Origin of the sequence: Vibrio ponticus (assembly GCF_009938225.1) — a bacterium.
GTDB classification, from domain to species: Bacteria; Pseudomonadota; Gammaproteobacteria; order Enterobacterales; family Vibrionaceae; genus Vibrio; species Vibrio ponticus.
The window spans coordinates 115,344-230,686 of record NZ_AP019657.1 but is presented as its reverse complement, the minus strand read 5'-3'; the positions used below and the strand labels follow the sequence as shown (position 1 = coordinate 230,686).

Annotated in this window: 89 protein-coding genes and 2 tRNA genes (2 of these 91 cut by a window edge); 41 read left to right on the top strand and 50 right to left on the bottom strand. The window is 45.8% G+C overall.

Annotation, left to right across the window (positions count from 1 at the left end; translation table 11 throughout):
• A protein-coding gene (degS, locus tag GZN30_RS01045; protein ID WP_075649310.1) for an outer membrane-stress sensor serine endopeptidase DegS crosses the window boundary here: on the top strand, nt 1-899 show its 3' portion. The gene continues 166 nt to the left of window position 1, outside the view; 899 of the gene's 1,065 nt are visible here — the last part of the coding sequence; the start codon falls outside the window, past its left edge; it ends in the stop codon at nt 897-899.
• A 128-nt stretch (nt 900-1,027) separates the two neighbouring features.
• Here degS and parC read toward each other — a convergent pair whose 3' ends face one another.
• From parC to nudF, 6 genes are all read right to left on the bottom strand, one after another.
• A complete protein-coding gene (parC, locus tag GZN30_RS01040) occupies nt 1,028-3,307 on the bottom strand; it encodes a DNA topoisomerase IV subunit A (RefSeq protein WP_075649311.1) in 2,280 nt (759 codons plus the stop codon).
• A gap of 3 nt (nt 3,308-3,310) precedes the next feature.
• A complete protein-coding gene (gene parE / locus GZN30_RS01035) occupies nt 3,311-5,191 on the bottom strand; it encodes a DNA topoisomerase IV subunit B (RefSeq protein WP_075649312.1) in 1,881 nt (626 codons plus the stop codon).
• 257 nt (nt 5,192-5,448) lie between these two features.
• The gene (yqiA, locus tag GZN30_RS01030) at nt 5,449-6,030 is read right to left on the bottom strand and encodes an esterase YqiA (protein ID WP_075649313.1); all 582 of its coding nucleotides are present in this window, start codon (nt 6,028-6,030) and stop codon (nt 5,449-5,451) included.
• Nucleotides 6,031-6,104: 74 nt separating this feature from the next.
• Nucleotides 6,105-6,926 carry a 3',5'-cyclic-AMP phosphodiesterase gene (gene cpdA / locus GZN30_RS01025; RefSeq protein WP_075649314.1) on the bottom strand — a complete coding sequence of 274 codons (822 nt, stop codon included), beginning with the start codon at nt 6,924-6,926 and terminating at the stop codon, nt 6,105-6,107.
• Nucleotides 6,927-6,935: 9 nt separating this feature from the next.
• The gene (locus GZN30_RS01020; RefSeq protein WP_075649315.1) at nt 6,936-7,376 is read right to left on the bottom strand and encodes a DUF1249 family protein; all 441 of its coding nucleotides are present in this window, start codon (nt 7,374-7,376) and stop codon (nt 6,936-6,938) included.
• On the bottom strand, nt 7,364-7,993 hold the full coding sequence (nudF, locus tag GZN30_RS01015) for an ADP-ribose diphosphatase (protein ID WP_075649316.1): 630 nt from the start codon (nt 7,991-7,993) through the stop codon (nt 7,364-7,366). The genes GZN30_RS01020 and nudF overlap by 13 nt, the downstream gene beginning before the upstream one ends.
• Before the next feature lie 233 nt (nt 7,994-8,226).
• On the opposite strand from nudF, the gene tolC reads away from it, so the two are divergent.
• On the top strand, nt 8,227-9,534 hold the full coding sequence (tolC, locus tag GZN30_RS01010) for an outer membrane channel protein TolC (RefSeq protein WP_075649317.1): 1,308 nt from the start codon (nt 8,227-8,229) through the stop codon (nt 9,532-9,534).
• A 69-nt stretch (nt 9,535-9,603) separates the two neighbouring features.
• Here tolC and truB read toward each other — a convergent pair whose 3' ends face one another.
• From truB to rlmE, 12 genes are all read right to left on the bottom strand, one after another.
• A complete protein-coding gene (truB, locus tag GZN30_RS01005) occupies nt 9,604-10,548 on the bottom strand; it encodes a tRNA pseudouridine(55) synthase TruB (protein WP_075649318.1) in 945 nt (314 codons plus the stop codon).
• Entirely contained in the window at nt 10,548-10,943 is a 396-nt protein-coding gene (rbfA, locus tag GZN30_RS01000) for a 30S ribosome-binding factor RbfA (RefSeq protein ID WP_075649319.1), read from the bottom strand. Before rbfA ends, truB begins: the two co-directional genes overlap by 1 nt.
• A gap of 97 nt (nt 10,944-11,040) precedes the next feature.
• Nucleotides 11,041-13,716, bottom strand: coding sequence for a translation initiation factor IF-2 (gene infB, locus GZN30_RS00995; RefSeq protein ID WP_075649320.1), 2,676 nt, complete (start codon nt 13,714-13,716; stop codon nt 11,041-11,043).
• A 23-nt stretch (nt 13,717-13,739) separates the two neighbouring features.
• Nucleotides 13,740-15,227: a transcription termination factor NusA gene (nusA, locus tag GZN30_RS00990; RefSeq protein WP_075649321.1), complete on the bottom strand. Its 1,488-nt coding sequence runs from the start codon at nt 15,225-15,227 to the stop codon at nt 13,740-13,742.
• Nucleotides 15,228-15,263: 36 nt separating this feature from the next.
• Nucleotides 15,264-15,719 carry a ribosome maturation factor RimP gene (gene rimP / locus GZN30_RS00985; protein WP_075649322.1) on the bottom strand — a complete coding sequence of 152 codons (456 nt, stop codon included), beginning with the start codon at nt 15,717-15,719 and terminating at the stop codon, nt 15,264-15,266.
• A gap of 209 nt (nt 15,720-15,928) precedes the next feature.
• Nucleotides 15,929-16,005: transfer RNA gene (locus GZN30_RS00980), tRNA-Met, on the bottom strand.
• 56 nt (nt 16,006-16,061) lie between these two features.
• A tRNA-Leu gene (locus tag GZN30_RS00975) sits at nt 16,062-16,145 on the bottom strand.
• Nucleotides 16,146-16,156: 11 nt separating this feature from the next.
• Nucleotides 16,157-16,495, bottom strand: a complete 339-nt coding sequence (secG, locus tag GZN30_RS00970; protein ID WP_075649439.1) for a preprotein translocase subunit SecG — start codon at nt 16,493-16,495, stop codon at nt 16,157-16,159.
• Between the two features lie 246 nt (nt 16,496-16,741).
• Nucleotides 16,742-18,082 (bottom strand): phosphoglucosamine mutase, encoded by a 1,341-nt coding sequence (gene glmM, locus GZN30_RS00960; protein ID WP_075649323.1) that lies wholly within the window; start codon nt 18,080-18,082, stop codon nt 16,742-16,744.
• A gap of 20 nt (nt 18,083-18,102) precedes the next feature.
• Entirely contained in the window at nt 18,103-18,933 is an 831-nt protein-coding gene (gene folP / locus GZN30_RS00955; protein WP_075649324.1) for a dihydropteroate synthase, read from the bottom strand.
• 63 nt (nt 18,934-18,996) lie between these two features.
• Nucleotides 18,997-20,976, bottom strand: coding sequence for an ATP-dependent zinc metalloprotease FtsH (gene ftsH, locus GZN30_RS00950; RefSeq protein ID WP_075649325.1), 1,980 nt, complete (start codon nt 20,974-20,976; stop codon nt 18,997-18,999).
• Between the two features lie 107 nt (nt 20,977-21,083).
• A complete protein-coding gene (gene rlmE / locus GZN30_RS00945) occupies nt 21,084-21,713 on the bottom strand; it encodes a 23S rRNA (uridine(2552)-2'-O)-methyltransferase RlmE (protein ID WP_075649326.1) in 630 nt (209 codons plus the stop codon).
• Between the two features lie 139 nt (nt 21,714-21,852).
• Between rlmE and yhbY the strand changes: the two genes are divergently transcribed.
• Complete coding sequence (yhbY, locus tag GZN30_RS00940) at nt 21,853-22,149, top strand: ribosome assembly RNA-binding protein YhbY (protein WP_075649327.1); 297 nt, start codon at nt 21,853-21,855, stop codon at nt 22,147-22,149.
• A gap of 67 nt (nt 22,150-22,216) precedes the next feature.
• On the opposite strand, the gene greA is transcribed toward yhbY, so the two are convergent.
• On the bottom strand, nt 22,217-22,690 hold the full coding sequence (gene greA / locus GZN30_RS00935; RefSeq protein ID WP_075649328.1) for a transcription elongation factor GreA: 474 nt from the start codon (nt 22,688-22,690) through the stop codon (nt 22,217-22,219).
• 529 nt (nt 22,691-23,219) lie between these two features.
• Here greA and GZN30_RS00930 point away from each other — a divergent pair.
• Both GZN30_RS00930 and dacB read left to right on the top strand, forming a co-directional pair.
• On the top strand, nt 23,220-24,269 hold the full coding sequence (locus GZN30_RS00930) for a porin (protein ID WP_075649329.1): 1,050 nt from the start codon (nt 23,220-23,222) through the stop codon (nt 24,267-24,269).
• Between the two features lie 101 nt (nt 24,270-24,370).
• Entirely contained in the window at nt 24,371-25,798 is a 1,428-nt protein-coding gene (gene dacB / locus GZN30_RS00925; RefSeq protein ID WP_075649330.1) for a serine-type D-Ala-D-Ala carboxypeptidase, read from the top strand.
• Here dacB and GZN30_RS00920 read toward each other — a convergent pair.
• Nucleotides 25,777-26,622, bottom strand: a complete 846-nt coding sequence (locus GZN30_RS00920; RefSeq protein WP_075649331.1) for a magnesium transporter — start codon at nt 26,620-26,622, stop codon at nt 25,777-25,779. The genes dacB and GZN30_RS00920 overlap by 22 nt on opposite strands.
• Nucleotides 26,623-27,038: 416 nt before the next feature.
• A complete protein-coding gene (gene tyrS / locus GZN30_RS00915; RefSeq protein ID WP_075649332.1) occupies nt 27,039-28,226 on the bottom strand; it encodes a tyrosine--tRNA ligase in 1,188 nt (395 codons plus the stop codon).
• 128 nt (nt 28,227-28,354) lie between these two features.
• Between tyrS and GZN30_RS00910 the strand changes: the two genes are divergently transcribed.
• Nucleotides 28,355-29,641 (top strand): peptidoglycan DD-metalloendopeptidase family protein, encoded by a 1,287-nt coding sequence (locus GZN30_RS00910; protein WP_075649333.1) that lies wholly within the window; start codon nt 28,355-28,357, stop codon nt 29,639-29,641.
• A gap of 88 nt (nt 29,642-29,729) precedes the next feature.
• On the opposite strand, the gene GZN30_RS00905 is transcribed toward GZN30_RS00910, so the two are convergent.
• The 3 genes from GZN30_RS00905 to erpA all read right to left on the bottom strand — a co-directional run bounded on the left by GZN30_RS00905 (nt 29,730) and on the right by erpA (nt 34,566).
• Entirely contained in the window at nt 29,730-32,849 is a 3,120-nt protein-coding gene (locus GZN30_RS00905) for an efflux RND transporter permease subunit (RefSeq protein ID WP_075649334.1), read from the bottom strand.
• 12 nt (nt 32,850-32,861) lie between these two features.
• Entirely contained in the window at nt 32,862-33,962 is a 1,101-nt protein-coding gene (locus GZN30_RS00900) for an efflux RND transporter periplasmic adaptor subunit (protein ID WP_075649335.1), read from the bottom strand.
• Nucleotides 33,963-34,224: 262 nt separating this feature from the next.
• Nucleotides 34,225-34,566: an iron-sulfur cluster insertion protein ErpA gene (gene erpA / locus GZN30_RS00895; protein WP_075649336.1), complete on the bottom strand. Its 342-nt coding sequence runs from the start codon at nt 34,564-34,566 to the stop codon at nt 34,225-34,227.
• A gap of 289 nt (nt 34,567-34,855) precedes the next feature.
• Between erpA and hemL the strand changes: the two genes are divergently transcribed.
• The 16 genes from hemL to GZN30_RS00815 all read left to right on the top strand — a co-directional run bounded on the left by hemL (nt 34,856) and on the right by GZN30_RS00815 (nt 58,392).
• A complete protein-coding gene (hemL, locus tag GZN30_RS00890) occupies nt 34,856-36,148 on the top strand; it encodes a glutamate-1-semialdehyde 2,1-aminomutase (RefSeq protein ID WP_075649337.1) in 1,293 nt (430 codons plus the stop codon).
• A gap of 249 nt (nt 36,149-36,397) precedes the next feature.
• Nucleotides 36,398-37,483 carry an AI-2E family transporter gene (locus GZN30_RS00885; RefSeq protein ID WP_075649338.1) on the top strand — a complete coding sequence of 362 codons (1,086 nt, stop codon included), beginning with the start codon at nt 36,398-36,400 and terminating at the stop codon, nt 37,481-37,483.
• Between the two features lie 58 nt (nt 37,484-37,541).
• Entirely contained in the window at nt 37,542-38,564 is a 1,023-nt protein-coding gene (gene rsmC, locus GZN30_RS00880) for a 16S rRNA (guanine(1207)-N(2))-methyltransferase RsmC (protein ID WP_075649339.1), read from the top strand.
• 264 nt (nt 38,565-38,828) lie between these two features.
• Nucleotides 38,829-42,212, top strand: a complete 3,384-nt coding sequence (locus GZN30_RS00875; protein WP_075649340.1) for a hybrid sensor histidine kinase/response regulator — start codon at nt 38,829-38,831, stop codon at nt 42,210-42,212.
• Between the two features lie 642 nt (nt 42,213-42,854).
• A complete protein-coding gene (locus GZN30_RS00870) occupies nt 42,855-44,537 on the top strand; it encodes an ABC transporter substrate-binding protein (protein WP_075649341.1) in 1,683 nt (560 codons plus the stop codon).
• Nucleotides 44,538-44,709: 172 nt separating this feature from the next.
• Nucleotides 44,710-45,696 carry an ABC transporter permease gene (locus tag GZN30_RS00865; RefSeq protein WP_075649342.1) on the top strand — a complete coding sequence of 329 codons (987 nt, stop codon included), beginning with the start codon at nt 44,710-44,712 and terminating at the stop codon, nt 45,694-45,696.
• Nucleotides 45,697-45,698: 2 nt separating this feature from the next.
• Nucleotides 45,699-46,724, top strand: a complete 1,026-nt coding sequence (locus GZN30_RS00860; protein WP_075649343.1) for an ABC transporter permease — start codon at nt 45,699-45,701, stop codon at nt 46,722-46,724.
• Between the two features lie 2 nt (nt 46,725-46,726).
• Nucleotides 46,727-47,710 carry an ABC transporter ATP-binding protein gene (locus tag GZN30_RS00855; RefSeq protein ID WP_075649344.1) on the top strand — a complete coding sequence of 328 codons (984 nt, stop codon included), beginning with the start codon at nt 46,727-46,729 and terminating at the stop codon, nt 47,708-47,710.
• 38 nt (nt 47,711-47,748) lie between these two features.
• Nucleotides 47,749-48,744, top strand: coding sequence for an ABC transporter ATP-binding protein (locus GZN30_RS00850; RefSeq protein ID WP_075649345.1), 996 nt, complete (start codon nt 47,749-47,751; stop codon nt 48,742-48,744).
• Nucleotides 48,745-48,822: 78 nt separating this feature from the next.
• Nucleotides 48,823-50,541: a glycoside hydrolase family 9 protein gene (locus GZN30_RS00845; RefSeq protein ID WP_075649346.1), complete on the top strand. Its 1,719-nt coding sequence runs from the start codon at nt 48,823-48,825 to the stop codon at nt 50,539-50,541.
• 4 nt (nt 50,542-50,545) lie between these two features.
• Nucleotides 50,546-51,421, top strand: coding sequence for an N-acetylglucosamine kinase (locus GZN30_RS00840; RefSeq protein WP_075649347.1), 876 nt, complete (start codon nt 50,546-50,548; stop codon nt 51,419-51,421).
• 12 nt (nt 51,422-51,433) lie between these two features.
• Nucleotides 51,434-53,353, top strand: coding sequence for a beta-N-acetylhexosaminidase (locus tag GZN30_RS00835; RefSeq protein WP_075649348.1), 1,920 nt, complete (start codon nt 51,434-51,436; stop codon nt 53,351-53,353).
• 89 nt (nt 53,354-53,442) lie between these two features.
• Nucleotides 53,443-55,851, top strand: coding sequence for a GH36-type glycosyl hydrolase domain-containing protein (locus tag GZN30_RS00830; RefSeq protein WP_075649349.1), 2,409 nt, complete (start codon nt 53,443-53,445; stop codon nt 55,849-55,851).
• Nucleotides 55,852-55,902: 51 nt separating this feature from the next.
• The gene (locus tag GZN30_RS00825) at nt 55,903-57,315 is read left to right on the top strand and encodes a phosphoglucomutase/phosphomannomutase family protein (RefSeq protein WP_075649350.1); all 1,413 of its coding nucleotides are present in this window, start codon (nt 55,903-55,905) and stop codon (nt 57,313-57,315) included.
• Nucleotides 57,316-57,459: 144 nt separating this feature from the next.
• On the top strand, nt 57,460-58,023 hold the full coding sequence (locus GZN30_RS00820) for a DJ-1/PfpI family protein (protein WP_075649351.1): 564 nt from the start codon (nt 57,460-57,462) through the stop codon (nt 58,021-58,023).
• 93 nt (nt 58,024-58,116) lie between these two features.
• On the top strand, nt 58,117-58,392 hold the full coding sequence (locus GZN30_RS00815) for a ribbon-helix-helix domain-containing protein (RefSeq protein WP_075649352.1): 276 nt from the start codon (nt 58,117-58,119) through the stop codon (nt 58,390-58,392).
• Nucleotides 58,393-58,402: 10 nt separating this feature from the next.
• Here GZN30_RS00815 and GZN30_RS00810 read toward each other — a convergent pair whose 3' ends face one another.
• The 8 genes from GZN30_RS00810 to GZN30_RS00775 form a co-directional block, all read right to left on the bottom strand.
• Entirely contained in the window at nt 58,403-59,434 is a 1,032-nt protein-coding gene (locus GZN30_RS00810; RefSeq protein WP_075649353.1) for an ABC transporter ATP-binding protein, read from the bottom strand.
• The gene (locus GZN30_RS00805; RefSeq protein ID WP_075649354.1) at nt 59,434-61,059 is read right to left on the bottom strand and encodes an ABC transporter permease; all 1,626 of its coding nucleotides are present in this window, start codon (nt 61,057-61,059) and stop codon (nt 59,434-59,436) included. The genes GZN30_RS00810 and GZN30_RS00805 overlap by 1 nt, the downstream gene beginning before the upstream one ends.
• Nucleotides 61,060-61,154: 95 nt before the next feature.
• On the bottom strand, nt 61,155-62,168 hold the full coding sequence (locus GZN30_RS00800) for a Fe(3+) ABC transporter substrate-binding protein (protein WP_075649355.1): 1,014 nt from the start codon (nt 62,166-62,168) through the stop codon (nt 61,155-61,157).
• A 147-nt stretch (nt 62,169-62,315) separates the two neighbouring features.
• Nucleotides 62,316-63,545 carry an ammonium transporter gene (locus GZN30_RS00795; RefSeq protein WP_075649356.1) on the bottom strand — a complete coding sequence of 410 codons (1,230 nt, stop codon included), beginning with the start codon at nt 63,543-63,545 and terminating at the stop codon, nt 62,316-62,318.
• Nucleotides 63,546-63,568: 23 nt separating this feature from the next.
• Complete coding sequence (locus GZN30_RS00790) at nt 63,569-63,907, bottom strand: P-II family nitrogen regulator (protein WP_006713864.1); 339 nt, start codon at nt 63,905-63,907, stop codon at nt 63,569-63,571.
• A gap of 186 nt (nt 63,908-64,093) precedes the next feature.
• Nucleotides 64,094-64,465 (bottom strand): YacL family protein, encoded by a 372-nt coding sequence (locus GZN30_RS00785; RefSeq protein ID WP_075649357.1) that lies wholly within the window; start codon nt 64,463-64,465, stop codon nt 64,094-64,096.
• A 72-nt stretch (nt 64,466-64,537) separates the two neighbouring features.
• Nucleotides 64,538-65,776: a sensor histidine kinase gene (locus GZN30_RS00780; protein ID WP_075649358.1), complete on the bottom strand. Its 1,239-nt coding sequence runs from the start codon at nt 65,774-65,776 to the stop codon at nt 64,538-64,540.
• Nucleotides 65,748-66,416 (bottom strand): response regulator transcription factor, encoded by a 669-nt coding sequence (locus tag GZN30_RS00775; protein WP_075649359.1) that lies wholly within the window; start codon nt 66,414-66,416, stop codon nt 65,748-65,750. Before GZN30_RS00775 ends, GZN30_RS00780 begins: the two co-directional genes overlap by 29 nt.
• 88 nt (nt 66,417-66,504) lie before the next feature.
• On the opposite strand from GZN30_RS00775, the gene GZN30_RS00770 reads away from it, so the two are divergent.
• From GZN30_RS00770 to GZN30_RS00755, 4 genes are all read left to right on the top strand, one after another.
• A complete protein-coding gene (locus GZN30_RS00770) occupies nt 66,505-67,671 on the top strand; it encodes a DUF5666 domain-containing protein (protein ID WP_075649360.1) in 1,167 nt (388 codons plus the stop codon).
• A gap of 154 nt (nt 67,672-67,825) precedes the next feature.
• Nucleotides 67,826-68,977, top strand: a complete 1,152-nt coding sequence (locus GZN30_RS00765; RefSeq protein WP_075649361.1) for a sugar diacid recognition domain-containing protein — start codon at nt 67,826-67,828, stop codon at nt 68,975-68,977.
• A gap of 133 nt (nt 68,978-69,110) precedes the next feature.
• On the top strand, nt 69,111-70,376 hold the full coding sequence (locus tag GZN30_RS00760; RefSeq protein ID WP_075649362.1) for a GntP family permease: 1,266 nt from the start codon (nt 69,111-69,113) through the stop codon (nt 70,374-70,376).
• Between the two features lie 17 nt (nt 70,377-70,393).
• Entirely contained in the window at nt 70,394-71,527 is a 1,134-nt protein-coding gene (locus tag GZN30_RS00755; RefSeq protein ID WP_075649363.1) for a glycerate kinase, read from the top strand.
• 89 nt (nt 71,528-71,616) lie between these two features.
• Here GZN30_RS00755 and acnB read toward each other — a convergent pair whose 3' ends face one another.
• The 4 genes from acnB to hrpB form a co-directional block, all read right to left on the bottom strand.
• Nucleotides 71,617-74,205, bottom strand: a complete 2,589-nt coding sequence (gene acnB, locus GZN30_RS00750; protein ID WP_075649364.1) for a bifunctional aconitate hydratase 2/2-methylisocitrate dehydratase — start codon at nt 74,203-74,205, stop codon at nt 71,617-71,619.
• A gap of 286 nt (nt 74,206-74,491) precedes the next feature.
• Nucleotides 74,492-76,765, bottom strand: a complete 2,274-nt coding sequence (locus GZN30_RS00745; RefSeq protein WP_075649440.1) for a patatin-like phospholipase family protein — start codon at nt 76,763-76,765, stop codon at nt 74,492-74,494.
• 62 nt (nt 76,766-76,827) lie between these two features.
• Nucleotides 76,828-79,191 carry a penicillin-binding protein 1B gene (mrcB, locus tag GZN30_RS00740; RefSeq protein ID WP_075649365.1) on the bottom strand — a complete coding sequence of 788 codons (2,364 nt, stop codon included), beginning with the start codon at nt 79,189-79,191 and terminating at the stop codon, nt 76,828-76,830.
• Nucleotides 79,192-79,193: 2 nt separating this feature from the next.
• The gene (hrpB, locus tag GZN30_RS00735; RefSeq protein WP_075649441.1) at nt 79,194-81,653 is read right to left on the bottom strand and encodes an ATP-dependent helicase HrpB; all 2,460 of its coding nucleotides are present in this window, start codon (nt 81,651-81,653) and stop codon (nt 79,194-79,196) included.
• Between the two features lie 54 nt (nt 81,654-81,707).
• On the opposite strand from hrpB, the gene sfsA reads away from it, so the two are divergent.
• The 7 genes from sfsA to panC all read left to right on the top strand — a co-directional run bounded on the left by sfsA (nt 81,708) and on the right by panC (nt 87,630).
• A complete protein-coding gene (gene sfsA / locus GZN30_RS00730; RefSeq protein ID WP_075649366.1) occupies nt 81,708-82,427 on the top strand; it encodes a DNA/RNA nuclease SfsA in 720 nt (239 codons plus the stop codon).
• Nucleotides 82,428-82,559: 132 nt separating this feature from the next.
• Nucleotides 82,560-83,006: an RNA polymerase-binding protein DksA gene (gene dksA / locus GZN30_RS00725; protein ID WP_075649367.1), complete on the top strand. Its 447-nt coding sequence runs from the start codon at nt 82,560-82,562 to the stop codon at nt 83,004-83,006.
• A gap of 82 nt (nt 83,007-83,088) precedes the next feature.
• Nucleotides 83,089-83,976, top strand: coding sequence for a tRNA glutamyl-Q(34) synthetase GluQRS (gene gluQRS, locus GZN30_RS00720; RefSeq protein ID WP_075649368.1), 888 nt, complete (start codon nt 83,089-83,091; stop codon nt 83,974-83,976).
• A gap of 87 nt (nt 83,977-84,063) precedes the next feature.
• The gene (pcnB, locus tag GZN30_RS00715) at nt 84,064-85,437 is read left to right on the top strand and encodes a polynucleotide adenylyltransferase PcnB (protein WP_075649369.1); all 1,374 of its coding nucleotides are present in this window, start codon (nt 84,064-84,066) and stop codon (nt 85,435-85,437) included.
• A complete protein-coding gene (gene folK / locus GZN30_RS00710) occupies nt 85,434-85,919 on the top strand; it encodes a 2-amino-4-hydroxy-6-hydroxymethyldihydropteridine diphosphokinase (protein WP_075649370.1) in 486 nt (161 codons plus the stop codon). The genes pcnB and folK overlap by 4 nt, the downstream gene beginning before the upstream one ends.
• Before the next feature lie 23 nt (nt 85,920-85,942).
• On the top strand, nt 85,943-86,737 hold the full coding sequence (panB, locus tag GZN30_RS00705; RefSeq protein WP_075649371.1) for a 3-methyl-2-oxobutanoate hydroxymethyltransferase: 795 nt from the start codon (nt 85,943-85,945) through the stop codon (nt 86,735-86,737).
• Between the two features lie 11 nt (nt 86,738-86,748).
• A complete protein-coding gene (panC, locus tag GZN30_RS00700; RefSeq protein WP_075649372.1) occupies nt 86,749-87,630 on the top strand; it encodes a pantoate--beta-alanine ligase in 882 nt (293 codons plus the stop codon).
• Between the two features lie 290 nt (nt 87,631-87,920).
• On the opposite strand, the gene GZN30_RS00695 is transcribed toward panC, so the two are convergent.
• The 3 genes from GZN30_RS00695 to GZN30_RS00685 form a co-directional block, all read right to left on the bottom strand.
• A complete protein-coding gene (locus GZN30_RS00695; RefSeq protein WP_075649373.1) occupies nt 87,921-88,691 on the bottom strand; it encodes an ABC transporter permease in 771 nt (256 codons plus the stop codon).
• Nucleotides 88,691-89,617 carry an ABC transporter ATP-binding protein gene (locus GZN30_RS00690; protein ID WP_075649374.1) on the bottom strand — a complete coding sequence of 309 codons (927 nt, stop codon included), beginning with the start codon at nt 89,615-89,617 and terminating at the stop codon, nt 88,691-88,693. The genes GZN30_RS00695 and GZN30_RS00690 overlap by 1 nt, the downstream gene beginning before the upstream one ends.
• Before the next feature lie 199 nt (nt 89,618-89,816).
• The gene (locus GZN30_RS00685; RefSeq protein ID WP_171972062.1) at nt 89,817-91,487 is read right to left on the bottom strand and encodes a SulP family inorganic anion transporter; all 1,671 of its coding nucleotides are present in this window, start codon (nt 91,485-91,487) and stop codon (nt 89,817-89,819) included.
• 245 nt (nt 91,488-91,732) lie between these two features.
• Here GZN30_RS00685 and can point away from each other — a divergent pair, with 245 nt between their 5' ends.
• On the top strand, nt 91,733-92,401 hold the full coding sequence (can, locus tag GZN30_RS00680; RefSeq protein WP_075649376.1) for a carbonate dehydratase: 669 nt from the start codon (nt 91,733-91,735) through the stop codon (nt 92,399-92,401).
• Nucleotides 92,402-92,475: 74 nt separating this feature from the next.
• Here the strand turns inward: can and hpt are convergent, their stop codons facing one another.
• Nucleotides 92,476-93,006 (bottom strand): hypoxanthine phosphoribosyltransferase, encoded by a 531-nt coding sequence (hpt, locus tag GZN30_RS00675; RefSeq protein WP_075649377.1) that lies wholly within the window; start codon nt 93,004-93,006, stop codon nt 92,476-92,478.
• 392 nt (nt 93,007-93,398) lie between these two features.
• Between hpt and GZN30_RS00670 the strand changes: the two genes are divergently transcribed.
• A complete protein-coding gene (locus GZN30_RS00670; RefSeq protein ID WP_075649378.1) occupies nt 93,399-94,013 on the top strand; it encodes a LuxR/HapR/OpaR family quorum-sensing transcriptional regulator in 615 nt (204 codons plus the stop codon).
• 116 nt (nt 94,014-94,129) lie between these two features.
• Here the strand turns inward: GZN30_RS00670 and lpdA are convergent, their stop codons facing one another.
• The 7 genes from lpdA to xerD all read right to left on the bottom strand — a co-directional run bounded on the left by lpdA (nt 94,130) and on the right by xerD (nt 105,108).
• Complete coding sequence (lpdA, locus tag GZN30_RS00665) at nt 94,130-95,560, bottom strand: dihydrolipoyl dehydrogenase (RefSeq protein ID WP_075649379.1); 1,431 nt, start codon at nt 95,558-95,560, stop codon at nt 94,130-94,132.
• 267 nt (nt 95,561-95,827) lie between these two features.
• Nucleotides 95,828-97,729 (bottom strand): pyruvate dehydrogenase complex dihydrolipoyllysine-residue acetyltransferase, encoded by a 1,902-nt coding sequence (gene aceF, locus GZN30_RS00660; RefSeq protein ID WP_075649380.1) that lies wholly within the window; start codon nt 97,727-97,729, stop codon nt 95,828-95,830.
• A gap of 30 nt (nt 97,730-97,759) precedes the next feature.
• Entirely contained in the window at nt 97,760-100,423 is a 2,664-nt protein-coding gene (gene aceE / locus GZN30_RS00655; RefSeq protein ID WP_075649381.1) for a pyruvate dehydrogenase (acetyl-transferring), homodimeric type, read from the bottom strand.
• 49 nt (nt 100,424-100,472) lie between these two features.
• A complete protein-coding gene (gene pdhR / locus GZN30_RS00650) occupies nt 100,473-101,240 on the bottom strand; it encodes a pyruvate dehydrogenase complex transcriptional repressor PdhR (protein ID WP_075649382.1) in 768 nt (255 codons plus the stop codon).
• 396 nt (nt 101,241-101,636) lie between these two features.
• The gene (gene recJ / locus GZN30_RS00645) at nt 101,637-103,376 is read right to left on the bottom strand and encodes a single-stranded-DNA-specific exonuclease RecJ (protein WP_075649383.1); all 1,740 of its coding nucleotides are present in this window, start codon (nt 103,374-103,376) and stop codon (nt 101,637-101,639) included.
• A gap of 42 nt (nt 103,377-103,418) precedes the next feature.
• Nucleotides 103,419-104,165 carry a bifunctional protein-disulfide isomerase/oxidoreductase DsbC gene (gene dsbC / locus GZN30_RS00640; RefSeq protein WP_075649384.1) on the bottom strand — a complete coding sequence of 249 codons (747 nt, stop codon included), beginning with the start codon at nt 104,163-104,165 and terminating at the stop codon, nt 103,419-103,421.
• A gap of 34 nt (nt 104,166-104,199) precedes the next feature.
• Nucleotides 104,200-105,108, bottom strand: coding sequence for a site-specific tyrosine recombinase XerD (xerD, locus tag GZN30_RS00635; protein WP_075649385.1), 909 nt, complete (start codon nt 105,106-105,108; stop codon nt 104,200-104,202).
• A 157-nt stretch (nt 105,109-105,265) separates the two neighbouring features.
• On the opposite strand from xerD, the gene fldB reads away from it, so the two are divergent.
• On the top strand, nt 105,266-105,787 hold the full coding sequence (fldB, locus tag GZN30_RS00630) for a flavodoxin FldB (protein WP_075649442.1): 522 nt from the start codon (nt 105,266-105,268) through the stop codon (nt 105,785-105,787).
• Nucleotides 105,788-105,958: 171 nt separating this feature from the next.
• Here the strand turns inward: fldB and ampD are convergent, their stop codons facing one another.
• A complete protein-coding gene (ampD, locus tag GZN30_RS00625) occupies nt 105,959-106,504 on the bottom strand; it encodes a 1,6-anhydro-N-acetylmuramyl-L-alanine amidase AmpD (protein WP_075649386.1) in 546 nt (181 codons plus the stop codon).
• A gap of 133 nt (nt 106,505-106,637) precedes the next feature.
• Between ampD and nadC the strand changes: the two genes are divergently transcribed.
• Together nadC and GZN30_RS21415 are read left to right on the top strand one after the other, a co-directional pair.
• Nucleotides 106,638-107,525, top strand: a complete 888-nt coding sequence (gene nadC / locus GZN30_RS00620; RefSeq protein WP_075649387.1) for a carboxylating nicotinate-nucleotide diphosphorylase — start codon at nt 106,638-106,640, stop codon at nt 107,523-107,525.
• 174 nt (nt 107,526-107,699) lie between these two features.
• Nucleotides 107,700-107,822 carry a hypothetical protein gene (locus tag GZN30_RS21415; protein ID WP_269472795.1) on the top strand — a complete coding sequence of 41 codons (123 nt, stop codon included), beginning with the start codon at nt 107,700-107,702 and terminating at the stop codon, nt 107,820-107,822.
• A 55-nt stretch (nt 107,823-107,877) separates the two neighbouring features.
• Here the strand turns inward: GZN30_RS21415 and lptG are convergent, their stop codons facing one another.
• Together lptG and lptF are read right to left on the bottom strand one after the other, a co-directional pair.
• Nucleotides 107,878-108,948: an LPS export ABC transporter permease LptG gene (gene lptG / locus GZN30_RS00615; RefSeq protein WP_075649388.1), complete on the bottom strand. Its 1,071-nt coding sequence runs from the start codon at nt 108,946-108,948 to the stop codon at nt 107,878-107,880.
• A 3-nt stretch (nt 108,949-108,951) separates the two neighbouring features.
• The gene (gene lptF / locus GZN30_RS00610; RefSeq protein ID WP_075649389.1) at nt 108,952-110,055 is read right to left on the bottom strand and encodes an LPS export ABC transporter permease LptF; all 1,104 of its coding nucleotides are present in this window, start codon (nt 110,053-110,055) and stop codon (nt 108,952-108,954) included.
• A gap of 193 nt (nt 110,056-110,248) precedes the next feature.
• Here lptF and pepA point away from each other — a divergent pair, with 193 nt between their 5' ends.
• From pepA to GZN30_RS00595, 3 genes are all read left to right on the top strand, one after another.
• Nucleotides 110,249-111,757, top strand: a complete 1,509-nt coding sequence (pepA, locus tag GZN30_RS00605) for a leucyl aminopeptidase (protein WP_075649390.1) — start codon at nt 110,249-110,251, stop codon at nt 111,755-111,757.
• 106 nt (nt 111,758-111,863) lie between these two features.
• Nucleotides 111,864-112,313 (top strand): DNA polymerase III subunit chi, encoded by a 450-nt coding sequence (locus GZN30_RS00600; RefSeq protein ID WP_075649391.1) that lies wholly within the window; start codon nt 111,864-111,866, stop codon nt 112,311-112,313.
• A gap of 207 nt (nt 112,314-112,520) precedes the next feature.
• Nucleotides 112,521-115,343, top strand: partial view of a valine--tRNA ligase gene (locus tag GZN30_RS00595; RefSeq protein ID WP_075649392.1) — the 5' portion only. The gene runs 33 nt beyond the window's last position; only the first 2,823 of its 2,856 coding nucleotides appear in the window; its start codon is at nt 112,521-112,523; the stop codon falls past the right edge of the window.

Sequence of the window (115,343 nt, the reverse complement as noted above, 5' to 3'; positions counted from 1 at the left end):
CTGCACCTGCTGTCGTCAACATATATAGCCGCAAATACACTGAAGAAGATCGCTCTAAACTTCTCACTCAAGGGCTAGGTTCCGGCGTTATTGTCAGTGAAAAAGGCTACATCATCACCAACTACCATGTGGTTGCTCAAGCAGACCAAATTATTGTCGCTTTGCAAGATGGTCGTGTTGCCGCTGCACAACTTGTTGGTAAGGATCGCCGTACTGATATTGCCGTTTTACGTATTGAAGGCTCGAATCTGCCCGTGATCCCGCTCAACTCTGACTACAAAGCTAAGGTAGGTGACATAGTGCTCGCGATTGGTAACCCCTACAACCTTGGGCAAACCACCACCTTTGGTATTATTTCGGCTACAGGTCGCTCTTCTATCAGTGCCGGCGGGCGCCAAGCATTTATCCAAACCGATGCTGCCATCAATGAGGGGAACTCGGGTGGTGCTTTAGTCAATACGCGCGGTGAATTAGTCGGTATTAATACCGCCTCCTTCCAGCAGGCAACAGATTTGGAAACCTACGGTATCTCATTTGCCATTCCTTACTCACTCGCCAATCAAATCATGAATAAAATCATCGCGGATGGACGTGTGATTCGCGGCTACATCGGTGTCGATGGACAAGATATCACCTCAGTGACAGCTCGTTTACTTGGTAATGAACATCTGGGTGGCATCATTGTACTCGGTGTCGACCCTAATGGTCCGGCGGCTGATGCAGGATTTCAAGCACAAGACATTATCTTGAAAATCGACGGACAAAAAATCAATGGTCGCCAAAGTGTGTTGGAAATCGTTACCGAACTGCGCCCTGGTACGACCGTTGATGTGTTGGTGCTCAGAAAAGGTAAAGAGTTAACCATTCCGGTGACAGTGGCAGAAGATACGCGCGAATAATTGCGTTAAGTGAATCTTTACCTAACAGATTTTACCTAACGGATAGTCGCTTTGATTAAATAACTCTCAAGCAATCTTCACTCAAACTGCAGAAACAAAAAAACCAGCCGAGGCTGGTTTTTTTATCTTTATTCGCTGACGCTTTCTTCGCTTGCATCATCGCTTGAGTCAATCTCAATGCGAGTCACTCGCTGCAAGCCACGTGGTAGTAGTGCACCACGGCGTCCACGTTCGCCACGGAAGTTCTCAAGATCAGACGGTTTCAAACCTAACTTGCGTTTGCCTGCATACAGAGTAATCGAGCAATCTTTAGGGATAGACATCAAATGCGACACTATCTCTTCACGCTCTTTCGCTTTCGCAGCTGGAATATTGATGATCTTATTACCCTTACCTTTACCCAGTTGTGGCAGTTCCTTAATTGGGAACAATAGCATACGCCCTTGGTTGGTTATCGCTAAGATTTCATCACTGTCCAGATCACGGATTGTCTGTGGTGTCATGACCTGTGAGTTTTGCGGTAGTGTCACTAACGCTTTACCACTGCGGTTCTTCGACAGTAAGTCGCTACCTTTACACACAAAACCATAACCCGCATCCGAGCCAATCAACCATAGTTGAGTCTCCTCACCCATGATCACTTGGCGAACCGACGTTCCCGCTGCAACATTCAAGCGCCCCGTAATAGGCTCACCTTGACTGCGCGCGGATGGTAATGAATGCGACTCAAGTGAGTAACTACGACCATCACTGCCTAAGAACACGGCTTGTTGGTTGCTCTTACCGCGAGCATGAGCAAGATAGCTATCACCAGACTTATAGCTAAGTCCTTGAGCATCGACTTCGTGTCCTTTCGCATGACGAATCCAACCTTTGTCAGATAGCACCACGGTAATCGGCTCACTTGGTACTAGGTCACGCTCAGTCAGCGCTTTCGCTTCAGCTCGTTCCACCAGCGGAGAACGGCGATCGTCACCATACTTTTCTGCGTCCGCTTTGATCTCTTTTTTCAGTAGCGTATTGAGACGGCGCTCAGAGCCAAGTAGCAGTTCTAGCTTCTCACGCTCTTTTTCTAGCTCGTCTTGCTCACCACGGATCTTCATCTCTTCCAATTTGGCAAGATGACGAAGTTTGGTATCGAGAATCGCATCCGCCTGAATATCCGTAATCCCAAAGCGTGCCATTAATACCGCTTTTGGATCATCTTCAGTACGGATGATTTCAATCACTTCATCTAAGTTTAGATAAGCAACCAACAAACCTTCTAAGATATGTAAGCGCGCTAACACTTTATCTAGACGATATTGCAAACGACGCGTCACGGTCAAGCGGCGGAACTCAATCCACTCAGAGAGAATTTGTACCAAGCCTTTAACTTGCGGACGATTGTCTAGACCGATCATGTTCAAGTTAACGCGGAAGCTCTTCTCCAAATCCGTCGATGCAAACAGATGATTCATCAACTGATCGCAATCAACACGATTTGAACGCGGTACAATCACGATACGCGTTGGGTTTTCGTGATCCGATTCATCGCGTAAATCTTCTACCATTGGTAGTTTCTTCGCGCGCATTTGGTTAGCGATCTGCTCAAGCAACTTCGCGCCTGACGTTTGGTGCGGCAAAGCGGTGATAACGATATCAGACCCTTCTTTGTGCCACACTGCGCGCATCTTAATGCTGCCGCGACCAGTGCGATAAATCTTTTCGATCTCCGCTTGAGGCGAGGTAATTTCCGCTTCTGTCGGGTAATCCGGACCTTTCACGAACTGCATCACATCTGCCAACTCCGCTTTCGGGTTGTCGATCATGTGGATGGTTGCTTCCGCCACTTCACGTACGTTGTGTGGTGGAATATCAGTCGCCATACCAACTGCGATACCCGTTACGCCATTTAGCAGAATATGCGGCAGACGAGCTGGCAACATTTGTGGCTCTTTCATCGTGCCATCAAAGTTAGGTTGCCATTCAACGGTACCTTGACCTAATTCGCCTAGCAGTACTTCAGCAAACTTAGATAATTTTGCTTCGGTATAACGCATTGCCGCGAATGATTTCGGATCATCTGGCGCACCCCAGTTACCTTGACCGTCAACCAATGGGTAGCGGTAAGAGAAAGGCTGAGCCATCAATACCATCGCTTCGTAACATGCAGAGTCACCGTGCGGGTGGTATTTACCCAACACGTCACCAACGGTACGTGCTGATTTTTTGTATTTCGCTGATGCCGACAGACCAAGCTCCGACATCGCGTAGATAATACGACGTTGAACCGGTTTTAAACCGTCGCCAATGTATGGCAACGCACGGTCCATAATTACGTACATCGAGTAGTTTAGATAAGCGTCTTCGGTGAACTTGCGCATCGGCAACTGTTCAACGCCATCATAAGTAATTTCTGTAGACATCCGTTAAACCTCTGCCATATCGCCGTTATTTTGTAGCCATGAGCGACGATCATCTGCACGCTTCTTACCCAGTAGCATGTCCATCATTTCCATCGTCGCTTCATCGTCATCGATAGTCAGTTGAACAAGGCGGCGGGTGTTTGGATCCATTGTCGTTTCACGCAGTTGCAGTGGATTCATCTCGCCCAGACCTTTGAATCGCTGCACGTTGATCTTAGCTTTCTTCTTCGACAGACGCTCTAAGATGCCTTCTTTCTCATCGTCATCAAGGGCGTAGAACACTTCTTTGCCGCAGTCGATACGATAGAGAGGTGGCATCGCCACATAGATATGACCCGCTTCAACCAGAGCTCGGAAATGACGCGTAAACAGTGCACACAACAGCGTTGCAATGTGCAAACCATCCGAGTCCGCATCGGCTAGGATACAAATTTTACCGTAACGTAGGCTTTCTAAGTTGTCGCTATCAGGGTCAATACCCAAAGCCACCGAAATATCGTGCACTTCTTGCGACGCGAGTACTTGGTCAGCAGACACTTCCCACGTGTTTAGGATCTTACCGCGCAGTGGCATTACCGCTTGGAATTCACGATCACGCGCTTGTTTTGCCGAACCACCTGCCGAGTCCCCTTCCACGAAGAAAATTTCAGTTCGGCTTAAGTCTTGTACCGAACAGTCGGTTAACTTACCTGGTAGCGCTGGACCTGAGGCAATTTTCTTACGCACCACTTTTTTGCTGGCGCGCATACGGCGATGTGCGTTGGCGATACAAACTTCTGCCAATTGTTCAGCCAGCTGTGGTTTTTCATTGAGCCATAAGCTGAAGACATCTTTAACCACACCCGATACAAACGCAGCGGTTTGACGCGAAGAAAGACGCTCTTTAGTTTGACCAGCAAATTGCGGATCTTGCATCTTAACCGACAGAACGTATGAACAGCGGTCAAACACGTCATCACCCGTTAGCTTTACACCGCGAGGCAATAGATTGCGGAATTCACAGAACTCACGCATCGCATCCAACAAACCTTGGCGCAGACCGTTAACGTGCGTACCACCTTGAGCCGTCGGGATTAAGTTAACGTAGCTCTCGGTGATCATCTCGCCGCCTTCTGGCTGCCAAATTACCGCCCAGTTAGCCGCTTCTGTTTCCGCAGAGAATTCACCGGTAAATGGTTCTTCTGGTAGTAGGGTGTAACCTTTTACCCCTTCGGCAAGGTAATCTTTTAGACCATCTTCGTAGTACCACTGGTAATCTTTACCATTCACTTTGTCAGTAAAAGTGATTTCTAAACCAGGGCAAAGCACCGCTTTCGCACGTAGGTTATTCACCAAGCGTGTTACTGAGAAGTTGGCAGAATCGAAGTATTTGGCGTCTGGCCAGAAGTGTACACTGGTACCGCGATTACGGCGTCCACAGGTACCGACTACGGTCAGTTCAGAAACTTTATCACCATGTTCAAAGGCGATTTCATACACTTGTCCATCACGTCTTACCGTCACTTCAACACGTTTTGACAGTGCGTTTACTACCGAGATACCTACCCCGTGTAGACCACCTGAAAATTGATAGTTCTTGTTCGAGAACTTACCACCGGCATGAAGTTTACAAAGGATAAGTTCTACACCTGAGACTTTTTCTTCAGGGTGAATATCTACCGGCATACCACGGCCATCATCGATGACTTCCAGCGATTGGTCTGCATGCAGAATCACTTGTACCTTAGAGGCATGTCCGGCTAGCGCTTCATCGACACTGTTGTCGATGACTTCTTGACCCAAGTGGTTTGGGCGCGCTGTATCCGTATACATCCCTGGTCGGCGACGTACTGGCTCCAGGCCATTAAGAACCTCAATGGCCCCAGCATTATATTGTTCAGTCATAATACGGAAATTCGTTATGGAAATTGAATTGGTTACTTTGCAGAGTGCGCATTACGCAAGAGCGATGCTAGTAAAAACAGAGCAACCGCTGAATATATCAGCGTCTAACAACTGCAATAGTATAGGGTCAACATAGTCTGGAAGAGACCTGTTTATGTCAAGTGAGATACGTAAGTAACCAGTAAATTTATGACTCTTCCCTCAATGAACGGTAAATTTTTGAGCAACTCACATCAAGGGAAAAATCAGCGTGCAGATTATAGACCTAAAAACTCGATAATCTGTTGTGGGTATCGTTCAAAGTCGACAAAGCTATGATCACCGCCTTGTTCAACGTTTTGCTTGCAAGCAGAATACTTAGCCACCGCTTGGCGATAATCAAGCACTTCGTCTTCTGTTTGCTGTAACAACCAAAAGTCATTCGGGCTATTGAGCTCTGCGACATCCAGCGCTTTGAGCTCATCAATATGATGAGGCTCTAGTATATAGCGCTCGTGGGTATAAGGATTCTCTTGTTCACCTAGGTAATCAAGTAATAGCTCATAGGGTTTGACTGCCGGATTAACCACTACCGCTTTAAAGCCAAACTGACTGTTGAGCCAAGTTGACATATAGCCACCTAAAGAGCTACCTACCAAGGCAATGTTATAATCACTTTGGTACTGCTCAACCAACGTTAATAAACATTCGGCGGCTTGTTGAGGAAAACAAGGTAATTGCGGCACCACGACTTTGATATCTGGGCGGTACTGAGCGCAATACTCTTTCATCACGTTCGCTTTATGGGACAACGGAGAGCTGTTAAATCCGTGAATATACAACAATAAAGAGGGTTTCATCGCTCGCTACTCTCTGGCTATTGGTATCGCCAACACAAAACATTGTGATACAGAATGGGGAAAACCCCAACGGATTAATATCCGTTGGAGTCAAAATTAGGGGTGAACAAGCCTTCTTCCAAACGTTTTACACGAGTATCGAAACTGCCGTCTGCGTTCAGTTCCAATTCACGCCAACCTGGCGAGCAGGTATCTAAGGCAAAATCATCACTATTCGGCTTAAACTGGACACAAGTCGATGGTGTAGCAATCACTGCTGCACCACGATGGGTTTTATGCATATCTTGATGAACGTGACCACAAATAATTGCGCGCACATTGTCATGGCGCTCAACGACTTGCCAAAACTGGTCAGCATCTTTCAGCGTGTGCTGATCGAGCCAAGCACTGCCGACTAGCAGTGAATGGTGATGAAGTAAAACTAGAGTATGACGCTCAGGGTACTGAGAAAGTTTCGCCTCCAGCAGATCCAATTGTTGCTGGCTCAAGCGACCATGTGGAACCCCCTCGACTTGAGAATCGAGTAAGATCATTTGCCAATGCTCACCAAGCAACTCATGTTCAACCTGTACAATTTGCTCAGACGGTAACACTGTGCCCATACTTGGCTTGTAGTCGTGATTTCCCGGCAACCAATAGCAAGGTTGTTGCAAAGGTTGGATGCCTTCAGCAAAACGTTGGTATGAAGCATCGGTGTGATCTTGGGAAATATCGCCAGTTGCCAAAATAGCTTCGAATTCGAAACCATCTTGTTTCACCGCTTCGACCACGGCTTTAAAGCTCTCGTTGGTACAAACGCTGAGCAAGCTTCCGTCTTCCGCTTCAAACAGATGTGTATCGGTGATTTGCAGGAGTTTAATTGTCTCTTTCACTGAGGTGTTTGACGTCACTTTCAAATTTAAAACCTAAATATTCAGAGGCGTACGGCTTATTCCATGTCGTAGACAAAACGACAGCCAGTCACCTAGAAAACGGTTCAATTGTGCTTTTTCGTCTTTTTGAACCATTTTGTCATTTGGATAATCGTATCGAGCTTTGACTCGATTTAAGTATTCACTGCTACACACTTCTGCTACCCGAGCATCGTGATAAAGCCTGACAGACATTTTCGGCAATGGAAATATTGGAACGTCATCGCTTTGACAAATATCAACCAAAGTTGTGTACTTTGTGACTTCACCCACTTGTATTTGGTACGACATACTGGCAGCTTGATAGCAACGCACGTCGCCGACACTCGGTTGCGTTGGCAACAAAGCGTTAAGCTTGGCGTAATTGGTTTCATACACTCGCATCAGTTCTGCAAAATCAACATGATACGGCTTTCTATCTGCTACTCTTGCCATTGTACTCTTAAACGTTGGTGATTAAGCATCAACCATTGCAACGCAATAATGGATGCGCCATTCTCAAAACGACCACTTTCTACCCATTGGTAGGCTTGTTCGCGACTGACCACGTGAACGCGAATATCTTCACCTTCATAGTCTAAACCATGAATGCCGTGTGCGGTTGAAGCATCAACCTCGCCGACGAATACATCTAATCGTTCCGAGCAACCACCCGAAGACGGGTAATAAGATGTCACCGGCGTTAAGCGATTGATCTCTATTCCGGCTTCTTCCGTTGCTTCTCGACGAGCCACCTCTTCGGCACTTTCATCGCGGTCGATAATGCCAGCAACAATTTCTAACTGCCATGGTTGAGCATGCTCTAATGCGCCAACTCGGATCTGCTCGACTAATACCACTTGATCAGTAATCGGATCATAAGGCAATAACGCGGCGGCGTGACCACGCTCAAACATCTCCCGTTCAATAACCTCACTCCACCCACCAGCAAACAATCTATGCTTAAAGCGGTATTTAACCATTTTGAAATACCCCTGAAAAACCGTCTCTTTTGAGATTATTTCGACATCTTGAGTGGTAAATAGTGATGAATCATTGTTCGAGTGTTGCATTTGGCACCTCTGTCAGTGAATCTAATAGTTTACTTAGTGTCTTGCTGTTGTTCCATCGACGTAGCTCAACTTTTTGTACAATTTTTCTAAGAAATTTTAAATTTACACTCTTTTTATTGCACAGCCGGACAATTAAGTGTAAAAGAATGCAAAGTTTAGAATGAATTAGCGTCAATTTGAGTTAAACTCTTGTACAGCAGAACCCATAATTTTATCTAGCAGGAATCGAACCCATGAAAAAACTGCTTCCATTATTTATCAGTGCAGCGCTAGGTAGCCTTAGTACTTCCGCTTGGGCTGATACTCTGGCAGATATTTACAACCAAGCAAAAGAAAACGATCCAACACTTTTGAGTGCAGCCGCTACTCGTGATGAGGCTTTTGAAGCGATCAACTCTTCTCGCGCAAGTTTGCTACCACAAATTGGTCTTTCAGCTGGTTACGATATTAACCGTGGCGAGCGTAACAACTTAGACAATGATAGTGATGGCTGGAATGCAGGCATCAATTTCACGCAAGAGCTTTACAACCGCTCGAGCTGGATCACGCTAGATACAGCAGAAAAAGGGGCTCGCCAAGCTGATGCAGCATACGCAGCAGTACAACAAGCGTTAATTCTACGCGTTTCTCAAGCTTATTTTGATGTTCTACGTGCGCAAGACAATTTAGTTTTCGTTCGCGCAGAAAAAGCGGCAGTAGGTCGCCAACTAGAGCAAACTAAACAGCGTTTTGAAGTGGGTCTATCAGCGATTACTGACGTGCACGATGCACAAGCTCAATACGATGCAGTATTGGCCGATGAAGTATTGGCAGAAAACGACCTAGTAAACAGCTACGAAGGTCTACGTGAAATTACGGGTCAAGAGCACTCTAACCTAGATGTACTTGATACTAAGCGTTTCTCTGCAAGCAAAACTGCGCAGACGATCGATGCTTTGCTATCTGAAGCACAACAGAAAAACCTTAGCCTGTTGTCTGCGCGCATTTCACAAGATATCGCGAAAGATAACATCTCAAACGCAAGCTCTGGTCATTTACCAACTCTAAATCTGAAAGGTGGTTATAACCTAACTGATATTGATGGCGATCTGGGTGACAATGACAGCGATAACCTAAACCTAGGCTTGCAACTTGAAGTTCCTCTTTACACAGGTGGTGCGGTTACATCGGCAACCAAACAAGCCGAGTTCGCTTACGTTTCAGCAAGCCAAGATCTAGAGAAGACCTACCGCAGTGTGGTTAAAGATGTGCGCGCTTCAAATAACGACATTGGCGCTTCTATCGGTGCACTGCGCGCATTTGAGCAGACAGTGATTTCAGCTGAGTCAGCGCTTGAAGCAACAGAAGCCGGTTTTGATGTGGGTACACGTACTATCGTTGACGTATTAGATGCGACTCGTCGTCTATACGATGCGAATAAGAGCCTATCAAACGCACGTTACAACTACATCTTAAGTGTATTAAGCCTACGTCAAGCTGTGGGTACACTAAGCGAGCAAGATATCCTAGATATCAACGCAGGTCTTAAACCAGCAAAATAATCCGCTCGTACCCTATAAAAAAACCTGCTCAATGAGCAGGTTTTTTTCGTCTCGCGTTTACAGCAATGATTACTCTTGCTCGCGGAACACGACTAAGCGTTTCGGAGCGACGCGACCATTGTCATCAATTTGCGCGACACCGATAAAGAGCTTTTCTTCACCACTCGTCATGCGTACCGTACCTTCTGCTGGCACACCAGCCACTTGTACTGGCATACCATGTTGAACCAAATCCGTTAACTCGGCATTCATGTTCACTTCTGGTAGGTCTTCGACTGCGGTATCCATCGGTAGCAACAGCGGATCAAGTAAATCGCGCGGCGCAATCTCCTCACGATGGGCTTGCTCAAGCAATTCATTCAACTGCTCTAGCGTTACCATACGTTCGTAAGGGTACTTCGCAACACCGGTGCGGCGCAGCATAGTTACATGAGCACCACAACCCAGCATCTCACCAAGATCATCAACGATAGTACGGATGTAAGTGCCTTTCGAGCAGTGTACTTCCATCTCAACTTCATCGCCCTCAAAGCGATGCAGTACAATTTCGTATACGGTGATCTTGCGCGATTCACGTGGTACTTCAATGCCTTTACGTGCGTATTCGTACAAAGGCTTGCCTTGGTACTTAAGCGCGGAGAACATTGATGGTACTTGATCTGATTCACCACGGAATTTATCGATGCACGCTTCTAGCTTCGCCAGGTCCACATCGACAGGGCGAGTTTCAACCACTTCACCGTCAGAATCAGAGGTATCCGTGCGTTCACCCAACTTAGCAATAACGCGGTAGCGTTTATCTGAGTCCAATAGGAACTGAGAAAACTTGGTCGCTTCACCTAAGCAAATTGGCAGCATGCCAGTTGCCAAAGGATCTAGAGCGCCAGTATGACCCGCTTTTTCTGCAAAGTAGATACGCTTTACTTTTTGTAGCGCATCGTTTGATGAAATACCGGTTGGCTTATCCAATAGGATCACGCCATCAATAGGACGACCTTTGCGACGACGAGCCATTACTCTTCGTCCTCACGACCTGCATCTTTTTGCTTTTGCTTGTCGTTACTTACAACTTCAGTCACAAGGTTAGACATGCGCATACCTTCCACTAACGTGTTGTCGTAGTGGAAACGGATTTCAGGTGTTAGACGTAGACGAATACGCTTACCTAGCATCATGCGGATGTGAACTTCATGCTCGCGCAGTGCAGCAAGACATGATTCAGGTGTTTGCTCACCCACGCATAGGAAAGTAACGAATACTTTCGCGTAAGCAAGGTCACGAGATACTTCTACGTCTGAGATGGTTACCATACCTAGACGAGAATCACGAACTTCGCGTTGAAGGATCATCGCAAGTTCTTTTTGCAGCTGCTGTGCTACGCGCTGCGTGCGGCTAAATTCTTTTGACATAATTCTTCTCTTATATAGAAAGAATGGGGGGATGGTTAACCCAGCCCCCCATGGCGTATTCAACAACCAATCATTGCCTTAGGGCAATTTTAGTCAATTAATCCAGTGTACGTTTGATTTCCACTGTTTCGAATACTTCGATTTGGTCACCTGCGCGAACGTCATTGTAGTTCTTAACGCCGATACCACACTCGTAGCCATTCTTAACTTCAGCAACGTCGTCTTTAAAGCGACGTAGTGACTCAAGCTCACCTTCGTAGATTACTACGTTATCACGTAGAACGCGGATAGGAGCATTACGCTTGATCACACCTTCAGTTACCATACAGCCAGCGATTGCGCCCAGTTTCGGAGACTTAAATACGTCACGAACTTCAGCAAGACCAATGATCTCTTGCTTGAATTCTGGAGCAAGCATACCGCCCATCGCTTGTTTAACTTCGTCGATTAGCTGGTAAATGATTGAGTAGTAACGTAGATCAACACTTGCAGCTTCAATTGCACGGCGAGCAGAAGCATCAGCACGTACGTTAAAGCCAAGGATGATTGCGTTTGAAGCTTCCGCTAGTACTGCGTCAGTTTCAGTGATACCACCAACACCAGAACCTACGATGTTAACTTTAACTTCGTCAGTCGATAGTTTCAGTAGTGAATCAGCGATTGCTTCCACAGAACCTTGTACGTCAGCTTTCAGTACTACGTTCAGTTCAGCAACTTCACCAGCAGCCATGTTCGCGAACATGTTCTCTAGTTTAGATTTCTGCTGACGAGCAAGTTTCACTTCACGGAACTTACCAGCACGGTAGTTAGCAACTTCACGCGCTTTACGCTCATCACGTACTACAGTCGCTTCGTCACCTGATGAAGGTACACCTGAAAGACCTAGGATCTCTACAGGGATTGAAGGACCAGCTTCGTTGATTTCTTTACCTAGCTCATCGCGCATTGCACGTACACGGCCGTATTCTTGACCACATAGTACGATGTCACCCTTGCGTAGTGTACCTGATTGAACAAGTACTGTTGCAACAGGACCACGACCTTTGTCTAGACGAGATTCAACAACAACACCAGATGCCATACCTTCAGCAACAGCAGTAAGTTCTAGAACTTCTGATTGAAGAAGGATTGCTTCTAGAAGACCGTCGATGTTTGTACCCTGTTTCGCAGAGATGTGAACGAACATGTTCTCACCGCCCCACTCCTCAGGAATAACGTCGTATTGAGCAAGCTCGTTCTTAACGTTATCTGGGTTCGCGTCTTCTTTATCGATCTTGTTCACAGCAACGATCAGCGGTACGCCCGCCGCTTTCGCGTGTTGAATCGCTTCTACAGTTTGTGGCATTACACCATCGTCTGCAGCAACAACTAGAACAACGATATCTGTCGCTTGAGCACCACGAGCACGCATTGCAGTAAACGCTGCGTGTCCAGGAGTATCAAGGAACGTGATCATGCCGTTCTCAGTTTCAACGTGGTATGCACCGATGTGCTGTGTGATACCGCCAGCTTCGCCAGAAGCAACGTGTGTACGACGAATGTAGTCAAGTGTTGACGTTTTACCGTGGTCAACGTGACCCATGATAGTCACAACTGGTGCACGTGGCACAGCTTCTGAATCGCTATCACGATCGCTTAGTACAGCTTCTTCAAGTTCGTTTTCTTTGCGAAGAATTACCTTGTGACCCATTTCTTCTGCAACAAGCTGTGCAGTTTCTTGGTCGATCACTTGGTTGATAGTCGCCATAGCGCCCATCTTCATCATCACTTTGATAACTTCAGTTGCTTTAACAGACATCTTGTTTGCAAGCTCAGACAGAACGATCGTTTCACCGATCACAACGTCAGCTTTTGCTACCGCTGCTGTCTTATCGAAAGCTTGTTGCATTGAAGATGGCTTAGCCAACTTACCTTTTTGACGACCGCCTTTGCCACCACGTGCATTGCGACCGCCGCGCTCTTGATCGTCAGTCTTAGAAGACATTTTCTTCTGTTTACGACGACGACTCGCGCCTTCTACTTTACGATCTGCTTCATCTTCGGCTTCACGTGCGTAACGTGAAGTCGTTACATGGTAATCTGTATTTTCCATATCACCCTTTTTCTCTTCTGCAGCAGACCAACGCTCTTGATTCTTTTCAGCCATTTCGCGAGCTTCTTCAAGCTTGCGCTGACTATCCTCTTCAGCCTTACGCTTGGCTTCTTCTTCCTGACGACGCTTAAGCTCGTCGGCCTCTTTTCGCGCTGCTTCTTGCTTAATTTTGTCTTCAGCACCACGTTCGGCATTCGCTTTCTCTGCTTCTGCTTTACGTTGTGCTTCCGCTTCTCGCTTAGCCTTTTCTTCAGCTTCGCGTTTAGCTTTCTCTTCAGCTTCACGCTTAGCTGCTTCTTCAGCTTCGCGTTTAGCCGCTTCTTCTGCCTCACGCTTAGCTGCTTCTTCAGCTTCGCGTTTAGCTTGATCTTCAATTGCACTGCGCTTCACGTAGGTACGTTTCTTGCGCACTTCAACTTGAACATCTTTACTCTTGCCGCCACCAGCGTTGACACTCAGTGTGCTACGAGTCTTACGTTGTAATGTAAGGCGTGTAGGCGCTGAGTCACCCGACGTATCGCCGTGTTCTTTTTTTAGATGGCTGAGAAGCTGCTGCTTCTCGCCCTCTGAAATCGCATCGCTGCTAGACTTCGAAATACCAGCGTCAGCAAGTTGTTCAATTAAGCGGTCAACTGGCGTACCAATCTCTTCACTCAGAGTTTTTACTGTTAGTTGTGTCATTCCGCTTCCTCCTTGCTGAATTATTATTCTTCGTCTCCGAACCAACAAATGTTACGTGCAGCCATGATAAGTTCACCAGCACGCTCTTCTGTTAATCCTTCGATTCCTTCGAGATCATCGATACCTTGGTCTGCTAGGTCTTCAAGTGTTGCAACACCTTTAGCAGCCAGTTTGAATGCCATTTCACGTTCTAGACCTTCTAGACCCAATAGGTCTTCAGCAGGCTCTAGACCTTCAAAAGATTCTTCTTGAGCTAGAGCTAGAGTAGTCAGTGCTTCTTTCGCACGGTTACGTAGCTCTTCGATCAATTCTTCATTTAGACCGTCAACTTCTAGTAGTTCTGCTACTGGTACGTAAGCCACTTCTTCTAGAGTAGAGAAACCTTCTTCAACAAGTAGTTGAGCAAAGTCTTCTTCGATATCTAGGTACTTCATGAAGTTTTCGATAGAAGCTTGAGATTCTTCAGCGTGTTTCTTCTGCAGATCAGCCACTGTCATTACGTTTAGTTCCCAACCAGTTAGTTGAGATGCTAGACGAACGTTTTGACCGTTACGACCGATTGCTTGTGCTAGATTATCAGCTTCAACAGCGATGTCCATTGCGTGTGCATCTTCATCAACAATGATTGAAGCTACATCAGCAGGCGCCATTGCGTTGATTACGAATTGCGCTGGGTTATCATCCCAAAGCACGATATCAATACGCTCACCGCCAAGTTCGCCAGATACAGCTTGTACACGTGCACCACGCATACCCACACACGCGCCCACTGGGTCGATGCGTTTGTCGTTAGTTTTCACTGCGATTTTCGCACGAGAACCTGGATCGCGAGCAGCACCTTTAAGTTCGATGATCTCTTCTGCGATTTCTGGCACTTCTACGCGGAACAGTTCTTGAAGCATTTCTGGCTTAGAACGTGTAACGAACAGTTGGAAACCACGTGCTTCTGGAGCAACTTTGTATAGAAGACCACGTACACGGTCGCCTGGACGGAAGTTTTCGCGAGGAAGTTGATCATCACGTAGGATAACCGCTTCAGCGTTGTTGCCTAGGTCTAGTACGATTGTTTCACGGTTAACTTTCTTAACTACGCCAGTAACTAGCTCGCCTTCGTTGTCAATGAATTGCTCAACGATCTGTGCGCGCTCAGCTTCACGTACTTTTTGTACGATAACTTGTTTCGCAGTTTGAGTGGTAATACGGTCAAACGTTACTGATTCAATCTGGTCTTCAACGTAGTCGCCTAGTTGAATGGTTTCGTCATCGTATTGTGCTGCTTCTAGTGAGATCTCTTTCGTTGGGAACTCAACTTCTTCAACCACTAACCAACGACGGAAAGTTTCGAATTCGCCAGTTTTACGGTCGATTGCTACGCGCACATCGATTTCGATTTCACGCTTTTTCTTAGTAGAAGTAGCTAGAGCGATTTCTAGTGCTTCGAAAATACGCTCGCGAGGTACCGCTTTCTCGTTCGATACTGCCTCTGCTACCGCTAAAATTTCTTTACTCATTTTATATAGCCTCTAAGCTTTCAAATTTTTAGGGACCTAAAATTTAGGGATCAGGTTAGCTTTGGAAATGTTGCTTAACGCAAACTGCTCTTCGTTACCTTCGACAGTAACAGAGACGGTTTCGCCATCAATAGAGTGGATAACACCTTTCCACTTACGACGGTTACCTACAGCCATCTTCAAAACGATGCTCACTTCATGACCAATAAATTGCTCATAGTGGGCAGCTTTAAATAGTGGTCTTTCTAGACCCGGTGAAGAAACCTCAAGGTTATAAGCCACTGAAATAGGATCTTCTACATCGAGTACAGCGCTTACTTGATGGCTAACTTCTGCACAAGCGTCAACATTGATACCATTTTCATGGTCAATGTAGATACGTAGTGTTGAGTGCTCACCTGCACGAATAAATTCTAATCCAACTAACTCGTAGCCGATCGCCTCTACTGGCGCTTCAAGCATTTCGGTAAGTTGTCTTTCTAAACCAGTCATTTGAACCACTCCAGAAACAAAAAAAGGGCATAGAGCCCAATTTAAATTCCAAGCAAGATCTAAATTTCCTGTTACAGAAATTTAGATAATAAAAAACCCCGATAAGCCGGGGTTTTTTATTGCTGGACCCTGATGTGTTAAACATTAGCTGTTTAACTCGCAAAACGAAAGCAAAGCGTTCTGCGCAAACTTGACCTAATCCAGAGGATTGGTTGCGGGGGCCGGATTTGAACCGACGACCTTCGGGTTATGAGCCCGACGAGCTACCAAGCTGCTCCACCCCGCGTCCGACTTGATGAGCATTATACGCTCAATCAAAGGTTTTACAAGTTTGTAAATCAATGGTGCCGAGAGAGGGACTCGAACCCTCACACCTAAGGCACTAGCACCTCATGCTAGCGTGTCTACCAATTTCACCATCTCGGCAGCGTAATCGCTTATTGCGGGATTTCCTCGCCTACAGGGGCTGGAACATCGCTCGCTACATCATCAGCAGTTTGTTCGATAACTTGACCTTGAGTCGGGTCAACCCACTGAGATTCAGTTTTATGAGTTGACATGTTACCTAGCACTAGGCTGATGACAAAAAATACTGTTGCAAAAATTGCAGTCATTCGGGTTAGGAAGTTACCTGAGCCGCTTGCGCCAAACACTGTGTTTGATGCGCCTGCACCGAATGAGGCTCCCATATCTGCGCCTTTACCTTGTTGAATCAACACGAGGCCGATTACACCAACCGCTGCCAACAGGTAAATCACAAGTAGAACTGAAAACATGTTGTCCACCTATGTTCCAAATTGTTAGGCCAGCGCCGCTCTAGTAATCTTCCAGAACAAGGCTAGCGACCTCCTTAATGAAGGCGGAGCAATACTAGCGAAACCGACCGACACTGACAAGAGAAAATTGACAAAAAAGCGCAACTTGAGAATCAAACGGTTAAAAAAAGGGCAATATCGAAATATTCCTTCGCAAAACCAACAAGGAGGCTACTGCCTCCTTGTTTAGAACAGATACGTTTTCTGTTAGAAACTCGCTTTCACTGCGTCAGCAATTTTAAGCGCTGATGCTTGAACCAGTTCTGCATCTTCACCTTCTACCATCACGCGAATCAAAGGCTCAGTGCCTGATTTACGCAATAGTACGCGACCTTTATCGCCCAGCGTTGCTTCTACTTCAGTAACCGAATCTTTTACTGCTTGCGCTTCCAATGGATTTGAATCACCACTAAAACGTACATTTTCTAGTACTTGTGGGTAAAGTGTCATACCTTGTGAAAGTTCGTGTAGTGAAAGTTCACTGCCCACGACAGACGCAAGGACTTGCAGCGCAGCAACAATCGCATCACCAGTGGTCACTTTATCAAGCAAGATCACATGACCAGAGTTTTCTGCACCAATCTTCCAGCCTTTTTCTAGCAGTTTTTCCATTACGTAGCGGTCACCTACCGCCGCACGTAAGAAAGGAATGCCCAGTTGCTTAAGACCATTTTCCATACCTAGGTTAGTCATCAAGGTACCAACCACACCGCCTTTTAGCTCACCACGACGCAGTGCATCACGCGCAATGATGTAAGCAATTTGGTCGCCATCCACTTTGTTGCCTAAGTGGTCAACCATGATGATGCGGTCACCGTCGCCATCAAACGCTAAACCTAGATGAGCTTGCTCTTCAACTACACGTTTTTGTAGTGCACGCACATCTGTCGCGCCTACTTCGTCGTTGATGTTAAGACCGTTTGGCTCAACACCCATTGCGATGACTTCCGCGCCTAACTCAGAGAATACAGATGGTGCAATGTGGTAAGTCGCGCCGTGAGCACAGTCCACAACGATCTTAAGGCCAGCAAGGCTTAACTCTGAAGGGAAAGTACTTTTACAAAACTCAATATAACGACCTGCTGCATCATTTAGACGAGTCGCTTTACCTAACAGTGCAGACTCAACGCATTCGATATCTTTGTCTAATTCCGCTTCAATCGCTAATTCAACCTCATCTGGTAGCTTAGTACCCTCTGATGAGAAGAATTTAATACCGTTATCATAATAAGGGTTGTGCGATGCTGAAATCACAATCCCCGCCTCTGCGCGGAATGTTTGCGTTAAGTAAGCCACTGCCGGTGTTGGCATTGGACCGGTAAAAGTTGCTTTAAGACCCGCTGCTGCAAGACCCGCTTCCAACGCTGATTCAAGCATGTAACCAGAAATACGAGTATCTTTACCGATGATTACTTTTTTAGTGCCTTGCTTTGCCAATACGCGACCAGCAGCCCAGCCAAGCTTAAGTACGAAATCAGGAGTAATAGGGTACTGTCCAACTTTGCCACGAACTCCGTCGGTACCAAAATAACGTCTTTTGTCAGACATGAGGTTTCCTTTATTTTTAATTATTGATTGTCTAAAGTGGCGGTAACCACTTTGACCGCATCAAGCGTTTGCTCAAAATCATGAACGCGAATGATTTGCGCCCCTTTCATGGCGGCTATGGTAGCGCAACTGACACTGGCTGCAACACATTCCGCAGGGGTTTTATCCAACAACTTGAATAACATGGATTTTCGCGACATTCCGGCCAATATCGGCAAGCCGAATTGGTGGAACGCTTCAAGATTCGCCAACATATGGTAGTTATGCTCGAGCGTTTTGCCAAAACCAAACCCGGGATCAAGGATCAATTTATCACTTTTGATACCCACCGCCTCACACGCAGCCACTCGCTCATGTAAAAATGCCGCCACTTCTTGGATTAAATCCTCATAATGTGGATTGGTTTGCATGGTTCTTGGTTGACCTTGCATATGCATTAGACAAATCGGCACACCAGCGTGTGCAGCCACCTCTAGAGCCCCTGGCTCTTGCAATGCACGCACATCATTAATCAGGTCCGCGCCGGCTTCTATCGCTTGACGCATCACTTCCGCCTTACTGGTATCGATAGAGATCCAAACGTCATGCTTCGCTCGAATCGCTTTGATGACCGGGATCACCCGCGCAAGTTCTTCTTCTAAACTCACATCTGGCGCACCAGGTCGAGTCGACTCACCGCCAATATCGATAATCGATACGCCTGCGGCGATCATTTTTTCAGCTTGCTGTAATGCATTTTCTAGCGAGTTAAATTTGCCCCCATCCGAAAAAGAGTCTGGGGTGACATTAAGAATGGCCATCACTTGCGGCGTAGAAAGATCGAGAGTTTTGTTGTTGGCTGTAATGTTCATGGTTTACTTGGATACAAATACAAAAACCCCGAGTTGCCTCGGGGTTTATTTTTAAGTGTTTAATTATTCAGAGTCTTTTTTCTCTGTCGCTTCAGCAGAAGTGCTCTCTTGAGAAGTTGGTTGCTCCGCAGCTTGTTCTGGCTGCTGAGGTTTCTCTTGAGCTTCTTCTTTAACCTCTGGTTTCGCTTGAGGTTTGTCATCAGACTTATTGCTTAAGCTATCCGCCCAACCCGCAGGTTCACGAACATCAGCTTTACGCTCCATCAAGTCATCAATCTGACCTGCGTCGATGGTTTCGTATTTCACTAGCGCATCTTTCATCGCGTGCATGATATCCATGTTTTCTTCTAGGATTTTCTTAGCACGGTCATAGTTGCGGTCGATAATCTTACGAACTTCGTCATCGATTAGTTTCGCTGTATCGTCAGAAACATGTTTAGTCTGAGTTACGCTACGACCTAGGAACACTTCACCTTCATCTTCTGCATAAAGTAGTGGACCAAGTTTTTCAGAGAAGCCCCATTGAGTCACCATCTTACGTGCAATATCCGTTGCACGTTCGATATCGTTTGATGCACCTGTTGAAACTTTATCTTTACCGTAGATAAGTTCTTCAGCTAGACGACCACCGTACAGACTCGAAATCATCGATTCTAGATGCTGACGAGACATACTTACGCGGTCTTGCTCTGGCAAGTACATCGTCACACCCAACGCACGACCACGTGGAATGATAGACACTTTGTACACAGGATCGTGTTCAGGTACTAGGCGACCAACAATCGCGTGACCCGCTTCGTGGTATGCAGTCGACTCTTTGGTCTCTTCTGAAAGCACCATAGAACGACGCTCTGCACCCATCATGATCTTGTCTTTTGCCAGTTCAAACTCAACCATAGAAACGTTACGTTTGTTACCGCGCGCAGCAAATAGCGCTGCTTCGTTTACTAGGTTAGCTAGGTCTGCACCAGAGAAGCCTGGTGTACCACGTGCAATAAGAGAAGGCTCTACATCGCCCGCTAGTGGTACTTTACGCATGTGAACTTTAAGGATCTGCTCACGACCACGAACATCTGGTAGACCAACCACAACTTGACGGTCAAAACGACCAGGACGAAGTAGTGCAGGGTCAAGTACGTCTGGACGGTTAGTTGCTGCGATAACGATAATACCTTCGTTACCTTCGAAACCATCCATCTCAACCAGCATTTGGTTTAGTGTTTGTTCACGTTCGTCGTGACCGCCACCAACACCAGCGCCACGCTGACGACCTACCGCATCGATTTCATCGATAAAGATGATACAAGGTGCTGCTTTCTTCGCTTGTTCGAACATGTCACGCACACGAGATGCACCAACACCGACGAACATTTCAACGAAATCAGAACCAGAGATAGTAAAGAACGGTACTTTCGCTTCACCTGCAATTGCTTTTGCAAGTAGCGTTTTACCCGTACCAGGAGGACCGACCATCAATACACCCGTTGGAATCTTACCGCCCAATTTTTGGAAACGGCTTGGATCACGTAGGTAGTCCACCAACTCTTTAACGTCTTCTTTTGCTTCATCACAGCCTGCAACGTCCGCAAAAGTAGTTTTAATTTGCTCCTCGCTCATCATACGAGCTTTGCTCTTACCGAACGACATTGCGCCTTTACCGCCGCCGCCTTGCATTTGACGCATGAAGAAAATCCATACACCAATCAGTAAGATCATTGGGAACCAAGAGATGAAAATTGTACCTAGTAGGCTTTGCTCTTCTGGAGGTGTGCCTTGTACTTTCACATTTTGATTAATTAGATCATCAAGAAGTTTCTGGTCGTAAACTGGCATGTAGGTAACATATTTAGCACCGCCGCCACGACGAACGAAAGAGATCTCGCCGTCTTTAAAAGTTGCTTCCTGAATCTGGCCTTGGCCAACTTCCTGTACGAATGTAGTGTAATCAACCGCTCTGCCGTTGTTTTCACTTGGCCCAAAGCTCTGGAAAACCGACATCAACACTACGGCGATAACAAGCCACAGAATTAAATTTTTTGCCATGTCACTCAAGGTGTCAGCCTCGCGATAACTAATTGTAATTAAAGGTAGGGTACTACAGTTCTTAGACTGTAGCTATAGTGTTAACGACCGCTTAGATAAGCAAATAGTTAACCTTTGTAACCAGTGGCTACGATAAACACTTCACGAGAGCGAGCTCTCGAAGAGTCTGGTTTACGAACCTTAACGGTTCTGAACATATCACGAACTTCTTTCACGTATTGATCAAATCCTTCTCCCTGAAAGACTTTTACGACAAAACTACCATTTGTGGCTAGAACTTGTCGACACATATCCAACGCTAGTTCAACTAAATACATAGCGCGAGGTTGGTCTACTGAGTTATTACCCGCAATATTTGGTGCCATGTCTGACATTACTACGTCAACCATCGCTGGTTGGATTCTTTCTAGAAGCGCTTCTAGTACTGCATCATCTCGGAAGTCACCTTGAAGAAAGCTCACGCCAGCAATTGGATCCATTGGAAGTAGGTCACACGCAATAATCTGACCTTCTTCTCCTACTATTTTAGCAGCATATTGAGACCAACCACCTGGAGCTGCGCCTAAATCAACGACCGTCATCCCAGATTTCAACAATTTATCTTTTTCTTGAATCTCTTCGATCTTGAAATAAGCACGAGAACGATAGCCTTTTTTACGCGCTTCGTTAGCGTATTTATCATCGAAGTGTTCTTTCAACCAACGGCCAGAACTTGCCGAATGTTTTTGTTTACTCATTTTACTCTCAACAAGGCACAAATATGGAGCTATTGTTGTAATAGGCCGAGCCTATTGCTCAATAAATTATAGTCTTTGCCATTAGATGGCGTTAAAATAGCTTTTTTCAACCCTTATTCTATAGAAAATTGGCCGCGTAATGAACCTAAGCACCAAACAAAAGCAGCACCTAAAAGGCCTAGCGCACAGCTTAAAACCTGTTGTGCTTCTGGGCGCAAACGGACTAACGGAAGCTGTTCTAGCGGAAATTGAAATCGCACTGGATCACCACGAACTGATCAAAATTAAAATCGCATCTGAAGATCGCGAAACTAAAGTTTTGATCGTGGACGCAATCGTTCGTGAAACAGGCGCAGAAAAAGTACAAGTGATCGGTAAAACACTTATCCTTTTCCGTCAAACTGAAGAGCGCAAAATCGAACTACCACGTAAGTAATAGTCTGATTTACTCGCAATAAAAAAGGTCGCTTAGGCGACCTTTTTGCGTTTAGTGCTTTGACTAATTAGATGTACTCAACGCGGTCGATTTCGAAATCGCGTTCGCCGCCTGGCGTAGAGATAATCACTTCGTCGCCTTCCATCTTACCGATTAGACCACGTGCGATTGGTGAGCTTACCGAGATACGACCGCTCTTAATGTCTGCCTCGTCATCACCCACGATTTGGTAAGTTTTTTCTTCTTCTGTATCGCAGTCGATTAGCGTTACAGTTGAACCGAAGATGATCTTACCCGTGTTTTCCATCTTAGTTACATCGATAACTTGCGCGACAGATAGCTTGTATTCGATATCACGAATTTGTGCTTCACAGATGCCCTGCTCTTCACGAGCGGCATGGTATTCAGCGTTTTCTTTAAGGTCACCCAGCTCACGAGCTTCAGCGATTGCTTCAGAAATTTGTGGACGAAGCTTTAATAGTCTTTCAAGTTCTAGGCGTAGCTGCTGCTCGCCTTTTACTGTCATTGGAACCTTTTCCATCATATACCTCTAAGCCAAAGCATGCTTTGGACAAAATAAAACTACCCAGTTCCAAGGAACTAGGTAGTCAGGACTCTCATCAATTTATTGTAGTGTAAACAAACTTGCTTGCTAAATCATCTTAATTCCATTTGTCACGCTGCTGTTCTTACTTTCCGTCACATTTCCACTCGATTTAGATGTAAATTTTAGCCTTTTGTTAACTCAAAAAAGGCTAAAAAAAAAAAAAAAAAAAACGCCGATTATTTAAACAAAAGAGAAATCCAGATAAAGCCTTTTAAAACAAAGAATTAAAACCGAAAACCAATAAATAAAACAGTGTTCACAATCCAAATTTATATCGTTTTACTAACTCACTCGGGAACTTTGGCGGTACAACTTGACTCACGAAATGCCACGGCATCAAGCCATTGATTTATAGAATGTCAAACGTATGCGTGGCAACGAGCAGTGAAATTGAAGCTTAATGGACAATGCAGCTTCGTTTCGAAATAACACGATTTATGGACAATAAATTAGGATTTAAACGATGAACAAAACTCTGATTGCCCTAGCAGTAGCGGCTACTGCAATTGCTACTGGTGCTAACGCTGGTGAAATCTACAACCAAGACGGCACTAGCCTAGAAATGGGTGGTCGTGCAGAAGCACGTCTATCTCTACAAGACGGCAAAGCTGAAGACAAATCTCGCGTACGTCTAAACTTCCTAGGCAAAACTCAAATCACTGATGGTCTATACGGTGTTGGTTTCTACGAAGGTGAATTCACAACAGCAGACAATGGCGGCGCAACTGACAGCGACAGCAGCGACATCACTAACCGTTACGTGTACGCTGGTCTAGGTGGCGCGTTTGGTGAAGTGACTTATGGTAAAAACGATGGTGCGCTAGGCGTTATCACTGACTTTACTGATATCATGGCTTACCACGGTAACTCAGCAGCAATGAAGATCAACGTTGCTGACCGCGCAGACAACATGGTTTCATACAAAGGTCAATTTGCTGACCTAGGCGTAAAAGCAAGCTACCGTTTTGCTGACCGCACTGAGCTAAACGCAGCAGGTAACATTGCGGCTCCAGGTGAAGATGTAGCATCTTACGGCGACAACGACGCTGACGGTTACTCACTATCTGCAATCTACGCGCTAGGTGAAACAGGCGTTAAACTAGGTGCTGGTTACGCAAGCCAATACTCTGGTGCAGATGAGCAAAACGAATACATGCTAGCAGCGTCTTACGCTATCAACGACCTATACTTCGCAACCACTTTCACTGACGGTCAAGTACAAGAGAAAGATGGCGATTACCGCGGTTACGAATTCGCAGCAGCTTACACACTAGGTCAAACAGTGTTTACATCGACTTACAACAATGCAGAAACTAACGATGAAACTTCTGCTGACAACATTGCAATCGATGCATCTTACTACTTCAAACCTAACTTCCGTGGTTACGTATCATACAACTTCAACCTAATCAGCGAAGGTGACAAGTTCGGTACTGCGGGTGACTCAACTGCAAAAGCAACTAAAGCTCAAGCTGAAGACGAACTAGCTCTAGGTCTACGTTACGACTTCTAATAGCTGACTTTCAGTCACAAACATTAAACGCCTGCTCGCTAGCAGGCGTTTTTTTTATATACTCAAAGCACCAATCGTCAAACTGGCTCAATATTTCTATTATGTTTTTACCGCGTTCACTTCTACTTGCCGGAATGGCAAGTATGCTTTCTTTCAGTACTCACGCTTATGCGCCTCTCGACTATCTGCCGCAAGGCAGTCGTGTCGCTATCGCTATCGAGCCATTATCAGGCGATACACCCTATCTCACTACTTCAAATCGTGACCAATTTTTTCCACCCGCTAGCACACTAAAAGTTGTCACGGCTTTAGCAACTAAGCTGGAGTTGGGCGATGAGTTTCAATTTAAAACCACGCTAGAAAGCAATGGACACGATCTAACCGTACGCTTTAGTGGTGATCCCACCCTAACCCGCGAAGACTTAAAACAAATGCTCAGCGAAGCTAAACAGCAAGGGATTACACATATTCGCGGCGATATTTGGTTGGATAACAGTGCGTTTACTGGCTACGAGCGTGCGATAGGTTGGCCATGGGATATTATTGGCGTGTGTTATAGCGCCCCATCCTCTGCCATTTCTCTTGACGAAAACTGTGTCAATGCATCCATTTACACCAATAAAGATGGCTCAACGCGAGTTTACGCTCCTGAGCATTTTCCTATCTATGTCAGCACCACAGCCAAAAGCGTCAGCAAACAACAGTTTGAACAGAGCCGTTGTGATTTAGAACTTCAGGTATCACCAGATAACCACTATCAGTTACAAGGCTGTTTAGTTGAACGTAGCAAACCACTGCCACTTAAGTTTGCAGTGCAAAATCCTGCACTTTACACCCAACGCACACTCAACAGCCTATTGAATCAAGTCGGTATTAAGCTGGAGGGCAATGTTCGCGTCGGTCAACCATCCGGCAACAACTTCAAACCCGTCACTGCGCATTATTCGCCGAAGCTACCTGAGTTACTTGAGGTAATGCTACGCAAATCCGATAACTTAATTGCTGACAATCTAACCAAAGCACTAGGCGCGAAATATTTTGCTCAAGCAGGCAGCTACAACAACGGTACTGAAGCGATAAAACAGGTTATTTTACAAAAAACCGGCATCAACCTTGAGCGCAACAAGATCACCGATGGCTCAGGACTGTCACGCAATAACCGCTTTACCAGTGAAGATATGGCAGCGGTTCTGCGCTATATCTGGAAAAATGACCCGCAGTTAGATTTAGTAAAACTGCTACCAACCTCTGGCGAAAATGGCACATTAAAATATCGCTCAAGTATGCGTAATGCGCCGATTAAGGGGCAATTGGTGGCCAAAAGTGGTTCTGTTTATGGCAGTTATAACATGGCGGGATTTGGTCTAGATAAATCAGGTAAACCTAGCACGCTATTTATTCAATTTGTCGCAGATTATCTACCAAATGAACAAGGCGATGATAAACCTACCATCGCCCCTATCACCCAGTTTGAACAAATGTTCTATCAAGATGTGCTGAAATACAGTCAGTTTAGCCCTAAAAAGTAATTCACTACGCTGAAGTAGATCCACATCCCAGAGATATCAACGATCGATGCCAACACTGGACTCACAAGCACCGCTGGGTCCAGTTTGCACACTCGAGCCAAGATCGGTAAAACCCCACCTAAAGTCGTCGATAGTGTCACTTGCACAAACAGCGCGACAGCAATGGCTAGCGCGACGGTTTGTAACTCGAAACCACCAGCACTACCCGGCTCACTAAACAGCATCACCCGAGCAACAATCACCGCCGAAATCGCGACCGCGAGGCAAATCGCCACTCGACTCTCTTTCCACAGCACTGACAACCATTGTCGCTTACGCAGCTCACCAGTCGCGAGTGCACGTATCACCAAGGTCGCAGCTTGTGTACCGGTATTACCACCTGCGGCGGCAATCACTGGCATATAGACCGCTAATAGCACAAGTTGACTTAACGTATCTTCATACTGGGCAATAATCAGACCCGATAAGATCCCCATCAAGGCTAAACCAATGATCCAGCCAATACGCTGCTTTACATGCTCAAGCACTGGCGTTGCTAGATAACTTTGACTTGGCATTACCTCTGAGTAAATCAATCCCAATTGGTGAGCATAATGACGCGCTAGCTTATCTTGACCATTCAGTTCTAGTTGCGAAATCAATTGCTGAACATAACCCAAAGAGCAGTGCTGCAAGATGGCAACCGCCTCTTCAAGGGGCATAACCGTTAACAGATGAACTTGCTGAGTTTGTTCGTATTTTAAAAAGGCATTCCGTGCCGCGCCAATCTCCTCAACTGAGAAGTTTGGTGAGTTTTCCATATAGATGTTATTCATTACCGTCATGGGCGAATCTCCCGATTAGCTTAAGGTAACGACCATCAAATATATCTATTTGAAGCAATGTTTTAGGTTTAATGCCAATAAGTTATGGCTGCAAAAATGCGTACAACACAGCCCTCGCAGCATGGCGATAGATATATTGGAATCTAGAAAAGAGAGGAGAAAAATCAAAGAGGGATCAAAAAGAAGCTCTACCCGATGGGTAGAAACGTGGAAACGCCAATACCGAAGCGGGTTATTTTTCTCCCCTCATACTAGGGGGATGGTCGGTATTGTTCATAAAAGTCTCCGAAATCGTTGCGCTATTCGCAACGGGCGCATGATAACAAAAGTATGCTGAAATAACAGGCATAATTGCAGCTAAATGGCATAAAAAAAGCGCCGATAACGGCGCTCTATCTATAGCAGTTCAACTATCATTATTTGATAGTGATACGCGCAAATTTACGTTTGCCAACTTGGAATACGTAAGTGCCTGCTGCTGGAGCAAATTTAGCATCAGCAACCTTTTCACCATCCATCTTCGCCGCGCCTTGCTTAACCATACGCATTGCGTCAGAAGTCGAAGCACATAGACCCGCTTCTTTCAGTAGGTTCGCTACTGGCGTTTCTGCTGCAAACTCAAACTCTGGCATATCATCAGGGATCTGATTTTTCGCAAAACGGTTGATGAACTCTTGCTCAGCCGCATCTGCATCCGCTTCAGTGTGGAAACGTGCGATAATCTCTTTCGCAAGTAGGATCTTGATGTCACGAGGGTTCTTACCTTCTGCAACGTCTGCTTTGAACTGCTCAATCTCACCTAGTGGGCGGAATGATAGTAGCTCATAGTAGCTCCACATTAGGTCGTCAGAGATTGACATGATCTTACCAAACATTTCGCTTGGCGCTTCGCTGATACCAATGTAGTTGTTCGCTGACTTAGACATCTTCTTCTCACCGTCTAGACCAACGAGAAGAGGCATCATTAATACAGCTTGTGGTTTTTGACCGTTTGCTTTTTGCAGTTCGCGACCCATTAGTAGGTTGAACTTCTGGTCAGTACCACCTAGTTCTACGTCAGTTTCCATTGCAACTGAGTCATAACCTTGAAGCAGCGGATACATAAACTCATGAATTGCAATTGGCTGACCGCCTGCATAACGCTTTTTAAAGTCGTCGCGCTCTAGCATACGCGCCACAGTTTGGTTTGATGCTAGACGGATCATACCCTCAGCGCCTAGTTCAGATAGCCACTCAGAGTTAAATGAAATGGTTGTTTTAGCCGGATCTAGGATCTTGAAAACCTGTTCTTTATAGGTTTCAGCATTTTGCAATACTTGCTCACGGCTTAGCGGTGGGCGCGTGGTGTTTTTACCAGACGGGTCACCAACCATTGCAGTAAAGTCACCAATAAGGAAAGTAACTTCGTGTCCAAGTTCTTGGAACGTGCGCAGTTTGTTAAAAATCACTGTGTGACCTAGGTGGATATCAGGTGCTGTTGGATCGGCACCTAGCTTAATACGTAGAGGTCGACCCTCTTTAAGCTTTGCAACCAGTTCATCTTCAGGGATCAGTTCTTCTACACCGCGCTTAATCTCGGCCAGTGCTGCTTCAATACTCGCCATTCTTGTTCACTCCCACAGATTTGGCAAAAATTTGATAATTTTACATCTTACTTGAATAGCGATGCTTTTTGAAACCAGTTAGACTAGTCAGCTAGCTTTTTTTGTCGAATTTTTAATACGGACATACGATGTTGTCGCTTTTTGCTCGATTACCAAGGATTCATCGAGCGTTGATTATCCTATTTATCGTTCTTATCGGTTGTGCTTTGGCGCTACCCGAGCCCCAATCTTTGCGTGAAGAAAAAAGTCTTTACCAAGTGGGTAAAATCTATCCGCTAGACATTGACCCAGCCAATCTTACTAGTGAACAAAACACCTCCCCGCTTGCGCAGCTGCGCTGGAAAAAGTTCAGTGTCGGCTCCGGTGAAAGCGCTGCAGTTGTATTTGAACGTGCCGGTCTATCTTCTCGACTCCTTTATAACCTGACCAATTCAGGCAAGGAGATCAAAGATCAGTTAACCAAACTGCGTCCTGGCGATGTGCTGCAATTTGGTTTCGATGTGAATGATGAGTTGGTGCAAATTAAGCGCCCAATGAACGCCTACGAAGCCTATGTGATCACCAAACAAAATAACGGGTATCAAGGTAGTATCGAATCCAAGGAAGTGAACTACCAATACAACTATGCTGAAGCCTCAATTAGCTCTAACTTCTGGAATGCTGCAATTACTGCCGGATTGAATGCTAACCAGATTATGGAACTTGCTGGTATCTTTGGCTGGGATATCGACTTTGCCCTCGATATTCGCAGTGGTGACAGTTTTAAAATTCTTTATCAAGAGAAAATCGTTGAAGGTGAAGTGGTCGATCGCGGGCAAATTATCGCGGCTGTATTTACCAACCAAGGCGATACGTTTAAAGCGATTTTAGATGACGCGACTGGCAACTACTACGACGAAAATGGTCGTGCAATGAAAAAAGCCTTCTTACGCTCACCGTTAGATTTTCGCCGTGTAACCTCCAACTTCAACCCAACTCGACGCCACCCTGTTACTGGCAAAGTACGCGCCCACCGTGGTACCGATTACGCCGCACCGGTTGGCACACCAATTTGGGCGGCGGGTGATGGTATCGTACAGAAATCGAGTTACAACCAGTTCAATGGTAACTATGTCTTTATTAAACATAGCAATACCTACATTACGAAGTACCTGCACCTACAACGTCGCATGGTAAAAACTGGTCAACGGGTAAAACAGGGACAAACCATTGGTACCCTAGGTGGTACCGGTCGAGTTACGGGTCCTCACCTACACTATGAGTTTTTGGTAAACGGGGTACATAAAAATGCCCGTACAGTGAAGCTACCGCAATCCAAATCTTTAACGGGTAAAGCGAAACAAACCTTTATGGCAAACGCAAATATACGCCTAGAGAAGTTAGAACGTTACCGTGAGCTTTTGGCCTACAACTGATCTAAAGCTGTTTTAACCCGACTAAAAATAAAAAAGCGCTGAAATATCAGCGCTTTTTGTTTGCATCAATGACCCGTCCTAAATAAGGTTAATTCTCTTCTACCATGATCGGTTTATCATCTTCTTGCGGCAATTTACTGCGCCCCAGCATCAACAAACACGGGGTAAGAACTAATGTTAGTACCGTAGCAAAGGCCAAGCCACCCGATACCGCAGTCGCAAGTTGTGACCACCACTGCGTGCTTGGCGCTCCAAATTCAATCTTCTGGTTAATCAGATCGATATTCATCTCTAACACCATCGGCAGTAGCCCCAGAATGGTAGTAACCGTAGTCAGCAATACCGGTCTTAGACGCTGGACACCCGTGCGCAAAATCGCTTCACGCTTATCCAAACCGCGGCGCAACAACTGATTGTAGGTATCAATCAATACGATGTTGTTGTTTACCACGATGCCCGCTAGCGCAATCACCCCAATCCCTGACATCACAACGCCAAATGGTCGTTGGAATATAAGCAGACCGGCAAAGACACCAACCGTTGAGAACAATACCGCACTTAGAATCAAGAAGGCTTGGTAGAAGCTATTGAACTGAGTGATCAGAATCAGTGCCATTACGATCAAAGCCACTAAAAACGCGGTTTGTAGGAACGCAGAAGAGTTTTCCTGCTCTTCATTTTGCCCACGCAGCTTAAACTCAACACCATCAGCAAAGTTTATCTCGCTCAACGCTTGCTCTATTTTCGGTAATTCAAGCGCTAGGTTGTAACCTTCTTTGATATCCGCTTTGATACTAATGATACGGTGCCCATCGACGCGATGAATGGTGTCTTGTTTATGATCAGGCACAATCGAGGCAAAGTTAGTGATCGGCACCATACCTACCGCTGTCTTAATGCGCAGTTCGTCAAACTTGCCAATATCGCGCTTATCTTCTGGGTAACGCACCAGAATATCCACCTGTTCATTAGAATCATCAGGAAGATAGTCACCAATGGTTAAACCATTCGTCACAAACTGCACTGTGTTCCCTACTAAGGTCGCATCAGCGGCAAAGCGAGAGGCATCATCACGTCGAATATCAATTTGCCAGTCGATACCTTCTTTACTTGAATTATCGCTTATGTTGGTCAGCGCCGCGTAGTTATCCGCCCACTCACGAACTTGCTTAGCCGCCGTGTCCAGATCGTTCAGATTCAGCGCTGACATCTCAATCACCAGATCGTTTTCTACCGGAGGCCCCGCATCTGGGAACTTGTATTCAATTTCCACTCCGGCATATTGATCGGTCTGCTGCTTGAGTTCTTCAATAATGTCTTTCACTTTACCGCGATATTGCCAATCAACTGGCGTTATCTGGATCTGACCAATTTCATCATCACCACCGGTACGTGTGTACACACTCTCAAAATCTTCATGCCCGAGCATCATCTGCTCGATATCGCGCATGATGTCATCTTTCTCATAGATGGACAGATCACCATACGAACGAACCTTGACAGTAAAGAAAGGAGGGTCCACTTCAGGGAAAAACTCAGCACCAAGCCCAGCTTTGTTGTAAGCCGCACCGACACCAAACGCCATGACAATGGCTAGCAGCAATATTTTGATTGGGTGCCCTAGTGCGATATCGAGCGTGTGATAATAAAGCTTGGTGATCCCAGTCGCTTGAGAGAAATCGCCCTCATGCAATGCGACCATTTTCTCTCGACTCGCTTGGGTAACGTGTTGCGGTTTACCAAACAAGCCACCCAGAACAGGCACGAACAGTAATGCCATGATCAAAGAAGCAAACAGCGTTGCAATCAAAGTGAGCGGCAAATACTTCATAAATTCGCCAGTCACATCTGGCCAGAACAGCAATGGTGCAAAAGCTGCTAACGTCGTGGCAGTAGAGGCTGTAATCGGCCATGCCATTCGTTTCGCCGCATCACGATAGGCTTGCTTTCTCGGCGTCCCCTCTTGCATGCGCCTATCTGCAAATTCGGTAACCACGATCGCCCCGTCCACCAGCATGCCAACTGCCATAATGAAGGAGAACAAAACAATAATGTTTATCGTAATCCCAAAGACGGACAAGGCGAGAAGACCGGCGAGAAACGATCCTGGGATAGAGATACCGACTAACATTGCGGTACGCATACCCAAAATAGCAATGATGACAATCACCACCAAAATGATGGCTGATAAGATATTATTTTGCAGATCCGTCAGCATCATTTTGACGTCATCAGACTGATCCCACGTGTACTTCACCAATAAGTTATCCGGCCATTGAGGGCTTTTTTGCGCCTCAGTAAGTACCGCTTTTACCAGTTCAACAGTCTCAATAATGTTCTCACCAGCGCGCTTACTCACATCGAGTACTACCGCAGATTCCCCATCTAAACGCGCAAAGCTCTCAGGATCTCGAAAGGCTCGACGTACCGTCGCCACATCGGCAAAGGTAATCACTTGCTTACCATCAACTTTAATCGGTAGCTCTAGTACATCAGCAAGAGAATCAAATACAGATGGCACTTTGACAGAAAAGCGTCCGTAACCAGTATCAACAAAGCCGGCAGCAACCACACGGTTGTTTTGCGCCACTAAATTGTAGATATCTGCTTGGTCTAAGCCATAACTCTCCATCAACAGAGGATCAACAATGATTTCGACAATGTCTTCGCGATCACCGGCAATGTCGACTTCTAATACTTGGCGGTAACTTTCCAGCTTATCTTGTAGGCGACGAGCAATCTGCACGATGGTGCGTTCAGGTACTGTGCCATACAACACTAATGACAGTACCGGCTCCTCTGAAGCAAGGGTCACTTCGTTAACCGTCGGCTCATCGCTATCATCAGGAAGCTTAGGTTTGGCGAGATCAACCGCTTCACGAACATCAGCCATCGCCTTGTTAAGGTCCACGCCGACAGAAAACTCCATCATTACTGAGGCATGACCTTCTGAGGCGGTTGAGGTCATCTCTTTCACCCCTTCAATTGAACGCAACTCCTGCTCGATTGGGCGAACCAACAAACGTTCAGCATCCACTGGGGATATGCCTTGGTGACCTACCGAGACATAGATGATCGGAATTGTAATATCAGGACTCGATTCTTTTGGTATTGTGATATAGGTGATGACACCAGCAATCAAAATAAACACCAAAAGCACTATCATAGTGCGCGTACGTGAGAGCGCAGCGTCGATTATGCTAAACATGCGGTCTCCCTATTACTGATTTGAGTTTGAACTTGCCACGGCGACCACTCGATCACCATCGCGAACAAAGCCCTGCCCAGTGGTAATAATGTCGACCTGTTTACCCAAACCCGACAACCACACACCATCTTGCTCAGCTTTCACCAGCTGTATCGGGACAAATTTCACTTTGTCTTCGTCAACCAGAGTTTTCACGCCAAGGTTACCCGCGGCGTCAAGAGCCAACATGGCTGGAGTGACTTTCACCGCCAGTTGATCTTTCAAGTTCAATTCCACCTCGGTGCTGACACCTGCAGGAATCCGTTGTTGTGGGTTTGCGACTTCAATTTCAATCGGGAACGTATTGGTGGAAGAGGAGGAAACACGACCAATATAGCGCACAGAGCCTTGAGTCTCTTGACCGTTAATGAAGCGTACTTTCGCCGCTTGGTTCGCTTTAAGATCTTGGATATGACGCTCACTCACGTCCGCCTCTATCACTATCTTATCTAAATCGATTAAGGTTGCGACAGGATCGCCAACACCAACGAAGTCACCCTGCTCTATTTGCAAGTAATCCACTACGCCAGCAAATGGCGCTTTCACGTTAGTGTTGCGCAGTGCCAACTTAGCATTACTGACCATCGCTTTAGCTTCAACCAGCATGGCTTGCGCATTGGCAAATGCGACTTCACCTTGTAAGCCTTTGCTTTTGAGGGACTTCGCGGCTTTAAATTCTTTCTCACGAACAGAAAGCATTGCTTTCGCACGTTCCAATTGAATCTCTAAATCGCCCTTATCGATAATCGCAATCACCTGATTACGCTTTACCTTGTCGCCTTTTTTCACTTGCAGCGAGATAATTTTACCCGCAATCTCTGCCCCTAATGTAGCTTCACGATTTGGTGCAGTACGCCCATACAGATCGATTGTCTTATGAGTCTCTTGAGCAATAAATGTTTCAAAGGCAACCTTTGCCAACGGCACCTCGGTTTGTTTTTCAGCTTTGTTTGCTGGCATCTCTTCTGAGTTGGTTGCGCCCATCGAAAGCCAAATACCGAGCAAAATAACTAAAAATATTGATATAAAATACGGTCGAACTGAAAAAAACCGAAACATAGAAAACTTAGCCATAACTATCCTTAATACTTCGTAAGCAACATCCAGCGTGCTCAAGATCCTTTTATACTGTTTTTTATAGGTTTTTGATCAAAACTGACCCTAAAAAATCTCGTGCTATCGGCTAGCATAACAAGGTGAAATCAGATCACAAGTTTACAAAAAGCGCGATTAGATTTAACACTCATAACTATGACATCGGTCGTTAAATGAGCATTTTTTGATTACAAATATAAAAAAAGCTGCCAATGGCAGCTCTTTCATAAATCAATTGTGCTTAAACGCTAAACGATGCACCACAACCACAAGTCGTAGTCGCATTCGGGTTATTAACGAAGAAACGTGAACCCTCAAGCCCCTCAGTGTAATCGACTTCACCGCCAATAAGATATTGCAGGCTCATTGGATCAACCACTAGTGTTACACCGCTATTGACAATCGTAGTATCACCATCGTTAACGTTTTCATCAAAAGTGAAACCGTATTGGAAACCACTACAACCACCACCTGTGATGTAAACACGCAGCTTTAAATTTGGGTTTTCTTCTTCAGCAATCAAAGTGTTAACGCGCTTTGCCGCCGCATCAGAAAAAGTTAGGGGGATATTGGCTTCGCTCACACCGACCTCTCTCACTATTGTCTACTACTATAATGCCTACCGAAATTGACGGTAACTTGCAGCAGCTCTGTTTTATTGATGAGGTGATTATCTAATACCTGAGTGCAGCGTTCAAGTATTCACCACTAATTGAATCATTTAATCGTGCAACGATGTGTTATCAAAATGTTTAGCTCACAAGTTGAAACTTATTTTGTCGAGAATATCGTGGAAAACGTTTTTCATCGCCGTTAGGAGGGGTACAATGCCCGCCATAAGTTGGTCCGAGCAATCAAAAGAGGATATATCAATGACCAAATCAGCAGAGCTTTATGAAAAAGCGCAAAAAACCATTCCAGGTGGCGTTAACTCACCTGTTCGAGCTTTTAATGGCGTTGGTGGCGCACCGGTATTCGTTGAAAGTGCTGATGGCCCTCTAATTTTTGATGCTGACGGTAAAGCATATATCGACTACGTGGGCTCTTGGGGTCCAATGATTCTTGGTCATAACCATGTTGCTATTCGTGAGGCTGTTATTAGCGCAGCTCAACGCGGTCTTAGCTTTGGTGCACCAACAGAACTTGAAATTAGCATGGCAGAACTGGTCAGCGAATTAGTGCCATCAATGGAACAAGTTCGTATGGTAAGTTCAGGTACTGAAGCGACAATGAGTGCGATTCGTCTTGCTCGTGGTTTTACTGGTCGCGACAAGATCATCAAATTTGAAGGTTGTTACCATGGTCATGCCGACAGCCTACTCGTTAAAGCAGGTTCTGGTGCACTGACTCTTGGTCAGCCAAGCTCACCAGGTGTTCCTGCTGATTTCGCTAAGCACACACTGACGGCAACGTTTAACGACTTAGACTCTGTGCGCGAGCTATTTGCGGCGAACAAAGACCAAATCGCTTGTATCATTGTTGAACCAGTTGCTGGCAACATGAACTGTATTCCACCTGTAGATGGCTTCCACCAAGGTCTGCGTGAAATCTGTGACCAAGAAGGTGCACTACTGATTTTTGATGAAGTTATGACGGGTTTCCGCGTAGCTCTTGGCGGTGCGCAGGCACACTACAACATCAAACCTGACCTAACAACACTGGGTAAAGTTATCGGTGGCGGCATGCCTGTTGGTGCTTTTGGTGGTCGCCGTGAAGTAATGCAATACATTGCGCCGACAGGTCCTGTATACCAAGCAGGTACTCTATCAGGTAACCCAGTTGCAATGGCTGCAGGTTTTGCATGTTTGAATGTTCTTCGTGCAGAAGGCAATGAAGAGCGTCTAGCCTACATCACTAAACAACTAGCAGATGGCTTCAAACAGCTTGCTGACAAACATGGTATTCCACTCGTGGTAAACCAAGTGGGTGGCATGTTTGGTTTCTTCTTCACTGAGCAAGAGAGCGTAACTTGCTACGAAGACGTAACTAAGTGTGATGTTGAACGCTTCAAGCGCTTCTTCCACCTAATGTTGAACCATGGTGTTTACCTAGCTCCTTCAGCATTTGAAGCAAGCTTTACTTCTCTAGCACACGGTAGCAAAGAGATTGAAGCGACATTAAGCGCTGCGGATCGCTGTTTCGCGATTCTTGCTCAAGAAGCATAATCGCTCATTTGCCTCTTAATTTGACAAAAAGGCTGCGCAAGCAGCCTTTTTTATTGCCAGTTGAACAGCACTAGTAACACCAACCCTATCGCGGTCATGGCAAACCAAGGAATACGCTTGCTCGTTTTCACGCGAGTTTCCGCGCTGCATTTATCATTGTTACAACAGCCCATCATTTAACTCCCCGTTGATAACACTCAGAATTCAAGCCATTATACTCTATATCTTGTTTATCTATTGGGCATAACCGTGACAGAGAAAGTTAAAATTACGTCAGGACATTGGGTCCTGATCGCGGCTTTACTTGGGGCAGGCTTCGCTTGTTTCCTTTTAGTTGAGCCGTACATTAATTCAATTGTGATGGCATTTATTCTGTCACTACTCATGTTTCCTATCCACGAATGGCTTGAGAAAAAACTACCGAATCACGAAAACATTGTTTCACTGCTTTCTTGCGTGATCCTCACTTTCATCATTGTGATTCCATTACTCTTTGTCTTTGCCGCGATTGTGCAGCAAGGCACCGTGTTCTCACAAAACGTCTACTACTGGGTTACGCATGGTGGCATTCAAGAAGTGTTCGCTCATCCATGGGTAGTAAAAGGACTTAAGTTAGTTAACACCTACTTGCCATTTGAAGAAATTAAACCGCAAGAAATTGCTCAACGAGTGGCGCAATTTGCCACTACTTTTGGCAGTAATATTGTTGGTTTTAGCGCCAAAATATTAGGCGATGCGACCAACTTCTTAATGTCATTTTTCTTGATGCTATTTGTGCTGTTCTTTTTGCTACGTGACCACGACAAAATCATTTCAGCGATGCGTCATATCTTACCGCTATCACGCAGCCAAGAAGACAAATTACTCAATGAAGTAGAAAAAGTAGCCAAATCAGCAGTCATGGGATCGTTCTTAACCGCCATCGCTCAAGGTATTGCGGGCGGCTTTGGTATGTGGTTAGCGGGTTTCCCAGGGCTATTCTGGGGCACGATGATGGGCTTTGCCTCTTTTATTCCTGTCGTTGGCACCGCGCTGATTTGGATACCTGCGACCCTCTATCTATTTATCATCGGCGATACAACTTGGGCGGTATTCTTGTTGGTATGGAGTGTAGCCATCGTCGGTTCGATTGATAACTTATTACGCCCGTTACTGATGCAAGGTAGCGCTGGAATGAATACGCTGATGATATTCTTCTCGCTATTAGGTGGCTTACATCTATTTGGACTGATTGGCTTAATTTACGGTCCAATTATCTTTGCTGTCACTATGGTGCTTTTCTATATTTATGAAGAAGAGTTTTCTGACTTCTTAGACCAACAAGATAAGAGTTAACAACAGAGGGGGGATTATGAGAGAATCCCCCCTCTTTTTTATTCAGTCGAGCTACATCATGTCTGCCTACATCGCACCAAGCCAGATTGCCGAACGCCAACTTGCCTACTTCTCTGGTAAGCATGTTCTCGTTGCTGGCGAAGCCGAAGATTTGTTTCCAATTGAGTTAGCTAAACACTGTGAATCTGTCACTGTGTTCACCACTCACTATGGCTACTTCCGCCAATTACAAGCCTACTCAAATATTACTGCTGTATTTGGTGCTGAGTTTGATCACGATACCAATGCGGACATGGTATTGCTCTACTGGCCGAAAGCAAAAGCGGAAGCTGACTATTTGCTTGCGATGTTAATGGCAAAACTGGGTAAAGATACCGAAATTGTTGTCGTTGGCGAAAACCGTTCTGGGGTGAAGAGCATTGAAAAAATGTTTAAACCTTATGGCATTATCAATAAGTTTGATTCTGCCCGTCGCTGTTCGTTTTACTGGGGACAATGCACTCAAGAAGCTAAGCCTTTTAACTTGCAAGAGTGGTTTAAAACCTATTCGGTAAACTACCAAGAACACACATTAACCATCAAAAGTCTGCCTGGTGTATTTAGCCATGGTGAATTTGATATTGGCAGTAAACTACTGCTCGATACTTTACCAACACTACAAGGTAAAGTGCTTGATTTTGGCTGTGGCGCGGGTGTGATTGGTAGTGTCATGGCGACTTTAAATCCAAGTATTGAGCTAGAGATGTGTGACATCAGCGCGCTGGCTATCGAGTCATCAAAGGCGACCCTGGCTGCGAATAATCTGCAAGGTAAAGTGTTTGCCTCTGATGTTTATTCAGACTGCGCCGATAACTATCAATTCATTATTAGCAACCCTCCTTTCCATTCGGGGCTTGATACTAGCTACAGCGCAACTGAAACCTTGTTGAAAGATGCACCAAAACAGCTAAATTCGAGCGGTGAGTTGTTAATTGTTGCCAATAGTTTTTTGCAGTATCCACCTATTATCGAGCTCGCTTTCGGTAAATGTGAAACGCTAAATAAGACCAATAAATTCGCAATCTATACGGCAAAAAACTGAGCTCCTTGCCCAGAAACCCGCTATTTCTGGGCTAAATCCCTTACCTAAAGCGAAATTCTGCGTCGCCTACCACGCTTTAAGTGGCACTTACTTGTCAAAGTAAAAAAACTCGTTAATTTTGTCATTTTCAGGCTACCTGAAGCGAAAAGGCAAAATTGACGTGTTTACACACGTCAATTGATGCGCTCAACCGCATCGTCAAAATACATAATTAACGTTGGATCGCTCCTCGTCCAACTTTCATGGAAAGTTAAACTCTTTATTATGTTTAAGTTGTATCGGAAACAACGCTTTAAACGCCTGCAAAACACCTTGATGGGTGCGTTTTTAGCGTTAAGTATCACGCCACTTACACTGATTGCTCTATTCTTCTTGCAGTCTCATAGCGAAGATCTCCAAGAACAAAGCACCTCGCACCTAATCTCTGTTCGTGACAGTAAACATCAGCAAATCACCGATTATCTCAATGCTCGTGAGTCGGAGGTGATGGGGTTTGTTCGCTCTGAATTGGCCTATGCGAGTGGTGGACGTTTTTATGGACTGGTGAATGCTTTCCAAAGTCTTGGTCTGAATATGGATCAAGCACGTGAGTTTGCCCAGAAACGTTATATCCCAGGCTCAGGCAATCAAATTAAAACCTCAATTTTACCTGAATCTCCTGTATTTAACGGCACTGAGCGTTATCGCCTATTACATACCCGTTATCATCGCGCCTATCTAGAACTACTAAAACGTTCCGATTTTGACGATATCTTACTGGTCGATATCAACGGCAACGTGACCTATTCTATTTTTAAATATGATTACTACGGCACCAACTTACTCGATGGCAAATTCGAGCAACAAAATTTAGGTTTGGCTTTTAAGAAACTTCGAGATGAGGTGAATAAGAAGCGGAAAGACAACCAGGACTACACACCCGTGGTGTTTTCTGATTTCATGCAAGAAGGCGATAAAAGCTTTGCTTGGATTGGCGCACCAATCATTCAACAAGGCTACTTGCACAGCTATGCTATGTTTCGATTACCAAATAACAGTCTAACAAAGCTGATTGCTGACAATAATAATGTATGGTCAATCAAGACATTATTGGTGGGACAAGACAATAAACTGCGTACCCTTTCTTATCAGCAGCAAGATGTCGACAGCAGCCAATCGATCATCAATACCGCATTTGAAAAACCGGCCATGGTTGGCACCTTTACCAACTCAACTGGCGCGGAAGTGATTGCAGCACACAGCCACATTCAATCAAAAGGTTTAGATTGGGCGCTCGTGGTCGAAGTTTCAGAACAAGAGGCTTTCTCACGAATTAAGCAGTTAGAAACCGTATTCGTGGTCGCGATGCTATTGGCGATAGTGCTGGTTGTGATCGCTTCCCATTACCTCTCGAATTTTATTACCGCTCCTTTGCTTAAACTGACTTGGTCTGCAGAAAAAGCGTCAGCTGGCGATCTCAATGCTGAAATCAGCACTGAGCGTAAAGATGAAATTGGTCGTTTGGCGATCGCTTTTGAGCGAATGCAACGCTCGATACGAGAAAAAATGGCGTTAATTAAAGAACAGAACGTCGAGTTGGAAAGTAACATTAAGCTGATCCAACAAAAAAACGATGAGTTGCAAATCGCCAACAAACTCAAAGATGAGTTCCTTGCCACGACCTCACATGAATTGCGTACCCCGCTGCATGGCATGATCGGTATTGCCGAAGCTCTGATATCTGGAGCTAATGGTCCGATCCGCTCTGAACATAAATATCAGCTAGACATTATTATCAGTAGCGGACAACGCTTAGCCAACTTGGTGGATGATTTACTCGACTATCATAAGATGCGCTATGGCAACATGGATATTGCCACCCGAGCCGTTGATCTCTCCAGTGCCACACGCTTAGTGCTTGAGCTATCATCGCACTTGCTAGGCAATAAACAGATCCGCATCATCAACCAAGTACCATCAGAGCCGGTCTGGATTGCAGCCGATCCACAACGTTTAGAACAAGTGCTGTATAACTTAGTTGGCAATGCGATTAAATACACCCATGAAGGCAAAATCGTCATCTCAGCTAACATTGTCGATGCCAAAATGCGCATTCAAGTGGTCGATACTGGACAAGGTATACCAGCCGATCAGCTAGAACACATTTTTGAACCTCTTACTCAAGCTGGCAGCGACACTAGCCGCTATCGTCAAGGAGCAGGGCTGGGGCTTTCAATTAGTCGTCAACTCATTGAATTAATGGGTGGTTCACTCTATGTCAGCAGCCAACCAATGGTCGGTACAACCTTTAGCTTTACGCTTCCACTCGCAACGGAAGAGCAGATCGCATTGACGAGCCATAGCGATAGTATCCACTTCATTGCGCCCGATAATTTTGATATCGAAGACAATGACGCCACCAATTTACCTGAAAACCCAGATGGTGAGCTGCTCCTAGTGGTCGATGATGAACCCGTCAATGTCAAGGTTCTAGAAAGCTTCCTCAAAATCTCTGGTTATCGTGTACGTTGTGCAAAAGATGGTTATGAAGCGCTGCAATCCATCGAAGAGGAAAAGCCTGCGCTGGTTCTGCTCGATGTAATGATGCCTGGTTTAACCGGTTATCAAGTTTGCGAAACAATTCGAGAACAATTTGACAGCATTGAACTGCCAGTCATCATGCTTACTGCCCTCAATCAAACCGACGACCGTATCCGTGGTTTTAACTCTGGTGCCAATGACTATTTATCTAAGCCGTTTAATAAACAAGAACTGGCAGCGAGAATGCAAGTTCACCTAGCCGCTAGCCAAGCGGAGATGCGTCGTTTAGAAAACCAAGCTTTGCAAGATGAGCTGCGCCAACGCTCTGCGGTAGAAGCAAGTTTGATCGAAACCCAAACACGGCTGCTTGAACAGCTCGAATCTGCGCCTGAAGCGATTATTTGTACACGAACAGATGGAAAAGTACGCTTTGCCAATGAAGCGGCAGCAAGAATGTTTAAGCGCTCAATTGAGCAGCTCAAGCGTGCCTCAGCTGAAGAGTTACTGTCACCGAAGTTTCTCGACATCACTCAACCTCATTATTGCGGTAAAGTAGACATCTATATCGAAGATACCCGTCAGCACGTCAATGGCGATATATTGCGCCTACCTGAAGCCTCAGGTCTAAAGTCGATGTATATATTTGACCATGGCGGAGGGGCTAATGCGGCGCGCATCAACAACTTAGAAACCGCTATTGAAGCACTCACCAGCTATGCATTTGATGGTGACAAAGCCAAACTACAGCAACTAAAAGAGCTTGGTGGGGAGTTTACTCGCCTTGCAGACCGAGTAACTGGTGAACAAAAATCCAAACAGGAACTGATGCGAGAAGTGTTGGTTGAGGCGATGACAACCGCTTTGGACTACTGGGAGAGCTCGACTGGCAATAGTAAGTTTGTCTTTGCTGAACAAAGTGGCTTATGGCGCGTCTATCTCGACCGCAGTACGTTACAAACCCGAACGTTAGATAAGTATTTGCGTATCGAGACTTTACCAAAGACACCTCGCTGGAGAACCGTGCTTACCTCATTAGAGTACATTCTGGATAACTGCTCCGACTTAACCAAAGAGCGCAGCAAAATCGAAGAGTTGCGAGATAAATTGCAACATCTCCTCACCACGTAATCATAAAATCACCGTTAAAAAACTCATCGTCCGCGGTGAGTTTTTTTTCGCATATCGAGCAACCAAAAACTGTTTTTACACGCAGCAAAACAACTTGTTTGGCGTCGTTAAAATCAACCAAATTCAAGCAATCAGGAACCTTTCACACAGTAAAATAGCCAGAATAGACTAACAATTGAACGTATTTGAGATAGTTATCACAACAATACGGCAGATTTAAATTAGCGAGTTAAATTAACTCCAAAACACCGAAGTGATAGAGATCTCAAAGACTCAAAACCCAAAAAACAGTCAATATTAAAGAGCTACAAAACGATAGTAACCACTAACATAAAACATACCAGCCAAGATTTTTTGCGAGTCACTTCAATGTTAAAAATGGGTATATTTTGAGTAACTTTTTACTGCAATTAACGTTATTGACGGAAGTCTGGCTAGTTTTGACGTTTTTTACGAGAAACAGAATTGCTAAACAAGTTAATTCGGTGTTTTCTTAACCGTGCCTAAGGCTTACAGGCCACTCAAGATGCTTATCTACCTCCGACGCTAAGCATTGTTATAGAGGTAGGCCTTAGAGAGTGTTCATCAATTGATAACATTCATATCCATTAGTGAAATGAAAGCAAATAGTAAGGAACAGCTATGCTTGCCAACATTAAAAAAACTGCACTAGCAACAGCGATTATCGCAACTGCAACTACTGGCTTTGCTTCAGTAGCAACGGCTGCAGAAAAAAATGAACTAACGATCCACCCTAAAGAGTTTACAACTTTTGTTCGTAACTTTAACCCATACCTAGGTGCAACGAACCTGCACACTACAACGGACTTCCTATACGAGCCACTAGTAGTGTTCAACGAGATGCAAGGCAACACGCCAGTGTTCCGTCTAGCAGAGAACTACACCATTGCTGACGACCTACTAAGTGTTGTATTTGACATCCGTAAAGGTGTGAAATGGTCTGACGGTGAGAAGTTTGACGCAGATGACGTTATCTACTCATTCAATCTAGTTAAAGAAAAACCAGAGCTAGACCAAAGCGGTATCAATGCATGGGTTACTAGCGTTGAGAAATTGAACGATTACCAAGTTAAGTTCAATATCAAAGAAGCAAACTCAAACGCAGCTTACGAAATCGTAAAAGTTCCTGTAGTGCCTGAGCACGTATGGAGCAAGGTGAAAGATCCTTCAACCTTTACTAACGAAAACCCAGTTGGTAGCGGTCCGTTTACTGAAATTGCGACATTCACTCCACAACTTTACGTTCAGTGTGAAAACCCGAACTACTGGGATGCTGACAACCTAGATGTTGACTGTCTACGTGTACCTCAAATCGCTAACAACGACCAATTCCTTGGTAAAGTTGTAAATGGTGAGATGGACTGGACTTCTTCATTCATTCCAGATATCGACCGCACTTACGCAGCAGCGAGCCCTAACCACCAATACTGGTACCCGCCAGCAGGTACTCAAGCATTTGTAGTTAACTTCAAGCACCCAGATGCAGCGAAGAATGAAGCGCTAACTAACGTTGATTTCCGTCGCGCATTCTCTATGGCTCTTGACCGTCAAACTATTATCGACATCGCATTCTACGGCGGCGGTACAGTCAATGACTTCGCATCAGGTCTAGGCTACGCGTTCAAGACTTGGTCAAACGAAGAGACTCACAACAAGTACAAAGGCTACAACACGTACAACGTTGAAGGTGCTAAAGCGCTACTAGCAAAAGCTGGCTTCAAAGATGTAAACAACGATGGCTTTGTTGACACTCCATCAGGTAAGTCTTTTGAGCTTCTAATTCAATCGCCAAACGGTTGGACTGACTTCAACAACACCGTTCAACTTGCTGTTGAACAGCTAGCTGAAGTGGGCATCCAAGCTAAAGCTCGTACTCCAGACTTCTCTGTGTACAACCAAGCGATGCTTGAAGCAACGTATGACGTTGCGTACACCAACTACTTCCACGGTGCAGATCCACACATGTACTGGAACAGTGGTTACAACTCAAACCTTCAGTCTGGCGACGGTATGCCTCGTTTCGCACTGCACTACTACAAAAATGCAGAGCTAGACAAGCTACTAAACGGCTTCTACAAGACGGCTGATAAGCAAGAACAGCTTGAAATTGCTCACGGCATCCAAGCTATCATCGCCGCTGACCAAGTAACGATTCCTGTAATGTCTGGTGCATACATGTTCCAGTACAACACAACTCGCTTTACTGGTTGGTGGAACGAAGAAAATCCTCAAGGCCGTCCAAACATTTGGGCTGGTATCCCTGAGCGTCTACTACACGTACTGGACCTAAAACCAGTTAAGTAATAGGCAATCTTGCGGCGCACTCCCTGTGCGCCGCATATTCCCCCTCCCTTCCTACTAGCAAAGAAAGGTATGGCGCCAAGCGTCAGGGGATTATTACGCTCAAATTTGTAGTTTCGCGCTGAGCGACCTGACACCAGGAACAGGGAAAATCTGGGTGAGTAAGGTGTAAGTTATGGGTTATTTTTTAAGACGTTTGTCATTTTATTTTGTCGCTCTTTTAGTTGCGGCGACTTTGAACTTTATTATTCCGCGAGCAATGCCTGGTGACCCAGTTACCATGATGTTTGCGAACGCTTCGGTTCAGGTTACCCCTGAACGTATCGCAGCAATGAAAGAACTATTAGGTTTCGTCGATGGCGGTCTGTTAGTTCAATATGTTGCTTACATGAAAAACATTCTTAGCTGGGAATTGGGTACTTCAATTCAGTTCTATCCGCTATCTGTAAATACATTACTAGGTGGTGCATTTGGCTGGTCACTATTTCTAGCGGGTACTGCGGTAATTCTTTCTTTCTCTTTGGGTTCAATTTTAGGGATTTACGCGGCTTGGAAACGTGGTAGCAAATACGATGCATTCATCACTCCAGGCATGCTAGTTATCCAAGCGGTACCTCAAGTGGTAATCGCAATGATCGCCCTGTTTACTTTTGCGATCGGCTTAAAGTGGTTCCCTACCGGTTATGCCTATACGGCAGGCACCTCACCAGACTGGACGAGCTGGGCGTTTATTAAAGACGTTGCTTACCATGCAGTATTGCCTCTTTTCTGTGCAACGGTAGTTCAGATCGGTGGCTTCCTCGTCAACATGCGTAACAACATGATCAACCTACTTGCTGAAGACTACATCACCATGGCAAAGGGTAAAGGTCTTAACGAGAAGCGAATCGTATTCAACTACGCAGCGCGTAACGCAATGCTGCCAAGTGTGACGGCGCTTTCAATGGCATTAGGTATGGCGATTGGTGGTCAGCTAATCATTGAAATCATCTTCAACTACCCAGGTCTTGGTTCTGTTCTATTTAATGCGATTAAAGCGCGTGATTACCAAGTACTTCAAGGTCAGCTACTGATCATGACATTGTTCATGCTGTTCTTTAACCTACTGGCTGACATGCTTTACGTTGTTCTTGACCCTCGCCTACGCAAGGGAGGCAAATAATTATGAAAGGTTTCCTAAAACTCGTTGTCGGTAACCCGATGGCACTGGTAGGCAGCATTATCCTAGCTAGCTTCTTATTTATTGCTCTATTTGCGCCTATGCTGGCCAAACACGCTCCAGATAAACGCACGGGTAATCCACATGAATACCCATCGATCGTGGTTAAGTCAGCACAAGCCAATCCTGACGGTTGGATTGCGCAAAACCTAGCCGATGACCGCCGCACGTTGATCATGTCAAAGAAAGCCGATCACGTAATGGGCACTAGCCGTATGGGTCGTGATATCTGGTCACAGTTCGTTCACGGTGCTCGAGTGTCATTAGCGGTAGGCTTTGGTGCTGGTATCACGGTTTGTTTCCTAGCAACGGTTATCGGTATCTCAGCAGGTTACTTCGGTGGACGCATTGATGACATCCTAACTGCAGCGATGAATATCATGCTGGTTATTCCACAATACCCGCTTCTCTTCGTACTGGCTGCATTTATCGGTGAGGCAGGGCCGCTCACCATTGCTTTGATAATCGGTTTCACCGCCTGGGCGTGGGGGGCTCGTGTCGTCCGCTCTCAAACGATGGCACTGCGTGAAAAAGAGTTTGTTAAAGCCGCTGAAGTTCTTGGTGAATCATCATGGCGCATCATTTTCGTTGAAATCTTGCCTAACCTAATCCCAATTGTTGGTGCAAGCTTCATCGGTTCAGTGATGTACGCAATCATGATGGAGGCAACAATCTCGTTCCTAGGTCTAGGTGACCCGAACACAGTTAGCTGGGGCATTATGCTCTACAACGTGCAAACCTCTTCATCAATGCTAATTGGCGCTTGGTGGGAACTGCTTGCACCATGTGCTGCCTTGATTCTTCTGATGACAGGTCTGGCGCTACTTAACTTCGCGGTAGATGAAATTGCTAACCCGCAGCTTCGTTCACACAAAGGTATGAAACGCTGGAAGAAACTTGCTGAACAAGAGAAGAAAGAGCGTGAACCAAATCTACCACCACAAAATGCACTTTGGAGCGGAGATAAATAATCATGACGGCACCACTAATTTCTATCCGCAACCTCTGTGTTGACTACATTACCGCTTCGGGTGATGTGCGAGCTTGTAATAACGTGAGCTTTGATATTGCACCGGGTGAAGTATTCGGTCTCGCTGGTGAATCTGGCTGTGGTAAATCAACGGTCGCGTTCTCGCTCATGCGTCTGCATAAGCCGCCAGCGTTTATCACCGGTGGTGAGGTAATCTTCAATGGCGAAAATATCTTAGAGTACAGTGATGACCGTATGCAGGCATTCCGCTGGAGCGAGATGTCGATGGTTTTCCAAAGTGCGATGAACGCACTAAACCCTGTACTGACCATGGAAGAACAGTTCTGTGACGTAATTATGCGTCACACCAACATGACACGTGATCAAGCGCGTAAGCGCGCAGAAGGTTTACTAGAAATTGTTGATATTCACCCTAGTCGTCTGACTGACTACCCGCACCAGTTCTCTGGTGGTATGCGTCAGCGTCTAGTGATTGCAATTGCGCTAGCATTAAACCCGAAAATGATCATCATGGATGAACCAACCACAGCGCTTGATGTGGTGGTTCAACGCGAAATTCTACAAAAGATCTACGCACTAAAAGAAGAGTTTGGTTTTTCGATTCTGTTTATTACTCATGACCTGTCGTTAATGGTCGAGTTCTCAGACCGAATCGGCATCATGTACTCGGGTGAGTTGATCGAAGTTGCTCCATCTAAGGAAATTTTAACTAGCCCTTATCACCCTTACACCAAGGGCTTGGGCAGCTCATTCCCTCCCCTAACTGGGCCAAAAACTAAGCTGACAGGTATTCCAGGTAACCCATTAAACCTATTGGAAGTACCACAAGGCTGCCGTTTCCAAGCCCGTTGTGACCGTGTACACGACAAATGTACTCAGGTTGAAACTAAGTTGAGACAGATTGAGCCAAATCGCTTCTCAAACTGCCACCTATACGGTGAGCCAATTGCCCAGACCAAGATCTAGCAATGTAAAAAAGCAAAATAAAATTTCTGGAGACAATTATGAGCAAACAACTCGGTGAACTACTGGTAGAGGGAAAAAACCTCGTTAAGGACTTCCCTATCAGCAGTAATGCCCTAAAACAACCAATGATGCGTGCGATTAACGACGTATCATTCAAGATGTACAAAAGCCGTGGTTTAGCCGTAGTGGGTGAATCTGGTTCAGGTAAGTCCACTACCGCCAAAATGATCGCAAAAATGTACGCGCCAACTTCGGGTACGATTGAATACAAAGGTCGTGACATCATAGATATCAAGTCTAAAACAGACTTGATGCACTACCGTGAAGGCGTACAAATGGTTTGGCAAGACCCGTTTGGTTCTCTTAACCCAACACACAACATCTTCCACCATATCGCTCGCCCACTTTTGATCCATAAAAAAATCAAACCGGGCAACAAGAAAGAGCTGCAAGAACGTGTTTATGACTTACTTGAGCAAGTAGGTTTAATCCCACCAAAAGAGACGGCAGAGAAGTACCCTCACCAGCTCTCAGGTGGTCAACGTCAACGTGTTAACTTAGCACGAAACATTGCCGTTGGTGCAGAAGTCGTATTGGCTGACGAACCAACGTCAATGCTGGATGTTTCAATCCGGGCAGGTGTATTGAACCTGATGGAAGAGATGAAGTTTGAGAAACAGATGTCTCTGCTTTATATCACCCATGACATCGCAACGGCTCGCTACATCGCAGAAGATCTCGCGGTTATGTATGTCGGTCATATGGTCGAATGGGGTGATACGGAAGAGATCATTCACGATCCACAACACCCATATACGCAATTGCTGGTCTCAGCGGTGCCAGATCCAAGCAAATCGATCCATGAAAAACTGAAAGGCAACAAAGGGGAAATTCCACTTTGGACGCCAACATCCATGGGATGTCCTTTTGCGGGTCGCTGTACCCATGCAACTGACAAATGCCGTGAGCAACTGCCAGGCGTAACACAGTTGTCCGATAACCATTTTGTTCGTTGTTATCTATACGAAAGTTAAGCAAAAACAAGCCAAGGGTCACCACTCTTGGCTTGCCCCCTTTACAGATGTGATTACAAATTTTTTGCGGAGACAGCAATGCTGCTAGTTACTAACCATATTGGTTATGAATCCCTTGGTCCTAAACAGGCTGTATTGATGACGAGAAAGCCTCGCCTGTCTACTACCACTGCCTTACTGGTGTGTGCTGACAGTCATCAAACTGTGGCTGCTATAGACGTTGAAAAAGGCGCTAAAGCCGCTCGTTGGCACCAAGGGAATTTTTTTCGCATTGATTTCTCTGCTTTTACTCAATTAGGTCGTTATTACTTACGCTTTGACAACATTCGTTCCGAGATCTTTGAAATCGGTCATGGCGTACTTATGCAGCGCACCTTTTCGGATGTCTTACACTATTTCAAATCCCAGCGTTGCGGCGGGATCTTTGATAAACAAGACCAACAAGCCCCTATTTTAGGCACAGATCAAACCGTCGATGTTCGTGGTGGTTGGTACGATGCGTCTGGTGATGTCAGCAAATATCTTAGCCACCTGTCTTACGCTAACTACTTCAACCCACAACAAACACCAATGGTAATTTGGAACATGTTGAAAGGTTTTGAGTTGGTTAAAAGCAATGCCAAGTTCGCCAAGTATTCAGCGGTACGCCTAATTGAAGAAGCGCTTTACGGTGCTGATTTCTTGGTGCGCATGTTTAATCCGCAAGGCTTTTTCTACATGACGGTGTTTGATAAATGGTCAAAAGATATCAAACAACGTGAGATTTGTGCTTATGCGACTCAGCAAGGTCATAAATCTGAAGATTATCAAGCCGGATTTAGACAAGGTGGTGGTATTGCGATTGCCGCTCTCGCCAAAGCTGCCAGTCTAAAGCAAGATGGCGAGTTTTCTAGCCAAGACTACTTACATACGGCAGAAAAAGCTTATTGGCATCTAAAAGAATTTAACACTCAGTACCTCAATGATGGCACTGAAAACATCATTGATGAGTACTGTGCACTACTTGCGACGGTTGAACTCTATCGTGTCACTGAAAACCATGACTACCTAGCCGAAAGCCGTTTGTGGGCGAAACGTTTGGCATCTCGCCAGCACTCGGATGAGCATCAAACGCACTTTTGGTCAGCAAACCAAGACGGATCTCGCCCATACTTCCATGCCGCTGAAGCCGGTCTGCCTGTGATTGCTTTGTGTGAGTATCTTGCCATTGAACAAGAGAGTGAAGCGCAGAACGCTATCGCTAACGTTGTTGCTCAAGCGGTTAAGTTTGAGCTTGCAATCACCCAGCAAGTCGCGAATCCATTTGGCTATCCTCGTCAGTATGTTAAAGCTGTCAACGGCGATAAGCGTGATGCATTTTTCGTCGCTCACGACAATGAGACTGGCTATTGGTGGCAGGGAGAAAATGCGCGTCTCGGATCATTAGCGACGATGGCATTTATCGCACAAGATTTCATTGTCAATGAGGATACAAAAACGCAACTTCTCGCATTTGGCCAAAATGCCCTCAACTGGATTGTGGGTCATAACCCATATGACATGTGTATGTTAGATGGCTTTGGTCACAACAACCCTGACTACTTACCTGATCTAGGCTTCTTTAACGCCAAAGGTGGCGTTTGCAACGGGATTACAGGCGGTTTTGAGGACGAAGAGGATATCGCATTTAATCCACCAAAGCAGAAAGATGATATGTTGCAAAACTGGCGATGGGGTGAGCAATGGATCCCTCACGGAGCTTGGTATCTGCTCGCCATCATCAGTCAATTTAATCATTTTGACAGCATAAAGGATTAATCAAATGACTCTATACCACGTTGGTATTGACGGTGGCGGCACCTCTTGCCGTGCACGTATTCGCGATGAAAACAATCAACTGATTGGCGAAGCCAAAAGCGGCAGCGCCAATATTATGCTCGGTTCAGATATTGCCATGGCGGCGATTATTGAAGCTATCCATGCCGCAGCAAAACAAGCCCATCTTAGTGAACAAGATTTTCGCAACATGCATGTAGGGCTTGCGTTAGCGGGAGCCGAGCATAAAAACTCTTGGCTTGCCTTTATGGCTCAACCTCATCCATTTGCCTCATTGGTGCTAAATACTGACGCATACGGTGCATGTTTAGGTGCACACAACGGTGATGATGGTGCGATTATGATTGGCGGTACAGGCTCATGCGGTATTTTGCTAAAAGGTGGAGAACAGCACGTAGTCGGTGGTCGAGAGTTCCCAATTTCCGATCAAGGTGGTGGTGCGATCATGGGGCTGCGCTTAATTCAACAAGTGTTGTTGGCCTACGATGGCATTGTCGAAAAAACACCGCTTGCCGAACATGTGCTTAACCATTTTAACCATGATGTCGATGCGATTGTTGAATGGTCCAAAGGCGCGATACCAAAAGATTATGGTCAGTTCTCTCCTGCTATCTTCCAGCATGCCTACCAAGGCGATGCGCTGGCGATTTCAATGCTCAAGCAAACCGCACAAGACATTGAAATGTTTTTGATTGCTTTGAATAAAAAAGGCGCGACTCGTATTTGCCTAATGGGCAGTATCGCTGAGCGGATCAAAGAGTGGCTTTCTCCACCTGTACAGCAATGGATTGTCGCACCTCAGTTTGACGCAATCGAAGGCGCACTCATGATGGCTGGCAAAGCAGAGCATAATCTGTATTAAGGATTTGTATTTATGAGCTACCGAATTGATCTCACTGTATTGTCTGAGCAAAAACAGTTTTGCCGCTTTGGCGTAACCCTACACAATCTTTCCGATCAAGATCTTATCGATTGGAAATTGCAGTTTATTATCGACCGCTACATTCTGCCGGACAGTTTTACTTGTGGCACAATTAAGCAAGTCGGTAGTTTTTGTACCGTTACACCAGAGATCTCGATCCTTAAAGCAAACCAGCATTACTACTGCGAGTTCAGCATCAATACAGCGCCGCTGCGTTACTATACCGATGGTTTCAAAGACGCCTTAGTTGTTGAGCAAAATGGTCAACTGACGCACCCTGTTGTTGTCACGCCAATTGCTTTAGCTTCGCCATATCGTGAACGTTCAGAAGTGCCGCAGGTTGAGAGCAATCGGTTAGCTATTATCCCTAAGCCGAATCAATGTACCCAGCTAGAGGGGCATTACTTACTGTCACCAAATAGCCAAATCACTTTGCAATCCACGCGCGCAGAAAACGCAGCGCAATGGTTGCAACTTGAATTGGATGACCTGTACCAATTTAAGACCAATCCCATTGGTCATAGCGATATTCTCTTTCGCGACAACCCGACACTTGATGAGGGTGAATATAACCTGACTGTTAGTGCCAATGGTATTCGCTTGGAGTCGGGGTCCGCAGCAGGTTTTGTCCATGCCAGTGCAACCTTATTGCAATTGATTCAAGTGACCGAACAAGCCAATACGTTACAAGTGCCGTATGTACAAATTTCTGATACGCCACGCTTTCGTTATCGTGGCATGATGCTCGACTGCGCGCGTCATTTCCATCCAGTTGAGCGAGTAAAGCGTCTTATCAATCACTTGGCTCACTATAAGTTTAACCATTTCCATTGGCACCTGACGGATGACGAAGGTTGGCGAGTTGAAATAAAAGCCTACCCTCAATTGACTGAGATTGGGTCCAAGCGTGGTTCAGGTACACAGCTTGAACCACAATTTAGTACTTTGAACCAAGTATATCAGGGCTTTTACACTCAAGAAGAGATTCGAGATGTCGTCAGCTTTGCGGCTGAGCGAGGAATTACCGTTATTCCAGAGATCGATATTCCTGGTCATTGCCGTGCAGCGATTAAGTCATTGCCTCATCTGCTGATCGATGATGAAGATCGCTCTCAATACCGCAGTATCCAGCACTACAACGACAATGTTCTGTCGCCAGCTCTGGCTGGAACCTATGAGTTTCTCGATACGGTTCTCACGGAAGTCGCTGAACTTTTCCCTTCTCCATGGGTGCATATTGGGGCGGATGAAGTACCTGATGGCGTATGGGTAAACAGCCCAAGTTGCCAAGCACTAATGGAAGAAAACGGTTACCACAGCGCTAAAGAGTTGCAAGGTCACCTACTGCGTTTTGCGGAAAAACGCCTCAAAGCGCTAGGTAAACGAATGGTCGGTTGGGAAGAAGCCCAGCATGGCAACAAAGTGAGTAAAGACACCATTATCTATTCTTGGCTAAGCGAAGAAGCGGCACTCAACTGTGCTAGCCAAGGCTTTGACGTGATCTTACAACCGGCGCAATACACCTATCTCGATATGGCACAAGATTACTCACCAGATGAGCCCGGTGTCGATTGGGCAAGTACCATTCCATTAGAAATTGCCTATCGTTATGAGCCATTAAAAGAAGTACCGGATACCGATCCGATTCGCAAACGCATTCTTGGTATTCAATGCGCGCTGTGGTGTGAAATTGTGACTCACCAACAACGGATGGATTACATGATTTTCCCTCGCATCACTGCACTCGCAGAGGCGTGTTGGACGGATAAATCTCAGCGCGATTGGCACGATTATTTATCACGTTTAAAAGGACATTTAACGCTGCTCGATAGACAAGATGTTAAATACCGCCAACCGTGGCAAACCAAATAACCACTAATCAGTTCTCATTGACTGTTAGACGTTTTCACTAGCTTTAAATTTTAACCACCTAAGAGTGGCTTGGTAAAAAGGAAATTAAGATGAACTACGGCTATTTCGATAATGACAATCGTGAATATGTCATCACACGCCCAGATGTCCCAGCACCATGGACCAACTACCTTGGTACAGAAAAATTCTGTACGGTAATTTCGCACAATGCTGGCGGTTACTCTTTCTACAACTCTCCTGAGTACAACCGCGTAACCAAATTCCGCCCGAATGCGACATTTGATCGCCCAGGACATTATGTTTACCTACGTGATGACGAGACTGGTGATTACTGGTCAATTTCATGGCAACCTGTAGCAAAAAGCCTTGATGAAGCAAGCTACGAAGTTCGTCATGGTTTGTCATACTCGAAATTTAAATGTGACTACAATGGTATCGAAGCAACTAAAACGCTATTCGTACCAAAAGGTGAAGACGCTGAAGTTTGGGATGTGGTGATCAAAAACACCTCAGATAAGCCACGCACGATTAGCGCATTCTCATTCGTAGAATTCTCTTTCAGCCATATTCAATCTGACAATCAAAACCATCAGATGTCTCTCTACTCTGCTGGCACGGCTTACAAAGATGGCGTGATTGAGTACGATCTGTACTACAACACTAATGATTTCGAAGGTTTCTACTACCTAGCGTCAACGTTTGATCCAGATTCATACGACGGTCAACGTGACAGCTTCCTAGGTCTATACCGTGACGAAGCTAATCCACTTGCGGTTGAGCAAGGTAAGTGCTTCAACACCGCGCAAACCTGTTACAACCACTGCGGCTCGCTACACAAGCAATTCACCATCCAACCAGGTGAAGAAGTTCGCTTTGCTTACATCCTAGGTATCGGTAAAGGCAACGGTGAGCGTCTACGCGCTAAGTACCAAGATTTGGCTGAAGTCGATAACGCCTTCGCAGGCATCAAAGCTCACTGGGATGAACGTTGTGGCAAGTTCCAAGTGAAATCACCAAACCAAGGTCTAGACACTATGATCAACGCTTGGACACTATACCAAGCAGAAACATGTGTGGTGTGGTCTCGTTTTGCTTCATTCATCGAGGTAGGTGGTCGTACCGGTCTTGGTTACCGCGATACGGCGCAAGACGCGATCTCTGTCCCTCACGCGAACCCGAAAATGACTCGCAAGCGTATCGTTGACCTGCTACGCGGTCAGGTAAAAGCGGGTTACGGTCTACACCTATTTGATCCAGATTGGTTCGATCCAGAAAAAGCCGATGTTAAACCATCGAAATCTCCAACCGTTGTTCCAACACCTTCTGATGAAGACAAGATCCACGGTATTGAAGATACTTGTTCGGATGACCACCTATGGCTAGTACCAACTATCTGTAAATACGTGATGGAAACGGGCGAGCATAGCTTCTTTGACGAAGTGATCCCTTACGCTGATGGTGGTGATGCTAGCGTGTATGACCACATGAAAGCGGCACTCGACTTCTCAGCTGAATACGTAGGTCAAACTGGTATTTGTAAAGGTCTGCGCGCTGACTGGAATGACTGTCTAAACCTAGGTGGTGGTGAATCATCAATGGTGTCCTTCCTACACTTCTGGGCACTGCAAGAGTTCATTGATCTCGCAAAATACCTAGGTAAAGATGCAGACGTCGAAAAGTACACCATTATGGCAGCCAATGTTCGCGAAGCGTGTGAAACGCACCTTTGGGACGACGAAGGTGGCTGGTACATCCGTGGTCTAACCAAGAATGGCGACAAAATCGGTACAGCACAACAAGCAGAAGGCCGTGTACACCTTGAATCAAACACACTTGCGGTTCTATCTGGTGCGGTATCGCAAGAACGCGGTGAAAAAGCGATGGATGCGGTCGACGAGAACCTATTCTCTGAATACGGTCTGCACCTAAACTCGCCATCATTCGCCACACCAAACGATGACATCGGCTTCGTGACTCGTGTTTACCAAGGCGTAAAAGAGAATGGCGCAATCTTCTCACATCCAAACCCATGGGCATGGGTAGCTGAAGCGAAATTGGGTCGCGGTGATCGAGCGATGAAGTTCTACGATGCATTAAACCCATACAACCAAAACGACATGATCGAAAAACGTATTGCAGAACCATACTCGTACGTGCAGTTCATCATGGGTCGCGATCACCAAGATCATGGTCGTGCCAACCACCCATGGTTGACCGGTACATCTGGCTGGGCGTACTTCGCAGTCACTAACTTTATTCTAGGTGTGCGTACAGGCTTTGATGGTCTCACTATCGATCCATGTATCCCAACTAACTGGCCAGGTTTTGAAGTGACTCGCCAATGGTTGGGTGCCACTTACAACATCAAAGTTGTAAACCCAGACTCAGTAAGCAAAGGCGTTAAGTCGATTACAGTTAACGGTGAAGTGGTAAATGGGGCATCTGTACCAGTTCAAGCCGAAGGCTCTGTAAACGAAGTTATCGTAACTCTAGGTTAAACCCTATGGGCAGCTGGTTATTGGCTGCCCTCTTTTTCTAAGGAATATCCCATGATCCAATTTGGTACAGGTGGCTGGCGCGCCTTTATTGGTGAAGAGTTTACTAAGGATAACGTCTGTCTCGTAGCTCAAGCGGTTGCCAATATCATTAATAATGAGCAAGTAGCCGATCGTGGCTTTGTGATTGGTTATGACCGCCGTTTTCTTTCCGATAAAGCCGGACGCTGGTTTGCAGAAGTGTTAGCCGCAAACAATATTAAAGTAAGCTTTATCGACAAGTTCGTCCCAACACCGATTGTGATGTTTAAAGCCAAAGAGATGAACTGTGCCTACTCAGCGTGTATTACCGCTTCACACAACCCTGCTGATTACAACGGCATCAAGGTGTTTATCGAAGGTGGTCGTGATGCTGATGAGGTGATCACTCAGAAGATCGAAACGCAAATCGCGACATTGACGCAAACTGATGTCAAAAGCGTGGAATTTGAACAAGCGGTTGATGACAAGGTTATCGACATCATCAATCCAATGAACGAATTCGTTGATTCAATTATTAATTTTATCGACATCGAAGCGATCAAAAAAGCCAATCTACGCGTGTTGATCGACCCTATGTTTGGTGTGGCAAAGAATGCTCTACAAACCGTTCTAATCAATGGTCGCTGTGAAGTGGATGTGATTCACGATGGTAAAAACCCGGATTTTGGTGGTTTGATGCCATCACCAAGCGCGGCGACGCTATACCGTTTGATGCACCTTGTGGCGCACGAAGGTTACGATATTGGTATCGGTACCGATGGCGATGCTGACCGTCTTGGCATCATCGATGAAAAAGGCAACTTCATTCATCCGAACGAAGTATTGATCCTACTCTATTACTACTTGCTTGAGTACAAAGGCTGGAAAGGCTCTGTGGTACGTAACATTGCCACCACACACCTGCTCGACAAAATCGCCGCAGACCATGGTGAAAAGAGCTTTGAGGTTCCGGTAGGCTTTAAGCATATCAGCTCACAAATGGAAACCGACGATTCACTGATCGGTGGTGAAAGTTCGGGTGGTTTAACCATTCGTGGTCACATCAAAGGCAAGGATGGCGTATTCGCTTCAAGCCTATTGGTTGAAATGATCTCCGTGACCGGGAAAAAGCTTTCCGAACTACTGGATGAAATCTACAGCAAATACGGTTATGCCTATACTGCAGAAGGCGATTGCAAATTCAAAGCTGCGGCAAAACAATCTCTATACGACAAAATTTATGTAGAGAAACAGCTGCCTGAATTTGAGTTTGAAATTGAAAAAGTCAGCTACGAAGATGGCGCAAAAGTGTACTTTAAGAACGGCGGTTGGGTCATTGCGCGCTTCTCTGGTACTGAGCCACTACTAAGGATCTTTGCTGAGATGGCTGATAAACCAACTGCAGAAAGAGTCGTTCAGCAAGTGAAAAATTTTCTACAACTGTAATTTACCAAGCCTCTTAAGCCCCTATAGCGAGAGAGCCTTTGCCCAGCATTTTGCTGGGCTTTTTCTTTGTAGTAATCGGTTATTACCCACAAATGTAAAACAGTTGTTAAATTAACTTCTCCAATAACGATAGGAGAAGCTCTCATGGCAAAAGTACTAATCATCGCTGGCGATTTTGTTGAAGACTACGAACTGATGGTGCCATTCCAAGCGCTCTCAATGCTTGGGCATCAAGTTAGCGTTGTCTGTCCTGATAAGCAGAAAGGTGAACACATTAAAACCGCTATCCATGACTTTGAAGGTGATCAGACTTATACCGAGAAAGTCGGTCATAACTTTACCCTCAATGAAAGTTTTGAAACGGTGCATTCAACTCACTACGATGCCCTACTTATCCCTGGTGGTCGTGCCCCTGAATACTTAAGACTTAACGCTCAGGTGATTAGCTTAGTTCAAGCTTTCTATCATGATGCCAAGCCCATCGCGGCTATCTGTCACGGAGCTCAATTACTCACTGCCGCTAAAGTTATAGAGGGTGAAAATATTTCTGCTTATCCTGCCTGCGCACCTGAAGTGGTGCTAGCTGGTGCCAATTATGTTGATCTCGCCATGGATCAAGCCATCACATCCGGACAGTTTGTTACCGCGCCAGCTTGGCCGGCACATCCTGCGTGGTTGTCTCAATTTAATCAGCAACTTACTCAGTAACCTTATACTTTATGATAAGACTAAAGGCGTACTGCGTTTTCTATATAAACCAGTATTCTGATTAGTGTGAGTTAATCGGTATGGTAAAGCGAGATGTGTGAGATTTATTCTGGGACAGAAGTGGAATTGTTTGAGCTTAAAACCAAATCTGTGCGTATTGATGGAGTCGTCACCAGTGTACGACTGGAAGCGGTATTTTGGAAAGTGATTGATGATATCGCGACCGAAGCAAACATCAGCGTTGCCGAATTTCTTACCCGCATTTATCAAGAAGTGATCGAAAAACGAGGTGAAGTGGGTAACTTCACCTCGTTATTGCGTGTCGCCTGCACTACTTATCTCAATGGTGGGCAGCGTATTTCTCTGTAGAATAACTCGCTTAAAAGGCTAACACGCCTTGTGTTTCCACCTTAACTGACACCATTTGACCAATCTCTAGCGCTTCTGAAGAGCTAGCAAACAGTTTGTGCCCATTGGCACTAATGACATAGCGGCAATGGTCACCCATAAACTGCTGTTCTGTTACCTTAACGCCACTTTCTTCAGCGGCATTAATTTGTACATGCTGAGGTCTTAGCAATAATTCACATACGCCATCCAACTCAATTGGCTGCTGCGCGGTTGCTTCAATGACACCAAGCTCCGTATCAAACTCCGTTTCTGAAATACGTTTGGCACTTAAGTAACTGCCACCACCCAAGAAATCAGCAACAAACTTACTTGATGGCTGGTAATAGAGCTCACTCGCGGTCCCGTACTGTTCAATCACACCGTGATTCATTACTGCCATCTTATCGGCAAAGGCAAACGCCTCTTCACGGCTGTGCGTTACGAAGATTGCGGTCACGCCTTGTTGTTTGAAAATTTTACGAATTTCACCAATCAGCTCATGCCGAACCTGCGTGTCGATATTGGAAAACGGCTCATCTAACAGCAGTAAATCTGGCTTGTAAGCCAACGAACGAGCTATCGCAACACGCTGCTGCTGACCACCCGACAGTTGATGAGGATAGCGCTCACCATACTGCTCTAAATGGACTAACTCGAGCATCTCGGTTACTTTCGCTTTCTGCTCCGCAGCACTCAACTCTCGTAAGCCAAACGCCACGTTTTGCTCGACGGTCAAGTGAGGGAATAGCGCATAATCTTGAAAAATCATGCCGATATTACGCTGCTCTGGCGGCATCCAGTTTTCACCATCATCGATGGTCATGCCGTTAAGCGTCATTGAACCAGAACTAAGCGGTAATAAACCCGCGATCGCTTTTAGCAAAGTAGTTTTACCACAACCACTTGCCCCCAACAGACAAATGATCTCACCTTGCTCTACTTGCAAAGAAAGCTCTTTTAAAATGGTCGTCTGCTGATCATATTTGCAGGTCAGATTATTTATAGAAAGTGCACAGCTCATCAATGTACCTGCTCTAAAGAACGGTTGACCAACACCAAAGGCACCAATCCAACTAGGACCAGTAAAACAGCAGGCATTGCTGCAAGCTCAAGGTGCTCATCAGAAGCAAAGTTATAAACGTAAGTCGCCAGTGTCTCAAAGTTAAATGGACGCAGCAACAAAGAAGCGTTGAGCTCCTTCATAGACTCAATAAAGACCAATAGACCCGCGATCAGTGCACCACGACGGATCAGAGGTAGATGCACTCGGCGCAACATTTGATTGGAGTTGCACCCCATCGTACGTGACGCCATATCCAGCGATGGCGAAACTTTACTCAGACTACTTTCGATACTGCCAATCGCAACTGCAGAAAAGCGCACCACGAGAGCAAAAATAATCGCAAACATCGAGCCTGAGAAAATCAGCCCTGGACGTCCCCACTCCATTGCTTTGGCAATATCATTGACCAAATGATCCATAAACAGCACAGGCACCATCACACCAATCGCCAAAACGGTGCCTGGTACAGCATAACCAAGCGATGAAAAACGCATAAAGGCAACCGCGGTACGCTTAGCAGAGAGGCGTTGATAGAAATTCACCACCAAGGCAATCAATACCGCAATCACGGCGGCGCTTAATGACACATACAAGCTATTGATAGCGTATTGCTGGAACTCCGCTGTCCAACTCTGCGCGAAGTACTTATAGGCGTAGATAAGCAATTGCCCCAGCGGAAAGATAAAGGCAACCGAGACCAAACCCCAGCACCATACTAGTGCGAACCATTTTTTCCATCCCGTTAACTCATAACGAAAGTCTTCACGGCTACTAAACTGGTTTTGAAATAATTTCTGCTTACGGCGGCTATAGCGTTCGGTTGAGAGCAATAAGATCACAAAGACCAGCATGATGGCAGAGATTTTCGCTGCTGCAGTCAAACTCGAATAGCCAAGCCAAGTATCGTAAACCGCAGTAGTTAACGTATTGACGGCAAAGTAGCTCACAGTGCCAAAGTCTCCGATGGTTTCCATCGCCACCAATGACAAGCCGACTGCAATGGCAGGGCGCACTAACGGTAGAGAAATACGATAAAAACTTTCCCACGGGGAACACTTCAACAGGCGGGCAGATTGCAGCAAAGAGACGTTTTGCTCCATAAAGGCAGCGCGGCATAAAAGATATACGTAAGGGTACAGCACCAGCGCCAAAACAACGATCGCGCCGCCTAACGTTCGAATGTCAGGGAACCAGTAGTCACCCGCTTGCCACCCCATTAAATCACGTAAAGCAATCTGGATTGGACCGGCAAAGTCAAACCAATCGGTGAAGATATAACCGACAATATAAGCAGGCATGGCGAGCGGCAAGACCAGAGCCCATTGCAAAATACGCTCACTTGGCAAACGGCACATTGCCATCAGCCAAGCTGAAGGAATGCCAAAGACTAGAGACAGCAACATTACGCCCGCCGCAAGTGCCACCGTATTAAAGGTGTAAGTCGGCAGAACGGTTGACATTAAATGAGAAAACAGCTGATCGGTTTCACCGATAGCTGTAAAAAATATCGCAAAAATAGGCAAAACCAGTAGCAGGGCTAAAGACCCACTACTGGCTTTCCAAATAGAGTTTTTTTCTTTCATCGCCTAATCATTTCAGGCGGAAAGAGATGCAAAGTTATACTTCACATCTCATATTCCATTTTCAATTATTGAGTATTTTATACCCTTAACGATGATTAAAGGTCAAACTTCACTTCATCTAGTAGCTTGATTGCTGCTTCGTGTTGGTCAGCGATCTTGTCTAGAGAAATCTTGTCTGCTTTAAACTCACCCCATGAAGCAACTAGCTCTGATGGCTTCACGTCTGCTTTTACAGGGTATTCGTAGTTCACTTCAGCGTACATGCTTTGCGCTGTATCACCTGCAAGGAACTCCATCAGTTTCACTGCGTTTTCTTTGTTTGGCGAGTACTTAGCCATAGCCATACCAGAGATATTTACGTGCGTACCTGTCGTATTCTGGTTAGGGAAGTTAATGTAAACCGCATCAGCCCAAGCTTTTTGCTCTTTGTCGTTTACCATCTTACCTAGGTAGTAGCTGTTACCTAGAGAAACGTCACATAGGCCTTCTTTAATCGCTTTCACTTGCGCGCGGTCGTTACCTTGAGGTTTACGTGCTAGGTTGGCTTTTACGCCTTCTAGCCACTCTTTAGTTGCCGCTTCACCGTTTTCTGCAATCATCGCTGATACTAAAGAAACGTTGTAAGGGTGCTTACCGCTGCGAGTACAAATTTTACCTTTGAACTCAGGTTTAGCTAGATCTGCGTAAGTGAAATCATCGCCTAGTTTACCAACACGGTCGCGCGATGAGTAAACACTACGAGTTCGAGTTGTTAGTGCAAACCACTCGTTATCCGTATCTTGGTATTGTGCTGGGATATTCTTTTCTAGAATGTCGCTGTTAACTGATTGAACCAAGCCTTTCTCAGTCAGGTCAGAAAGACGGCTGATGTCTACAGTCAGAATTACGTCTGCTGGGCTGTATTCACCTTCTTGAGCAAGCTTTTCAGCCAAGCCTTTTTTAGCAAACTTTACGTTTACTTTAATGCCGGTTTCTTTAGTGAACTCGTTGAACATAGGCTCAACTAAGAAAGGTTGACGGTAAGAGTATACGTTCACCTCTTCAGCAGCCATTGCTGTTGGGGCTAGAGTTGCACAAGCTAGTGCAGAAAGAGTTAACAGCTTTTTCATTATCGAAATCCTTTGCTTATTTGTAATGATAATGTTTATCAGTTGCGTTATTATATTCATGTTTGTTTGGATTTCAATTGCTAAAAGCAAAAAACCTACTAAGGCGTTAACCAAAGCAGGCTTTTTAGATTATGTTTTTGTAACCTTTTATTTCACGGAAACAAACTCTGGGTAAGCACCAACACCACAGTCATGCATATCCATACCTTCCAGTTCTTCTTCCTCAGATACACGAATACCGATGGTTGCTTTTAGTACGCCCCACACCACTAGGCTTGCACCAAATACCCAAGCAAAGATAACCGCAGCACCAAGAAGTTGAGCACCAAAGGTTGCATCGCCATTACTCAGTGGCACGACCATTAGACCAAAGAAACCACACACACCGTGAACCGAGATAGCACCAACCGGATCATCGATTTTCAACTTATCTAGCGCAACGATACTAAACACCACTAGCGCACCAGATACAGCCCCAATCGACAATGCGTAGACAGGTGAAGGAGAGAGAGGGTCTGCGGTAATCGCAACCAGACCTGCCAATGCACCGTTTAGGATCATAGTAAGGTCAGCCTTACCCCAAGTAGTTTTACAAACCAATAGCGCAGCAATGGCACCAGCTGCTGCGGCTGCGTTAGTGTTCAAGAAGATTTGACCGACGGCAGTCGCGTTCTCAAAATCAGAAACCATCAACTGAGAGCCGCCGTTAAAGCCGAACCAACCAAACCACAAAATAAAGGTACCTAGTGTTGCAAGCGGCATGTTTGAACCAGGAATTGGGTAGATTTCACCGTTCTTACCGTATTTGCCTTTACGCGCACCAAGTAGCAAAACACCTGCTAGAGCAGCGGCTGCCCCCGCCATGTGGACTATGCCTGAACCGGCAAAGTCACTAAAGCCTGCTTCTGATAAGAAACCGCCACCCCATGTCCAGTAACCTTCCATTGGATAAATAAATGCGGTTAGTACTGCTGAGAAGATAAGGAATGACCAAAGTTTCATGCGCTCAGCGACCGCACCAGAAACCACGGACATCGCCGTTGCAACAAACACAACTTGGAAGAAGAAATCAGATTCCAGTGAGTGATCAGCGCCTTCGCCTTGCGTGCCAATCAGTGCACCAAATGAAGGTAACCAACCCCCTTCGCCATTATCAACATACATGATGTTGTAGCCGACAATCAGGTACATGGTACAAGCAATCGCATACAAACAGACGTTCTTAGTGAGGATTTCAGTGGTATTTTTGGAGCGAACCAATCCTGCCTCTAGCATGGCAAAACCTGCTGCCATCCACATAACAAGCGCGCCAGAAATGAGAAAGAAAAAGGTGTCGAGGGCGTAACGTAGTTCGCTTACAGTTAATGATAATTCCATGAGTATTCTCCAATCCTTGAGTCTTACAGAGCTTCTGTATCCATTTCGCCAGTACGAATTCGTACCGCCTGACTGAGGTCATAAACAAAAATTTTACCGTCACCGATTTTGCCGGTATGCGCCGCTTTAGTGACCGCTTCAATCACTCGATCGACGTTCTCTGCTTGAGTGGCGATCTCGAGTTTTACTTTGGGCAGAAAATCCACTTGATACTCTGCACCACGGTATAGTTCGGTATGACCTTTTTGGCGACCAAAGCCTTTTACTTCTGATACCGTCATACCTTCGATACCCACATCAGCCAGTGCTTCACGTACATCGTCCAGTTTGAACGGTTTAATAATCGCGTTGATTAATTTCATTGCATCCTCTCTCAAATCGGTTGTCCTTTTTCTTCAACAATCCAAGTGGCGTGCCAACTAATTAAATCACTGATTAATAACAAATTGTTTATTTAGATTTATTTCAAGCACAAAAAAGGCGCACCATCCTGGTGCGCCTTTTCACAAATATAAAGCATTCTCTGAGTGTTTTATCAAAGCAGAGTACTAACGCGTAGTGAGGAAACTTTTCCAACGCTCAATCATGATTGAAAAATCCTCAATGCCACAACTGGCAGTACTTTCACAATCATAAAAATCAAACTCACTATCCGCATCCATCTCTTCGCCGTGCGCCAATACATTTTCTTGCACTAACACTTCATCGTCTTGAATAGAAACACTGATTTCAGTGCCTTCGAAGAAGTGCTCAGTTTGAGGGTTAGTCAAAGCTTGCTCGATAAGTTGCTCAACACGTTCGATTTTCTGCCAATCTTTACCGATTTCGTCTTGTAGCCAGCGTCCTACAATCTCGTGCCCCATACTGCACTTAACGTAGTATTCGCCCATTAGCGTATTGCGAATAAATTCAAATTCCATCGTCACAGTCCAGTAAAATGAAAACGCGAGAGTATAGCCACAACCTAACAACAGAGCAAAGTGCTATCGTAATTATGTAAAATAGACCTGAGCGGTAAACTGTTGACCATCATCTTGGGTAGAAAACACCCAGTTCATGCGTTCGCAAATTCGCTCAACGATCACCAAACCACAGCCATAGCCTGCATTATAAGTTTCATTGCCATCATGGCGGTTCGTAATGATCAAACAACCATCAATCAAGCTAATCTCAATCTCACCCACACTATAGCTAAAGGCATTTTTGATCAGGTTATTGATGACAATCGTGACAAAACTTGGTGGCGCATACAGTTTCTGCTCCCCTTCGATGTTCAACTCAAAACTGGCATCTTGCTTGGCAAATAAAGGCGCCATTTCTTCCAAACGAAGATCTAATTCAACGTTAAGATCACAATGACTAAAGTAGTAGTCATCAATGCTCTCTTTTCCCAACAGCAAAAACGTTTCAGTCAAAATCCGCATCTGCTCACTGGCATGATCAAGACGGGAAATTGCCTTCTGCGCCACAGGCGGCATATCAGCTACTTTCGCTAATAAATCCGTGGAACCTCGCACTACCATTATCGGGGTTCGCAGTTCGTGAGAAGCGAAACGACTAAACTCTTTTTCACGCTGAAAGAAACCGGCAATATCGCGTTTACTGTCCAACAACGCCTGCTCAATATGGCGAGTTTCAGCATACTTGGTATCCACTTCGAATATCGGCTCAGATGGAGGCATCTGACGAATCTTCTCTTCAATACGACTTAATGGCTTTGATAAAGAACGCACCACGTTAAATCCGTATAAGACCACCAGCAGAGAAACAAAGCCACCGAGTAAGAAAGTATAATTGTGCAGACTTAATTCATAGTCATCGAGATAATCATCAGCATCATCTTGAAAAACGATGTACATCATACCTTTACCAGACGGGTGTGCCGTGACTAAGAAGTGCTTATCTTCTTCACCCAATAAGTGCTCATAAAAACCCGGGGCATGATAGGTTTTTAACCAAACAGGTAAATCACGCTCACTCCAATAAGTCGAAAACTCCGCTTCTTGTGGTAGGCGAGCTAACTCGCCTTCAATCTGATAATCGGCTTTATATCGTTCAGCTTCCGTGTCTAACCAGTGATGGAGGCTCAATATTTCAATTTGGTTTTCAGCAAAATAAATCACCCCCCAAAAGATACTGAACATCAGTAAAGTCATTAAGCCGAAACTGCGGCGTATTTTGCGATAAATGCTGGGATGATGTTTATGCTTTAAGTCGGTAGCCTTGCCCATGAACTGTCTCTAATCTTGATTGTTCGAAGCCTTTGTCTAGGGCGGTGCGTAAACCATAGATATGACTGCGTAATGCGTCACTACTTGGCTCATCTTCACCCCAAACAGACTCAATCAGCTCTTGGCGTGAAACCAGCGCCGGAGCATGACGTAATAACTCTTTAAGAATCCGTTTTTGAATTCGACTTAATTTTACGATTTGACCAGCACGCTGCACGTCACCCGTTTGGTTATTAATTTCAATATCGGCGAAACGTAAACTGCCAATGTCTTGCCTTGGACCTCGGCTGGCGAGTGCACGTACGCGCAAACTCAGCTCTTGCATTGCAAAGGGTTTAAGTAAGTAATCATCCCCGCCCGCTTCAAAAGCGGCGACCTTGTCATCTAAGCTATCTTTCGCCGTTAAAAATAGGATTGGAGTGTTGCAAAACTGCTCTTGGCGCAAGCGTCTAACCGCAGATATCCCATCAATTTTAGGCATCATGATATCCATGATGATCACGTCATAGTGGTTCTGAGCGACTAAATTTAAGGCCGCCTCTCCATGATAGGCACAATCAATGGTCATGCCTTCTAGCTCTAAATAATCAGCAATGGTTTCAGCAACGTTGTGGCTATCATCGACAATTAAAATTTTCATGCTTTTCTCACGTTTCTTCACGACCGCTTCACGTTTCGCCGCCTAGCATACACCCGTTTTCAGCATTCTAGTCAGGAAAAGTCGATAAATGAAAAAGTTAGTTCTTGTTAGTGTATTAGGCGCTCTACTTACTGGTTGTGGCGGCGGCGGTGGCGGCAGCAGTGACAAAGATTCAAGTCACAACGAGCAACGTCCAAGTGCAGCACAAGGCACCATAGAACGTGTGTCGGGTAATACAGTAACGGTTAATGGTCATCAGTATGATGTTGCTTCAATTAGCTACCAAGCTGGTGATAACAATGTCGACTTATCCGGTACGCAGCTAGAGCCAGGAATGATGATAGCACTGTCTGCAAATAACACTCGTTCAACAGGCAATCATGTTCAACTTGAGCCAACTATTACTGGTGTAATCCGTATTCCGGAGCCGTACAAAGGTGAATTCACTGTAAATGGGGTAACACTAACTTTTGCTAACCTATCTTCACACATCCATGATGGTGATTGGGTAATGGTATCTTCCTTACCGACTGCAAATGCGGGTTATAAAGTCTTATCGGTAGTAAAATTTGAGAATGACTTGCTAGATCGCTATTTTGAAGTAGAAGGAACCGTATCAAACCTCGATGTAAACAACTCTACTTTTAAACTTGGTGCGGCTTTAAACGTATCGTACAACCCTAATACTGTTGAGGGTGGCGAACTTAGCAATGGTCTTTGGGTCGAAGTTGAAGGTCAGGCATCCGATCTAGATATCATCGCTCACAGCATTGAAATAGAACGATATGACGATATCGATAACGACACAGAAATCGAAGGTCTGGTTACTTGGGTTTCAGCTGACAAAAGTAATTTCGAACTGAACTACCGTGGTCGCTTTAATGTAACCGCTCAAACACGTTTTGAAGATGGTAACAAAAACCATTTGGTACAGGGTACGATGATTGAAGTAACTATAGGCTACAACAACAATGCCATCGAAATTGAGTTTGAGAACAACGACAATGACAGTGATGATTGGCAAGATAATGATATTGAACTTGTAGGAAAAGTATCATCTTTGGCAAACGATAATAGTTTTGTTGTCTACGACAATAGAGGAAATAGAACTGTCTTCTTAAATAACTATACTGAATTTGATGGTGGTTTAATTAACTTTGATTCAATTAACGGCCAAACTGTCGAAGTAGAAGCTTATAAAGTAAACAACCAATTGATCGCGAGCGAAATCGAACTATTAGGTTACGATGATTAACTCCAACTAGACTAGAATCTTTTAAGCACCTGCTCTGTCGGGTGCTTTTTTATTCCAAAGATTCCCCTACAGCACACCTCCCAACTGTTAGCTTATTGTTCCCATAAACTGGCAATGCTATTGTGCGTTTTTACTCTCTAAATACTCACTGGCTATGCAGCTCAACGAAACCATCGCGCGACAAATTGTCGAACGCACCATGAAAATTATTCCTTATTCGGTCAACGTGATGGATGAGTTTGGTCGAATCATCGGCTCTGGCGATCCGACTCGCCTACGTCAACGACATGAAGGCTCGATCTTAGCTATCGCTGAGCAGCGTGTGGTTGCCATCGACCAAGCAACGGCTGAGCACCTTAAAGGGGTTAAGCCGGGTATCAATCTTCCGATTATTTTCCAAGATAAAGTGATTGGTGTGATTGGCATTTCCGGCGAACCCGACGCGGTGCACCAATATGGTGAACTGGTCAAAATGACCGCTGAACTGATCATCGAACAAGCCGCGTTGATGTCACAAGTGGAATGGCACAAACGTCACCGTGAAGAGTTGGTGATGCAGCTGATTCAAGGTGCTTCAACCGATGATGGTCAAATTCGCGTTATCGCTGAGAGACTCGAGCTCGACTTAGCTAAACCACGTATCGCAGCTATCGTTCAAGTCATGCCCACAGACAGTGATGCGCCGTTATCACTGGCACACCTGCAGCAGTTGGTGCATCTATTGGAGTTTCCGGAACGTGACAACCTAGTAGGTATCTTGTCAGTTTCAACCAATGAAGTGGTGGTGCTAAAACCTATTGAGCTAACCAAAGCGGGTTGGTCGGTCGACAATGAGCGCAAACGCGTCACTAAATTACTTAAACGCGTTCGTCAGTTAGGAAAGTTTCAAATCCGCATCGCTCTGGGTGATTATTTCGCCGATAGCGACGGGCTAAGCAAATCGTATCAAACCGCTAAACTGACTTTAAACGCTGTCGCAGACCAACAAGGGGAAGTGTTTTTCTACCAAAATCACCGCCTACCTGTGCTGCTGAGCAGCCTGTTCGAAGAGTCGTGGAAAGCCGATCAACTTAGAGAACCGTTCGATTTGCTGGTGCAAAACGACAGCAAAGGCACGCTAGAGAAAACCCTCAAAGCATATTTTGCACAGAATTGTGATGCTTATCAAACTTGCCAAATCCTGCATATTCACCGCAATACACTACGTTATCGCCTTGAGCGCATAGAAGAAATTACATCATTAAATATCAATAACTTAGACGACAAATTACATCTCTATTTGGCACTGAATCTATTTCGTCATTAAACAGACCTTTGTGCATACGCACAAAAATGTCGTTATTTCAGCCAGAATATTTGTTGTTCAATCCAAAGACGCTTTTAAGTAGCACGTCTATAGTGCCAACAAAATTATTCTTAAAACCTTTTTGGAAATCCCCATGGCTGAAGTCTCTACACTTGGTGCCTTAGCGGCACTTGTTGTTGCCATTGCACTTATTTTACGCAAAGTTCCACCAGCATACGGCATGATTATCGGTGCCTTAGTTGGTGGTGTGGTCGGCGGCGTTTCGCTGACTGACACTGTGTCGCTGATGATTGGCGGCGCTCAAGGTATTGTTACTGCGGTTCTGCGCATTCTCGCCGCTGGTGTACTCGCTGGCGTATTGATTGAATCAGGTGCTGCAACCTCTATTGCAGAAACCATTGTTAAGAAAGTCGGCGAAACTCGCGCCCTGCTTGCTCTTGCTCTAGCCACTCTTATTTTGACTGCAGTTGGCGTATTCGTTGACGTTGCGGTTATTACTGTTTCTCCTATCGCGCTGGCGATTGCCCAGCGCGCTAACATCTCTAAAACAGCCATTCTTCTTGCGATGGTCGGCGGTGGTAAAGCGGGTAACGTCATGTCACCAAACCCGAACGCCATTGCTGCGGCTGATGCATTCAACGTACCACTGACTTCAGTCATGGCTGCGGGTGTTATCCCGGGTCTATTTGGTCTGGCACTGGCTTATATCATTGCTAAACGCCTAACCAACAAAGGCAGCATGGTGCACGAAAGCGAAGTGGTTTCTGTCGATCACAGCAAACTGCCTACCTTTGGCGCAGCGATTGTTGCACCGCTAGTTGCGATTGCACTCTTAGCTCTACGCCCTATCGCGGGTATCAACGTTGATCCCCTTATCGCGCTTCCGCTTGGCGGCTTTATTGGTGCTGTAGTCATGGGTCGCTTTAGCGATACTAACCACTTCGCCGTTTCTGGTCTAAGCCGCATGGCTCCGGTTGCAGTCATGCTTCTTGGTACAGGTACACTTGCTGGCATTATTGCTAACTCAGGTTTGAAAGGCGGCTTAATTGAGATCCTGACGGCTTCAGGTTTGCCATCTTATCTACTAGCGCCAATCTCAGGTGCAATGATGTCGCTGGCAACCGCTTCGACAACAGCAGGTACTGCAGTTGCCGCGAGCGTATTTAGCCACACAATTTTGGAACTTGGCGTACCAGCCCTTGCTGGCGCGGCAATGATTCACTCAGGTGCAACCGTACTTGATCACATGCCTCACGGCAGCTTCTTCCACGCGACAGGTGGTGCAGTTCACATGGATATTCGTGAGCGTCTTAAGCTCATTCCTTACGAGTCAGCGGTTGGTCTAATGATCGCATTTGTCTCAACCATGATGTTCGGCGTATTTGGTTTATTTGTTTAAGGCGTTTAGGTATTACTATGAAAATTGTTATTGCTCCAGATTCTTACAAAGAAAGTCTTAGTGCGATGGATGTCGCCGTTGCTATTGAGCAGGGATTCAAACAAGTCCTGCCAAATGCTGAATACATCAAATTGCCAATGGCGGATGGTGGCGAAGGTACTGTGCAATCATTGGTTGACGCTACGGGCGGTGAGATCATTGAACACTCAGTCACGGGTCCACTGGGTCAATCAGTGACGGGGTTCTACGGCCTAATGGGTGATGGTAAAACAGCCATCATTGAAATGGCAGCGGCATCGGGTCTGCACCTAGTCGAACCTGAAAAGCGCAACCCAATGATCACCACCACCTTAGGTACTGGCGAGCTAATCAAAGCGGTACTGGATAAAGGTGTTGAGCACATTATCGTTGGTATCGGCGGCAGTGCGACTAACGATGGCGGTCTAGGCATGGCGCAAGCTCTGGGCATTCGCCTACTTGACGAGTCAGGTCAATCGCTGGGTTTTGGCGGCGGTGAGCTGGCGAAACTGCACACCATCGATATGAGTGAGCTTGATCCTCGCCTAGCGAATGTACGCTTAGAAGTGGCATGTGATGTTGATAACCCATTGTGCGGCGAGAAAGGGGCATCACAAGTATTTGGTCCTCAGAAAGGCGCAACACCAGAGATGGTCGCGCAACTAGACCGTAACCTTGCTCACTATGCAGCAGTGATTAAACAGCAATTGGGTCACGATGTGCTAAACCGTCCTGGTGCTGGTGCGGCTGGTGGTTTAGGTGCAGCCTTAATGGGACTGCTAAACGCAGAACTGCGCCCAGGTATCGAAATCGTTATGGATGCGGTCAATCTATCCGAAGTGGTTGCGGATGCTGATCTCGTTATCACTGGTGAAGGTCGTATCGATAGTCAAACTATCCACGGTAAAACGCCAATTGGTGTCGCACGCACCGCGAAAAAGCACAATGTGCCGGTTATTGGCATTGCTGGTTGTCTAACTCAAGATTGTGGTGTGGTGCATGAGCACGGTATCGATGCTGTCTTTGCCGTGGTTAACCGCTCAGTAGACTTGCCAACCGCGCTAGTAGAAGCGGCACAAAACATCGAGTTAACCGCGCGCAACGTTGCTGCGATGCTGCAGGTGAAGCTGTAATTTACCGGCTTTCCTTACATTGATAAAAACAAAAAACCGCAGATATCTTCTGCGGTTTTTTATTAGCTAAGCTTTATTCTAAAACAAGCTTATGCAGGCTCTTGGAAGATCACGTCATCCGCTTTCTTGGTGTACTGTTCCATCTTATGGAAGTTCAAGTAACGGTAAGTATCTGCAGCTGTTGCATCAATTTGCTTAGCGTACTCTAGATACTCTTCCTTGGTTGGAATCTTACCTAGAATCGCGCCCACAGCTGCAAGCTCTGCAGAAGATAGGTAAACGTTCGCGCCTGTACCTAGACGGTTAGGGAAGTTACGCGTTGATGTCGACATTACGGTTGCTTTGTCTGCTACGCGCGCTTGGTTACCCATACATAGCGAACATCCTGGCGTTTCAATACGAACCCCAGCACGACCGTAAATGCCGTAGTAACCTTCTTCAGTTAGCTGGTCCTTATCCATCTTAGTTGGCGGCGCTACCCAAAGACGAGTATCGAGTTGACCACCGAACTGCTCAAGTAACTTACCAGCGGCACGGAAGTGACCGATGTTAGTCATACATGAACCGATAAATACTTCATCGATTTGAGTGCCTTGAACTTCAGACAGTAGACGAGCATCATCAGGATCGTTTGGCGCACATAGAATTGGCTCGCTGATCTCAGCAAGGTCAATTTCAATCACGTGTGCGTATTCTGCATCCGCATCCGCTTCCATCAGTTCAGGATTTGCCAACCACTCTTCCATCGCTGTGATACGACGCTCGATAGTACGGCGGTCACCGTAACCTTCAGAGATCATCCACTTAAGCATAGTGATGTTTGAGTTAAGGTACTCTTCCACTGACTCTTGCGACAGCTTAACGGTACAACCCGCAGCAGAACGCTCTGCTGACGCGTCAGATAGCTCGAACGCCTGCTCAACAGTTAGGTGCTCAACACCTTCAATCTCTAGTACACGACCAGAGAATTCGTTGATCTTACCCGCTTTCTCAACCGTCAGTAGACCTTGCTGAATCGCGTAGTAAGGAATGGCATGAACAAGATCACGCAGCGTGATACCTGGCTGCATTTCACCTTTAAAGCGCACCAGGATAGATTCAGGCATATCCAATGGCATCACACCGGTTGCCGCTGCAAACGCAACGAGACCAGAACCTGCTGGGAAAGAAATACCTAATGGGAAGCGAGTGTGTGAGTCACCACCTGTACCAACAGTATCAGGCAGTAGCATACGGTTTAGCCATGAGTGGATAACACCATCGCCCGGACGTAGTGACACGCCACCGCGATTCATAATGAAATCAGGCAATGTGTGGTGTGTGTTTACATCAACCGGTTTTGGATAAGCCGAAGTATGACAGAACGACTGCATCACAAGATCTGCCGAGAAGCCCAGACACGCAAGGTCTTTCAGCTCATCACGCGTCATTGGACCGGTAGTATCTTGCGAGCCTACCGTGGTCATCTTAGGTTCACAGTATTGACCTGCACGTACGCCTTCTACGCCACATGCCTTACCGACCATTTTTTGTGCCAATGTGTAGCCTTTGGTTGACGCTGATGGGTCAACTGGCTTAGCAAACAGATCCGTTTCTTCTAGACCTAGTGAAGCACGTGCACGACTGGTTAAGCCACGACCGATGATAAGTGGAATACGACCACCAGCACGAACTTCATCCAACAGCACTTTGCTCAGTTCAAACTTAGAAATTTCTTCGTTGTTCTTGCGCACCACGCCTTCGTATGGGTAGATATCAATCACATCACCCATGTTCATGTTCTGTACGTCTAATTCAATCGGCAGTGCACCTGAGTCTTCCATTGTGTTGTAGAAGATTGGTGCAATTTTACCGCCTAGACAGATACCGCCAGTGCGTTTGTTTGGTACGTACGGGATATCGTCACCCATAAACCAAAGCACTGAGTTAGTAGCAGATTTACGTGAAGAACCCGTACCGACTACGTCACCGACGTAGGCTAGAGGGATACCGTCTTTTTGTAGCTCTTTGATTTGCGTGATTGGACCAACGCTTCCTGACTCATCAGGGTTGATGCCATCACGCTCCATTTTAAGCATCGCTTTGGCGTGTACTGGAATATCAGGGCGAGACCAAGCGTCAGGTGCAGGTGATAAGTCATCGGTGTTGGTTTCACCGGTGACTTTAAATACTTTCACCGTGATTTTTTCAGCAACTTTGTCTTTTGCGGTAAACCATTCCGCATCAGCCCAAGATTGCATTACTTGCTGTGCGTACTGGTTACCTGCTTTGGCTTTCTCTTCGACATCGTAGAAGGCATCAAACATCAGCAGAGTATGAGACAGTGCAGTCACTGAGATAGGCGCAAGCGCTTCATCATCCAGTAGCTCAACCAGCGGAGCAATGTTGTAACCGCCCTGCATCGTACCTAGCAATTGGGCAGCTTTTTCACGGCTGACGAGTGGAGAAGCAACTTCACCTTTAGCAACTGCGGTTAAAAAGCCAGCTTTAACATACGCGGCTTCATCAACACCAGGTGGAATGCGGTTTTCAAGTAGGTCAAGAATGAACGCTTCTTCACCTTGGGGTGGGGTCTTTAAAAGCTCAACAAGTCCAGCAACTTGCTCAGCGTCCAAAGGCTTCGGAACAACTCCTTCAGCAGCACGCTCTTCGACGTGTTTACGGTAGGCTTCAAGCACGACTTTTTCCTCTCATTGCGGTTTCTCCTCGCTTTCTGTTTGTTATAAACATGAGGAGTAAACATCCTTGGAAACTTGGCTCTCCATTGCCATATTGTCATTATTCATCGACTGATAAACAGCGCCAGAGAGGCCAAACTGTGGGCGGGATAATAGCAAATTTAACCATAAATTAAAATCTCATCATTTTGACCAACATAGCAACTTAAGACTAAAGTTCTATGATTTGTCCGCTATTTCCGCCCGTTACAAACGATTGTTTTGTGATTGCTCTTTTCTGTCCAATCTACTTAAATGATGTACCCACAATTAAATAGATTGAATCGAAGTTATCTTCCGTTCGCCCGTAAGCGAACATAATTGGTCCAATGGGTGAGTCGATCCCCGCAAACAACGAGCCTGCTGTATAAAGCGGCGCATCTGACAAACCAATATCCGGATCGGACCACACACCACCATATTCCAGCGATGCCCCCACATAGAATGGTGAGGTAAACAAGCCGAAGTCGTTGTCAAACCAACGGTAGCGATAGACGAGACTGCCGAATACTTTGTTTTTACCAATTAGGCTATTACGCGGGATACCGGATAGTTGTAAAAAACCACCAATGCTTTCAGGATCGATAGGTAAAGTTGAGTTTTGGCTCTCAACAAAGCCACCCTCCAAATTTGCGACCAAAGTATGGCGAGAAAAACTCTTTGCAGCGCTAAAACTGGCACCAAACTCGTAAGAAACATCGCTTTCTTCACCAGCAAAAATTGAAGATGGATCGCCTGATGTTTCATCTTTCGAAACTAAATAATGAAGATCAAGATAAATACCTCGCGTTGGCAAACTGTAATTATCTAATGTATCGATACGATAGTTAGCGAAGATGCCTTGGCGCCTAAATGAAACATCGCCAAGTGTGGGTAAAGTCGAAAACAATCCATCACCATCGGTATAGCGAACCCCAAGAGTAAACTCACGCCACAATGCCTCTTGATAGCCTAGAGCCCACTCTACCACCCACTCGTTATAACTGACCGGTAAGAAGTCTTTCGTCGCGTTAAGGCTGGTATCTTCAAATCCGGCAACGGGAGCATTGCGCTTTTGCTTACTGTATTCAACGCCAAACGTCGTAAAGAGTTTTTGGTTGGATAGAAATGGACTGTAGATCTCAGCTTCAACCAGTTTATCTGTCCCTAATTCAAGGTTGGTTCTTAGTTCTGCACCACTCTGATTCAAATCGGTAAAGTTAGCTGACATACCAATTGAGTACTGACTATCTGTATTGAAGTCATCTTCGAGAAAGAAACGGAAATTAAGGTAATTCGGTCCCCACGCTTTCTCATTCACATCAAAAACCACCACATCTTGATCATCTTGCTGATCATAGCGATAGGTAATTAACTCAAAACGGTCCAGGGCGTAAAGGTCTTGAACGCTTTGCTCTAGCTGCTTGGTGGTTAATTGTTGATTAGGCTCTAAATTGAGGCGGCTCTCTAGTAACTCGTCGCTATAGTGGGTGTTGTTGTTAATCACGATATCGCTGACAGAAACTTCGTCGCCATACTTGAGTTGTTTGCGCAATGCTTGTTTATGTTCAACATACTTCTGATAGTCAGCACTGCTAAGGGATAAAGCTTGTAAACGCTGCTTTTGTGCCGTAGCAATACGAATGCCTTCTTGATACGCCTCTGGCATACGCTCAAACTCAGTGGTTTCCATATCACCCACTTGCGGCTGCAATAGAAAATCCTGATCTGTCAGCGTTTCAGCCTGACGACTCGTACTGCGGCGCACTAAATAATTGGAGAGTTGATCGGCAACCGTGAAAAGATCGGTAAAATCTTCTTCCTGTTTATAGTCAGTACTAATGTCGACAGCAATGACAACATCAGCACCCAACTCGCGAGCAACATCAACTGGCATGTTATTGGTCACGCCGCCATCAACAAGTAATCGCTCACCAATTCGATACGGTGGCAAAGCGCCCGGCACCGACATACTTGCCATCATCGCATCGACAAGGTAACCATGATCAATAACCACCGACTCTAATTCGATAATGTCAGTTGCAACGGAACGATACGGGATAGCTAAGTCATCAAAAGAGGCAAACGCAGGTAAATTACCAGTCGTTTCACGCAAGATACGTAACATTCCCTGCCCTTGAACTACGCCGCGAGAACCTTTAATACCGGTATGACCAAAACCGATATCAGTGGTCAGTTGATAGCGGTCTTCATACTCTTTATCTCGCACGCGACGCTCACTGCGATCGACGCGGTCTCGATAGCCACTATTCCAATCGATACTGACGATAAAGGCTTCAATCTCATCGGCACTCATGCCCGTCGCATAAAGACCACCGACATAAGCCCCCATACTGGTACCGGTGATATAGTCCACGGGGATACGCATCTGTTCGAGCGCTTTTAACACACCGATATGCGCAGCCCCTTTGGCACCACCACCAGCAAGTACTAAGGCAACTTTCGGTCGCTGTTTTTGCTCCGACTTTTGGGTCTGATTGACCTCTTGCGCCAATACCCCAGAAGCAATAAACGCTACCATCGACAGTAGTAGGCTTAGCTTTTTCACCAGTAATGTTCCCTCATATTTGGTTCTGTTCCGATTTACCAAGTAAAGATTTTCTTCAGCCAATCAGCAGGTTGATTACTACACTCTTGTTGCAACTTATCATGTTCATCCCAAACAGGCAGCTTAAAATTATTACCACAATCAAGGACTAGATCACCGTTAGCAGTTTTGGCAAAACCAAAGGTCGCGATACCCTTTGGCCATGGCAGCAATAACTGAGTAGGAATACGATGTTGTAGATACTCTGCATAAACGCGCAAAGCACCGCTAGAACCCGTCAGCTTGGTGGTTTTGTTATCATCTCGCCCAAGCCAAATTGTGGTTACTTCACGACCATCTACGCCAACAAACCAACTGTCTTTGGTATCGTTACTGGTACCCGTTTTACCCGCGAGTGCTGCTGCTGCAAACTGGCTATTCAAAAAGCGCCCCGTCCCTTCAGCCACACCACGCTTCATCGCATAAGTGGTCAGCCATGCTGCACGCTGATCAACCGTCTGCTTGGCAATCGGTAATGATTGATACAGAACGTTACCGTCCATATCCACCACAGAGCGCAGCGCTGATAACTTAGCCTGTTTACCTGAATTGGTTAAGGTTTGATACATCTGCGCCACTTGGAATGGCGTCAAACTGAATGAGCCTAAGAACATTGAAGGCACCGGACGAATTTCTTGTTTATCGACCCCCAACTTTTCAAACGTCTCGACCACTTGAGGAATGCCTAACTGCATCCCCAGTTGCACCGTCGGCACGTTGAGTGACTTGGCTAAGGCTAAATAAAGTGGTACATCTCCGCGATATTTGCGGTCATAGTTACGTGGCGACCAAACATTACCTTTCGAGCCTTTTAGACTCAAAGGTTTATCATTCAGTGTCGTTGCTAGGTTGTAACGCTCCGGTTGTTGTAATGCAGTAAGGTATACCGCTGGCTTAGCCAGTGAACCAATTTGACGACTGGCATTTAGGGCTCGGTTAAAACCGTCATAACCGGTACGTTTGCCCCCAACCATTGCGCGGATCTCACCACTATGACGGTCAACAGCAATCGCCGCGCCTTCTAGCTGCTTGCCCGCCACTTTAGCAAGTTGTGGGATCTTCTTCTCTATCGCTTTTTCCAGTTCATGTTGCGAAACTGGATCCAACGAGGTGAACACCTTCAAGCCTTTATCTGCTTCAAAAGCACTGCCCACTTTCTCTTTTAGCTCAATATTCAGTTGCTGGAAGTAAGCTGGCTGACGGCTGGCAATACGTGGGTTATCTTGAATATCTAATGGGCGACTCGCCGCATGCTCAAATTCACTTGCGGTCAGATAACCCTGCTGCATCATCAAACGCAGTACCAAATCACGGCGCGTCTTAGCTCGCTCTGGATAACGCACCGGATTGTAGTAAGACGGTCCTTTGACCATACCCACCAGCATAGCTAACTGATCAATACGCAACTCTTGGATAGGCTGACCAAAATAAAGCCGTGCAGCCAAGCCAAAGCCATGTACCGCTTCACCGCCACTTTGACCTAGATAAACTTCGTTGAGATAAGCTTCAAGAATACGATCTTTGTCGTAGCGATAATCCAGAATGATCGCGATGTAGGCTTCACGGATCTTACGCCACAAGGTGCGATCGCTGGTTAAGAACAAGTTTTTAGCCAACTGCTGAGTTAAGGTACTTCCGCCTTGTACCGTACGCCCTGCTTTGATATTGACCACCATGGCACGCGCAATTGCCAATGGTGAAACCCCATCATGTTTGTAGAAATCACGATCTTCAGTGACCAACAAAGCATCCACCATCACTTCAGGGAACTGCTCGCGACGTAAAAACAAGCGCTGTTCATCGCGGTTTTTCTCCAGCATACCCAACATTTTTGGCTCGATACGTAGATAACCCAGATCCCCTTTTTGCTCTAAGGATTGAATGCGAGTTAAACCGCTACTGTCAAAATGCAGCATCACATGGCGATCCGGTTCCGGACCATCAGTAAATTCAAACGGACGACGGATCAACTCAATCTTGGTCGATGACGAAGAGTATTCACCGGCATACTTCGGCTGACGTACTTTGCGGTAATTCAATACATCCAGTTCATTACGAACTTCTTGCAAACTGATTTCATCGCCCGGCGCTAAATTGAGAATACGCGCATAAACGACGGTGGGTAGCTCAAATAGCTGCCCTTCAAACTTTTGCTTTACCAAGCTGTCTAGGTAGATGCCAATAAACAGCAAGATTGCCATACCAACCAACGCCAGCTTCCAGCTGATACCCCATAAGGTTTTCAACCATGACTTTTTACCATTTGCTGGTTTTTTCTTGCGCGGATTCGGTTTACCACGTTTAGCTGGGGCTTTTTTCGCCGCTGGCTTACGCGGTGTTTTTGTTGTTTTATCTGTCATGGTTATTGATTGAACTGTCTTTTAGTTTTGGTGGTTGCAATATGATTAGCCGGATCATCCGGCCAAACGTGCTTAGGATAACGACCTTTCATCTCTTTTTTAACTTCTTGGTACGCTCCTGACCAAAAACTTGCAAGGTTACTGGTTCTTTGTAGCGGTCGCTGTGCGGGAGATAGCAATTCGAGTACCACTGTCTTTTTACCTTGCGCAACCGTAGGCGAACTGTGTTCACCGAACACTTCTTGCATACGCACAGCTAACATAGGCTCTTGACCAACCTGGTAAACAATCTTTTTCTGGCTGCCCGTAGGCAATTGAAAGTGTGTCGGCAACCACTCGTCGATCTCTTGATTAAGCGGCCAACCAAGGTAGGCAGAAAGCGCCTGAGTTAAGTTAACTTGTTGCAATGCTTTGGCTGAATTGATGCCAACCAAATACGGTTCTAGCCATTGGTCTAAATTGGTCAGCAGTGCCGATTCATCAAATGCCGGCCACGCATGCTCAGGCATCCACTCTACCCCGCAGCGAATGCGTGCTAATAACTCGTTAGCACTCTCTGTCCAATTCAGTACCTGCAGACCTTGGCGACGAACATAATTCAACAATGCTTCGGTGACCTTTTCGGAAGCTGGCGCGGGTAATTCCTTGCTTTCAATCACAAGTCCCAGCCAACAAAGACGCGCTTCAGCCACCAGTTTGCCACGCTTGTCATCCCAATCGGCAACTTCTGACAGAATGAACTTCTCTGCCATCGCACTGCGCAATTGAGTAATATCAAGCTCTGTCGCTAAATTGATTAACGCTGACTCACCTTGGCTACGCATCAAATCTATCGCCACAATGTAGTCACTGCCACTCAGTGGGTCATCTTCACGAAATTGAGCGCCATGACCACTAGCCAGCAAAAAGCGATTTCCTTGCACGCGGCGCTGTGCCACTCGATCAGGGAAAGCGATGGCGAGCAGTATAGGGGCTAATCGCTCATCCACCTGAGCTAAATCAAATGTCAATTTCAGTCTGTTTGCCAAACTTTGAGCCCGCGTGACGACAACTTTTTGCTTGCTGTGTTTACTTGCTTGTAAACGCTGCACGCTATGAGAAAAATCGACCACATTGTGCTCTGGCTCTTCCAACAAAGCAGCCAGTGCAAGCGCTGTGCTATGCCAATCATTGTCAGCCAATGCATGAATTAACATCGCGCCGCTGCGAGGCTCAAGCCCCAACTGCTGAACTTTCTGTCCTGCCGTAGTCAACTGATGCTTCTCATCCATTAACCCAAGCGAGCAGAGTAAGCTACGCGCCTGCGCAAGCGCACTAACCGTCGGGACATCCAACCACTTCAGTTCACTCGCGTCCGTGCACCCCCACTGCGCCAACTCCATTGCCAGAGGAGCAAGGTCACTATGCAAAATTTCAGCGCTAGGCACATAAGGTTGCTGATTCAGTTGGCTTTCGCTGTAGAGACGTAAACAGATACCGGGTTCAATACGCCCAGCACGACCTGCTCGCTGCTCCGCGGATGACTGAGCAATTCGAACTTGCTCTAGCTTGGTAATCCCTGTTTTTAAATCGAACTTTGCCACCCGCTCTAAACCGGCATCAACCACTAAACGAATCCCTTCAATGGTCAATGAGGTTTCCGCAATATTGGTGGCTAACACCACTTTGCGTTTACCTGATGGTGCGGGCTGAATCGCCGCTTGCTGCTGACTAAAGCTTAACTGTCCATATAAAGGAGAGACGTCGATATCTGCCGCGAGCCCAGATAACCGTTCTTGCACTTGCAGAATACTGCCAACACCAGGCAAAAACGCCAATAACGAGCCTGTTTCATTGTGCATTAAGGTTTGGATCTGTTTCACCATTGCATCCACAAAGCGTTCATTGGCTTTCAGCGGCTGATAACGAAACTCGACCGGAAAGCTACGTCCTTCAGACTCGATATATTCAGCCTCCGGCATTAACCTCGCCAGAGCTTGTTGTTCAAGCGTTGCCGACATCACCACCAACTTCAGATCATCACGCAGTGCTTCTTGAATCTCCAAACAGAGCGCCAGCCCCATGTCAGCATGAATGCTGCGTTCATGAAACTCATCAAAAATAATCAAGTCGATACCGGACAATTCCGGATCACTTTGGATCATGCGAGTCATAATCCCTTCGGTGACAATCTCCAATTGAGTTTCATCACTCACCTTGGTTTCACCACGTACTCGATAGCCCACTCGCTGCCCAACACGTTCTCCTAATTGCTCAGCTAAATAGCGTGCAATATTGCGCGCCGCCAAGCGGCGAGGTTCCAGCATAATAATTTTGCCAGAGACAATACCCTGCTTAAGCAGTTGCAATGGAAAGTAAGTCGATTTACCAGCACCCGGTGCTGCTTTAAGAATAAGTTGAGAAGCGTTACGCACACCGGAGAGAAGTGCCGGCATCACGCCTTCAATGGGCAATTGTGACAATGGGAGAGCCTTATGGTGTAATGTTGCAAACATTGTACATAAAACCAGTCCTAAATGAAGTTTGAACCTTGCCTACAATCAGCTACTTTAATTAAACGCTATAAACGTTTTTTGGCCGACATTCAGCTCGAAGACAGCAGCGAGCGCACCATCCACTGTGCCAATACGGGCGCCATGACTGGATGTGCCGAACCGGGAAACAAAGTTTGGTTTTCGACCTCGGATAACCCAAAGCGTAAATACCCAAACAGTTGGGAATTGAGCGAAACCCAAGCTGGACACCGTATATGTATTAATACTGCACGAGCTAACCAGCTGGCAGTAGAAGGCATAGAACAAGGCGTGATTGAGGAGCTTGCGGGCTATCAGCATCTTCGTACCGAAGTAAAGTATGGCAACGAAAATAGCCGGATTGACGTAATGCTTAGCGACGCTGAACGATCTACATGCTATATCGAAGTCAAAAGTGTTACGCTTTTGGATGACCAACAACAAGGGCAAGGATATTTTCCAGATGCAGTGACCACAAGAGGTCAAAAACATCTGCGTGAGCTAACAGAAATGGTCAAAAGTGGGAACCGTTCAGTACTTTTATTTATTGTTTTGCATTCAGGTATTGAAAAAGTTTCTCCGGCACACCATATAGACGCGGATTATTCACAATTACTGAAAAAAGCGATAGAACAAGGGGTGGAAATATTATGCTACAAAGCCGATATTTCCCAACGTGAGATTAAGCTCGCAAAGGCTGTAGATTTCAGATATCTCGGCTGAAAAATGATGCAGTCTTCACATAGGCGTTAACTTTACTCAACAGTATTTGCCTCCTAAAGTTCTTTTTGCTATAGATACCCGCCTTAAATTAGCTGCTCAAGCAGTTGACTAGGTGTTAGTAGGAGATGCTGCATGCCAGAATCGAAGAAAAAAGCGCTAGGCATCCTAGCCATTGCAGGTGTTGAACCATATCAAGAAAAGCCAGGTGAAGAGTACATGTCACCTGAGCAGATGGATCACTTTAGAAAGATTTTATCAGCTTGGCGCAACCAGCTACGCGAAGAAGTAGACCGTACTGTGCACCACATGCAAGATGAAGCGGCAAACTTCCCGGATCCAGTTGACCGTGCTTCTCAGGAAGAAGAATTCAGCCTAGAGCTACGCAACCGTGACCGTGAACGTCGTCTAATCAAGAAAATCGAAAAAACATTAAACAAATTGGATGATGATGATTTCGGTTTTTGTGAGTCTTGCGGTGTTGAGATCGGCATTCGTCGCCTAGAAGCGCGTCCAACTGCAGATCTATGTATCGACTGTAAAACTCTTGCAGAAATCAAAGAGAGACAGATGCAAGGTTAATTCTTTGCTGATGACTATTGAAAAGGGAGCGTATAAGCTCCCTTTTTGGTTTCCTTAATTCTACTTTATCCTCGGTTCAGCTATGTACATCGGTCGCTTTGCACCCTCACCTTCCGGTCCACTACACTTCGGCTCTTTAATTGCCGCCTTAGGCAGCTATTTTCAAGCTAAGGCTAATCAAGGCCAATGGCTAGTTCGTATTGAAGATATTGACCCTCCGCGAGAAATGGCTGGCGCTGCCGATTTGATTCTGCGCACCTTAGAAGCCTATCAACTCGAATGGGATGGTGAAGTGGTCTATCAAAGCCAGCGCCATCACCTTTACCAACAGCAAATTGATGCTTGGCTGGAGTCGGGGCAAGCTTATTATTGTCAATGCACGCGTAAAGAGATCAAAGAAAGTGGTGGTTACTACTTAGGCACTTGTCGCGAAAAACAGCTCACTAACGACAATCCAAGCGCGACTCGACTGCGTATGACAGAACCCGTTTACGAATTTATCGATCAAAAGCATGGATTGTTAAAAATACCTCAAGCACTGGCTGATGAGGATTTTATTATCAAACGTCGAGACGGCTTATTTGCGTATAATCTTGCCGTCGTCTTAGACGATATTGACCAAGGTGTCACCGAAGTGGTGCGCGGTGCAGATTTAATTGAGCCAACTGGGCGTCAGATAAGTCTGTACAAAATGCTGGGTAAACAACCTATTAGCTATCTACACCTCCCTTTAGCGATGGGCGATAACGGGCAAAAGTTATCTAAACAGAACCATGCACCAGCAATCGATAACCTCAACCCTAAACCGGCGCTTTTAGAAGCGATGCACTTTTTGGGCTTTGAACTTAGTAACGATATTGAGACGGCAAATTTGGCCGAAATCATCGCGTGGGGGGTACAAAATTGGCAAATTTGCCAGCTACCAAACACTACCGAGATCACACCGAGATTCTCAAAACGCGCTCGGTAAGCTATTATTAGCCGCAAATTCGCCCTAAGGCCTCAGAATTTAGATGGAAGCAGAGCTGGTTTAACCACCGCATTTTGCTAAAAGCACATGAATAGAAACGACAATACACCAAGCGAGCCAATCAGCTTTCCTGAGCTCGCACTTAACATTCTAACTCGCCAAGAGCACAATATTTCGCGTAAGCAGATCAGCGACAATGCGCTGAAAGTACTTTACCGACTTCATGGTGCAGGCTTCGATGCCTTTCTTGTAGGAGGCGGTGTACGCGATCTATTGCTAGGGCAAAACCCAAAAGATTTTGATATTGCGACTAACGCAACCCCAGAGCAGATTCGACAGCTTTTTAAAAACTGTCGTCTTATTGGTCGTCGCTTCCGCTTAGCACACATTATGTTTGGCCGCGATATTATCGAAGTGGCAACCTTCCGTGGTCACCACCAAGAGCCGAGCAAAAACGTCTCTCAGCAGTCAAAAGAAGGCATGCTACTACGCGATAACGTGTATGGCACAATTGATGAAGATGCGGAGCGCCGTGACTTCACTATCAATGCGATGTACTACAACATCGGCAACTACGCGATTCACGACTACGCAGGTGGTATTGAAGATCTCGAAGACAAATTGGTTCGTCTGATTGGCGATCCAGAGACGCGCTACCGTGAAGACCCAGTGCGCATGCTACGTGCCATTCGCTTCGCCGTGAAACTCGATTTTGATATCGAAGAAGATACCGCAGCACCAATTGAAGAGCTTTCTCATCTACTGAAAGAAATCCCTGCTGCGCGCCTGTACGAAGAATCACTAAAGATGCTACAAAGTGGCTATGGATTAGAGACTTACCATTTAATGCGTGAGTACAATCTATTCCAACAGCTATTCCCGTCAGTCTCTGAGTTTTTCACTGAAAGCTACGATTCAAAAGCGGAACAGATGTTGGATCTGGTTTTAGATTCAACCGATCAGCGTGTTGAAGAAGGCAAACGTATTAACCCTGCGTTTATGTTTGCCGCAATGCTTTGGTATCCACTACAAGCAAAAGCGGATGAGTTGATGGAGTCTCGCAATCTATGTCATTACGATGCCGTAATGGAAGCGAGTAACTACATCCTTGATGATCAAGTACGCACCATTGCGATTCCACGTCGCCACACTGCGACTATTCGCGAGATTTGGCAACTGCAAATGCGCCTACCTCGTCGTAATGGCAAGCGCGCGTTCCGCTTAATGGAGCTGAACAAGTTCCGCGCTGGCTTCGATTTCCTTGAAATGCGTGGTGAAATCGAAGGTGGTGAAACAGAGCAGCTAGCGAAATGGTGGAACACTTTCCAAAACGCGGGTCGCAATATGCGCCAAGCGATGGTTAATGATTTAGATGATGCGGCACCAAGCCGCCCAAGCTCTCGCCGCCGTAAGCCAAGCAATAAAAAGCGTAGCTTCCGTAAGAGTAAAAGTGACTCATGATTACCGCCTACATTGCTGTCGGCAGTAATCTTGCTGATCCAGTCGCTCAAGCGAATGCCGCCATTGACGCATTAAAGTTGCTACCGAGCTCTGAGTTTATTCAAGCGTCTCAGCTATACAGTAGTGCACCGATGGGACCACAAGATCAGCCGGACTACATTAATGCGGTCGTGGCGATCAAAACCGAATTAACGCCACTTGAACTGCTCAATTGCACTCAAGCGATTGAGCTAGAACAAGGGCGTGTCCGTAAAGACGAGCGATGGGGTCCAAGAACCCTCGACTTAGATATTGTTCTTTACGGCAATGAAGTGATCGATTCCGAGCGTTTAACGGTCCCACATTACGGGATGCGTGAAAGAGAATTTGTTCTCTATCCGCTGGCGGAAATCGCACCTAATTTAACTCTCCCTGATGGGACTGAGCTTGCGCAGTTACTTAATCAAGTCGATCGCAACGGGCTCAGCGTGTGGCAGTCATAGCCAGATCCTAGTAAGGAAAAAAAATGAAAAAAATTACCATCAACGACCTAATGAAGTGGAAACAAGAAGGTCGTAAATTCGCTTCTTCTACTGCGTACGATGCAAGCTTTGCTCAACTGTTTGAGCAACAAGAAATGCCGGTACTACTTGTTGGTGACTCGCTAGGCATGGTTTTGCAAGGCGAATCAAGCACGCTACCAGTAACCGTTGACGAAATCGCTTACCACACGCGCTGCGTGCGCGCAGGCAGCCCAAACTGCCTACTAATGGCTGATATGCCATTTATGAGCTACGCAACGCCTGAGCAAGCTTGTGAGAACGCAGGCAAGCTAATGCGCGCGGGTGCGAACATGGTAAAAATCGAAGGTGGCGACTGGCTAGTTGACACGGTGAAAATGCTTACCGAGCGTGCGGTACCAGTTTGTGCTCACTTAGGTCTAACACCTCAATCGGTTAACATTTTCGGCGGCTTCAAAGTTCAAGGTCGCGAGCAAGACAAAGCGGATCGTATGGTTCGTGACGCACTCGCTCTACAAGAAGCTGGCGCACAGATCGTGTTGCTAGAGTGCGTACCTGCTGATCTTGCCGCGCGCATTACTGAAGTATTGGATGTGCCTGTTATTGGCATCGGTACGGGTAATGTGACTGATGGTCAAATCCTAGTAATGCACGATATGTTCGGTATTTCGGCGAACTACATGCCAAAATTCTCGAAAAACTTCCTTGCTGAAACTGGCGACATGCGCACAGCAGTGACTAAATACATTCAAGATGTGGAAACTGGCGCCTTCCCTGACGAAGCTCATACGATTGCCTAGAGGAGTTGAGCATGCAAACATTTACTGATATTTCAGCTCTCCGTGAGCAGATCAAACAGTACAAGCGCGACGGACGCAAAGTTGCTTTCGTACCAACTATGGGGAACCTTCATGAAGGTCACCTAACTTTAGTGCGTAAAGCTCGTGAACACGCGGATATCGTGGTGGTCAGCATCTTTGTTAACCCAATGCAGTTTGAACGTGCCGACGACCTAAATAACTACCCTCGCACTCTTGAAGATGATCTAAGCAAACTCAATGGCGAAGGTGTTGAGCTTGTCTTCACTCCAACTCCAGAAGTTATTTATCCTGAAGGTCTAGACAAGCAAACTTTTGTTGAAGTCCCTGGTCTTTCAAGCATGCTTGAGGGTGCTTCACGCCCTGGTCACTTCCGTGGCGTTTCGACCATCGTGACTAAGCTATTCAACATCGTGCAGCCAGAAGTGGCATGCTTCGGTGAGAAAGACTTCCAACAGCTAGCAATCATCCGCAAGATGGTGGAAGACATGGCGATGGACATCGAAATCATTGGCGTACCAACCGTACGTGAAATGGATGGTCTTGCGATGAGCTCACGCAATGGTCTACTGACTCTTGATGAGCGCCAACGTGCCCCAGTTTTAGCTCGCACTATGCGTTGGATTAGCAGTGCTATCCGTGGCGGTCGTGATGATTACGCATCTATCGTTGAAGATGCTAACGATCAGTTACGCGCAGCAGGCTTACAGCCAGATGAAATCTTCATCCGTGATGCTCGTACGCTACAAACCATCACAGCAGAAACCACTCAAGCAGTGATCCTGATGTCAGCTTTCCTCGGTAAAGCACGTCTTATCGACAACCAAACCGTTGATATGACGACAGAGGCTGCCGAAGAAAGCTCGGAAGGTTAAGAGCGAGAAGCGAGCGTTTAGAGCGCTTCGCTTAGAGAACAAAAAAGGTTGGCAGATGCCAACCTTTTTTTCGAGAACGCTTCGCTACGGATAACGGATAACGGATAACGGATAACGGATAACGGATAACGGATAACGGATAAGATATTACTCTCACCTTCCGTCGTAAAACAAACTTGCTCAACGCTGCGAAAGTGCAGCATTCCGTAACAACGTGTTCCCACATCCGTAAGCGCAGCGGTTCCGTAACAATGTGTTCCCACATCCGTAGCGCAGCGTTCCGCAACCCGCTACGAACGCAATCCGATCCCTTTGGTCACCAAGTAGTGAGCCACCGCATACAGCACCACAACAAACACGCTTAGCACCGCAAATGACATACCGATGCCCACATCGGAAACGCCTAAGAAGCCATAACGGAATGCATTGACCATGTAGACGATCGGGTTGATTTTCGATACGCCTTGCCAAAACTCTGGTAGCAAACTGATCGAATAAAACACCCCACCGAGGTATGTCAGTGGTGTTAAAACAAAGGTTGGAATAATCGAAATATCATCGAACGTGCGCGCAAACACCGCATTGATTAAACCGCCCAGCGAGAACACCACCGAAGTCATAAACACCGTGGCAATGATGATTCCCCAATGCTCAACTTGCAGATCGACAAACAGCAACGAAACGAAAGTGACGATGGTACCAACCAGTAAGCCACGTACGACTCCGCCCATAACAAAACCTAAAATGATGACGTAGTTAGGCACTGGGGCAACTAACAGCTCTTCGATATTACGCTGGAACTTAGAGCTAAAAAATGACGAAGCGACGTTTGAATATGAGTTGGTGATCACCGACATCATGATCAAGCCTGGCACAATGTATTCCATGTAGCTAAAGCCATTCATTTCACCAATTCGCGAGCCAATTAAGCTACCGAAAATAATGAAGTAGAGTGTCATGGTGATCGCTGGCGGAACTAAGGTTTGCACCCAAATACGAGTAAAGCGATTAACCTCTTTGGTCAATAAGCTACAAAAGGCGGTCCAATAAAGTTGATACATTAGCCTTCACCTCGCGTTTGTTGCTGAACAATGCTCACAAACAGCTCTTCCAAACGGTTCGCTTTGTTGCGCATCGACATCACTTGAATACCACTTTGAGTTAACTGACTAAATACCGGGTTAAGACCTTGGGTCTTTTCCACTTCAATCTCTAGTGAGCCATTCACCAAACGTTGCGAGACCACACGTTCAAGTTGTGGCACTTCACCTTCGCCTTCAATATCAAGAATAAAAGTCTCAACATGCAGTTTAGCCAGTAGCGACTTCATCGAGGTGTTTTCAATTAGCTCACCACGGTTAATAATGCCGATATTGCGACACAACATTTCCGCTTCTTCTAGGTAATGAGTGGTCAAGATAATCGTGATGCCCTGCTCTTGGTTAATCTCTTTGAGAAACTCCCACATTGAGCGACGTAATTCGATATCTACCCCAGCAGTCGGTTCATCAAGAATCAATAACTGCGGTTCGTGCATCAGCGCACGTGCAATCATCAAACGACGCTTCATACCACCAGAAAGGTTACGTGCACGTTCTTTACGCTTTTCCCACAAATCGAGCTTAGTTAAGTACTTCTCAGCACGCTCTTTCGCCAGTGATTTTGACACACCATAATAGCCCGCTTGCTGCATGACGATCTGTTCAACCGTTTCAAACTGGTTGAAGTTAAACTCTTGTGGCACCAAGCCTAGATTTTGCTTCGCAAGTTCAAGGTCACGATCGATATCAAAGCCGAACACTTTGACTTTACCGGAAGTTTTGTTGACCAGCGATGAGATCACCCCAATAGTGGTCGACTTACCAGCCCCATTAGGTCCGAGTAGTGCGTAGAAATCTCCTTTTTCAACATTGAGGCTGATTCCTTTTAGCGCCTCGAAACCACCTGCATAGGTCTTACGCAGTTGGTCTATTTCTAGTGCGTACATAGCTTCTCATTCTTCTGCGTCGCAGTGTGTTATACCGCGGCTGATTTTATCAATTAGGTTAAGTCTATCGTCGAGTGACGATGATTACAATTAAACCTTTCGATTTTTTTCGAAATATTATCGTCGACGGTTATCACTTAGCGAAATAAACAAAAACGCCGTGAGCGTAAACCCACGGCGTTCAATAACCTCACCTTAATTAGATGGAGTAGACAGGCTCATCACTCCCTTCCACCTGCTTAGTTGCCGCTCGTAGCGCTTCATAGCGGAATGAGTAGGTATTTTCTATTGGTACTAAATCAAGAATATGGAACTTTTCAAGTTGCTGCCATATCTGCTTATTAGGGCACAGTAAATAAACCGCACAATTGGCGTCGAGCGCATCGTTAATCGCATTCTCCAGAGCCAAGCCGACGGTAACATCGATCATCGGCACATCGGTTAAATCAAGGATCATCGCTTCATAATCAGCGATACTGCTATGCTGCCGTGAAATCGCCTTGGAGACACTAAAAATCATTGGTCCAGATAAGTAGAAGAACAACACCTTACCATTCGCTTGGTCGAGTAAAGCCCGCTCACCTTCGGTTAGCGGCACATCATCTTCATCCGCATCACTGATCGCTTTGACATGGCGTGATTGCACGCGGCTCAAACGTTCAATAATAATAATATTGGAAATAAATACCCCTAGACCAACCGCAGCAATCAAATCGACAAACACAGTCAACATCATTACGCCGTACATGATCGCCATACCTTGCATACTGACTTTGTGTGCGCGTTGGATAAAGCTCCAGTCCAGAATGTTGAAACCCACATACACCGCGATACCCGCCAATACAGCCATTGGAATTGGTTCGGTTAAACCGCCAGCCACCAATACCACTAACGCCAACATTAAAGCACGGATTACACCTGACAACGGAGAACGCGCGCCAACTTGAATATTGGTGACGGTTCCCATTGTCGCACCAGCCCCTGGCAGTGCACCAAACAGACCAGAGATCATGTTCGCTAATCCCTGACCGCGCAGCTCTTTATCAGAGTCATGCTCTTTACGCGTCAGTGAGTCACCAATTACCGCCGTCAGCAAGGTATCAATACAACCTAACGTACCCAGGACTAGAGCGTCGATAATCATGGTGGTAAACATCTCGGCATTAATATGCGGCATAACCAGTGACGGTAAACCTGCCGGAATTTCACCAATACGACGGATAGCATCGGTATCAAACAACATAACCGACAATAAGGTCACCGCCACTAAAGCGACTAACTGCGCCGGAATGTATTTACGGTACTTTTGCGGAAAGAAGAACAGAATGCCAAGAGTTAGAGCTCCGAGAAAAAGCTCTGAAAATTTGATGTTGGCAAAAAGATCCGGCAGAGCTTTAAGTGTACCAATTACACCACCAGAAGGAGCGGCATGACCAAGTAATGGCGAGATCTGCAGAATAATCAGGATAACCCCTATCCCTGACATAAATCCGGATATCACACTATAGGGCATTAAAGTGACGTACTTACCGAGTTTTAGTGTCCCCAGTAAAATCTGAAAAGCGCCGGCCATCATCACTACGGTAAAAGTCATCGCCATGCCCGTTTCCGGGTACTTCGCCATCATGCTAGTCAGTACCGCTGTCATGATCACTGTCATCGGACCGGTTGGCTCTGAAATCAGTGTCGACGAACCACCAAATAGTGCGGCAAACAAGCCGACCATGATCGCGCCCCAAAGACCCGCTTCTGCTCCTGCTCCTGAGGCGACACCAAAGGCTAATGCCAAAGGTAGAGATATTATCGCGGTGGTGACACCACCAAATAGATCGCCTTTGAAGTTGATGTCTTTAAAACGCTCTCCGAACAACATATTGCTCCCTGTAATATGCGAAAAGTTTTTTGTCACTGTAACAAATGTTTAGATTCACTTAAATGTGTTAACTGGCGCAAGATCGAGAGGAAATCGAGCCAAATGCCTTTTTCGCCGCCAAGTTTATGTGTTTTGCCACGATAACAAGTCAGATGAGTACCGCAGAACGTATATTTAACGGGATCGATTTTGTAACATTGTGTATATTATCGCCTAGAAACTTTAGGGATATATGCACTACCATGCCGAAAATCAAACAGCTCTTTGATAACAACTCCAAGTGGTCGGAAGAAATTAAATCTGAACGACCGGAATATTTTGCCAAGCTTGCCGAAGGACAGAAACCCGATTTTCTTTGGATTGGTTGCTCCGATAGTCGAGTCCCTGCCGAGCGTTTAACTGGACTTTTTTCTGGTGAGCTCTTCGTTCACCGCAATGTTGCTAACCTTGTCATCCACACCGACCTTAATTGCCTTTCCGTTGTCCAATACGCTGTCGACGTCCTCAAAGTAAAACACATCATCATTTGTGGTCACTACGGCTGTGGTGGTGTTAATGCCGCGATTGAAAACCCTAAACTGGGTCTAATTAATAACTGGCTACTCCACATTCGCGATATCTACTTCAAACATCGTTCTTACCTAGATCAAATGCCGGAGCTCGATAAAGCCGATAAGCTGGCTGAACTCAATGTAGCGGAACAAGTGTACAACCTTGGCAACTCAACCATTATGCAAAATGCTTGGGAACGCGATCAGGAAGTCGAAATTCATGGTGTGGTCTATGGTATTGAAGATGGGCGTTTAGAATATTTAGGTATTCGCTCTCACTCGATCGAAACTGTCGAAGCGTCTTACCAAACCGCAATGGATAAAATCCTGAACCCAGACTACAAACTACTTTGTCGCTAACAAACTGTGCAAAGCTTTAGATAATAAAAAACCCATCACTCAATGATGGGTTTTTTGCTCATATGATCTGCAAATTATTCTTGAGGAACAACTTTGCCAATGAACGGAAGGTGACGATACTTCTGCGCGTAGTCGATACCAACACCCACAACAAACTCATCTGGAATTTCAAAGCCAACCCATTTCACAGGGACGTCTACTTCGCGACGTGATGGCTTATCCAATAGGGTACAAATCTCGATAGATTTAGGTTCACGAAGCGATAGGATCTCTTTCACTTTCGCCAATGTATTACCGGTATCGATAATGTCTTCTACCAATAATACATCCTTACCTTTGATGTCATCATCTAGGTCTTTCAGGATACGTACATCGCGTGAACTCTCCATGGTATTACCGTAGCTAGACGCTGTCATAAAGTCGACTTGGTGAGTCAATTCAATACTGCGCGCTAAATCTGCCATAAATACAAATGAGCCGCGCAATAGCCCCACCATCACGAGATCTTCACTACCTTGGTAGTGCTCAGTGATTTGCTTACCTAGTTCACGTACACGTTCCTGAACTTCCTGCTCAGAAATCATTACTTCTACTGTGTGTTTCATACCATTCTCGTTTGTCGTTTCAGTCTTTGGCTAATAGTAGTCCAAACACTGACAATTTTTCGAACGCGTAGTTTAGCACTGCCTTCGAGGAAGGAAAAACCTAATCCTGAGAGTTTGCATACAGCCCCATAAACAATATGACCTCTCGCACGTTAATAATAAATGTGATTATAAAATGTACTGAAAACATTGACCACGCCCATATGCACCATTACACTCATAAACGCTAAATGCAATTAACAAAATAATTAATAGGGCAAAGCCCATATCACCTTAACTCGTTGATTTACATTCGATGTATTACAAATTCTGAATCTCACGATTTAAAAGCATCTACTGAAAATGTCATTAACGCATGGAAGGTAACAACTCTATTGGCAAGGAATAACTTTATGGACTCAATAGCAAAAAGACCTCGAACTCGTCTTTCGCCCAAAAAGCGTAAACAACAACTGATGGATATCTCACTCGAGGTATTTGCTCGCCGTGGTATCGGTCGCGGTGGTCATGCTGATATTGCTGAAATTGCACAAGTTTCAGTCGCGACTGTCTTCAACTACTTCCCGACTCGTGAAGATTTGGTTGATGATGTACTTAACTACGTAGTTCGCCAATTCTCGAACTTCTTATCAGACAATATCGACCTTGATCTGCACGCAAAAGAAAATTTGGAAAACATCACTAGCTCAATGCTCGACCTTATCGCTCAAGATTGCGATTGGTTGAAAGTATGGTTTGAGTGGAGCGCATCGACGCGCGATGAAGTTTGGCCACTGTTTGTCAGTACCAATCGCACCAACCAACTGTTGGTGAAAAACATGTTTATCAAGGCGCAACAGCGCGGTGAAGTATGTGATGAGCATGATCCAGAAGATCTCGCAACACTATTCCACGGCATTTGCTACTCACTGTTTGTACAAGCAAATCGTAGTCGTGAGCATAGCGAACTCGTCAAGCTCGCAGATAGCTATCTAAATATGCTGTGCATCTACAAAACCGCCGAGTAACATTTGTGGTAATGGACAAAGCTGATGTGAAAACATCAGCTTTTTTTATTCCTGTTCAGATACAAAAAAACCGCTGATTACTCAGCGGTTTTAAAATCTAGCTCAAAGAAGAGTATTTACTTTTTCTTCTTCACTGCTTTCTTGTTTGGCAGGTCAGTAATTGAACCTTCAAATACTTCAGCCGCAAGACCAACAGACTCGTGTAGCGTTGGGTGAGCGTGGATAGTTAGTGCGATATCTTCCGCATCACAACCCATCTCGATCGCTAGACCGATTTCACCTAGTAGTTCACCACCGTTAGTACCAACGATAGCACCACCAATAACACGGTGAGTCTCTTTATCAAAGATAAGCTTAGTCATACCGTCAGCGCAGTCAGATGCGATTGCACGACCTGAAGCTGCCCATGGGAATGTTGCCACTTCGTAGTTGATGCCTTCTGCTTTTGCTTCTTTCTCAGTCTTACCAACCCATGCCACTTCTGGCTCAGTGTAAGCGATTGAAGGAATAACTTTAGGGTCAAAGTAGTGCTTCTTACCAGAAATAACTTCTGCAGCTACGTGACCTTCATGCACACCTTTGTGCGCAAGCATTGGTTGACCAACGATGTCACCGATAGCGAAGATGTGCGGTACGTTAGTACGCATTTGCTTATCAACGTTGATAAAGCCGCGCTCGTCGATTTCAAGACCCGCTTTCTCACCATCAATCAACAGACCGTTTGGTACACGACCGATAGCAACTAGAACTGCATCGTAACGCTCAGCTTCTGCAGGTGCTTTCTTGCCTTCCATTGAAACGTAGATACCATCTTCTTTCGCTTCAACTGCCGTTACTTTAGTTTCTAGCATCAAGTTGAATTTCTTCTCGATGCGCTTAGTGAATACTTTAACGATGTCTTTATCCGCCGCTGGGATAACTTGGTCGAACATCTCAACCACATCCACTTTCGAACCTAGCGAGTGGTAAACCGTACCCATCTCTAGACCGATAATACCACCACCCATGATAAGAAGTTTTTCTGGTACTTCTTTTAGCTCAAGCGCGTCAGTTGAATCCCAAATACGTGGGTCTTCATGTGGGATAAATGGTAGTTTAATTGGACGAGAACCCGCCGCAACGATCGCGTTGTCGAAGTTAACTACTGTAGACTCACCTTCGCCCTCAACTAGGATTGAGTTAGGACCAGTGAATTTACCATAACCGTTAACCACTGTTACGTTACGCATTTTCGCCATACCAGCTAGACCGCCGGTCAGCTGATTAACAACTTTTTCTTTCCAGATACGGATTTTGCTGATGTCAGTTTGTGGCTCACCAAACACAACACCATGCTCAGCCATCGCTTTTGCTTCTTCGATAACTTTAGATACGTGCAGTAGTGCTTTTGATGGGATACAACCTACGTTAAGACATACACCACCAAGAGTGCTGTAACGCTCAACTAGAACGGTCTCTAGACCTAAGTCTGCACAACGGAATGCAGCAGAGTAACCAGCAGGACCAGAACCAAGTACAACAACTTGGGCTTTAATTTCTTTGCTCATTTTGACCTCTTGTAGTCATTATCCCTAACAGGCTGAATGGGTATTGATGTTATGTGTTCAAACTTTTTGCTTGTTTTAAACAGCTTTTCAGACCGTCAATATTTTACAGAGATGTTAACGATGTGAAAAGTAAATCAATTTAGCCTGTGAGCTAGACAGCAATTCGACCTTACATACTCACAGTTTGAGTAGGTATTTAATCCAATTGTCAGGTAATAGTGTTAATGGAGGCGGCAATAATGCCGCCTCTCGTTCGTCTTGTCTAAATTAAAGAACTAGACGACGGATGTCTGATAGCGCACCGTTTAGGAAAGTGATGAAACGCGCACCTTCCGCACCATCGATCACACGGTGGTCGTATGATAGAGATAGTGGCAGTTGTAGGCGAGGTTCAAACTCTTTACCGTTCCAAACTGGCTTCATTTCAGACTTAGACACACCAAGGATACCAACTTCTGGTGCATTTACGATTGGCGTAAATGCTGTACCGCCGATACCACCTAGGCTAGAGATAGTGAAACAGCCACCTTGCATGTCAGCCGCAGTCAATTTACCTGCACGTGCTTTCTTCGATACTTCAGCCAGCTCACGAGATAGCTCGTAGATGCCTTTCTTGTTCACGTCTTTAAATACAGGAACAACTAGACCGTTTGGTGTATCTACTGCAATACCGATGTTCACGTATTTCTTCAGAATTAGGCTCTCACCGTCTTCTGATAGAGAAGAGTTGAACGCTGGGAATGCTTCTAGTGCTTTCGCCGCCGCTTTCATGATGAACACAAGTGGCGTGATCTTCATACCAGTGTCGTTCTTCGCTTCAATCGCATTTTGCTCTTTACGGAACGCTTCTAGCTCAGTGATGTCTGCGTTATCCCATTGAGTAACGTGTGGAATCATCACCCAGTTACGGTGCAGGTTCGCGCCAGAGATCTTCTTAATGCGAGATAGAGGCTGAACTTCTGTTTCACCAAACTTGCTGAAGTCAACTTTTGGCCATGGTAGTAGACCAAGAGCGCTGCCGTCACCTTTACCAGATGCTGCTGCACCAGACTCAAGACGCTTAAGTGCTTCTTTCACGTAGTTTTGTACGTCTTCTTTCAGGATACGGCTCTTACGACCAGAACCTTTAACCTTAGAAAGATTAACGCCAAATTCACGCGCTAGACGGCGAACCACTGGAGATGCGTGAGCGTACTCGTTGTTCTCTTGGAAGTCGTTTGCTGCTGGTGCTGCTGCTGCAGGAGCTTCAGCTTTTGGCGCTGCTACTGGTGCTGCCGCTTGTGCTACTGGAGCTGCTGCTACTGGCGCCGCAACTGGTGCTGCACCTGCAACTTCAAATACCATGATTAGTGAGCCAGTTGACACTTTGTCGCCAGCTGCAATCTTGATCTCTTTAACAGTACCGGCAAATGGTGCTGGTACTTCCATTGAAGCTTTGTCGCCTTCAACAGTAATTAGAGATTGCTCTTCTTCTACTGTATCGCCAACAGCAACCATGATTTCAGTTACTTCAACTTCGTCGCCACCGATATCTGGAACGTTCACTTCTTTAACTGCAGATGCTGCTGGAGCCGCTGCTACTGGCGCTGCCGCAACAGGTGCCGCTACTGCGCCTGAACCTGCTGTTTCAAATACCATGATTAGTGAGCCAGTCGATACTTTATCGCCTGCGGCTACTTTAATCTCTTTTAGTACGCCAGCGAATGGTGCTGGAACTTCCATAGAAGCTTTATCGCCTTCTACAGTGATTAGAGATTGTTCTTCTTCGATGCTGTCGCCTACTGCTACCATAATTTCAGTAACTTCAACTTCATCACCGCCGATATCTGGAACATGAACTTCTTTAAGCTCGTTTGCTACAGACGCCGCAGGCGCTGCCGCTGCTGCTTGAGGAGCTGATACAGGAGCCGCTTCAGCGGCACCTTCAGCAGGAGAGCCTGCCTCTTCGAAGATCATGATTAGAGAACCGGTAGAAACCTTGTCGCCTTCAGCAACTTTGATTTCTTTCACGATACCAGCTTGAGAAGCTGGAACTTCCATAGAAGCCTTGTCGCCTTCTACAGTGATTAGAGACTGTTCTTCTTCAACCTTGTCGCCAACGCTTACAAGAATCTCAGTAACTTCAACCTCATCCGCACCGATGTCTGGTACATTAATTTCGATTGCCATTGCTTATCTACCTTTTACTTAAGCGTTGTCTTATGCGTATAGCGGGTTAGTTTTTTCAGTGTCGATGTCGAATTTCTTAATCGCTTCAACAACTACTGATTTCTCAACTTCACCACGTTTCATTAGTTCAGTTAGGGCTGCAACTACAACGTAACCTGCATTCACTTCGAAGTGACGACGTAGGTTGTCGCGGCTGTCTGAGCGACCAAAACCGTCAGTACCCAGTACTTTGTAAGACTCAGCAGGAACGAACGCACGTACTTGCTCTGCGTAGTTCTTCATGTAGTCAGTCGCTGCGATTGCAGGCTCTTTACCAAGTACAGTTGTGATGTAAGGTACTTTCGCTTCCGCTTCTGGGTGAAGCATATTGAAGCGCTCTGCATCTTGACCGTCACGAGTTAGTTCGTTGAATGATGTTACTGAGTAAACATCAGACGCTACGCCGTAATCTTCGCTTAGGATTTGAGCTGCTTTACGTACTTCATTCATGATAGTACCAGAGCTCATTAGCTGAACTTTCGCATTTGAACCTGCGTAAGTTTCTAGCTTGTAAATACCCTTACGGATGCCTTCTTCAGCGCCTTCTGGCATTGCTGGCATTGCGTAGTTTTCGTTCATTAGCGTTAGGTAGTAGAACACGTTCTCTTGGTTCTCACCGTACATGCGACGGATACCGTCTTGCATGATAACTGCTAGTTCGTATGCGAACGTTGGGTCGTAAGAAATACAGTTAGGAACCGTACCCGCCATGATGTGCGAGTGACCATCTTCGTGCTGTAGACCTTCACCGTTTAGTGTCGTACGACCAGCTGTAGCACCTAGTAGGAAGCCACGCGCTTGTTGGTCGCCAGCTAGCCATGCCATATCACCTACACGTTGGAAACCAAACATTGAGTAGTAGATGTAGAATGGAATCATTGGCAGGTTGTTGGTGCTGTAAGATGTTGCAGCCGCTACCCAAGATGCCATTGAGCCTAGCTCGTTGATACCTTCTTGTAGAACTTGACCAGAAGTTGCTTCTTTGTAGTAAGACACTACGCCGCGGTCTTCTGGAGTGTATTCTTGACCGTGTGGGTTGTAGATACCAATCTGACGGAATAGACCTTCCATACCAAACGTACGTGCTTCGTCACAAATGATAGGAACGATGTTCTTACCGATTTGCTTGTTCTTAAGCAGGATGTTTAGCGTACGTACGTATGCCATCGTGGTTGAAATTTCACGTTTTTGCTCATCAAGTAGCGGAGCAAACTCTTCCAGTGCTGGCACTTGGAATTCACCAGTGAACTTCGGTAGACGCTTAGGCGTGTAACCTAGTAGCGCTTGACGACGACCGTGTAGGTAGTTGTATTCAGCCGAACCTTCTTCCAGTTTTAGGTATGGAAGGTTTTTCATTTCTTCGTCTGAAATTAGATCTTGTAGACCTAGGCGATCACGTAGGTGTTGAACATGAGTCATGTCCATTTTCTTCACACCGTGCGCAATGTTCTTACCTTCTGCTGCGTCACCCATGCCGTAACCTTTGATGGTTTTCGCTAGGATTACAGTTGGTTTGCCTTGAGTCTCTTTCGCGTTGTTGAATGCCGCGAATAGTTTAGATGAATCGTGACCACCACGCTTAAGTGCGAAGATCTCGTCATCTGTCATATCTGCTACAAGTGCCGCTGTTTCTGGGTACTTGCCAAAGAAGTGTTCACGTACGTAAGCACCATCTTTAGATTTGAACGTTTGGTAGTCGCCATCGATAGTCTCGTTCATAAGCTGTAGTAGCTTACCAGAGGTATCTTTTGCTAGTAGTGAATCCCAGTTGTTACCCCAGATTACTTTCACTACGTTCCAACCAGCACCTTTGAATAGACCTTCAAGTTCTTGAATGATCTTACCGTTACCCATTACAGGACCGTCTAGACGCTGTAGGTTACAGTTGATTAGGAAACATAGGTTGTCTAGTTTTTCACGAGCTGCAAACGATAGTGCACCGCGTGATTCTGGCTCATCCATCTCACCGTCGCCAAGGAAAGCGTATACACGTTGAGCTGAAGTGTCTTTAAGACCACGACCTTCTAGGTATTTTAGGAAACGAGCTTGGTAGATCGCTGAGATAGGACCAAGACCCATAGATACCGTAGGGAACTGCCAGAATTCAGGAAGCAGTTTAGGGTGTGGGTATGAAGGAATACCTTTACCATCCACTTCTTGACGGAAGTTATCTAGTTGCTCTTCAGTTAGACGACCTTCAACGAAAGCACGAGAGTAGATCCCTGGAGAGATGTGACCTTGGTAGTAAACCAAGTCGCCGCCGTCTACGTCGTTCGCTGCGCGGAAGAAGTGGTTGAAACACACTTCGTAAAACGCTGCTGCTGACTGGTAAGAAGCCATGTGACCACCTAGGTCTAGGTCTTTCTTAGAAGCACGTAGAACGATCATGATTGCGTTCCAACGGATGATTGAACGAATACGACGCTCGAGCGTGGTGTCACCTGGGTAAGCCGGCTCTTGAGCGGCTGGAATCGTGTTGATGTAGTTAGTATTGATACCTGTTGGCATATCTACACCATCAAGACGTGCTTTCTCTAGAACGGTTTCTAGTAGAAACTGTGCACGCTCAACACCTTCTTCACGTACCACTGACTCAAGTGCTTCTAGCCAATCTTGAGTTTCCAGTGCATCTACGTCATGCTTCATATCAGACATGGCGATCTATCCTTCTGTTGGTTGGATCTACTGATTTAAGCAACAACTCTTATGAGTTGTTACCTTGCTGAATTCGACGCAGAGAGCGCTCTCGTCGAGACTCTTCACGAGTCAAATCCAACAATGTTTCTTCAATATAAGCTAAGTGTGAGTGAGACATTTCACGTGCCTGTTCTGGCTGACCTGAAACAATCGCATCCACGATATTAGCTCGGTGCTTACTTACTTTCTCCACCACCTCTTCACGGCGGTGTAGTAATTTTAAATTCTGTAGAATGTTCTGCTCGAGCAGAGGAGCAAGACTGCGCACGATATGCAGCAACACCACGTTATGGGCGGCTTCTGTCAGTGCAATAAGAAACTGCATGACCGCGGCGGCTTCTGCTTCAACATCTTGCTTTGCTTGTTCTGCGCTAATGTTCTCTAGCGCGGCTTGAATACGAGCAAAATCTTCATCGGTACCACGCAATGCTGCAAAGTAAGCTGAAATGCCTTCCATCGCATGGCGCGATTCCAGTAAATCCAGCTGAGTTTCAGAGTGGCTAGACAATAAATTTAGCAGAGGATCGGAAAAACTCGTCCAAATCTTCTCACTGACGAACGTACCACCACCCTGACGACGGGTTAGCAGTCGTTTTGCTTCTAGTCTCTGAATGGCTTCACGAATCGAAGGACGGGAAACATCGAACTGTTTAGCCAGCTCGCGCTCTGGTGGCAACTGCTGCCCCGGAGACAATGTTCCTTCTACAATCAACCTTTCAAGCTCTTGTTCAATAACATCAGAAAGCTTCGGCTGACGAATCCTTTGATAAGCCATACTTTTTATAGTTTTCTCTTTGCAGGTAATTGGTAATACCAATTTTCAATGGCGTAGAAATTAACATATCCACGCGGCAAGTTCCAGCCAAAAATTGATGTAAATCATAGAATGGGGGTTGCTGTAACCAATAATTAACAATAGTTAATAGATAAGGCAATGAGATTGGTCTTACCAATTACAAAATATAAACAGGCGGGAATAAGGCGTGCTAGCGATCACGCTATAATTGGTAAGTTTTATGGAAAAATGAACAAATGTTGAAATTTATATACTTATTTTGAAAAGAAAAGTAATAGCACTTTTGCAACAAATAGAGGTTTACATCTCTGTTTACACTGTATTTTTATATAAAATTCAACGCTCTATATAAAATAGAGCGTTGATTTATTTTTATTACTTAGCTTCAATTGAATCGATGAGCAACTGGAGTGATTGATTACCTCGGAACTCATTAACATCCAGTTTATAAGCCAGATGCACCGTTTTGACCGACGCATCAGGCCAACGGCGTAAATCAACATTAAAGGCGATACCATCAATCATAATATTGGTTGGATGACCTTTAAATAACGGCTCCAACATCAACTTAAGATGCTTTTCACCGACCAGTTTCTGATGCAGCACTTTAAACTCACCATCAAAAACCGGTTCAGGAAAGGCTTGTCCCCATGGTCCACCCGCTCTAAGCATCTGTGCGACGTGCATAGAAAACTCTTCAGGCTTAAGCTCACCATCGGAGAGAATTACGCCTTTTAACGCCGCTTCATCAAGTTCACTTTCCACTGCCTGATCAAACAACTTGGCAAAGCGTTCAAAATTTTTCTCTTCAATCGATAAACCCGCCGCCATCGCGTGCCCGCCAAATTTTAAGATCAATCCGGGGTTTTGCGTATCGATACGATCCAACGTATCGCGCATGTGCAACCCTGGGATTGAGCGGCAAGAACCTTTAATGATGCCATCACCACCATCGGCAAAAGCGATCACTGGGCGGTGGAACTTCTCTTTGATACGCGAGGCTAAGATACCAATCACACCTTGGTGCCAATCACGTTGGAACAGCACCAATCCAAACGGCAATTTGGCATTTTCACCAAACTGTAATCGCTCACAAAAAGCCATCGCTTCTTGCTTCATTCCCTCCTCAATCTCTTTACGAGTTTGATTGAGACCATCCAGTTCACTTGCCATACGACGCGCGGCATGGATGTTATTACTCAGTAATAACTCCACCCCAAATGACATGTCATCTAAACGCCCCGCGGCATTAATTCGAGGACCAAGAGCAAAACCAAAATCAGAAGCGACTAAACGGCTAGCATCTTTTTTAGCCACTTCGATTAACGCTTGAATACCGGGACGAGCTAAGCCTGCACGAATGCGTTGTAAGCCTTGATGAACCAAAATACGGTTATTCTCATCGAGCGCGACTACGTCAGCGACAGTGCCCAGCGCAACGAGATCGATCAGCTCCATTAATTTAGGTTCTGGTTTTCCTTGTTGTTGGAACCAACCCAAATTTCGCATGTGTACGCACAATGCCATCATTAGATAAAAAGCAACGCCAACACCAGCAAGCGATTTAGAGGGAAAAGCACACTCTTGCAAGTTCGGGTTTACCATCGCATCAGCAATAGGCAACTCTCCACCAGGTAAGTGGTGGTCGGTCACTAAAACTTGTAACCCCTTCTCTTTGGCGTAACGCACCCCTTCAATCGAAGAGACACCGTTATCCACCGTCATGATCACATGAGCGCCAATCTCAATGGCTTGATCGACCACCTCTGGGCTTAAACCATAACCATCTTCAAAGCGATTCGGTACGAGGTAGTCAACATTACTACTGCCAAGCATACGTAAAGCAAGCACCGATAACGCGGAACTGGTGGCGCCATCGGCATCAAAGTCACCGACCACGATAATACGCTGATTGGTTTTTATCGCCGCAAACAGCAATTCCACCGCCAGCTGAATACCATGCAATTTCTGAAATGAGTGCAAACCGCGAGCGCCTGTTTCGAGTTGCTCGACAGAAGTAATACCACGCGACAAATAAATACGCTTGAGCAGGGGCGCAATGGTATCAGGCAGCAGTGATGTGTCCTGCTCAGGACGGCGTTGAATTTCTATCATATCAAAATAAAAAATAGGCTCTATCGAGCCTATTTCCTTAGGTTATTTCTGTTGTAGACGTTGCAGTAGTTTTTCTGGTGGTAAGTAACCACCGACCATCTCACCATTTGGTAGGAAGATTGCTGGCGTGCCGCTAATGCCCAGTTCACGACCTAGCATGTAATGCTTTTGAATCGTCTCTTGGCACTGTTTAAAGTTCTCACCTTGTGCTGGGAACTTACGGTTTACTTTGCCATCATGCATCGCCGCTTGCTGATCGTCTGCACACCAAATCGATGCCATTTGATCCGCTACACTGCCAACCGCGCCTTGGCGTGGGAATGCCATGTAACGAACCGTGATACCTAAGTCGTTGTAACCTTGCATCTCATTGTGCAGTTTCACACAGTAACCACAGGTAATATCAGTGAATACCGTCACCACATACTTTTCGTTATCCGCTTTAAACTCAATCATTGAGTCCTTCATCGCTTCAATTTTAGCGGCATTGATTGGTGCTTGACGCTCTGCTAATACATCTTTGTACTGACCGTTGTTATCCAGTTTATACAAAGTACCTGCCAAGAAGTATTGACCATCCGGAGAAGCAAACAGCACACCACCATTGGTTTGAATTTCAACTAAACCCTTAATGTCTGCCGGTACTACGTCATTTACTTGCAAGCCAAGCTGGGCAAAACGCTCTGCCAATTCAGCCTTATTAAATTCACTTTCGGAACTCGCGCTAGCAAAAGAAGACACTGCTAGAAGTGGCAGCGCAAGTAATGTCATTCGGCGTAATACGCTCATTGTTTTCACCTTAAATAGTTTCCAAAGCAAGGGGTTATGCCCTTGGGTGGTGTTCGCTATGCAACTGCTTCAATCGCTCGGTTGCGACGTGAGTATAGATTTGTGTCGTCGACAAGTCACTATGTCCAAGTAACATCTGTACAACACGGAGATCTGCGCCATAGTTTAGCAAGTGCGTTGCAAAGGCATGACGCAATACATGGGGTGACAATAGCTCAGTATCAATCCCTGCAATTACAGCATAGTGCTTTATACGATGCCAAAACGTTTGACGAGTCATCTGTCTCGCGCGTTTGCTCGGAAAAACCACATCAGAGGTTTGTTCCCCAAGTAACTCAGACCGCCCTTGTTGGATAAAAGTTTCAATCCATTCGATAGCATTTTCACCCATCGGCACTAAACGCTCTTTCCCCCCTTTACCCGTGACTCGCACGACCCCTTGACGCAGGCTGACATTTTCCATGGTCAGGCTGACTAATTCCGTCACACGTAAGCCCGTCGCATACAGCAACTCCAACATCGCCTTGTCACGCAGTTCCATGGCATCGTTAGGATCTGGTGCATTCAGTAGCGCATCTACCTGCGCCTCACTCAAATCTTTCGGTAGACGCTTAGGCAATTTAGGGCTGACTAATAGTGCACTGGGATCATCACTGCGCACTTTTTCGCGGTGCAGGTACTGAAACAAACGGCGAATCGCCGAGAGCATACGCGCACGGGAAGTCTGTTTATAATCTTGATCCACCAGCCAGGTTTGATACTCCTGTAAACCTGAAAGACTAATAAAATCGAGTCGATAATTGTGTTCTTGCATCCATGCCAGCAGCTTGACTAAATCCGTACGATAAGAAGACAGGGTATTCTCTGAAAGCCCACGCTCCATCCACATCGCATCGAGGAACTGCTCAACAATACCGTGATCCGGCGAGATAAATTCTGACACAACAACTCTCTAAATTTCGTTGTAACAATTGGCTTTACTGTAAATGCGTACAGCTAATAAAGCCATAAAAAATCGAATTAACCGCCGATATTCGCTGCAAAGCTCGCCATTTTATGGTTAGAATTCGCCAACCGCTCAACAACAAAGATACACAATGATGAAAATCGGTCTATTTTATGGTTCAACCACTTGCTACACCGAAATGGCAGCAGAAAAGATGCGCGCTATCATTGGTGAAGAGTTGGTCGACATTCACAATGTAAAACAAACGCCACTAGAAATGATGGCAGATTACGACTTGCTGCTACTGGGCATTTCCACTTGGGATTTCGGTGAAATCCAAGAAGACTGGCAAGCAATTTGGGACACTATTGGCGGTGTATCTCTACAAGGCAAGACCGTGGCACTATTTGGCTTAGGTGACCAAGAGGGTTACGGCGAATGGTACCTCGATGCGATGGGGCTACTGCACGATGAAGTCAAAAAAGCCGGCGCAACGGTGATTGGCTACTGGCCAAACGACGAGAAATATCAATTTGAAGCCTCAAAAGCACTGACAGAAGACGGCAGCATGTTTGTTGGCTTAGCGCTGGATGAAGATTCGCAATACGATCTCAGTGACGAGCGCATTGCCACTTGGATTGAGCAAGTGCTAACGGAATATCACGAATCGTTATAGGATTCGGGACGACGGAATGCGAAGCGATAAAACCACTTCGCGCCCGGAACGCTTGCGTTTTTAACGCAAGCTTCGAGAATTGATATGAACTAGATTGTGAGTTCCATACTCCGTAACGAAGTGTTCCCGAAGCGAAGCGTTCCGTTGTCCGTAAGCCCGACTCGGGCGTTCCTAAGCGTTGAGCGACCCGCGAAACCTCGTCCAATCAAACACCAAACCTGGGTCGGTCTTTCTCAGCGGCGCAATGTATTGGTGCCCGGTAATACGCGCAGGCGTGATCTGCGGATAGTGAATCATTAAATCTTGAGTCAACGTGGTGAGCGCTTGATATTGCTCATCGGTATAAGCCACATAGTCACTGCCTTCCATCTCAATTCCAATCGAATAATCATTGCAACGCTCGCGTCCGGCAAAACTGGATGCGCCTGCATGCCAAGCCCGATCAAGAAACGACACAAACTGCACCACTTCACCATCACGGCGGATCAAGCAGTGGGCTGACACGCCCATCTTGTGAATCACCTGAAAAAATGGATGCTCGGCAGGATCCAATTGACCAAGAAAAAACTGCTCAATATAAGGACCGCCAAACTGCCCCGGTGGCAAGCTGATGTTATGAATCACCAATAGCGAAACATCTTGGCTATCGCTGCGTTGGTCAAAAAACGGCGAAGGTACGTGACGAGCTGACTTGTACCAACCTTGAGAATCAATCATCAGGCTATTTCTCACTCTCCATAATGGTCACTAATTTTAACTTTTTGCCATTAAAATGCGAGATTAATGGCTGAATTTCACTCGCAGTCAGCGTATCATGCCTTCCTCTGTTCAACTGCGTATTAGATTTGCGATGAAAAACACACACAACAGCCAAGAGCGTCTTGAATATTTGAAGCAGCAACTGCCACTAGAAATTTCACGAGCAGTCAGCGAAACGCTAAAAGAAGATTTAGGCGGCACACTTGATGCAGCCAACGACATTACCGCAAGTCTAATTCCTGCTGATGCGCACAACGTGGCGACCATCATCACCCGCGAGCACGGTGTGTTCTGTGGTCAAGCTTGGGCTGACGAAGTGTTTAAACAGCTAGGTGGTGAAGTAACGATTGAGTGGCATGTTCAAGATGGCGACAAAGTCGAGCCAAACCAAGTGCTATGCACGCTTTCTGGTCCTGCTCGCGCGCTGTTAACTGGTGAGCGTAACGCGATGAACTTCATCCAAACGCTGTCAGGCTGTGCAACAATGACTGCACAATACGCCAAACAACTTGAAGGCACCGATTGCCGCTTACTTGATACGCGTAAAACGATTCCTGGTCTACGGAGCGCGCTGAAATACGCGGTAGCGTGTGGTGGTGGTTTCAACCACCGTATTGGCGTATTCGATGCCTACCTAATTAAAGAAAACCACATCATTGCTTGCGGTGGTATTTCTCAAGCGATCAAAACTGCTCAAGAGCTTAACCCTGGTAAGCCAGTTGAAGTGGAAACGGAAAGCCTAGATGAATTGAAACAAGCGATTGAAGCGGGTGCCGACATCATCATGTTAGACAACTTCACCACCGATATGATGCGTGAAGCCGTTGCGATTAATGCCGGTCGTGCCGCTCTAGAAAACTCAGGTAATGTGACACTAGAGACCATTCGTGAGTACGCTGAAACGGGCGTGGATTACATCTCGGTTGGTGCTTTAACGAAACACCTGAAGGCAATGGACCTATCGATGCGTTTTAAATAACGCCTCTGATAGCCTAGTTCGAGTTATCATCGCTAGGTTACACCCATATTGTGAAGGCTACTCTGGTGAGTGGCCTTTTTGTTATATGCCCATTGAGCTTAGTGTTGCGCAATCAAATTTTGCTAAGCTATATCCAACGATGAAATAGTAAACTATGAAGCTAAGGAATTTTAGATGAAGAAGTACGTTGCTGTGGTATTGACCTTTTTAGCCCTCGCAGGCTGTGCGACGTTCGATGAAGGCGTCAAGTCTGTCGCCGATGATATTAACCGCAAAGTACATGGCGATTTTGACTAGATCTGAAAGCTAGACTATCGATAGTAAAACGCCCTCATCCGAGGGCGTTTTCAATTTAGAGCTTACGTCTAAGTAGCATGATCGCAATGGTTAAGAACACCATACTCGGCATAACCGCCCCGATAACCGGAGGAATATTGTAGACCAAACTTAACGGACCAAAGAACTCACTGGAAATATAGAAACTAAAGCCCGCAACCACACCAGACAGAATACGTGCGCCCATAGTTACACTACGTAACGGACCAAAGATAAACGACAGTGCCATCAACATCATTACCGCGATCGAAATAGGCTGCGTCACCTTGCGCCAAAACGCCAGTTCATAGCGCGACGCATCTTGCTCTGAGGCCTTTAGATAATCGACATAGTCGTACAAACCACTGAGTGACAACTCTTCTGGCTTAACCGTCACAACAGCCAGTTTATCGGGCTCTAATGAGGTCTCCCAACGATACTCCGGCAAAGTTGTTTTAGAGAGTTGTACATCGTTTTCCATTTGAGTCACTTGGACATCTTTCATGACCCAAACATGGTCTTGAGTGTATTCAACTTCCTTAGCAAAATAGACATTCTTTAGATGCTTTTGATCATCAAAGCGCCACATGTTCAGTCCATACAGCTTGTCATCTTCGATTTTACCGATAAAGATGAAATCGTTGGCATCTCGCGCCCAAACCCCGGTTCGAACCGACATGATCGCACCATTGGTTGTGGCAAACGCACGTAAGTCACGTGCCATTTTCTGTGCCTGTGGAGCCCCCCATTGACCAAGTAACGTCACGATGATCATCAAAGGTATCGCGGTTTTTAGCACTGACAAACCAATATCTAATTTAGAAAAGCCTGCCGCTTGCATAACCACTAGCTCAGAACTTGAAGCCAGCATACCCAAACCAATCAACGCACCAAGCAGGGCCGCCATTGGGAAGAACATTTCAATATCACGTGGAATACTCAACACAACAAACAGCAGCGCATCAATCATGTCATAGGTACCACGCCCCACTTTACGCAACTGCTCCACATACTTGATGATGGCTGAAAGACCGACAAAGGTTGCCAACACAAGCGAAGAGGTCGTAATAATGGTTCGACCAATATAGAGATCTAAAATCTTAAACACGACTTAGGCTGCCTTCTTTTTTTGTCTAAGTTTGTCTTTGAAACGTCGCACAGGAATGCTGTCCATTAGGTTGATCGCAACGGCGGTGATCAACAAGGCGATGTTAATTGGCCACATACCGATGAAAGCCGGTATCGCACCATCCTCTAACGCTGACTTAGTCGCACTGATTGCTAAGAAGTAAGCGAGGTAGATCAAAATCGCCGGTCCCATTTTAGCAAAACGTCCTTGACGCGGATTCACCGCTGACAGTGGCACGACTAGCATGGTCAATAATGGAATACACACCACTAAAGAGATACGCCACTGTAACTCTGCTTGTGCTTCAGGATCGGGGTTATTGTATAAGTCCATGGTTGGGATAGCCTCCCAGTCACGTCCTTTGCGCTTCACTTCACTTTGACCAATCACACCTTGGTACTGGTCAAACTGTGTCACCATATAATCAACACGTGTCGGCACACCTTCGTAACGCGTACCATCGTACATACGAATCACTTGGCGACCATCACTAAGTTCTTTTACATCGCCAGACTGGGAAAACGCCACACTTGGTAAGATAGAATCACGCGGGCGCATCTGTGCCACAAACACATTTTTCATCTCACCATCTTTGATGTCATCGATAAATATCACCGATGAGCCATCTGGCGTGCCTTGGAAGTGACCTTTTTTCAATAAGTCGACGCTATTCTCAGCCTGCATTTTTTCTTCAAGCTGAATAATTTTCTCTTGGCTGTATGACGATAACACAAAAGCATTAAAGCCAGCCGCCGCACCAGTGATCACTGCAAGATACAAAGCAGCACGGATCAGGAATTTGTTACCAATTCCCGTCGCGTTCATCACGGTAATCTCACTTTCCGCGTACAGACGACCGAAGGTCAACAGAATCCCCAAGAACAAACTCAATGGCAGCATCAGCAGACCCATCGATGGCATACTTAAGCCAACGTAGTTCATCACTAAACTCGCTGGAATCTCACCATCGGACGCTTCTGCCAAAACACTGATCAACTTTTGGCTCAAAAACACTAAAAACAGGATAAAAAATATCGCAAATTGGCTCTTGAGTGTCTCGCGGATCAAATATCTAACAATAATCACGCTGAAATTACCTATACAAAACTTGTTTTTTTAATTGAATCACTATAATTTCCCGTTGAACCCTTTATTTTTTAAAATATCTAACTATCTGTTAGCGTGCTTAATTTAAAGGTAGTTCCGATTATGGAATCAACAAGTAAGCAGGCATTATCTAACATTTAGTTCTATTTGTCTTCAGGATGTAGGAGTACGCATGGAGTTCAGTGTAAAAAGTGGTAGCCCTGAGAAACAACGCAGCGCTTGTATCGTCGTGGGCGTATTCGAGCCACGTCGCCTTTCTCCAGTCGCCGAACAGCTAGATAAGATTAGTGATGGCTACATTAGTTCATTACTACGTCGCGGTGATCTAGAAGGTAAACCAGGTCAGATGCTGTTACTGCATCAAGTACCAGGCGTGCTATCGGAGCGCGTATTGCTTGTTGGTTGCGGTAAAGAGCGTGAGCTTGGCGAACGTCAGTACAAAGAGATCATTCAAAAAACCATCAACACGCTTAACGAGACTGGTTCAATGGAAGCGGTATGTTTCCTAACCGAACTGCACGTTAAAGGGCGCGATACTTACTGGAAAGTACGTCAAGCGGTTGAAGCAACCAAAGATGGTTTATACACGTTTGACCAATTTAAAACGGTTAAGCCAGAAACTCGTCGACCACTGCGCAAACTAGTTTTCAACGTACCAACTCGTCGTGAACTAAACCTTGGTGAGCGCGCTATCGCCCACGGTCTAGCCATCGCTTCTGGCGTTAAAGCATCAAAAGACCTTGGCAACATGCCGCCAAACGTAGCAAACCCTGCCTACCTTGCTTCTCAAGCTCGTCGTCTAGCAGATGACTATGAATCAGTGACCTCTAAGATCATTGGTGAGCAAGAGATGGAAAAACTGGGCATGACTTCATACCTAGCGGTAGGTCGCGGCTCGAAAAATGAATCGATGATGTCGATCATTGAGTACAAAGGCAACCCAGATCCAGATGCAAAACCAATTGTACTTGTCGGTAAGGGTCTAACCTTCGATTCAGGCGGTATTTCTATCAAGCCTAGCGAAGCGATGGATGAGATGAAGTACGACATGTGTGGTGCTGCTTCTGTTTTCGGCGCAATGAAAGCACTTGCGAAGCTAAATCTACCACTAAACGTGATCGGCGTATTAGCAGGTTGTGAAAACATGCCTGGCAGCAATGCTTACCGACCTGGTGATATTCTAACCACCATGTCTGGCCAAACGGTTGAAGTGCTAAACACCGATGCAGAAGGTCGTTTGGTTCTATGTGACGCATTAACTTACGTTGAGCGTTTTGAACCAGACTGTGTTATTGATGTTGCCACGCTAACGGGTGCATGTGTGATTGCACTGGGTCACCATATCAGTGGTGTACTTTCAAACCACAACCCACTCTCTCATGAGCTAGTCAATGCCTCTGAGCAAGCGAGCGATCGCGCATGGCGTCTACCAATGGCGGACGAATACCATGAACAGCTAAAGAGCCCATTTGCTGACATGGCGAATATCGGTGGTCGTGCTGCAGGTACCATCACAGCTGGTTGCTTCCTATCGAAATTTGCTAAGAAGTACAACTGGGCACACATTGATATCGCAGGCACTGCATGGAAATCAGGCGCAGCAAAAGGCTCGACAGGTCGTCCGGTCTCAATGCTAGTCCAATTCCTTTTGAACCGCAGCGGCCAAGAGACAGAAGAATAATTTCTGTACAATAACAAGAAGGGCCGCAAGGCCCTTTTTTAATACGCCAAGCTAAATTATGTTTGGCAATAAGCTTTAGGATAAAGCAACGGCAAGCGAGAGCGTAATGCAAACAGCAACTTTCTACATCATCAAAACCGATAGCCCACAAGCAACAGAAACAGGTTTCGCTGATTATGTTGTGTTTCTAAGTCAACACTTTGCCCGTCAAGGAGCTAAAGTATACTTAAACTGCCAAGATAAGCGTCACGCCGAAGCAATTGCAGAACTTTTTTGGCAAGTTGAGGCAGATAAGTTTATTGCGCATAACCTCGTTGGTGAAGGACCACGCTATGCCACTAATATCGAAATCGGTCATCAAGGGGTTAAACCCTCTTGGAACCGTCAATTAGTAATTAATTTGGCGGAAAATGAGACAACCTTTGCGAACAAGTTTGCTCAAGTGGTAGACTTCGTCCCTTGCGAAGAAAAAGCTAAACAGCTCGCACGAGAAAGGTATAAAATCTACCGTCAAGCTGGCTACCAGCTGCAAACGATCGAGATCGAACATCCGTAACGGTCAATCCTTATAGTTAAGCTCTCCTTCCAGAGAGTTCACTTATAAGAATTGACCATGATTAACCAGAACCAGTCCTCGAAATAGTTGGGCTTAGAGCAAGGCAACCAGTGAGTAAACTCATGAGCATACATAAGTATGTGATTGAGCTTTATGAATGCAGTTAACGCCGCTATTAGCCCAAATATGATGAGGAGAAAGAGCGCTATGGAAAAAACATACAACCCAACTTCAATCGAACAAGCTCTGTATCAGACTTGGGAAGAGCAAGGCTACTTCAAGCCACACGGTGACACGACTAAAGAAGCTTACAGCATCATGATCCCGCCACCGAACGTCACTGGTAGCCTACATATGGGCCACGCGTTCCAAGATACGATCATGGATACTCTTATCCGTTGTGAGCGTATGAAGGGCAAAAACACCCTTTGGCAAGTGGGTACTGACCACGCTGGTATCGCAACTCAAATGGTTGTTGAGCGTAAGATTGCGGCTGAAGAAGGTAAAACAAAACACGATTACGGTCGTGAAGCTTTCATCGACAAAATCTGGGAATGGAAAGGCGAGTCTGGCGGTACTATCACTAAACAGCTACGTCGCCTTGGTGCATCTGTAGACTGGGATCGTGAGCGCTTTACGATGGATGATGGTCTATCAAACGCGGTGCAAGAAGTTTTCGTACGCCTATACGAAGATGACCTTATCTACCGTGGTAAGCGTCTAGTTAACTGGGACCCGAAACTGCACACGGCTATCTCTGATCTTGAAGTTGAGAACAAAGATACTAAAGGCAATATGTGGCACTTCCGCTACCCACTAGCAGACGGCGTTAAGACAGCTGACGGCAAAGACTACATCGTAGTTGCAACGACTCGTCCTGAAACCATGCTAGGCGACACTGGTGTTGCGGTTAACCCTGAAGACCCTCGCTACAAAGACCTAATTGGTAAAGAAATTATTCTTCCTATCGTTAATCGTCGCATCCTAATCGTGGGCGATGAGCACGCGGATATGGAGAAAGGTACTGGTTGTGTGAAAATCACACCTGCGCACGACTTCAATGACTACGAAGTGGGTAAGCGCCACCAGCTACCAATGATCAACATTCTGACTTTCGATGCCAACATCCGTGATGCGGCTGAAGTATTCAATACTAACGGCGAAGCGTCTGATGTTTACGGTACTGAGCTACCTGCGAAATACCACGGTATGGAGCGTTTTGCTGCACGTAAAGCAATCGTGGCTGAATTCGATGAGCTAGGTCTACTAGAAGAGATCAAAGATCACGACCTACAAGTCCCTTACGGCGACCGTGGCGGCGTGGTTATTGAACCAATGCTAACAGACCAATGGTACGTACGTACTGCACCGCTAGCGAAAACTGCCGTTGAAGCGGTTGAAAACGGCGACATCCAGTTCGTACCTAAGCAATACGAAAACATGTACTTCTCTTGGATGCGTGACGTTCAAGACTGGTGTATCTCTCGTCAGCTATGGTGGGGTCACCGCATCCCTGCATGGTACGACAACCAAGGCAATGTTTACGTAGGTCGCAGTGAAGACGAAGTGCGTCAAAACAACAACCTAGAGTCAGTGATCGAACTACACCAAGACGAAGACGTACTAGATACATGGTTCTCTTCTGCACTTTGGACGTTTGGTACTCAAGGCTGGCCAGAGCAAACTGACGATCTGAAAGTATTCCACCCTTCAGACGTGCTAGTAACTGGCTTTGACATCATCTTCTTCTGGGTTGCGCGCATGATCATGATGACCATGCACTTCGTTAAAGACGAAAACGGCAAACCACAAGTACCATTCAAAACGGTTTACGTTACTGGTCTGATCCGTGACGAAAACGGCGACAAGATGTCTAAGTCGAAAGGTAACGTACTTGACCCTATCGATATGATCGATGGTATCGACCTAGAGTCTCTAGTAGAGAAACGCTGTGGCAACATGATGCAGCCTCAACTAGCAGCGAAGATCGAGAAGAACACGCGTAAGACATTTGAAAACGGTATCGAAGCATACGGTACTGACGCGCTGCGCTTTACACTTGCTGCGATGGCATCAACGGGTCGTGATATCAACTGGGATATGAAACGCCTAGAAGGTTACCGCAACTTCTGTAACAAACTATGGAACGCTAGCCGTTACGTAATGATGAACACAGAAGAGCAAGATTGTGGCTTCAACGGTGGTGAGATTGAATACTCACTAGCGGACAAATGGATCGAGTCTCAGTTTGAACTAGCAGCAAAATCGTTCAACAACCATATCGACAACTTCCGTCTAGATATGGCTGCAAACACGCTGTATGAGTTCATCTGGAACCAATTCTGTGACTGGTACCTAGAGCTAACTAAACCGGTTCTATGGAAAGGCACTGAAGCACAACAACGTGGTACTCGTCGCACGCTAATCACGGTACTTGAGAAGACGCTGCGTCTAGCTCACCCAGTGATCCCTTACATCACAGAAACTATCTGGCAAAGCATCAAGCCACTAGTAGAAGGTGTTGAAGGCGAGACCATCATGCTACAAGCACTACCTCAATACGACGAAGCGAACTTCAACCAAGAAGCGCTAGACGATATCGAGTGGGTGAAAGCGTTCATCACTAGCATCCGTAACCTACGTGCAGAATACGACATCAACCCAGGTAAACCTCTGGAAGTGATGCTGAAAGCTGACGAGAAAGATGCTGCGCGCCTTGAAGCGAACAAGCAAGTACTGATGTCTCTAGCGAAACTAGAATCGGTACGCGTGCTAGCAGCCGGTGAAGAAACACCAGCGTGTGCAACTGCACTAGTGGCTAAGTCTGAGCTGATGATCCCAATGGCGGGTCTGATTGACAAAGATGCTGAGCTTGCTCGTCTTGATGGCGAAATCAAGAAGACACACGGCGAGATCAAACGTCTAGAAGGTAAACTAGGCAACGAAGGTTTCGTTGCTAAAGCGCCTGAAGCGGTTGTTGCTCAAGAGCGTGAAAAGCTCGTTGGCTACCAAGAAACACTAGCGAAACTT

Excerpts from the sequence above, each read along its gene's own strand:
- glmM (WP_075649323.1), bottom strand. The coding sequence starts at position 18,082 with ATGTCTGACAAAAGACGTTATTTTGGTACCGACGGAGTTCGTGGCAAA.
- parC (WP_075649311.1), bottom strand. The coding sequence starts at position 3,307 with ATGTCTACAGAAATTACTTATGATGGCGTTGAACAGTTGCCGATGCGC.
- sfsA (WP_075649366.1), top strand. The coding sequence starts at position 81,708 with ATGAAGTTTGAACCTTGCCTACAATCAGCTACTTTAATTAAACGCTAT.
- rsmC (WP_075649339.1), top strand. The coding sequence starts at position 37,542 with ATGTCTGCCTACATCGCACCAAGCCAGATTGCCGAACGCCAACTTGCC.
- GZN30_RS00760 (WP_075649362.1), top strand. The coding sequence starts at position 69,111 with ATGGCTGAAGTCTCTACACTTGGTGCCTTAGCGGCACTTGTTGTTGCC.
- lpdA (WP_075649379.1), bottom strand. The coding sequence starts at position 95,560 with ATGAGCAAAGAAATTAAAGCCCAAGTTGTTGTACTTGGTTCTGGTCCT.
- GZN30_RS00860 (WP_075649343.1), top strand. The coding sequence starts at position 45,699 with ATGAAAGGTTTCCTAAAACTCGTTGTCGGTAACCCGATGGCACTGGTA.
- panB (WP_075649371.1), top strand. The coding sequence starts at position 85,943 with ATGAAAAAAATTACCATCAACGACCTAATGAAGTGGAAACAAGAAGGT.
- folP (WP_075649324.1), bottom strand. The coding sequence starts at position 18,933 with ATGAACATTACAGCCAACAACAAAACTCTCGATCTTTCTACGCCGCAA.
- GZN30_RS00810 (WP_075649353.1), bottom strand. The coding sequence starts at position 59,434 with ATGAGCTGTGCACTTTCTATAAATAATCTGACCTGCAAATATGATCAG.
- nusA (WP_075649321.1), bottom strand. The coding sequence starts at position 15,227 with ATGAGTAAAGAAATTTTAGCGGTAGCAGAGGCAGTATCGAACGAGAAA.
- greA (WP_075649328.1), bottom strand. The coding sequence starts at position 22,690 with ATGGAAAAGGTTCCAATGACAGTAAAAGGCGAGCAGCAGCTACGCCTA.
- tyrS (WP_075649332.1), bottom strand. The coding sequence starts at position 28,226 with ATGGCGAGTATTGAAGCAGCACTGGCCGAGATTAAGCGCGGTGTAGAA.
- pepA (WP_075649390.1), top strand. The coding sequence starts at position 110,249 with ATGGAGTTCAGTGTAAAAAGTGGTAGCCCTGAGAAACAACGCAGCGCT.
- GZN30_RS00765 (WP_075649361.1), top strand. The coding sequence starts at position 67,826 with ATGCAGCTCAACGAAACCATCGCGCGACAAATTGTCGAACGCACCATG.
- GZN30_RS00845 (WP_075649346.1), top strand. The coding sequence starts at position 48,823 with ATGCTGCTAGTTACTAACCATATTGGTTATGAATCCCTTGGTCCTAAA.
- nudF (WP_075649316.1), bottom strand. The coding sequence starts at position 7,993 with ATGCAACACTCGAACAATGATTCATCACTATTTACCACTCAAGATGTC.
- GZN30_RS00805 (WP_075649354.1), bottom strand. The coding sequence starts at position 61,059 with ATGAAAGAAAAAAACTCTATTTGGAAAGCCAGTAGTGGGTCTTTAGCC.
- pdhR (WP_075649382.1), bottom strand. The coding sequence starts at position 101,240 with ATGGCTTATCAAAGGATTCGTCAGCCGAAGCTTTCTGATGTTATTGAA.
- GZN30_RS00795 (WP_075649356.1), bottom strand. The coding sequence starts at position 63,545 with ATGGAATTATCATTAACTGTAAGCGAACTACGTTACGCCCTCGACACC.
- GZN30_RS00825 (WP_075649350.1), top strand. The coding sequence starts at position 55,903 with ATGATCCAATTTGGTACAGGTGGCTGGCGCGCCTTTATTGGTGAAGAG.
- GZN30_RS00900 (WP_075649335.1), bottom strand. The coding sequence starts at position 33,962 with ATGGCTAAGTTTTCTATGTTTCGGTTTTTTTCAGTTCGACCGTATTTT.
- parE (WP_075649312.1), bottom strand. The coding sequence starts at position 5,191 with ATGACTGAACAATATAATGCTGGGGCCATTGAGGTTCTTAATGGCCTG.
- GZN30_RS21415 (WP_269472795.1), top strand. The coding sequence starts at position 107,700 with ATGAAGAAGTACGTTGCTGTGGTATTGACCTTTTTAGCCCTCGCAGGC.
- GZN30_RS00835 (WP_075649348.1), top strand. The coding sequence starts at position 51,434 with ATGAGCTACCGAATTGATCTCACTGTATTGTCTGAGCAAAAACAGTTT.
- GZN30_RS00670 (WP_075649378.1), top strand. The coding sequence starts at position 93,399 with ATGGACTCAATAGCAAAAAGACCTCGAACTCGTCTTTCGCCCAAAAAG.
- truB (WP_075649318.1), bottom strand. The coding sequence starts at position 10,548 with ATGGCTCGTCGTCGCAAAGGTCGTCCTATTGATGGCGTGATCCTATTG.
- GZN30_RS00870 (WP_075649341.1), top strand. The coding sequence starts at position 42,855 with ATGCTTGCCAACATTAAAAAAACTGCACTAGCAACAGCGATTATCGCA.
- GZN30_RS00690 (WP_075649374.1), bottom strand. The coding sequence starts at position 89,617 with ATGTACGCACTAGAAATAGACCAACTGCGTAAGACCTATGCAGGTGGT.
- GZN30_RS00850 (WP_075649345.1), top strand. The coding sequence starts at position 47,749 with ATGAGCAAACAACTCGGTGAACTACTGGTAGAGGGAAAAAACCTCGTT.
- rlmE (WP_075649326.1), bottom strand. The coding sequence starts at position 21,713 with ATGAGTAAACAAAAACATTCGGCAAGTTCTGGCCGTTGGTTGAAAGAA.
- dksA (WP_075649367.1), top strand. The coding sequence starts at position 82,560 with ATGCCAGAATCGAAGAAAAAAGCGCTAGGCATCCTAGCCATTGCAGGT.
- GZN30_RS00815 (WP_075649352.1), top strand. The coding sequence starts at position 58,117 with ATGTGTGAGATTTATTCTGGGACAGAAGTGGAATTGTTTGAGCTTAAA.
- ampD (WP_075649386.1), bottom strand. The coding sequence starts at position 106,504 with ATGATTGATTCTCAAGGTTGGTACAAGTCAGCTCGTCACGTACCTTCG.
- GZN30_RS00910 (WP_075649333.1), top strand. The coding sequence starts at position 28,355 with ATGTTGTCGCTTTTTGCTCGATTACCAAGGATTCATCGAGCGTTGATT.
- GZN30_RS00855 (WP_075649344.1), top strand. The coding sequence starts at position 46,727 with ATGACGGCACCACTAATTTCTATCCGCAACCTCTGTGTTGACTACATT.
- recJ (WP_075649383.1), bottom strand. The coding sequence starts at position 103,376 with ATGATAGAAATTCAACGCCGTCCTGAGCAGGACACATCACTGCTGCCT.
- GZN30_RS00830 (WP_075649349.1), top strand. The coding sequence starts at position 53,443 with ATGAACTACGGCTATTTCGATAATGACAATCGTGAATATGTCATCACA.
- nadC (WP_075649387.1), top strand. The coding sequence starts at position 106,638 with ATGAAAAACACACACAACAGCCAAGAGCGTCTTGAATATTTGAAGCAG.
- ftsH (WP_075649325.1), bottom strand. The coding sequence starts at position 20,976 with ATGGCAAAAAATTTAATTCTGTGGCTTGTTATCGCCGTAGTGTTGATG.
- GZN30_RS00775 (WP_075649359.1), bottom strand. The coding sequence starts at position 66,416 with ATGAAAATTTTAATTGTCGATGATAGCCACAACGTTGCTGAAACCATT.
- GZN30_RS00770 (WP_075649360.1), top strand. The coding sequence starts at position 66,505 with ATGAAAAAGTTAGTTCTTGTTAGTGTATTAGGCGCTCTACTTACTGGT.
- aceE (WP_075649381.1), bottom strand. The coding sequence starts at position 100,423 with ATGTCTGATATGAAGCATGACGTAGATGCACTGGAAACTCAAGATTGG.
- GZN30_RS00875 (WP_075649340.1), top strand. The coding sequence starts at position 38,829 with ATGTTTAAGTTGTATCGGAAACAACGCTTTAAACGCCTGCAAAACACC.
- folK (WP_075649370.1), top strand. The coding sequence starts at position 85,434 with ATGATTACCGCCTACATTGCTGTCGGCAGTAATCTTGCTGATCCAGTC.
- panC (WP_075649372.1), top strand. The coding sequence starts at position 86,749 with ATGCAAACATTTACTGATATTTCAGCTCTCCGTGAGCAGATCAAACAG.
- GZN30_RS00905 (WP_075649334.1), bottom strand. The coding sequence starts at position 32,849 with ATGTTTAGCATAATCGACGCTGCGCTCTCACGTACGCGCACTATGATA.
- mrcB (WP_075649365.1), bottom strand. The coding sequence starts at position 79,191 with ATGACAGATAAAACAACAAAAACACCGCGTAAGCCAGCGGCGAAAAAA.
- hpt (WP_075649377.1), bottom strand. The coding sequence starts at position 93,006 with ATGAAACACACAGTAGAAGTAATGATTTCTGAGCAGGAAGTTCAGGAA.
- GZN30_RS00600 (WP_075649391.1), top strand. The coding sequence starts at position 111,864 with ATGCAAACAGCAACTTTCTACATCATCAAAACCGATAGCCCACAAGCA.
- GZN30_RS00790 (WP_006713864.1), bottom strand. The coding sequence starts at position 63,907 with ATGAAATTAATCAACGCGATTATTAAACCGTTCAAACTGGACGATGTA.
- rbfA (WP_075649319.1), bottom strand. The coding sequence starts at position 10,943 with ATGTCAAAAGAATTTAGCCGCACGCAGCGCGTAGCACAGCAGCTGCAA.
- GZN30_RS00780 (WP_075649358.1), bottom strand. The coding sequence starts at position 65,776 with ATGGGCAAGGCTACCGACTTAAAGCATAAACATCATCCCAGCATTTAT.
- can (WP_075649376.1), top strand. The coding sequence starts at position 91,733 with ATGCCGAAAATCAAACAGCTCTTTGATAACAACTCCAAGTGGTCGGAA.
- GZN30_RS00800 (WP_075649355.1), bottom strand. The coding sequence starts at position 62,168 with ATGAAAAAGCTGTTAACTCTTTCTGCACTAGCTTGTGCAACTCTAGCC.
- rimP (WP_075649322.1), bottom strand. The coding sequence starts at position 15,719 with ATGACTGGTTTAGAAAGACAACTTACCGAAATGCTTGAAGCGCCAGTA.
- GZN30_RS00930 (WP_075649329.1), top strand. The coding sequence starts at position 23,220 with ATGAACAAAACTCTGATTGCCCTAGCAGTAGCGGCTACTGCAATTGCT.
- tolC (WP_075649317.1), top strand. The coding sequence starts at position 8,227 with ATGAAAAAACTGCTTCCATTATTTATCAGTGCAGCGCTAGGTAGCCTT.
- dsbC (WP_075649384.1), bottom strand. The coding sequence starts at position 104,165 with ATGAGCGTATTACGCCGAATGACATTACTTGCGCTGCCACTTCTAGCA.
- GZN30_RS00865 (WP_075649342.1), top strand. The coding sequence starts at position 44,710 with ATGGGTTATTTTTTAAGACGTTTGTCATTTTATTTTGTCGCTCTTTTA.
- yqiA (WP_075649313.1), bottom strand. The coding sequence starts at position 6,030 with ATGAAACCCTCTTTATTGTTGTATATTCACGGATTTAACAGCTCTCCG.
- GZN30_RS00695 (WP_075649373.1), bottom strand. The coding sequence starts at position 88,691 with ATGTATCAACTTTATTGGACCGCCTTTTGTAGCTTATTGACCAAAGAG.
- gluQRS (WP_075649368.1), top strand. The coding sequence starts at position 83,089 with ATGTACATCGGTCGCTTTGCACCCTCACCTTCCGGTCCACTACACTTC.
- GZN30_RS00745 (WP_075649440.1), bottom strand. The coding sequence starts at position 76,765 with ATGGTAGCGTTTATTGCTTCTGGGGTATTGGCGCAAGAGGTCAATCAG.
- fldB (WP_075649442.1), top strand. The coding sequence starts at position 105,266 with ATGAAAATCGGTCTATTTTATGGTTCAACCACTTGCTACACCGAAATG.
- hemL (WP_075649337.1), top strand. The coding sequence starts at position 34,856 with ATGACCAAATCAGCAGAGCTTTATGAAAAAGCGCAAAAAACCATTCCA.
- GZN30_RS00920 (WP_075649331.1), bottom strand. The coding sequence starts at position 26,622 with ATGACGGTAATGAATAACATCTATATGGAAAACTCACCAAACTTCTCA.
- dacB (WP_075649330.1), top strand. The coding sequence starts at position 24,371 with ATGTTTTTACCGCGTTCACTTCTACTTGCCGGAATGGCAAGTATGCTT.
- GZN30_RS00820 (WP_075649351.1), top strand. The coding sequence starts at position 57,460 with ATGGCAAAAGTACTAATCATCGCTGGCGATTTTGTTGAAGACTACGAA.
- pcnB (WP_075649369.1), top strand. The coding sequence starts at position 84,064 with ATGAATAGAAACGACAATACACCAAGCGAGCCAATCAGCTTTCCTGAG.
- GZN30_RS00755 (WP_075649363.1), top strand. The coding sequence starts at position 70,394 with ATGAAAATTGTTATTGCTCCAGATTCTTACAAAGAAAGTCTTAGTGCG.
- infB (WP_075649320.1), bottom strand. The coding sequence starts at position 13,716 with ATGACACAACTAACAGTAAAAACTCTGAGTGAAGAGATTGGTACGCCA.
- GZN30_RS00785 (WP_075649357.1), bottom strand. The coding sequence starts at position 64,465 with ATGGAATTTGAATTTATTCGCAATACGCTAATGGGCGAATACTACGTT.
- GZN30_RS01020 (WP_075649315.1), bottom strand. The coding sequence starts at position 7,376 with ATGGCAAGAGTAGCAGATAGAAAGCCGTATCATGTTGATTTTGCAGAA.
- aceF (WP_075649380.1), bottom strand. The coding sequence starts at position 97,729 with ATGGCAATCGAAATTAATGTACCAGACATCGGTGCGGATGAGGTTGAA.
- GZN30_RS00840 (WP_075649347.1), top strand. The coding sequence starts at position 50,546 with ATGACTCTATACCACGTTGGTATTGACGGTGGCGGCACCTCTTGCCGT.
- yhbY (WP_075649327.1), top strand. The coding sequence starts at position 21,853 with ATGAACCTAAGCACCAAACAAAAGCAGCACCTAAAAGGCCTAGCGCAC.
- secG (WP_075649439.1), bottom strand. The coding sequence starts at position 16,495 with ATGTTTTCAGTTCTACTTGTGATTTACCTGTTGGCAGCGGTTGGTGTA.